The 114,983-nt window shown below is 72.4% G+C and carries 105 protein-coding genes and 1 tRNA gene (1 of these 106 only partly in view); 29 read left to right on the top strand and 77 right to left on the bottom strand.

Features of this window, described 5'->3' with window-relative positions; genetic code table 11:
- The 5 genes from EMA17_RS24665 to EMA17_RS24645 all read right to left on the bottom strand — a co-directional run.
- On the bottom strand, positions 1-59 hold the start of the coding sequence (locus tag EMA17_RS24665; RefSeq protein WP_126639287.1) for an MFS transporter. It extends 1,141 nt beyond the left edge of the window; the window shows 59 of its 1,200 coding nt (coding positions 1-59); the start codon lies at positions 57-59; the stop codon falls past the left edge of the window.
- A 102-nt stretch (positions 60-161) separates the two neighbouring features.
- On the bottom strand, positions 162-809 hold the full coding sequence (locus EMA17_RS24660) for an HAD family hydrolase (protein WP_126639286.1): 648 nt from the start codon (positions 807-809) through the stop codon (positions 162-164).
- A complete protein-coding gene (proC, locus tag EMA17_RS24655) occupies positions 806-1,615 on the bottom strand; it encodes a pyrroline-5-carboxylate reductase (RefSeq protein ID WP_126639285.1) in 810 nt (269 codons plus the stop codon). The genes EMA17_RS24660 and proC overlap by 4 nt, the downstream gene beginning before the upstream one ends.
- A 115-nt stretch (positions 1,616-1,730) precedes the next feature.
- Positions 1,731-2,468 (bottom strand): ABC transporter permease, encoded by a 738-nt coding sequence (locus tag EMA17_RS24650; RefSeq protein ID WP_126639284.1) that lies wholly within the window; start codon positions 2,466-2,468, stop codon positions 1,731-1,733.
- Complete coding sequence (locus tag EMA17_RS24645) at positions 2,465-3,244, bottom strand: ABC transporter ATP-binding protein (protein WP_126639283.1); 780 nt, start codon at positions 3,242-3,244, stop codon at positions 2,465-2,467. The genes EMA17_RS24650 and EMA17_RS24645 overlap by 4 nt, the downstream gene beginning before the upstream one ends.
- 80 nt (positions 3,245-3,324) lie before the next feature.
- Between EMA17_RS24645 and EMA17_RS24640 the strand changes: the two genes are divergently transcribed.
- Positions 3,325-4,956, top strand: coding sequence for a serine/threonine-protein kinase (locus EMA17_RS24640; RefSeq protein WP_126639282.1), 1,632 nt, complete (start codon positions 3,325-3,327; stop codon positions 4,954-4,956).
- Positions 4,957-5,010: 54 nt separating this feature from the next.
- Here the strand turns inward: EMA17_RS24640 and ilvD are convergent, their stop codons facing one another.
- The 4 genes from ilvD to EMA17_RS24620 all read right to left on the bottom strand — a co-directional run bounded on the left by ilvD (position 5,011) and on the right by EMA17_RS24620 (position 9,615).
- Complete coding sequence (gene ilvD, locus EMA17_RS24635) at positions 5,011-6,864, bottom strand: dihydroxy-acid dehydratase (RefSeq protein WP_126639281.1); 1,854 nt, start codon at positions 6,862-6,864, stop codon at positions 5,011-5,013.
- Positions 6,865-7,020: 156 nt separating this feature from the next.
- A complete protein-coding gene (locus EMA17_RS24630) occupies positions 7,021-7,650 on the bottom strand; it encodes a TetR/AcrR family transcriptional regulator (protein WP_126639280.1) in 630 nt (209 codons plus the stop codon).
- Positions 7,643-8,461, bottom strand: coding sequence for a sugar phosphate isomerase/epimerase family protein (locus EMA17_RS24625; protein ID WP_126639382.1), 819 nt, complete (start codon positions 8,459-8,461; stop codon positions 7,643-7,645). Before EMA17_RS24625 ends, EMA17_RS24630 begins: the two co-directional genes overlap by 8 nt.
- Before the next feature lie 227 nt (positions 8,462-8,688).
- A complete protein-coding gene (locus EMA17_RS24620) occupies positions 8,689-9,615 on the bottom strand; it encodes a Ppx/GppA family phosphatase (protein ID WP_126639279.1) in 927 nt (308 codons plus the stop codon).
- Positions 9,616-9,721: 106 nt separating this feature from the next.
- Here EMA17_RS24620 and EMA17_RS24615 point away from each other — a divergent pair, with 106 nt between their 5' ends.
- On the top strand, positions 9,722-10,465 hold the full coding sequence (locus EMA17_RS24615; protein ID WP_174861426.1) for a DUF3109 family protein: 744 nt from the start codon (positions 9,722-9,724) through the stop codon (positions 10,463-10,465).
- Between the two features lie 33 nt (positions 10,466-10,498).
- Here EMA17_RS24615 and EMA17_RS24610 read toward each other — a convergent pair whose 3' ends face one another.
- Positions 10,499-12,121 (bottom strand): hypothetical protein, encoded by a 1,623-nt coding sequence (locus EMA17_RS24610; protein ID WP_126639277.1) that lies wholly within the window; start codon positions 12,119-12,121, stop codon positions 10,499-10,501.
- Between the two features lie 97 nt (positions 12,122-12,218).
- Complete coding sequence (locus EMA17_RS24605; RefSeq protein WP_126639276.1) at positions 12,219-13,733, bottom strand: BACON domain-containing protein; 1,515 nt, start codon at positions 13,731-13,733, stop codon at positions 12,219-12,221.
- A 133-nt stretch (positions 13,734-13,866) separates the two neighbouring features.
- Here EMA17_RS24605 and radA point away from each other — a divergent pair, with 133 nt between their 5' ends.
- Together radA and disA are read left to right on the top strand one after the other, a co-directional pair.
- Complete coding sequence (gene radA / locus EMA17_RS24600; RefSeq protein WP_126639275.1) at positions 13,867-15,258, top strand: DNA repair protein RadA; 1,392 nt, start codon at positions 13,867-13,869, stop codon at positions 15,256-15,258.
- 350 nt (positions 15,259-15,608) lie between these two features.
- Entirely contained in the window at positions 15,609-16,718 is a 1,110-nt protein-coding gene (gene disA, locus EMA17_RS24595; RefSeq protein WP_246126866.1) for a DNA integrity scanning diadenylate cyclase DisA, read from the top strand.
- A 100-nt stretch (positions 16,719-16,818) separates the two neighbouring features.
- Here disA and EMA17_RS24590 read toward each other — a convergent pair whose 3' ends face one another.
- Complete coding sequence (locus tag EMA17_RS24590) at positions 16,819-17,685, bottom strand: hypothetical protein (RefSeq protein WP_126639274.1); 867 nt, start codon at positions 17,683-17,685, stop codon at positions 16,819-16,821.
- Between the two features lie 182 nt (positions 17,686-17,867).
- On the opposite strand from EMA17_RS24590, the gene EMA17_RS24585 reads away from it, so the two are divergent.
- Positions 17,868-18,821, top strand: coding sequence for an iron-sulfur binding domain-containing protein (locus EMA17_RS24585; protein ID WP_126639273.1), 954 nt, complete (start codon positions 17,868-17,870; stop codon positions 18,819-18,821).
- On the opposite strand, the gene EMA17_RS24580 is transcribed toward EMA17_RS24585, so the two are convergent.
- Positions 18,745-20,583: an arabinofuranosyltransferase AftB family protein gene (locus EMA17_RS24580; protein ID WP_126639272.1), complete on the bottom strand. Its 1,839-nt coding sequence runs from the start codon at positions 20,581-20,583 to the stop codon at positions 18,745-18,747. The two genes, EMA17_RS24585 and EMA17_RS24580, sit on opposite strands and share 77 nt — an antisense overlap.
- 434 nt (positions 20,584-21,017) lie before the next feature.
- Here EMA17_RS24580 and EMA17_RS24575 point away from each other — a divergent pair, with 434 nt between their 5' ends.
- Positions 21,018-21,245 carry a hypothetical protein gene (locus EMA17_RS24575; protein WP_126639271.1) on the top strand — a complete coding sequence of 76 codons (228 nt, stop codon included), beginning with the start codon at positions 21,018-21,020 and terminating at the stop codon, positions 21,243-21,245.
- A 16-nt stretch (positions 21,246-21,261) separates the two neighbouring features.
- Here EMA17_RS24575 and EMA17_RS24570 read toward each other — a convergent pair whose 3' ends face one another.
- Positions 21,262-21,729 carry a GNAT family N-acetyltransferase gene (locus EMA17_RS24570; protein ID WP_126639270.1) on the bottom strand — a complete coding sequence of 156 codons (468 nt, stop codon included), beginning with the start codon at positions 21,727-21,729 and terminating at the stop codon, positions 21,262-21,264.
- 299 nt (positions 21,730-22,028) lie between these two features.
- On the opposite strand from EMA17_RS24570, the gene EMA17_RS24565 reads away from it, so the two are divergent.
- The 3 genes from EMA17_RS24565 to EMA17_RS24555 all read left to right on the top strand — a co-directional run bounded on the left by EMA17_RS24565 (position 22,029) and on the right by EMA17_RS24555 (position 24,838).
- Positions 22,029-23,138, top strand: coding sequence for a PRC and DUF2382 domain-containing protein (locus tag EMA17_RS24565; RefSeq protein ID WP_126639269.1), 1,110 nt, complete (start codon positions 22,029-22,031; stop codon positions 23,136-23,138).
- 156 nt (positions 23,139-23,294) lie between these two features.
- Positions 23,295-24,161: a sterol desaturase family protein gene (locus EMA17_RS24560; RefSeq protein ID WP_126639268.1), complete on the top strand. Its 867-nt coding sequence runs from the start codon at positions 23,295-23,297 to the stop codon at positions 24,159-24,161.
- Positions 24,158-24,838 carry a lysoplasmalogenase gene (locus tag EMA17_RS24555; RefSeq protein ID WP_126639267.1) on the top strand — a complete coding sequence of 227 codons (681 nt, stop codon included), beginning with the start codon at positions 24,158-24,160 and terminating at the stop codon, positions 24,836-24,838. Before EMA17_RS24560 ends, EMA17_RS24555 begins: the two co-directional genes overlap by 4 nt.
- Before the next feature lie 9 nt (positions 24,839-24,847).
- Here EMA17_RS24555 and EMA17_RS24550 read toward each other — a convergent pair whose 3' ends face one another.
- From EMA17_RS24550 to EMA17_RS24535, 4 genes are all read right to left on the bottom strand, one after another.
- Positions 24,848-25,198, bottom strand: coding sequence for a tetratricopeptide repeat protein (locus EMA17_RS24550; protein ID WP_246126865.1), 351 nt, complete (start codon positions 25,196-25,198; stop codon positions 24,848-24,850).
- Between the two features lie 91 nt (positions 25,199-25,289).
- Positions 25,290-26,330 carry an NAD(P)-dependent alcohol dehydrogenase gene (locus EMA17_RS24545; RefSeq protein ID WP_126639266.1) on the bottom strand — a complete coding sequence of 347 codons (1,041 nt, stop codon included), beginning with the start codon at positions 26,328-26,330 and terminating at the stop codon, positions 25,290-25,292.
- A 143-nt stretch (positions 26,331-26,473) separates the two neighbouring features.
- The gene (locus tag EMA17_RS24540; protein ID WP_126639265.1) at positions 26,474-27,226 is read right to left on the bottom strand and encodes an SDR family NAD(P)-dependent oxidoreductase; all 753 of its coding nucleotides are present in this window, start codon (positions 27,224-27,226) and stop codon (positions 26,474-26,476) included.
- Positions 27,227-27,291: 65 nt separating this feature from the next.
- Positions 27,292-27,981 carry a TetR/AcrR family transcriptional regulator gene (locus EMA17_RS24535; protein ID WP_126639264.1) on the bottom strand — a complete coding sequence of 230 codons (690 nt, stop codon included), beginning with the start codon at positions 27,979-27,981 and terminating at the stop codon, positions 27,292-27,294.
- A 144-nt stretch (positions 27,982-28,125) separates the two neighbouring features.
- Between EMA17_RS24535 and EMA17_RS24530 the strand changes: the two genes are divergently transcribed.
- Positions 28,126-30,306 (top strand): MMPL family transporter, encoded by a 2,181-nt coding sequence (locus tag EMA17_RS24530; protein ID WP_126639263.1) that lies wholly within the window; start codon positions 28,126-28,128, stop codon positions 30,304-30,306.
- A gap of 149 nt (positions 30,307-30,455) precedes the next feature.
- On the opposite strand, the gene EMA17_RS24525 is transcribed toward EMA17_RS24530, so the two are convergent.
- Positions 30,456-32,978 (bottom strand): ATP-dependent Clp protease ATP-binding subunit, encoded by a 2,523-nt coding sequence (locus EMA17_RS24525; RefSeq protein WP_126639262.1) that lies wholly within the window; start codon positions 32,976-32,978, stop codon positions 30,456-30,458.
- Between the two features lie 478 nt (positions 32,979-33,456).
- Here EMA17_RS24525 and EMA17_RS24520 point away from each other — a divergent pair, with 478 nt between their 5' ends.
- Complete coding sequence (locus EMA17_RS24520; protein ID WP_126639261.1) at positions 33,457-34,170, top strand: SCO3374 family protein; 714 nt, start codon at positions 33,457-33,459, stop codon at positions 34,168-34,170.
- Positions 34,171-34,252: 82 nt separating this feature from the next.
- Here the strand turns inward: EMA17_RS24520 and EMA17_RS24515 are convergent, their stop codons facing one another.
- From EMA17_RS24515 to EMA17_RS24500, 4 genes are all read right to left on the bottom strand, one after another.
- Entirely contained in the window at positions 34,253-34,594 is a 342-nt protein-coding gene (locus tag EMA17_RS24515) for a histone-like nucleoid-structuring protein Lsr2 (RefSeq protein WP_078976589.1), read from the bottom strand.
- A gap of 233 nt (positions 34,595-34,827) precedes the next feature.
- A complete protein-coding gene (locus EMA17_RS24510; RefSeq protein WP_078976588.1) occupies positions 34,828-35,337 on the bottom strand; it encodes an amino-acid N-acetyltransferase in 510 nt (169 codons plus the stop codon).
- A gap of 266 nt (positions 35,338-35,603) precedes the next feature.
- Complete coding sequence (locus tag EMA17_RS24505) at positions 35,604-36,386, bottom strand: DUF11 domain-containing protein (RefSeq protein ID WP_126639260.1); 783 nt, start codon at positions 36,384-36,386, stop codon at positions 35,604-35,606.
- Between the two features lie 178 nt (positions 36,387-36,564).
- A complete protein-coding gene (locus EMA17_RS24500; protein ID WP_126639259.1) occupies positions 36,565-36,921 on the bottom strand; it encodes a BlaI/MecI/CopY family transcriptional regulator in 357 nt (118 codons plus the stop codon).
- A gap of 324 nt (positions 36,922-37,245) precedes the next feature.
- Between EMA17_RS24500 and EMA17_RS24495 the strand changes: the two genes are divergently transcribed.
- Positions 37,246-38,109, top strand: coding sequence for a M23 family metallopeptidase (locus tag EMA17_RS24495; RefSeq protein ID WP_126639258.1), 864 nt, complete (start codon positions 37,246-37,248; stop codon positions 38,107-38,109).
- Between the two features lie 34 nt (positions 38,110-38,143).
- Here the strand turns inward: EMA17_RS24495 and EMA17_RS24490 are convergent, their stop codons facing one another.
- The 13 genes from EMA17_RS24490 to EMA17_RS24430 form a co-directional block, all read right to left on the bottom strand.
- Positions 38,144-38,776 (bottom strand): GDSL-type esterase/lipase family protein, encoded by a 633-nt coding sequence (locus EMA17_RS24490; protein WP_126639257.1) that lies wholly within the window; start codon positions 38,774-38,776, stop codon positions 38,144-38,146.
- A 102-nt stretch (positions 38,777-38,878) separates the two neighbouring features.
- Positions 38,879-40,387 (bottom strand): bifunctional lysylphosphatidylglycerol synthetase/lysine--tRNA ligase LysX, encoded by a 1,509-nt coding sequence (gene lysX / locus EMA17_RS24485; protein ID WP_126639256.1) that lies wholly within the window; start codon positions 40,385-40,387, stop codon positions 38,879-38,881.
- Between the two features lie 116 nt (positions 40,388-40,503).
- On the bottom strand, positions 40,504-40,740 hold the full coding sequence (locus tag EMA17_RS24480) for an LAETG motif-containing sortase-dependent surface protein (protein ID WP_126639255.1): 237 nt from the start codon (positions 40,738-40,740) through the stop codon (positions 40,504-40,506).
- A gap of 55 nt (positions 40,741-40,795) precedes the next feature.
- A complete protein-coding gene (locus tag EMA17_RS24475; protein WP_126639254.1) occupies positions 40,796-41,764 on the bottom strand; it encodes a hypothetical protein in 969 nt (322 codons plus the stop codon).
- 91 nt (positions 41,765-41,855) lie between these two features.
- On the bottom strand, positions 41,856-42,644 hold the full coding sequence (locus EMA17_RS24470; protein ID WP_126639253.1) for a type III pantothenate kinase: 789 nt from the start codon (positions 42,642-42,644) through the stop codon (positions 41,856-41,858).
- 104 nt (positions 42,645-42,748) lie between these two features.
- Positions 42,749-43,639 (bottom strand): carboxylating nicotinate-nucleotide diphosphorylase, encoded by an 891-nt coding sequence (gene nadC / locus EMA17_RS24465; protein ID WP_126639252.1) that lies wholly within the window; start codon positions 43,637-43,639, stop codon positions 42,749-42,751.
- The gene (locus EMA17_RS24460) at positions 43,636-45,264 is read right to left on the bottom strand and encodes an L-aspartate oxidase (RefSeq protein WP_126639379.1); all 1,629 of its coding nucleotides are present in this window, start codon (positions 45,262-45,264) and stop codon (positions 43,636-43,638) included. Before EMA17_RS24460 ends, nadC begins: the two co-directional genes overlap by 4 nt.
- A 17-nt stretch (positions 45,265-45,281) precedes the next feature.
- Positions 45,282-45,713 carry an aspartate 1-decarboxylase gene (panD, locus tag EMA17_RS24455; protein ID WP_126639251.1) on the bottom strand — a complete coding sequence of 144 codons (432 nt, stop codon included), beginning with the start codon at positions 45,711-45,713 and terminating at the stop codon, positions 45,282-45,284.
- Positions 45,710-46,570 carry a pantoate--beta-alanine ligase gene (panC, locus tag EMA17_RS24450; RefSeq protein ID WP_126639250.1) on the bottom strand — a complete coding sequence of 287 codons (861 nt, stop codon included), beginning with the start codon at positions 46,568-46,570 and terminating at the stop codon, positions 45,710-45,712. The genes panD and panC overlap by 4 nt, the downstream gene beginning before the upstream one ends.
- Positions 46,567-47,505, bottom strand: coding sequence for a Rossmann-like and DUF2520 domain-containing protein (locus EMA17_RS24445; protein ID WP_174861425.1), 939 nt, complete (start codon positions 47,503-47,505; stop codon positions 46,567-46,569). Before EMA17_RS24445 ends, panC begins: the two co-directional genes overlap by 4 nt.
- A 64-nt stretch (positions 47,506-47,569) precedes the next feature.
- A complete protein-coding gene (locus tag EMA17_RS24440) occupies positions 47,570-48,007 on the bottom strand; it encodes a hypothetical protein (protein ID WP_126639249.1) in 438 nt (145 codons plus the stop codon).
- A 206-nt stretch (positions 48,008-48,213) separates the two neighbouring features.
- On the bottom strand, positions 48,214-49,395 hold the full coding sequence (locus tag EMA17_RS24435; protein ID WP_126639248.1) for a cytochrome P450: 1,182 nt from the start codon (positions 49,393-49,395) through the stop codon (positions 48,214-48,216).
- Between the two features lie 34 nt (positions 49,396-49,429).
- Positions 49,430-49,888 (bottom strand): 2,4'-dihydroxyacetophenone dioxygenase family protein, encoded by a 459-nt coding sequence (locus EMA17_RS24430; RefSeq protein WP_126639247.1) that lies wholly within the window; start codon positions 49,886-49,888, stop codon positions 49,430-49,432.
- A 210-nt stretch (positions 49,889-50,098) separates the two neighbouring features.
- Here EMA17_RS24430 and EMA17_RS24425 point away from each other — a divergent pair, with 210 nt between their 5' ends.
- Positions 50,099-50,908 (top strand): SDR family NAD(P)-dependent oxidoreductase, encoded by an 810-nt coding sequence (locus EMA17_RS24425; RefSeq protein WP_160161536.1) that lies wholly within the window; start codon positions 50,099-50,101, stop codon positions 50,906-50,908.
- 103 nt (positions 50,909-51,011) lie between these two features.
- Here EMA17_RS24425 and EMA17_RS24420 read toward each other — a convergent pair whose 3' ends face one another.
- The 3 genes from EMA17_RS24420 to EMA17_RS24410 form a co-directional block, all read right to left on the bottom strand.
- Positions 51,012-51,710 carry a response regulator gene (locus tag EMA17_RS24420; protein WP_078976573.1) on the bottom strand — a complete coding sequence of 233 codons (699 nt, stop codon included), beginning with the start codon at positions 51,708-51,710 and terminating at the stop codon, positions 51,012-51,014.
- Positions 51,707-52,939, bottom strand: coding sequence for a sensor histidine kinase (locus tag EMA17_RS24415; RefSeq protein ID WP_126639245.1), 1,233 nt, complete (start codon positions 52,937-52,939; stop codon positions 51,707-51,709). The genes EMA17_RS24420 and EMA17_RS24415 overlap by 4 nt, the downstream gene beginning before the upstream one ends.
- 118 nt (positions 52,940-53,057) lie before the next feature.
- Positions 53,058-54,236 carry a sensor histidine kinase gene (locus tag EMA17_RS24410; RefSeq protein ID WP_126639244.1) on the bottom strand — a complete coding sequence of 393 codons (1,179 nt, stop codon included), beginning with the start codon at positions 54,234-54,236 and terminating at the stop codon, positions 53,058-53,060.
- Between the two features lie 107 nt (positions 54,237-54,343).
- Between EMA17_RS24410 and EMA17_RS24405 the strand changes: the two genes are divergently transcribed.
- Complete coding sequence (locus tag EMA17_RS24405) at positions 54,344-55,297, top strand: SAM-dependent methyltransferase (RefSeq protein WP_126639243.1); 954 nt, start codon at positions 54,344-54,346, stop codon at positions 55,295-55,297.
- A gap of 802 nt (positions 55,298-56,099) precedes the next feature.
- On the opposite strand, the gene EMA17_RS24400 is transcribed toward EMA17_RS24405, so the two are convergent.
- The 3 genes from EMA17_RS24400 to EMA17_RS24390 are packed head-to-tail and all read right to left on the bottom strand — an operon-like array spanning position 56,100 to position 59,287.
- Positions 56,100-57,353, bottom strand: a complete 1,254-nt coding sequence (locus EMA17_RS24400) for a CaiB/BaiF CoA transferase family protein (protein ID WP_126639242.1) — start codon at positions 57,351-57,353, stop codon at positions 56,100-56,102.
- 36 nt (positions 57,354-57,389) lie between these two features.
- Entirely contained in the window at positions 57,390-58,793 is a 1,404-nt protein-coding gene (locus EMA17_RS24395; protein ID WP_246126864.1) for a PH domain-containing protein, read from the bottom strand.
- Complete coding sequence (locus tag EMA17_RS24390) at positions 58,790-59,287, bottom strand: PH domain-containing protein (protein ID WP_126639241.1); 498 nt, start codon at positions 59,285-59,287, stop codon at positions 58,790-58,792. Before EMA17_RS24390 ends, EMA17_RS24395 begins: the two co-directional genes overlap by 4 nt.
- 70 nt (positions 59,288-59,357) lie before the next feature.
- Between EMA17_RS24390 and EMA17_RS24385 the strand changes: the two genes are divergently transcribed.
- Positions 59,358-60,509, top strand: a complete 1,152-nt coding sequence (locus EMA17_RS24385) for an NADH-quinone oxidoreductase subunit D (RefSeq protein ID WP_126639240.1) — start codon at positions 59,358-59,360, stop codon at positions 60,507-60,509.
- A 29-nt stretch (positions 60,510-60,538) separates the two neighbouring features.
- On the opposite strand, the gene EMA17_RS51950 is transcribed toward EMA17_RS24385, so the two are convergent.
- The 4 genes from EMA17_RS51950 to EMA17_RS24365 form a co-directional block, all read right to left on the bottom strand.
- Positions 60,539-62,029, bottom strand: coding sequence for a hypothetical protein (locus EMA17_RS51950; RefSeq protein ID WP_160161535.1), 1,491 nt, complete (start codon positions 62,027-62,029; stop codon positions 60,539-60,541).
- A 177-nt stretch (positions 62,030-62,206) separates the two neighbouring features.
- Complete coding sequence (locus EMA17_RS24375; protein WP_126639239.1) at positions 62,207-63,103, bottom strand: ABC transporter substrate-binding protein; 897 nt, start codon at positions 63,101-63,103, stop codon at positions 62,207-62,209.
- Positions 63,104-63,153: 50 nt separating this feature from the next.
- Positions 63,154-63,828, bottom strand: coding sequence for an ABC transporter permease (locus EMA17_RS24370; protein WP_126639238.1), 675 nt, complete (start codon positions 63,826-63,828; stop codon positions 63,154-63,156).
- Positions 63,825-64,565, bottom strand: coding sequence for an ABC transporter permease (locus EMA17_RS24365; protein ID WP_126639376.1), 741 nt, complete (start codon positions 64,563-64,565; stop codon positions 63,825-63,827). Before EMA17_RS24365 ends, EMA17_RS24370 begins: the two co-directional genes overlap by 4 nt.
- A gap of 168 nt (positions 64,566-64,733) precedes the next feature.
- Here EMA17_RS24365 and EMA17_RS24360 point away from each other — a divergent pair, with 168 nt between their 5' ends.
- Entirely contained in the window at positions 64,734-65,882 is a 1,149-nt protein-coding gene (locus EMA17_RS24360) for an ABC transporter ATP-binding protein (protein ID WP_126639237.1), read from the top strand.
- Between the two features lie 49 nt (positions 65,883-65,931).
- On the opposite strand, the gene EMA17_RS24355 is transcribed toward EMA17_RS24360, so the two are convergent.
- From EMA17_RS24355 to dacB, 11 genes are all read right to left on the bottom strand, one after another.
- Positions 65,932-66,396 (bottom strand): DUF3180 domain-containing protein, encoded by a 465-nt coding sequence (locus EMA17_RS24355; RefSeq protein WP_126639236.1) that lies wholly within the window; start codon positions 66,394-66,396, stop codon positions 65,932-65,934.
- The gene (gene folK / locus EMA17_RS24350; RefSeq protein ID WP_126639235.1) at positions 66,393-66,983 is read right to left on the bottom strand and encodes a 2-amino-4-hydroxy-6-hydroxymethyldihydropteridine diphosphokinase; all 591 of its coding nucleotides are present in this window, start codon (positions 66,981-66,983) and stop codon (positions 66,393-66,395) included. The genes EMA17_RS24355 and folK overlap by 4 nt, the downstream gene beginning before the upstream one ends.
- Positions 66,980-67,342 carry a dihydroneopterin aldolase gene (gene folB / locus EMA17_RS24345; RefSeq protein ID WP_126639375.1) on the bottom strand — a complete coding sequence of 121 codons (363 nt, stop codon included), beginning with the start codon at positions 67,340-67,342 and terminating at the stop codon, positions 66,980-66,982. Before folB ends, folK begins: the two co-directional genes overlap by 4 nt.
- 194 nt (positions 67,343-67,536) lie before the next feature.
- Positions 67,537-68,001: a nuclear transport factor 2 family protein gene (locus tag EMA17_RS24340; RefSeq protein WP_078976561.1), complete on the bottom strand. Its 465-nt coding sequence runs from the start codon at positions 67,999-68,001 to the stop codon at positions 67,537-67,539.
- The gene (folP, locus tag EMA17_RS24335) at positions 67,998-68,882 is read right to left on the bottom strand and encodes a dihydropteroate synthase (protein ID WP_126639234.1); all 885 of its coding nucleotides are present in this window, start codon (positions 68,880-68,882) and stop codon (positions 67,998-68,000) included. Before folP ends, EMA17_RS24340 begins: the two co-directional genes overlap by 4 nt.
- 108 nt (positions 68,883-68,990) lie before the next feature.
- Entirely contained in the window at positions 68,991-69,599 is a 609-nt protein-coding gene (gene folE, locus EMA17_RS24330) for a GTP cyclohydrolase I FolE (protein ID WP_170222230.1), read from the bottom strand.
- 2 nt (positions 69,600-69,601) lie between these two features.
- A complete protein-coding gene (gene ftsH, locus EMA17_RS24325) occupies positions 69,602-71,656 on the bottom strand; it encodes an ATP-dependent zinc metalloprotease FtsH (protein WP_218043004.1) in 2,055 nt (684 codons plus the stop codon).
- 307 nt (positions 71,657-71,963) lie between these two features.
- The gene (hpt, locus tag EMA17_RS24320) at positions 71,964-72,530 is read right to left on the bottom strand and encodes a hypoxanthine phosphoribosyltransferase (RefSeq protein WP_078979398.1); all 567 of its coding nucleotides are present in this window, start codon (positions 72,528-72,530) and stop codon (positions 71,964-71,966) included.
- A gap of 46 nt (positions 72,531-72,576) precedes the next feature.
- On the bottom strand, positions 72,577-73,557 hold the full coding sequence (tilS, locus tag EMA17_RS24315; RefSeq protein WP_126639233.1) for a tRNA lysidine(34) synthetase TilS: 981 nt from the start codon (positions 73,555-73,557) through the stop codon (positions 72,577-72,579).
- Between the two features lie 255 nt (positions 73,558-73,812).
- Entirely contained in the window at positions 73,813-74,964 is a 1,152-nt protein-coding gene (locus EMA17_RS24310) for an Rv3626c family coenzyme F420 biosynthesis-associated protein (protein WP_126639232.1), read from the bottom strand.
- Between the two features lie 112 nt (positions 74,965-75,076).
- On the bottom strand, positions 75,077-76,477 hold the full coding sequence (dacB, locus tag EMA17_RS24305; protein WP_126639231.1) for a D-alanyl-D-alanine carboxypeptidase/D-alanyl-D-alanine endopeptidase: 1,401 nt from the start codon (positions 76,475-76,477) through the stop codon (positions 75,077-75,079).
- Positions 76,478-76,636: 159 nt separating this feature from the next.
- Here dacB and EMA17_RS24300 point away from each other — a divergent pair, with 159 nt between their 5' ends.
- Positions 76,637-77,128 carry an inorganic diphosphatase gene (locus tag EMA17_RS24300; RefSeq protein ID WP_078976554.1) on the top strand — a complete coding sequence of 164 codons (492 nt, stop codon included), beginning with the start codon at positions 76,637-76,639 and terminating at the stop codon, positions 77,126-77,128.
- A 117-nt stretch (positions 77,129-77,245) separates the two neighbouring features.
- On the opposite strand, the gene EMA17_RS55425 is transcribed toward EMA17_RS24300, so the two are convergent.
- The 4 genes from EMA17_RS55425 to EMA17_RS24280 form a co-directional block, all read right to left on the bottom strand.
- Positions 77,246-78,607, bottom strand: a complete 1,362-nt coding sequence (locus tag EMA17_RS55425; RefSeq protein WP_126639230.1) for a C40 family peptidase — start codon at positions 78,605-78,607, stop codon at positions 77,246-77,248.
- A gap of 212 nt (positions 78,608-78,819) precedes the next feature.
- Positions 78,820-79,749, bottom strand: a complete 930-nt coding sequence (locus tag EMA17_RS24290) for a hypothetical protein (RefSeq protein ID WP_126639229.1) — start codon at positions 79,747-79,749, stop codon at positions 78,820-78,822.
- A 54-nt stretch (positions 79,750-79,803) separates the two neighbouring features.
- Positions 79,804-80,523: a DedA family protein gene (locus tag EMA17_RS24285; protein ID WP_126639228.1), complete on the bottom strand. Its 720-nt coding sequence runs from the start codon at positions 80,521-80,523 to the stop codon at positions 79,804-79,806.
- 138 nt (positions 80,524-80,661) lie between these two features.
- On the bottom strand, positions 80,662-81,540 hold the full coding sequence (locus tag EMA17_RS24280) for an alanyl-tRNA editing protein (RefSeq protein ID WP_126639227.1): 879 nt from the start codon (positions 81,538-81,540) through the stop codon (positions 80,662-80,664).
- A gap of 118 nt (positions 81,541-81,658) precedes the next feature.
- On the opposite strand from EMA17_RS24280, the gene EMA17_RS24275 reads away from it, so the two are divergent.
- A complete protein-coding gene (locus tag EMA17_RS24275) occupies positions 81,659-82,417 on the top strand; it encodes a hypothetical protein (RefSeq protein ID WP_126639226.1) in 759 nt (252 codons plus the stop codon).
- A 61-nt stretch (positions 82,418-82,478) separates the two neighbouring features.
- Here the strand turns inward: EMA17_RS24275 and EMA17_RS24270 are convergent, their stop codons facing one another.
- Both EMA17_RS24270 and EMA17_RS24265 read right to left on the bottom strand, forming a co-directional pair.
- The gene (locus tag EMA17_RS24270) at positions 82,479-83,459 is read right to left on the bottom strand and encodes an LLM class flavin-dependent oxidoreductase (RefSeq protein WP_126639225.1); all 981 of its coding nucleotides are present in this window, start codon (positions 83,457-83,459) and stop codon (positions 82,479-82,481) included.
- Positions 83,460-83,559: 100 nt separating this feature from the next.
- Entirely contained in the window at positions 83,560-83,976 is a 417-nt protein-coding gene (locus tag EMA17_RS24265) for a MarR family winged helix-turn-helix transcriptional regulator (RefSeq protein ID WP_126639224.1), read from the bottom strand.
- 109 nt (positions 83,977-84,085) lie between these two features.
- Here EMA17_RS24265 and EMA17_RS24260 point away from each other — a divergent pair, with 109 nt between their 5' ends.
- The 3 genes from EMA17_RS24260 to EMA17_RS55420 all read left to right on the top strand — a co-directional run bounded on the left by EMA17_RS24260 (position 84,086) and on the right by EMA17_RS55420 (position 87,414).
- A complete protein-coding gene (locus tag EMA17_RS24260) occupies positions 84,086-85,090 on the top strand; it encodes an SDR family NAD(P)-dependent oxidoreductase (RefSeq protein ID WP_126639223.1) in 1,005 nt (334 codons plus the stop codon).
- The gene (locus EMA17_RS24255) at positions 85,080-86,003 is read left to right on the top strand and encodes a TIGR03619 family F420-dependent LLM class oxidoreductase (protein WP_126639222.1); all 924 of its coding nucleotides are present in this window, start codon (positions 85,080-85,082) and stop codon (positions 86,001-86,003) included. The genes EMA17_RS24260 and EMA17_RS24255 overlap by 11 nt, the downstream gene beginning before the upstream one ends.
- A gap of 142 nt (positions 86,004-86,145) precedes the next feature.
- Entirely contained in the window at positions 86,146-87,414 is a 1,269-nt protein-coding gene (locus EMA17_RS55420) for a TerD family protein (RefSeq protein WP_126639221.1), read from the top strand.
- Between the two features lie 88 nt (positions 87,415-87,502).
- Here the strand turns inward: EMA17_RS55420 and EMA17_RS24245 are convergent, their stop codons facing one another.
- A complete protein-coding gene (locus tag EMA17_RS24245) occupies positions 87,503-88,219 on the bottom strand; it encodes a L,D-transpeptidase (protein ID WP_126639220.1) in 717 nt (238 codons plus the stop codon).
- A gap of 93 nt (positions 88,220-88,312) precedes the next feature.
- Positions 88,313-88,993 carry an HAD-IA family hydrolase gene (locus EMA17_RS24240; RefSeq protein WP_126639219.1) on the bottom strand — a complete coding sequence of 227 codons (681 nt, stop codon included), beginning with the start codon at positions 88,991-88,993 and terminating at the stop codon, positions 88,313-88,315.
- A gap of 264 nt (positions 88,994-89,257) precedes the next feature.
- Here EMA17_RS24240 and EMA17_RS24235 point away from each other — a divergent pair, with 264 nt between their 5' ends.
- Both EMA17_RS24235 and EMA17_RS24230 read left to right on the top strand, forming a co-directional pair.
- Positions 89,258-89,590, top strand: a complete 333-nt coding sequence (locus EMA17_RS24235) for a hypothetical protein (protein ID WP_126639218.1) — start codon at positions 89,258-89,260, stop codon at positions 89,588-89,590.
- Positions 89,591-89,663: 73 nt separating this feature from the next.
- Positions 89,664-90,437: a phosphotransferase gene (locus tag EMA17_RS24230; protein WP_160161534.1), complete on the top strand. Its 774-nt coding sequence runs from the start codon at positions 89,664-89,666 to the stop codon at positions 90,435-90,437.
- 16 nt (positions 90,438-90,453) lie between these two features.
- On the opposite strand, the gene EMA17_RS24225 is transcribed toward EMA17_RS24230, so the two are convergent.
- Positions 90,454-90,642 (bottom strand): hypothetical protein, encoded by a 189-nt coding sequence (locus tag EMA17_RS24225; RefSeq protein ID WP_126639216.1) that lies wholly within the window; start codon positions 90,640-90,642, stop codon positions 90,454-90,456.
- 458 nt (positions 90,643-91,100) lie between these two features.
- On the opposite strand from EMA17_RS24225, the gene EMA17_RS24220 reads away from it, so the two are divergent.
- Entirely contained in the window at positions 91,101-91,808 is a 708-nt protein-coding gene (locus tag EMA17_RS24220; protein ID WP_126639215.1) for an Ig-like domain-containing protein, read from the top strand.
- On the opposite strand, the gene EMA17_RS24215 is transcribed toward EMA17_RS24220, so the two are convergent.
- Positions 91,775-91,969, bottom strand: a complete 195-nt coding sequence (locus EMA17_RS24215) for a DUF5708 family protein (RefSeq protein ID WP_126639214.1) — start codon at positions 91,967-91,969, stop codon at positions 91,775-91,777. The two genes, EMA17_RS24220 and EMA17_RS24215, sit on opposite strands and share 34 nt — an antisense overlap.
- Positions 91,970-92,166: 197 nt before the next feature.
- On the opposite strand from EMA17_RS24215, the gene EMA17_RS24210 reads away from it, so the two are divergent.
- Positions 92,167-92,403: a hypothetical protein gene (locus EMA17_RS24210; RefSeq protein ID WP_126639213.1), complete on the top strand. Its 237-nt coding sequence runs from the start codon at positions 92,167-92,169 to the stop codon at positions 92,401-92,403.
- Entirely contained in the window at positions 92,400-93,161 is a 762-nt protein-coding gene (locus tag EMA17_RS24205; RefSeq protein ID WP_126639212.1) for an FtsX-like permease family protein, read from the top strand. Before EMA17_RS24210 ends, EMA17_RS24205 begins: the two co-directional genes overlap by 4 nt.
- Positions 93,162-93,307: 146 nt before the next feature.
- Here the strand turns inward: EMA17_RS24205 and EMA17_RS24200 are convergent, their stop codons facing one another.
- A complete protein-coding gene (locus EMA17_RS24200; RefSeq protein ID WP_126639211.1) occupies positions 93,308-93,952 on the bottom strand; it encodes a TetR/AcrR family transcriptional regulator in 645 nt (214 codons plus the stop codon).
- 439 nt (positions 93,953-94,391) lie between these two features.
- Between EMA17_RS24200 and EMA17_RS24195 the strand changes: the two genes are divergently transcribed.
- Both EMA17_RS24195 and EMA17_RS24190 read left to right on the top strand, forming a co-directional pair.
- The gene (locus EMA17_RS24195) at positions 94,392-97,013 is read left to right on the top strand and encodes an SdrD B-like domain-containing protein (protein WP_246126863.1); all 2,622 of its coding nucleotides are present in this window, start codon (positions 94,392-94,394) and stop codon (positions 97,011-97,013) included.
- A gap of 193 nt (positions 97,014-97,206) precedes the next feature.
- Entirely contained in the window at positions 97,207-98,004 is a 798-nt protein-coding gene (locus EMA17_RS24190; protein ID WP_126639209.1) for a hypothetical protein, read from the top strand.
- A gap of 28 nt (positions 98,005-98,032) precedes the next feature.
- Here the strand turns inward: EMA17_RS24190 and EMA17_RS24185 are convergent, their stop codons facing one another.
- Positions 98,033-99,322 (bottom strand): right-handed parallel beta-helix repeat-containing protein, encoded by a 1,290-nt coding sequence (locus EMA17_RS24185; RefSeq protein ID WP_246126862.1) that lies wholly within the window; start codon positions 99,320-99,322, stop codon positions 98,033-98,035.
- 178 nt (positions 99,323-99,500) lie between these two features.
- On the opposite strand from EMA17_RS24185, the gene EMA17_RS24180 reads away from it, so the two are divergent.
- On the top strand, positions 99,501-100,649 hold the full coding sequence (locus EMA17_RS24180; protein WP_126639208.1) for a Dyp-type peroxidase: 1,149 nt from the start codon (positions 99,501-99,503) through the stop codon (positions 100,647-100,649).
- Between the two features lie 346 nt (positions 100,650-100,995).
- On the opposite strand, the gene EMA17_RS24175 is transcribed toward EMA17_RS24180, so the two are convergent.
- The 8 genes from EMA17_RS24175 to topA all read right to left on the bottom strand — a co-directional run bounded on the left by EMA17_RS24175 (position 100,996) and on the right by topA (position 114,977).
- Positions 100,996-101,703: a tectonin domain-containing protein gene (locus tag EMA17_RS24175; RefSeq protein ID WP_126639207.1), complete on the bottom strand. Its 708-nt coding sequence runs from the start codon at positions 101,701-101,703 to the stop codon at positions 100,996-100,998.
- Positions 101,704-102,125: 422 nt separating this feature from the next.
- Positions 102,126-102,199 (bottom strand) — tRNA-Thr (locus EMA17_RS24170).
- Positions 102,200-102,279: 80 nt separating this feature from the next.
- Positions 102,280-103,830, bottom strand: a complete 1,551-nt coding sequence (locus EMA17_RS24165) for an alpha/beta hydrolase (protein WP_126639206.1) — start codon at positions 103,828-103,830, stop codon at positions 102,280-102,282.
- Positions 103,831-104,008: 178 nt separating this feature from the next.
- On the bottom strand, positions 104,009-105,595 hold the full coding sequence (locus EMA17_RS24160; protein WP_246126861.1) for an alpha/beta hydrolase: 1,587 nt from the start codon (positions 105,593-105,595) through the stop codon (positions 104,009-104,011).
- Between the two features lie 154 nt (positions 105,596-105,749).
- Positions 105,750-107,210 carry an alpha/beta hydrolase-fold protein gene (locus tag EMA17_RS24155; protein ID WP_126639205.1) on the bottom strand — a complete coding sequence of 487 codons (1,461 nt, stop codon included), beginning with the start codon at positions 107,208-107,210 and terminating at the stop codon, positions 105,750-105,752.
- Between the two features lie 165 nt (positions 107,211-107,375).
- Entirely contained in the window at positions 107,376-108,560 is a 1,185-nt protein-coding gene (locus EMA17_RS24150) for a DNA polymerase III subunit delta' (RefSeq protein ID WP_126639204.1), read from the bottom strand.
- A gap of 143 nt (positions 108,561-108,703) precedes the next feature.
- The gene (tmk, locus tag EMA17_RS24145) at positions 108,704-111,907 is read right to left on the bottom strand and encodes a dTMP kinase (RefSeq protein WP_126639203.1); all 3,204 of its coding nucleotides are present in this window, start codon (positions 111,905-111,907) and stop codon (positions 108,704-108,706) included.
- A gap of 199 nt (positions 111,908-112,106) precedes the next feature.
- The gene (gene topA / locus EMA17_RS24140; RefSeq protein ID WP_126639202.1) at positions 112,107-114,977 is read right to left on the bottom strand and encodes a type I DNA topoisomerase; all 2,871 of its coding nucleotides are present in this window, start codon (positions 114,975-114,977) and stop codon (positions 112,107-112,109) included.
- Between the last annotated feature and the right edge of the window lie 6 nt (positions 114,978-114,983).

Raw genomic sequence — 114,983 nt, 5'->3', positions numbered from 1 at the left:
CGCGCACGGCGCAGCGTCTCGTCCTCGGTCGACCCGGCGGCCGCTTCTCTCACCCGCATGGGCGAGCACGCTACCGACGGGTCACTTCCACGGACAGGGGCCGAGGAGATCTTTTGATGAACCGTCAGATTCACCGACCGGACAAAACTCGGCGAAATCCGTCAAATGCCCAACAGTTCCGGCAGGTCGACCATGTCCTTGAACAGCGCGTCGGCGTCCGCGAGCCGTTCCGCCGGGGTCATCGCGGCGTGGCCGTACACCGTCATCCCGGCCGCCCGCGCGGCCTCGACCCCCAGCGGACTGTCCTCGACCACCACGCAGCGCGCGGGATCGACGCCCATGGTCGCCGCCGCGTGCAGGAACAGGTCCGGCGCGGGTTTGCCCCGGGCGACGTCCTGGCTGCTGAAGATCACCGGTTCGGGGAAGCGCCCGATCAGCCCGGTGCGGGTCAGCGCGAGCCGGATCCGCTCGTGCGTACCGGACGAGGCCAGGCAATACGGCACCCCCGCGGCGTCCAGCGCGGCCAGCACGTCGACGACCCCCGGCACCGCTTCGAGTTCGGCCCGGAATCCGGCGAACACCCGCTCGTGGTAGACGTGATCGAAGTCCTCGGGCAGCGTGACGCCGTCCCGTTCGCGGACGATCGTGTGCACCCGGGCCATGGTGCCGCCGAGGTAGTCGCGCAGCGAGTCCTCGTAGGCGGTGGGCACACCGAGTTCGGTGAGCAGCGCGGCGAGCACCCGGTTGGCGATCGGCTCGCTGTCCACCAGGACGCCGTCGTTGTCGAACAGGACCAGCTCCGGCCTCACGACAGGCCCTCGGCGATCTCCTGCGAACGGTTGCTCGCCGCCTCCAGGGCGGCGAGCAGCGCGGCACGCACGCCGTGGTTCTCCAACTCGCGGATCGCGGCGATCGTGGTGCCGGCCGGCGAGGTCACCGCCTCGCGCAGCAGCGTGGGGTGCTCGCCCGAGTCGCGCAGCATCACCGACGCGCCGATCGCGGCCTGCACGATCAGGTCGTGCGCGGCCGCGCGCGGCAGGCCGAGCAGGATGCCGGCGTCGGTCATCGCCTCGACCAGGAAGTAGAAGTAGGCCGGCCCCGAACCGGACAGCGCGGTGACCGCGTCCTGCTGCTTCTCCGGGACCCGGATGGTCTTGCCGACCGATCCGAAGATCTCCTCGACCCGCTCCAGGTGCGCCTCGCCGGCGTGCGCGCCGCCGGAGATCGCGCTCATCCCCTCGTCCACGAGCACGGGGGTGTTGGACATGACACGCACCACGGGGGTGCCCGCGGCCAGGCGCGCCTCCAGGAACTTGGTGGTGATGCCGGCCGCGCCGCTGACCACGAGCCGGTCGGCGGGTACGTGCGGGGCCAGTTCGTCCATCAGCGCGCCCATGTCCTGGGGCTTGACGGTCAGGATCAGGATGTCGGCGGCCTTGGCGGCCTCGGCGTTGCTCACCGCCTCGACGCCGTAGCTCCGGCGCAGGTCCTCGGCCCGCTCGGTGCGACGGGTGGTGACGAGGAGGTCGTCGGGGCTCTTGCCCGCCCGGATCATCCCGGACAACAGCGCTTCACCGATTTTCCCGGCGCCGACGACGGCGACCCGCTGAGCCATGGCCCCACACTTTCTCGCGTTCCTGGTCCGTCGGGGCACGCCCGGTGCCCACGGTGGCCACCGTACGGTACGTACACGTGTCCGAGGGTGGGTCCCGGCGCGGGTCCCGGGTCGCTCAGGGGGTGCGCCGGCGCAGCGTCAGGGCACCGAGGCCGAGGGCGGCGAGCACACAACCGGCGATCACCGCGACGTCGCGAAGCAGCAGGCCGGAGACCTCGTGCTCGGTGGACAGCCGGGTCATCGCGTCCACCGCGTAGGACAGCGGAAGCACGTCGGAGACCGCTTCGAGCACCGGCTGCATATGGTCGCGCGGCACGAACAGCCCGCACAGCAGGAACTGCGGCAGGATCACCGCGGGCAGGAACTGCACCGCCTGGAACTCGGTGTCGGCGAACGCGCTCACCAGCAGGCCCAGGGCCATGCCGAGCAGCGCGTTCAGGACCGCGACGCACAGGATCAGCCAGGTCGGCCCGACCACGTCCAGGTCGAGCAGCCCGATCGCGAGCCCGGTGGCCACCGCCGCCTGGAGCACCGCGACGATCCCGAACGCGAGCGCGTAGCCGCCGATCAACTGCATCTTGCCGATCGGCATGGTGAGCAGCCGCTCCAGCGTCCCGGTCGAGCGCTCGCGCAGCGTGGCCACCGACGCGACCAGGAACATCACCACGAACGGGAAGATCCCCAGCAGGGGCCCGCCGATGTGGTCGAACTGCTCCGGCCGGTCGTCGTAGAGCCAGTACAACAGCGTGAGCAGCACACACGGCACCAGGAGCATCAGCGCGACGGTGCGCGGGTCGTGCCGCAACTGGCCGAGCACCCGGCGGGCGGTGGCGGTGGTCGCGGTGCCGGTCATGACGCGCTCCTCGGGCCGGCCGCGGTCGCGGCGGACGTGGTGGGGGTTTCGGGTTCGGCCGCGGCGTCGACCAGTGCCAGGAAGGCCGCCTCCGCGTCCTCGGTCCCGGTGCGGGCGAGCAGCGCGGCGGGGGTGTCGTCGGCCAGCAGCGCGCCGTCGCGCAGCAGCAACAGCCGCTCGCAGCGCTCGGCCTCGTCCATCACGTGGCTGGACACGAGCAGCGTGACGCCGCCGGCCGCGAGCCGGTGGAACAGGCCCCACAGGTCGCGGCGCAGCACCGGGTCCAGGCCGACCGTCGGCTCGTCCAGGACCAGCAGTTCCGGTGTCCCGAGCAGCGCGGCGGCCAGTGACACCCGGGCCCGCTGCCCGCCGGACAACCGGGCCACCGGGGCGTCCTGCCGATCGGTCAGGTCCACTTCGCGCAGCACCCGGTCGAGGTCCTCGGTCGAGGCGCCGAGGAGCCGGCCGAAGTAGCGCAGGTTCTCCCGCACGGTCAGATCCGCGTACACCGACGGCGCCTGCGTGACATAGCCGATCGCGCTGCGCAACCGCCGATGCCCGGCGGGGCGCCCGAGCACGTCCAGCCGCCCGCTCACCCGCGCCTGCACGCCGACGATCGCCCGCATCAGCGTGCTCTTGCCACACCCGCTCGGCCCGAGCAGCCCGGTGACGCTCCCGCGCGGCACGGCGAACGAGACGTCGTCGAGCACCACGCGCCCGCCGCGCACGACCCGCAGCCCCTCGGCTCGGATCGCATCCTCGCCATAATTCATCATGTGTTGAATATGCGCTTCCCACCTCGCGCCGTCAAGCGATTGCCTACGCTTTCCCCCAGTCGGCAGAGGGGGGCACGCCGGTGGCGCGCATCGGCCCGTACGAGGTGCTCGAACGGCTCGGCGCCGGCGGAATGGGCGAGGTCTTCCTCGGCGTCGCCCCCTCCGGCCGCCGGGTCGCGATCAAGGTCATCCGGGCCGAACACCTGGACGATCCGGGCTTTCGGGCCCGATTCCGACGTGAGGTCGAGGCGGCTCGCAGGGTCGGCGGCGCGTTCACCGCGCCCGTGGTCAACGCGGACCCCGACGCCCCCGAACCGTGGTTCGCCACCGTCTACATCCCCGCGCCGTCGTTGGACACGGTGGTCCGCACCGGCGGCCCGCTGGATCCGCGTGCGGTGCTGCGCCTGGCGGCCGGGCTGATCGAGGCGCTCCAGGACATCCACGCGGCGGGCCTGATCCACCGCGACCTCAAGCCGGCCAACATCCTGATCACCGAACACGACGGCCCGAAGGTGATCGACTTCGGCATCGCGCGGGACACCGGCCACTCACTGCTCGTCTCCACCGGCACCGTGCTCGGAACCCCCGCCTACATGGCCCCGGAGCAGATCGAGAAGGGCGCCGCCGACTACCCGACCGACGTATTCGCGATGGGCTCCGTCCTGTCCTTCGCCGCCACCGGCCGACTCGCCTTCCCGGCCGACACCCCCATCGCGGCACTGGGGCGGATCGTCTACGGCGAGGCGGACCCGACCGGGGTCCCGCCGGAACTGGCGGACCTGATCCGCGCCTGCCTCGCCAAGGCCCCGAAGGACCGCCCGGCCCTGACCGAACTGGCCGCGATCGTGGGCGAACGCCTCGCTCCGGCACACCGGCCCGCCCACCCGGCACCGCCGCGGCAGGACCCGGCCGCCGAGCCGCCCTTCACCCCGACCGCCGACGTCGCGACCTCGCATCGCCCACCGCCACCGCGCCCCGCCCGCGGCCGCGACATCGGCGCGCACCCACCGCGACCGGAACACGAACGACGCCGCGCGCTCCTGATCACGGCCGTGACCACGGCGGCGTTCGTCGCCGGCACGGCCGCGCTGATCCACTACGCGCCCTTCTCGGACGACGGCCCGTCGGCACGCGGATCGAGCGCCCGCTCCCCCGATTCGTCCCCGACCGGGTCCACGACACCCACGGCACCCGCGACGTCCACGACGCCGACGTCCGCCGCGAGTACGCCCGCCGGCGGCACGGTCCCGGGTGACGGCAAGCCCGCACCGGACGGCGGCACCTGGTGCACCCCGGCCATGATCCGGGTGCAGATCCAGTCCGTGGAGGCGGGGAAAAGCGCCTACAGCACCGCGCAGAACGTGGCCCTGAAGGTGATCGTCACCAACGAGTCCGGCCCCGCCTGCTACGTGGACTTCGCCCCGAGCCGCGCCTACATCGAGGTCATGGCCGGCTCCGACCGGCTGTGGAGCTCGGCCGACTGCGCGTCCGGCCCGGGCACCGACGTGCGCCGGATCCAGCAGGGCGCCGCGCAGGCCGTGTCGATCACCCGGGACTGGGCCTGGACCCGTTCGAACGCCGCGCAGTGCGCCACCAACGGCGGGCAGACCAAGGCGGCCCCGGCGGACAAGGCCGCCTACCGGGCCAAGGGCGTGCTGGCGGGCCTGGAGCCCTCCGGCGAGTTCGTCTTCACCGCCACGGTCGTCCGGTGAGCCGAAGGGGCGTCCCGGCCGCGGCCGGGACGCCCCTTCGCCGAACGCCGTGTCTCAGTCGAACAACGACACGTCCCGCACCGCGCCCTTGTCCGCGCTCGTGGCCATCGCCGCGTACGCCTTCAGCGCCGTGCTGACCACCCGCTCGCGCTTCGCCGGGCGGTACTTGCCCAGGTCGTGCAGCAGGTGCTCGCGCCGCTCGGCCAGCTCCTCGAAGGAGACCTCCAGCTCGATCCGGCGGTTGGGGATGTCGATCGTGATGACGTCGCCGTCGCGCACCAGCGCGATCGCGCCACCGGCCGCCGCCTCGGGCGAGACGTGCCCGATGGACAGGCCCGAGGTGCCGCCGGAGAAGCGGCCGTCGGTGATCAGCGCACACTTCGCGCCGAGCCCGCGACCCTTGAGGAACGACGTCGGGTACAACATCTCCTGCATGCCCGGACCACCCTTGGGGCCCTCGTAGCGGACCACCACCACGTCGCCCTCCTTGACCCGCTTGGTCAGGATGGCGTCGACCGCCTCCTCCTGCGACTCGACCACCACGGCCGGGCCGGAGAAGGTCCAGATCGACTCGTCCACGCCGGCGGTCTTGACCACGCAGCCCGCCTCGGCGAGGTTGCCGTACAGGATGCCCAGGCCGCCGTCCGCGCTGTACGCGTGCGCGATGTCGCGGACGCAGCCCGAGGCCGCGTCCAGGTCGAGCGAGTCCCAGCGCTCCGACTGGCTGAACGCGGTGGCCGAGCGCACACAGCCCGGGGCCGCGTGGAACAGCTCGACCGCCTCGGCCGAGGGCGAACCGCCGCGCACGTCCCAGGTCTTGAGCCATTCGGCGAGCGAGTCGGCGTGCACCGAGGTGACGTCCTCGTGCAGCAGCCCGGCCCGGTACAGCTCGCCGAGGAGTGCCGGCACGCCGCCCGCGCGGTGCACGTCCTCCACGTGGTACGGCGCGTTGTTCGGCGCGACCTTCGCCAGACACGGCACCCGGCGCGAGAGCGCGTCGATGTCGGCCATGGTGAAGTCCAGCTCGGCCTCCTGCGCGGCGGCGAGCAGGTGCAGGATCGTGTTGGTCGAGCCGCCCATCGCGATGTCCATCGCCATCGCGTTCTCGAACGCCTGGCGGGTGGCCACGTTGCGCGGCAGCACGCTCTCGTCGTCCTGCTCGTAATAGCGCTTGGTGATCTCCACGATCGTGTGGCCCGCGCCCTCGTACAGCGCCTTGCGCGCGGTGTGCGTGGCCAGCACCGAGCCGTTGCCCGGCAGCGCCAGGCCCATCGCCTCGACCAGGAAGTTCATCGAGTTGGCGGTGAACATGCCCGCGCACGACCCGCAGGTCGGACACGCGGCGTCCTCGATCCGCTCCAGGTCCTCGTCGGAGACCTTGTCCGACGCGGAGTCGGCGATCGCGGTGATCAGGTCCAGGTGCGGACGCACCCGCCCGTCCACCATCACCGCGGTGCCGGCCTCCATCGGACCGCCGGAGACGAACACGGCGGGGATGTTCAGCCGCAGCGCGGCCATCAGCATGCCGGGGGTGATCTTGTCGCAGTTGGACACGCACACGATCGCGTCGGCCTGGTGCGCGTTGACCATGTACTCGACGGCGTCGGCGATCAGCTCGCGCGAGGGCAGCGAGTAGAGCATGCCCGAGTGGCCCATCGCGATGCCGTCGTCGACGGCGATCGTGTTGAACTCGCGCGGGATGCCGCCGGCGGCGGAGATCGCCTCGGAGACGATGCGGCCGACGGGCTGGAGGTGGGTGTGCCCCGGTACGAACTCGGTGAAGCTGTTGGCGACCGCGATGATCGGCTTGCCGAAGTCCGCACGCTTGACGCCTGCGGCCATGAGGAGCGCGCGGGCGCCCGCCATTTCGCGACCGTGGGTGACCGTCCGAGACCTGAGTTGCGGCACTGCACACACCCTCTCAGCAATTCACCGGTGGATCCGGGTGCTTTCGAGCTTACGTCCGCGACCGCGATCGACGGCGCGGCCGTCCACGATGCGACCGTCGGCGGGCCCGCGCGCCGGGGGCCCGGGCGCCGTGCGGGCAGCGGGCGCGAGAGTCGGTCAACCGTTCAGGTGGCGCTGGAGGATCGGCGCGAGCCTGCGGGCGATCTCGGCGCCCGGCGTCGAGGCGATCGGCTCCAGGCGCAGCACGTAGCGGGTCAGCGCGACGCCCAGGAGTTGGCTCACGCACAGGTTCGCGCGCAGCGCCGCGTCCGGGCCGCCGATGCCCTCGGCCAGGCGCGCGGTCAATTCGGCGCCGACGAACTCGCGAAAGGCCGGGTCGCCCCCGTCCAGCACCGCGGTGCGCATGATGGCCAGCAGCCGGGTGCCGGTGTCCGGGTGCTCCCACAACCGCACGAACGTCTCGGCCAGTCGCTCCCCCGCGTGCCCGACACCCTGGGCGAACGCCGTCGTGACCAGCGTCTCGGGATCGATCGGCAGGTCCATGGCCGCGATGAACACCCGGTCCTTGGAGCCGAAGTAGTGGTGCACGAGGGCGGGATCCACCCCGGCGCCCCGGGCGATCGCCCGGACCGACGCGCCCGCGTAGCCGCGCGCGGCGAACTCGGCGCGGGCCGCCTCCAGGATCCCGTTCCGGGTCCGCGAGGCGTCCCCGCGCCGCCCGGGCGGCCGGCCCGGACCGCGCCGCCGGGCGCCGGGCGCGTCGGCGGCGGTCTTCGGGTCAGCCATGCCGGCGCTCCGCCCCGGCCTCGGCCGCCAGGTGCAGCCGGGTGTACGCCAGCGCCTCGGCGAGGTCGGCCTCGCGCTCGGCGCGGTTGCCGCACCGGCGGGTGTTCACCTCGAGCACGACCGCGCCGGCGAACGAGGTGCGGGCCAGGTGCTCCAGGAGTTCCGCGCACGGCTGGGTGCCGCGTCCGGGCACCAGGTGCTCGTCCTTGAGCGAGCCGCTGCCGTCGGCCAGGTGTACGTGCCCGAGCCGGTCGCCCATCCGGGCCAGCATGGCCAGCGCGTCCGAGCGCGAGGTGGCGGTGTGCGACAGGTCGAGGGTGAAGTACCGGTAGTCCTCGTCGGAGGGGTCCCAGTCCGGCGCGTACGCCGCGACCTCCTTGTCCCGGTAGCGCAGCGGGAACATGTTCTCCACCGCGAACAGCACGTCGGTCTCGCCGGCCATGCGCTCGATCCCGCGCACGAAGTCGCGGGCGTAGCTGCGCTGCCACCGAAACGGCGGATGCACCACGACCGTGCGCGCGCCCAGCCGCACGGCCGCGTCCCGCGCGCGCACCAGCTTGGCCCACGGGTCGGTGCCCCACACCCGCTGGGTGATCAGCAGACAGGGCGCGTGCACGGACAGGATCGGCATCGCGTGGTGGTCGGACAACCGGCGCAGCGCCTCGATGTCCTGGCTGACCGGATCGGTCGAGACCATCACCTCGACGCCGTCGTAGCCGAGCCGGGCCGCGATCTCGAAACCGTCCGCGGTGGACTCGGGGTACACGGAGGCGGTGGACAGGGCGATCTTGGCGTCGGGCACCCGCAGCACCGCGTCCGGCACGCGCGCCGCGGACGGGTCGGACCCCGTACCCGTGAGTATGTCGTGGTCGGCCACGTCGCCCAGCGTAGAACCATCGACCGCCGTATCGACCTCGTCCCGCCGCATCGGCGCGTCCGATCCGAACCGAATCGCCACCCGACGCCCCGTCCGGCTCGACCCCCTCGGCCCCGATCGACCCGATTCGTCCCGGCCCGACGCGTCGCCGCCGGCGGGCGTCAGTCCATCCAGTCCAGCCGGCGCAGGATGATCCCCTCCCGCAGCGCCCACGGACAGATCTCCAACGTGTTCACGTCGAACAGGTCCAACGCGGCGTCGGCCACTATGGCGCCCGCCACCAACTGCGGCGCGCGTCCCACCGACACCCCCGGCAGCGCGGCCCGCTCGGTCGCGGTCATCGTCGCCAGTCGGGGCAGCCAGTCGGCCAGCCCGGCCCGGCTCAGCGAGCGTTTGACGTACGGGCCCTCCCCCGAGGACGGCGCGCCGGCGATCCGGGCGAGCTGCTTGAACGTCTTGGACGTGGCCACCACGTGGTCGGGTCGGCCGAGTCGGCTGAACTCGGCGACCGTGCGGGCGATCTCGGCGCGCACGTGCTTGCGCAGCACCCGCACCTCGTCCGCCGTGGGCGGGTCGGTGTGCAGCCAGTTCCGGGTCAGCCGGCCCGCGCCCAGCGGCAGCGAGGCGGCCGCGTCCGGCTCCTCGTCCACGCCCGCCGCGATCTCCAGCGAGCCGCCGCCGATGTCCAGGACGAGCAGCCGACCGGAGGACCAGCCGAACCAGCGGCGCACCGCCAGGAAGGTCAGCCGGGCCTCGTCGGCGCCGGTGAGCACCTGGAGGTCCACCCCGGTCTCGCGCCGCACCCGGTCGAGCACCGCCTCGGAGTTGGCCGCCTCGCGCACCGCCGAGGTGGCGAACGGCAGCAGGTCCTCGACGCCCTTGTCCTCGGCCACCTCGAGCGCCGCCGCCATCGTGCGGACCAGCAGATCTATCCCGTGCGGGGCGATGCTCCCGTCCGGCTCCAGCAGCTCGGCCAGGCGCAGATCACGCTTGTGCGAGTACGCGGGAAGGGGCCGAGCACCCTGATGGGCGTCGACCACGAGCAGGTGGACCGTATTCGATCCCACGTCGAGAACACCGAGTCGCATGGTGTCGAAGGTAATCCGTCGACCCGGGCGCGCGAGCGGGGGCGTTCCCTCGCTTGCCACGCCTTTGCCGAACCGGACATCCCACCCGGCGCTCTACGCTGGTGACGTGCCTGAGGTAGACCTGGATTTTCCCCGTGCTTGGTTCGAGTTCCCCGACCCCGACGACGCCGATCAGCTGTTCCGCTGCGATCTGACCTGGTTGACCTCGCGATGGCAGTGCATCTTCGGTGCCGGCTGCCACGGCGTGGTGGCCGGGCGGTCGCCCGACGGGTGTTGTTCGCTGGGCGCGCACTGGTCGGACGAGGACGACGAGAAGCGGGTGCTGGCCTGGGCCGAACGGCTGACCCCGCAGACCTGGCAGTTCCACGACCTGGCCGCCCGAGAGGGGGTCAGCGAGTTCGAGGACGGCGACAAGCGCACCCGGCTGGTCGACGGCGCGTGCGTGTTCCTGAACCGGCCCGGCTTCGCCGGCGGCGTCGGGTGCTCGCTGCACGCGCTCGCGCTGCGCGAGGGCGTGCATCCGCTGGAGACCAAGCCGGACGTGTGCTGGCAACTGCCGGTGCGGCGGACCTACGACTGGATCGACCGCCCGGACGAGACGCGCGTGTTGATGGTGACGATCGGCGAGTACGACCGCCGGGGCTGGGGCCCGGGCGGCCACGACCTGCACTGGTGGTGCACCGGGAGCACCGAGGCGCACGGCGCGGGCGAGCCGGTGTACGAGTCCTACGGGCCGGAGTTGCGCGAGCTGATGGGCGAGGCGGCCTACGCGGTCCTGGTCGAGGCGTGCCGGGCCCGGCTGGCCGGCGGTCGGCCGATCGCCCCGCACCCGGCGGATCCGGTCGGCTGACCGGGGTGGAGCCGGGCCCGGTCCGGGCCCGGCTCAGCCGCCGGCACTCGGGCCGCGCGACGGCGGCGTGCTCGTGGGCGTGCCGGTCGGCGGCGGGCCCGACGTGGTCGGATCGCCGGTGCTGCCCTCGATGGTGACCACGGTGCCGCCCGGATCGATCATCACCCTGGCCGACCACGAGCCCCGGGGCGCCTTCCCGGCGACGACCGAGATCGTGACGGTGTCCTCCTGCCCCGGCGCGAGCGTGCCGCGGGGTCGGCTGGGGCGCAGCCAGGCCGCCCCGGTCCGGGCCTGCCAGTCGACCGGGACCGCGCCGACGTTGCGCAGCGTGATCACGGTGCGATCCCCGGTGTGGGTGGCCGTGACCAGCGGCGGGACGGGGGCGGGGTCGCCGGGCGGCACGAACACGACGCCCGGCGCGATCCGGTCCGGCGGCGGTACGGGCGGCGCGACGGCGGCCGGTGCCGAGCCGTGTCCGTGCGACGGGCCGCCGACACCGGGGCGCACGGCGGTCGCGGCCGGGGAGGCCGTCGGTTCCGCGGGCCCGTTCGACACGGTCCCGTCGGCGGTGTCCACGTGCGCCGACGCGATGGTGACCACCCTGACGGTCGGCCCGGCGGCGGACCCGCCGGAGGCCTGCCACAGGGCCAGCGCGGGCGCGGCCACCACGGCGGCCACCACGACCGCCGCGATCACCGTGGCCCGGCGGCGATTGCCGCGCTCGACCACCCGGGCCGGAAAGACCGGGAAGCCGGCCCGGTCGAACTCGGCGACCCGGCGGGCGATCTCCGGCGGCCGCTGGGCGGAGCGGCCCTTGCCCACCTCGCCCAGCACCTCGATCCGCAGCGCCGCGGGCGGGGCGACCAGCGCGAGCCCGACCGGCACCGCCGCGGCGCCCGTGGTCGGCGCGAGCAGGGTCGCCGCGCGGCGCACGTGCGGCCCGCACCGCCGACACGTCTCGACGTGTGTGATCAATCGTTCGCGCAGTGCCGAGGTGAGCCGCCCGGTGGCCAACTCCTGGCCCTCCGGGCAGCCGTGCGAGGCCTCGGCGCCCGCGACCGCCGCCCGGGTCCGGTCCACCTCGCGCCCGGCGCACAGGAGCAGGCTGCGGGCGTGCTGCTCGTCACAGCCGAGCACGGCGGCCAGGCCGCGCGGATCGAGCCCGTGCCGCGCCGACAACTCCAGCGCCTCGCGCCGCTCCGGCGCCAGTCCCACCGCGTCGGGCCAGGCGAGTTCGTCCAGGTCGCCGCGCGGGCCGGGGGCGCGCCCGGCCTCGGTGCCGGGGAACAGGTCGATCGGCTCGTCGGCGTCGCCCGCCAGCGGCGGCAGGCTGCGCTCGTGCGCCCACACCACCCGTACGTCCTCGGGCCGGGCGGGCCCGGCCCCGACCCGCACGTGGGCGTCGAGGCGCACCAGGCACTCGTAGCGGGCGAGCGCGTACAACCACGGTTTGAGCAGATCCAGGTCCGGCAGTCGGCCGATGTGACGGTCGGCGAGCACGAACGTGCTGCGGAGGGATTCCGCGGCCGCCCGATGATCGCGCAGCACCGACAGGCAGTAGGTGTAGAGCCCTTCGGCGTAGGCGTCGTAGGCGGCGCGTCCCCACGAAAGCACCGCGGCGGGGGCCGATGCCCGGCCGGTTACCGAATCCGTCACGTTCGTGAACGTAGGTGGCGGAGCGCCCCCGACTCAGGCGATTTGCACTTTCATACGCCTTTCGAGGTCGACAATCATACTTTCGAGTGAATATCCGTCACCTTTGCCGGAATTCACTCGTCGCGCCTCCATGCGACGGCGGTCCTCCGGTGACCGACAGCGAAACACCGGTCGGATTCGCCGAAACGGACACCGCCCACGTGGTGGCCGGTGCCCTGTCCGGATTCGCCGAGATCGTGATCGATATCGACTGCCCGTTGGCGAGTGTGCCGGCGCGGGAACTCACCGTGAGCCAGTCGTTCTCCGACATCGTCAGCGACCAGGTGACCGGCCCGCCGGTCGCGGTGAGCCGGACGGTCTGCGCGGCGCCGTCCGCGCCGAGGTCCACCGTCGAGCGGGACCAGGACAGGGTGCCCGGCGCCGCCGGATTGCCCGCGTCGGTGCCGCCCGACCGGGGAAGGGTCACCGGCCCGCCGGCGACCGAGGCGGCACCGCCCGTCGAGGGCTTGGCACTTCGGCTCGTCCGCGCGGTCGGCTTCGCCGCCGCGGCCCGGGTGCTCGGCGCCGAGGTCGGCACCGCCCGCGCCGTCGACGGCGCCGGCGCGGTACTCGGGACCACACTCGCGACGGCGGCCGGCGGCTCGGCCGGACGCAGCGCCGGCGGCCGCTCCGGGGGTGGCGCCGTACTCAGCGCGATCGGCGTGTCGTGCTCGGCCCCGGGCCGCAACAGCACCGCCGTGCCGAGCACCAGCGCGACGGCCGTCGCACACGCGGCCACCACCGGCACCCGCGACCTCGGCCGACCCGTGCCCTTCGGAAAGCCGCCCCGCTCGACCGGATCCACCGGCTCGGCCGAGCCGTCCGCGCGCAGCGCCATCCGGATCGCGTACGGCGCGTTGGCCGACCCGCCGCCCGCGAGCAGCGCCCGCACCTCCACCGGCCCCGGGCGCAGCGCCACGCAGTCCGGGCAGGAGTCGACGTGCAGGTGCAGCGGTTGTCGCAGCCCCGCCTCGACCGCGGCCCCCGCGTCCGGCAGCAGCAACGCGAGTTCAGGGCAGTCCCGCCGTGCGTGCGTGGCCACCGCGTACACCGCGAGCGCCTGCTCGAACTGGACCGGTCCGCGCGCGAGCAGCCGCGCCGCCCGCCGCTCGGACACGCCCAGCACATCGGCCACTTCGGCGTCGCTCAGGCGGTGCCGCGCCGACAGGTCCAGGGCGATCCGCTCGTCCTCGTCGACCGCCCACAGCGCGTACGGCACCAGCGGCGCCAACCGGCGTCGATCGGGTACCGACCACCCCGCGCCGCCCGCGGCCAGGACCTGCTCGACCACCCCGGGACCGGGCCGCTCGACCGCCGCCCGCTCGGCCACGACCCGGACCAGCGCGTACAGCAGCGCCCGGCTCCGGCGCGGGTCGCGCAACGCGCGGATCCGCTCCGGCGCGACCGCCAGCGTCTCGCGCACCACCCGCTCGGCGACCCGGGGTCGATACCCGAGCGCCACACAGAAGCCGAACAACGCGTCACCGTGGGCGTCGTACAACGCCACCGCGTCGGGCACCGCGCCCGTTTCGTCCGTCGTCCCGGATTCCCGCACCGCACCGTCCCCCGCCATGCCGCCACACGGTAGGCAGAACGCCCGACCGCCACCATCGCTTTGCCCACCCGGTGACAGGATCAAGACATTCCGCCCGTGATCGATCCCGACCGCTCCTCCATTGTCGGCGCGGGCCGTTACGGTTCCTGGCATGGCCAGGACCACCACGAAGGATCGCCCGTCGTATCGCTGTACCGAGTGCGGCTGGACCGGGCCGAAATGGCTCGGCCGCTGCAACGAGTGCCACGCGTGGGGCACGGTCGAGGAGTTCGGCGCCCCCAAGGCCCGCTCGATCGCCGCCGGACCGGTCACCACCGCGGCGCTGCCGATCGGCCGGATCGACGTACAGCAGGCCCGGTTCCGCCCGACCGGCGTCGACGAGTTGGACCGGGTGCTCGGCGGCGGCCTGGTCCCGGGCGCGGTCGTACTGCTCGCGGGCGAGCCCGGCGTCGGCAAGTCGACCCTGCTGCTCGACGTGGCGAGCAAGTCCGCCTCGCCGGACGCCCGCACCCTCTACATCACCGGCGAGGAGTCGGCCGCCCAGGTCCGCCTGCGCGCGGGCCGGATCGGCGCGCTCGACGAGGAGCTCTACCTCGCCGCCGAGACCGACCTCGCCGCGCTGATCAGCCACGTCGACGCGGTCAAGCCCGCGCTCCTGGTGGTCGACTCGGTGCAGACCATCGCCTCACCCGCGATCGACGGCGCGCCCGGCGGCGTATCGCAGATCCGCGAGGTGACCGGCGCGCTGATCCGGATCGCCAAGGAACGCAACATCGCCACCGTGCTGGTCGGCCACGTCACCAAGGACGGCTCGATCGCCGGCCCGCGCCTGCTGGAGCACCTGGTCGACGTGGTGCTGCACTTCGAGGGCGACCGACACGCCCGACTGCGCCTGGTCCGCGCGATCAAGAACCGCTACGGCACCGCCGACGAGGTCGGCTGCTTCGAACTGCACGACGAGGGCATCACCGGCCTGACCGACCCCAGCGGCCTGTTCCTGACCCAGCGCGCGGAGCCGGTCTCCGGCACCTGCGTCACGGTGACCCTGGAGGGCAAGCGGCCCCTGGTGGTCGAGGTCCAGGCACTGGTGGCCCCGTCCCAGATCCCCACCCCGCGACGGGCCACCTCGGGCCTGGACTCGGCCCGGATCGGCATGGTGCTCGCGGTCCTGGAGCGGCGCGGCGGGGTGCGCCTGGAGAAGACCGAGATCCACACCGCCACCGTCGGCGGCGTCAAGCTCACCGAACCGGCCGCCGACCTGGCCGCGGCGCTGGCCCTCGCGGGCGCCGCCGCCGACCACCCGCTGCCGACCAAGCTGGTCGCGGTCGGCGAGGTCGGCCTCGCGGGCGAGATCCGCCGCACCACCGGCGTACAGCGGCGGCTCGCCGAGGCGTTCCGACTCGGCTTCACCCACGCCCTGGTGCCGCCCGATCCCGGCAAGATCCCCAAGGGCATGAAGGTGATCGAGGTGGCCGACATCCGCGAGGCGCTGCGCGCGTTCAACCTGGTCTCCGCACGCGAGCGCCGGGACGACCGCACATGATCGTCCGGGCCCGCCGACCCGGCCCGCGACACCCTCCCCCGCGCGCCCGGCCCCGTTCCCGGGCGCCGTCCGGCAACTTTCCGGGTGCCCCGAGGAGTGACCATGTGTCGCCTCGGACATACTCGACACGCGGAGCGGCGCGCACGACCCGTGCCGAAACACGGCTTCGAGTCGGTTGCGGCGACCGGTCGGCGGCCGGGAGGCACTAGACTTTTCCACCGATCTTCCGACGTAGCGGCCGACCTGTGTCGTCCGCAGGTCCTGAGGCGCTCCCGGCCGTGCATACCGGAGCAAATGCCCGGGTGACGGCCGATGGCCGGCCGAGGATGGCAACGACCACGGGGAGTTCTGTGGCTACGAATGACCGGACCGACAAGGGCACGAGTGCCGACGCGGCTCTCGTGAGGGCCGCGCTGCAGTCCGTGGCCCCGGGCACCGCCCTGCGCGACGGCCTGGAGCGCATCCTCCGGGGCAACACGGGCGGCCTGATCGTGCTGGGTTTCGACAAGACGGTGGAGGCGCTGTCCACCGGCGGCTTCGTGCTCGACGTCGAGTTCTCCGCGACCCGGCTGCGCGAGTTGTGCAAGCTCGACGGCGGGGTGGTGGTCGACCGCGAGTGCACGAAGATCGTCCGGGCGGGCGTGCAACTCGTCCCGGATCCGTCGATCCCGACGGAGGAGACCGGCACCCGGCACCGCACCGCCGAGCGGGTCAACAAGCAGACCGGCTACCCGGTGGTCTCGGTGAGCCAGTCCATGCGCCTGATCGCGCTCTACGTGAACGGTCGGCGACACGTCCTGGAGGACTCGGCGGCGATTCTGTCCCGGGCCAACCAGGCGCTCGCCACCCTGGAGCGCTACAAGCTGCGCCTCGACGAGGTGTCGGGCACGCTGTCCGCCCTGGAGATCGAGGATCTGGTCACCGTTCGCGACGTGTGCGCGGTGTCCCAGCGGTTGGAGATGGTGCGCCTGATCGCCCGCGAGATCGACGGCTACGTCACCGAGTTGGGGGTCGACGGCCGGTTGCTCTCGCTGCAACTCGAAGAGTTGATCGCGGGTGTCGAGGACGACCGCAAGCTGGTCGCCCGCGACTACGTGCCGGAGCGCGCGATCAAGCGCGGCCGGACCGAGGCCGACGTGCTCGACGAACTCGACGGTCTGGCCCACGCGGATCTGCTCGACCTGCAGACGGTGGCCCGCGCGCTCGGCTTCACCTCGGGCCACGAGGTCCTCGACTCGGCGGTCAGCCCGCGCGGCTACCGACTGCTCGCCAAGGTCCCCCGGCTCCCACCGGTGGTGATCGAGCGGCTCGTGGAGCACTTCGGCGGCCTGCAGAAGCTGCTCGCGGCCAGCGTGGACGACCTCCAGGCGGTGGACGGCGTGGGCGAGGCCCGGGCCCGCAGCGTCCGCGAGGGGCTGTCCCGGCTCGCCGAGTCCTCGATCCTGGAGCGCTACGTCTGACCGCTCGACGGTGACACGGGAAGGGCCCCGGCGCTTGGCGCCGGGGCCCTTCCCGTGGTGTCCACGTCCCGCGTGCGGATTTCGCCGTGCCGGTACGCCGTTACTTGCCGACCGTGGCGGTGAAGATGAACTCGCCGGAGGGCTCCAGGCCCGCCAGCACGCCCTTGGCCCGGTAGGCGGCCTTGTCCGCCGGGGCCGCCTTGGTCTGCCCGCCGTTGGTGGCGCACTGCCGCGCGTCGGAGCGGGTCCAGGCCCAGTCCCGGGTGATCGACACGGCCTGCGAGGCGCCCTGCTGGATCTGGCGCAGGTCGGTGCCCGGACCGGGCGCGCAGTCGGCCGAGCTCCACAGCCGGTCGCTGCCGGACAACACCTCGATGTAGGCGTGGCTCGGCGCGAGATCGACGTAGCAGGTGGGGCCGGACTCGTTGGTGACGATCACCTTCAGGGCCACGTTCTGCGAGGCGTTGTAGGCGCTCTTGCCCGCCTCCACCGGCTGGATCTGCACCCGGATCATGGCCGGGGTGCACCAGGTGCCGCCGCCCGGAGCGGGCTTGCCGCCACCCGGAACCGTGCCGCCGCCCGGGTTGCCCGCGCCGCCCGCCGACTGACCGCTCTGGCCGCTCTGCCCACCGGGCTGGCCGGAGGCGCCGGCCGACGTGCCGGCGGAGGCGCCCGAAGAGGTGCCGGTGGTACCGCCGGGCGTGCCCGTACTCCCGCCGGGGATCGGCGGATTGGCACCGTTGGTCGGGTTGGCCCCGGGCGTGATGCCCCCCGGATCGGGCGAGACCGAGCCGGACGGGATCGGCTTCTTGTCCGAGGCGTTCTTCTTGTCGTCGGAGTCCCCACCGGCAGTGCATGCCCAGGCCACCAGCGCGATCAACAGCGCGAGGGCGAGCAGCACGACGACCCGCCGACGCCAATAGACGGTTGACGGCAGGTGACCCACGGGACGGCGCATCGAGTCCACGCGCAAACTCTAGGGGAGATCGTTACGCCGTCCGGTGTAGCCACACCGTCCGAAGCGTTGGATTTTCCCGCCGTGTCGCGGCCGAAGAAGCCCTGGTCGCGGGCCTATTCCGGCATTTGCGGGCAGAAGCCACCGTCACTCGCCCGAGTGACCCCCCCGTAACGTGCGAGGATCGGGGAGAGATGTCACACGCACTGCACGAGCCGATCCTCGACTGGTATTCGGCCAACAACCGCGATCTGCCCTGGCGTACCCCCGACGCGTCCGCGTGGGCGGTGGTCGTCAGCGAGTTCATGCTGCAACAGACCCCGGTGGCCCGGGTGTTGCCGGCCTATACGGCCTGGCTGGAGCGCTGGCCCACCCCCGCCGCACTGGCCGCCGACGAGCCGGGCGAGGCGGTGCGGATGTGGGGCCGGCTCGGCTACCCGCGCCGTGCCCTGCGCCTGCACGGCGCGGCGACCGCGATGGTCGACCGGCACGACGGCGAGGTGCCGCGCGAACACGCGGACCTGCTCGCGCTGCCCGGGGTCGGCGAGTACACCGCCGCCGCCATCGCCTCGTTCGCGTTCGGTCAGCGACACATCGTGCTCGACACCAACGTACGCCGGGTGATCGGCCGGGCGATCGACGGCGTCGAGTATCCGCCGCAGGCCACCACGCCGGCCGAACGGCGCACCGCGACCACGCTGTTGCCCGCCACCGCCGAGACGGCGTCGACCTGGGCGGTCGCGATCATGGAACTCGGCGCACTGGTGTGCACGGCCAAGTCGCCCAAGTGTGTCGGGTGTCCGATCGCGGCGCTGTGCGCGTGGCGACTGGCCGGCAAGCCCGCCTACACGGGTCCGCCGCGCCGCGGCCAGACGTACGCGGGCACCGACCGCCAGGTCCGGGGCCGACTGCTGGCGGTGCTGCGGGACAGCGCCGAACCGGTGGACCAGGCCGCGTTGGACGCGGTGTGGGACGAACCCGTCCAGCGTGCGCGGGCGCTGGACGGGCTGGTCGCCGACGGGCTGGTGGAGCCGCTGGCGGCGGGTGTGTACCGCCTGCCGGCCGGTCCGCTCAGTGACAGTACTTCTTCTCCGCGTCGATCGGATTCGTCGGAATCCGCATCGAATTCCGTTTCACCGAGCCGGTGAAATTCTTCCAGAATCGGGACAACGACATCGGCTCGCGGGTCGCTTCCTGAAGTTCGCGAATTCCGCCGCAATTCAGCGCCCGACGGGCCGCCTCGACCTTTGCCGGATCGACATTGCGCAGGTCGAGCGGGGTGCCCGGCCGGGTGAAGTCGGCCAGAATCCATTCGATGTAGGTCAGTTTGTCGTGCCCCGACCGGGTCCGATAGTCGAGGTCGAGGTGTGCGCCGAGCGGATTCGCCAGGCCGAAGATGTCGATCGCCAGACCCGAGGTCGGCACCAGCACGGCGGGCTGGCCGAGCGCGCCGTAGACGACCGAATCGGTGACCGGGACATGGTATTTGAGCGGCGCGGACCGGAAGTCGAAGTTCAACATCCAGAACTTGTCGGGCTCGTGGTAGTAGGTCAGATAGACGAACTGCGCGCCGGGCGCCGCCCGATCCGCCTGCCATTCCCTGCCGACCCCTTCGAGCCGCTTCACGAACGCCGCCCGATAGGACGCCGCGGTGACCGGATTCGACTCGCCCGTCCAGGCCGTGTACCAGGTGCGGGTGTCCTCGATGTTCTTCGGCCCGAAGCCCTGGTACGGCACCCGCATCGCGGCCGCGCAGACCAGCGACCACACCGCGAGCGCGGCCGCGGTACTCGCGTACAGCCGTTGCAGCGGCAACACCAGGACCGGCAGCAGGAAGGCGAAGGTGCCCGGCAGCAGCAGCCGGGCGTGCATGAAGTCGCCGCCGACCACGATCACGTAGCCGAGCAGCACCGTGCCCGCGACCAGCGCGGTCCCGGTCAGCACCCGGATCCGGTAGCGCTCGAAGTCGCCCACCGAGCGGCCGACGGTCGCCAGCAGACCGACCGCGACCACGGTCAGCAGCAGCGGCGCCCAGATGTTGTACGGGCTCGCGTAGTCCTCGAAGTACGTCCACCCGCGCCCGACGTCGGTCTTGGTGCCCTCCTTGGCTATCGCCGTGTTGGGCAGCAGGACGCCGTAGTAGCCCATCCGGAAGAGCTGGTACAGCACCGGCAGCAGGCCGCCGCACGCCGCGAGCACGGCCAGCCGTTTCGGGGTCGGCCGCAGCAGCAGCCAGGCGGCCACCGCGAACACGACGGTGCCGAGCGCGAGGTCGGGCCGCACCAGGACACCCATGCCGAGCGCGAACGAGGTCCACGCCTGGCGCGCGAACGAGGTGACCCGGTCCAGCCGGACCAGCAGACACCAACTCGTGCCCAGCCAGACGAAGATCAGGCCCATCTCCAGGCCCGAGGTGGCGAAGTCCCAGAACGGCGGGAGCGCGGCGATCACGAGCGCGCCGGCGGGCAGCGGCAGGCCGCCGCCGGGCAGGTCGCGGTAGAGCCGACGAGTGCCCGCCGAGGCCAGCGCCAGGCCGACGACCGCACAGCCGAGCGAGCCGTAGACCGCGACGGCCACCAGGTCGATCCCGGTCACCCCGCCGACCAGCGCGAGCAGCCACGGCCACAACGTCGAGGTCGCCGCCTCGGCCCGCTCGCCCACGTTGAAATTGGGTCCGTTGCCGTCCAGAATCTGCTGTGAGACGCGGACGAAGATCAGCCCGTCGTCGCCGATCCAGCGCCGCTGGAAGGCGGCCACGCCGAGCAGCAGGGCCGGGACCAGCACGACGGCGAGACCCCATCCGGTCCGCGCGTCCGGCCGATACCACGGTCTATGTGGCGATATATCCGGACCGGAATTCTTCGCGTCCTCGACCGCGTGGTCCTCGACCAAGGCGCTTTCTACGCCCATCGTCCTGCCCCCGAGCTCTTGTGGTTCACACTTCGATCCGCTCGATAATAACATCGGTGAAATACCTGTTCGAATTACCCCTGCCCGAAGCCCGGCAATGCGATCGAAAACTGTATCGATCCACCGCGCCCGACATCGTCTTTGCGGGCGTATTCTTTTCCAACGTAACGAAATAAACGAGCGAACGCATTACCCGCCCACCCCGGCCCGACCGACCGGCGGCCCGACCGACCGGCGGCCCGAGGACCGCGGGCCCCGGACCGACCCCCTCGCCGCGCGCCGCGCTCCCCCGGCCGCCCGCGACGCGGCGCGGCGTTCTGCCCGGAATGCCGGCGCCGGGCCCTCGACGAGCGAATACTGGTTGTGCACGCGGCCGCTACGCAACGCGATCCGACCGCGCCGCGGGCGGTACACCGAGAGCGAAGGGGGACGCGGTGACGGAGGACGACGGGCACGGATCGGGCGACGCGATCCAGTGCATGGGCTGCCAGGGCACCGGCCTGGACACCTCGGGTCGGGTGTATCGCAGCAGGCACCGCGAGGTGTCGACGATCTGGGCGGGCACCCGCTGTCCGCACTGCCGGGGGACCGGTTGGCTGCGCAACGGCCCGACCGATCCCCCCGAGGGCTCCCCGGGCGGTCCCTGGCGCACCGGCACCTGACCGGGCGGGCCCACCCTCAGCCGCGCGCCGCGCCGTTCGCGACGGGTCGCAGATAACGCCGGAACCCCTGGGCGAGGGCGTCGAACCCGCAGGCCCGATAGAAGGCGTGCACCTCGGCACCGTCGGCGGCGAGCAGTTGCACCTTGTAGCACCCGGCGTCGCCGGCGGCGGTGAGCGCGGCGGCCATCAACCGCCCGCCGATGCCCCGCCGGCGATGCGACGCGGCGACCACGACGTTCTCCACGAACATGATCGAGTGCCCGCCCCGGGTGAGGTTGGGCAGCACCACGCTGTCGACGGTGCCCACGACCGTGCCGTCCAGGTCGGCGACCAGCACCGTGCGCCCGCGCTGGGTGGCGATGTCCGCCCAGATCGCATGCGCCTGCTCGATCGGCGGCGGCACGTCGCCGGGATGGAATTCGGCGTAGAGCGCGAGCAACCCCGACAGATCCCGGGCGGTCGCCGGGCGGATGGTCATGGTCATGTCGAGAGCCTACAAATCGGGACCGCCCGGGGCACGACACCCGGCCGCCCCGCCCCGGCCCGTCCCCGGGCCCGCCCACTCACCCACTCGGGTGAAATCCCACCCGTCCGCGCACGAGCCGGCGCGGATCGCATTCCCCCAGTTGACGGCGCCGCGCCGGGGTACCGCCCGACCCCGCCCCGACCCCCTCCGGTTGTCGCATCGCCCGATTCGCCGTCTGCTGGAGAACGAAGCTCCCACACGACTACCTCCGGCCGGCGGCACCCCCGCCGCGACTCCGGGAACAGGAGCGTTGGCTCGTGAAGACGAATGTCACCCCGCAGGAACTGATCGGCCGCAAGGTCGTCGATTCCGAAGGCAGCAAGATCGGGACCATCGGCCAGGTGTACCTGGACGACCGCACCGGCGAGCCGGAGTGGGTCACCGTCAAGACCGGCATGTTCGGCGGACGCGAGAGCTTCGTACCGCTGGGCCCGGCCGACATGCAGGGTGACGACCTGCGTGTGCCGTTCGACAAGGAGCTGGTCAAGGAGGCGCCCAGTCTGGGTACCGACGAGCACCTGTCGCCGGAGGAGGAGGCCCGCCTCTACCGTCACTACAGCGTGACGCCCTCGGCGGGCATGACCCGCACCGGGACCGCCGAAGGCACCACCGGAACCGCCGCCGGAGCCGCGGGAGCCGCCGGGGCCGCGGGTACGGCCGCCGCGGCGGGCACCCGACACCGGCCCGACATGTCCAAGTCGCAGCTCGCCGGTTCGGACGACGGCTACGAGGAGCTGACCGGCAGGCACGACCCGTCGGTGCGGACGAACGACCCGCCGACCCGGGCCGCGGACGCGCTGGACACCACGGCCGCCGGGACCGCCGGCGCCATGAGCGGCCGGGCCGCCCGCCCGACCGCGCGGACCGGCACCGAGGCCGGCACCGCCGGCACGACCCGGCCCACCTCCGCCGCCTCGGGCACCGCCCGGACCGCGGCGACCTCCGGCAAGGCCGGCATGGAGTGGATGACCCGTTCCGAGGAGCGCCTCGACGTGCACGTCGAGACGATCGAGGCGGGCCGCGCCGCGCTGCGCAAGGTGGTCGAGACCGAGCGCGTGGACAAGGTCGTCCCGGTGATGCACGAGGAGTGGGAGATCGTCCGCGAACCGATCGACGACTCCACCCGCCGCGGCGCCCTCGACAGCTCCGACATGCGGGAGAACGCGGTCGAGATCGTGCTGCACGCCGAGCGGGTCGTCGTCCACAAGGAGGTCGTCCCGGTCGAGCGCATCCGACTCGTCTCCAAGCGGGTGCAGGGCGAGCAGCGGGTGACCGAGGAGGTCCGCCGCGAGCGGATCGAATTGCACGACGGGGACAAGGTGCAGATCCTCGACGGCAAGGGCGAACGGCTCGACGAGAACCGGTGACACCGGCACCACACGAAGCCCCCGATCACCCCGGCACATGCCTCCGGCGGCGGTCGGGGGCTTTCGCGCGCGGACCCGCGCGGCCCGGGAAAATCGCGGGAAAATCGCGGGAAATCACCTCTTCCGCCCGGCGTTACTCGCCAGTAGGGTCCGAGCATGGACCTCACGGTGTTCGCCATTCCGGCCTTCACCCTCCTCCTGTTCGTCGAGTGGGTGTCGTATCGCTTCGCCCCCGACGACGACGAGCGCGGGTATGCGGTGAAGGACACCGCGACGAGCCTGACCATGGGTCTGGGCAGCATCGTGGCGGGCCTCGGTTGGGGATTGGTGACCGTCCTGGCCTGGGACGGGCTGCACGAGCTCACGCCGTTGCGGCTGCCGCACACGTGGTGGACGTGGATCCTGGTGATCGTCGGCGTCGACTTCTTCTACTACTGGGAGCACCGCGCCGGTCACGAGATCCGGCTGCTGTGGGCGAGCCACGTCGTGCACCACTCCAGCCGGCACTACAACCTCTCCACCGCGCTGCGGCAGACCTGGACCGGCGCGCACCACATCGTGTTCATCGGGCCGATGTTGCTGCTCGGCTTCCCCTTCGCGATGGTGGTCACGTCCTTCTCGATCAACCTGCTGTACCAGTTCTGGATCCACACCGAGCGGATCGGCAGGCTCTGGAAGCCGATCGAGTACGTCTTCAACACCCCGTCGCACCACCGCGTGCACCACGGTTCGAACCCGCGATACCTGGACCGCAACTACGGCGGCATCCTGATCGTGTGGGACCGGCTGTGCCGCAGCTTCGAGCCCGAGGGCGAGCCGGTGAACTACGGGCTGACCACGAACATCGGGACGTACAACCCGCTGCGGGTGGCCTTTCACGAATACGCGGCGATCGCGCGCGACGTGCGGGCCGCGCGCACCTGGCGGGTGCGGTTCGGGCGGGTACTGCGCGGTCCCGGCTGGCAGCCCGCGCCGGCCGCGTCGACGGTCCCGGCGGGCGCCGCCGCCGAGGCCGCGGCGTGAGAGCTCGTGTGCTGCTCGTCGCCTACCTGACGCTGGGCGTCGCCGATTCGGTACTCGCGGCGGCGGATGTGGACGGGCCCCGCTGGGTCACCAAGACACTGTTGATGCCGGTGCTGATCGCCTTCGTGTGCGTGGCCGCGCGGCCCGGCGCGAAGCACGATCTATGGCTGCCGATCGGCGCGCTCGTGGGCGGGTTCGTCGGCGACGTGGGGTTGCTGGTGGACCGGGAGGCCACGTTCCTGGTCGGGATGGCCGGGTTCGCCGTCGGGCACGTCTGCTACCTGCTCGCCTTCCGGCGGGTGGGGATCACGCTGCCGCCGTGGCTGCCCGCGGTGTACCTGCTCGCCTGGGGCGCCATGATGGCCGGCGTCCGCGGCGGGCTCGACGATCTGCTGGTGCCGGTGCTCGGCTACAGCCTCCTGCTCACCGCGATGGCCGTGTGCGCGGCCGGCGTGGGTCGGCGCACCGGGCTCGGCGGCGCGCTGTTCCTGGGCTCCGACGCGGTGATCGCCCTCGGTCTGGCCGATGTCGACCTGCTGCCGGGTCAGGCGGCGCTGGTGATGCCCACCTATGTGGCCGGGCAACTGCTGCTGGCGCTCACCTGGGCGGCGTGGCCGTTTCCCCGCCGGTACGCCGACAAGGCGGTGGACCCTCGGTCCACCGCCTCGTCGGGTTGAGCGGGTCGGTCAGTCGGCGTACCTGGCCGCCGCCGCGGTGTACTCCGGCTCCGGGTTCATCGCCGCCGCGAGCCGCAGATACGGCGCCGCCTCGGCCCCTCGGCCGGCCCGCTCCAGGGTGCGGCCGAGCGCGTGGGTGGCCCACGCGTCACACGGGTCGAGTTCGATCACCCGGCGCAGCGTGGCCTCGGCCCGGCGGAGTTGGAGCGAGAGGTAGTACGCCCGCCCGGCGAGTTGCTGCACGGCGACGTTGTCCCGCTCCTCGTCGAGGGCCGGCTCCAACAGGCGCAGCGCACGCAGCGGTTCGCGCTGCTCGACCAGTCCTTCGGCCATGCGGTAGGTCTCCAGGGTCAGCGTCACGTCGGCTCCCTTCGCGATGCTCGTGACGGCGTCGGACACCGAGCAGAACCGAATACCCCGGCCGGGTATTCCGCCGGTACGCGGGCCCCGCTCAGGCGCCGGGGACGAGTACCGCGCGGCCGTTGATCCGGCCGTGGTGCAACCGGTCGTACACCTCCGGGGCGTCGTCCAGCGCGAACGTCTCCACGTGCGCCTTCACCGCGCCGCGGCGGGCCAGGTCGATCAGTTCGATCAGTTCGGCGCGCGAGCCCCAGTAGGGGGTGCTGACCGAGCACTCGTACGGGATCAGGCCGAAGCCGACCGGGAGGGTGCCGCCGCCGATGCCGACGATGGTCAGGTCGCTCTCCACGGCCGCGCACTTCGCGGCGAGGTCGACGGTGGGTTGTACGCCGGCGAAGTCGAGCACGAGTTGCGCCCCGCGTCCGTCGGTGGCCTCGCGGACGATGTCGGCGGCCCCGGCGTCGGAGGTGATCGCCAGATGCGCGCCGGAGGCCCGGGCCAACTCCAGCTTGTCCTCGCTCACGTCCAGCGCGATCACCTGCGCGGCGGAGAGCGCGCGGAGCAACTGCACCCCGATGTGGCCGAGGCCGCCGACGCCGATCACCACGGCGGTGCTGCCCGCGTACAGCTTGTCCAGCGAACGTTTGATCGCGTGGTACGGGGTCAGTCCGGCGTCGGTCAGCGGAACGGTCCGCACCGGGTCCAGGTCGCCGATCGGGACCAAGTGGCGCGGGTCGTCGATCAGCAGGTATTCGGCGAGCGCTCCCGGGGCGCCCAGGCCGGGCGGGCGGATGCCGAGTTCCGCGGCGCGCGAGCAGTAGTTCTCCCGGCCCTGGGCGCAGGCGTGGCAGGTGCCGCAGCCCCACGGCCCGTACACGACGACGGCGTCGCCGATCCCCAGGCCGGTGACCCCCTCGCCGAGCGCGGCGACCACGCCGGCGCCCTCGTGGCCGAGGGTGAGCGGGGCGGCGAAGCCGAAGTCGGCGGGCGGGCGGCTCATCACGAAGATGTCGGAGTGGCAGACACCCGCGGCGGTGACCCGGAGCAGTACCTGTCCGGGGCCCGGTTCGGGTGCGGGGATCTCCCGCACCTCGACCGGCTTGCCGAACTCGACGTATTGGACGGCCTTCATGGGTTTCTCCCTTTCCGGCGTACCGGCCCCCACGCGGGTGACGTGGCTGGTGCTCGGGTGGCACGGTGGGCCGGCGACGTCGATTCCAGACTATGACCCGCCAACCGGATGGATTACCGGGGCGGGGTATCCCGACTCCCGTGCTACGGCGCGGTGTAGCCGCCGTCGACCGGGTGGTAGCTCCCGGTGACGAACGAGGCCCGGTCGGAGAGCAGGAAGGCCACCGGTTCGGCGACCTCCTCGGGGGTGCCGAGCCGGCCCATCGGATGCAGCCGGGCCAGCGCGGCGCGCGCCTTCGGGTCGGCGTCGGCGAGCAGCGGGGTCTCCACGAAGCCGGGGCCGACCGCGTTGATCCGGATCCCGCGCCGCGCGTACTCGATCGCGGCGGTCCGGGTCAGGCCGAGCACACCGTGTTTGGCCGCCACGTAGCCGGCCGCGTTCGGGAAGCCGACCGCGGCGAGGATCGAGGCCACGTTGACGATCGCCCCGCCGCCGCACTCCAGCATCGCCGGGATCTGGTGGCGCATCCCGTGGAAGACGCCACCGAGGTCGACGTCGATCACCGTGCGCCAGCCGTCGGCCGGGTATTCGCCGGTGGGCGCGTGCGGGCCGGTGACGCCCGCGTTGTTCACCGCGAGGTGCAGGCCGCCGAACGCCGCCACGGTCGCGCGCACCAGTTCCGCGCAGGAGTCCGGGTCGGCCACGTCCACCCGGATGCCCCGGGCACTGCCGCCGGCCTCGGTGATCTCGGCGGCGACGCGGGCCGCGCCGACGTCGTCGAGGTCGGCGACCACGACCCGGGCGCCGTCCGCCGCGAGCCGCCGGGCGACGGCCGCGCCGATCCCGGAGGCGGCCCCGGTGACGATGGCGGTCCTGGCGGCGAAGTCGGCACTCATGCCTTCGATCCTGGAAGCCCCCCGCCGCACCCGCCCGCCGAAGGGGGCCTATCGGGGGACGCGCGTCAGAGGCCGCTCAGCGCCACGTCGAGGCCGCGGCTGACGATGTCGGCCTTGACGTCGTCCGGGAGTCGGGCCAGTTCGGTGTCCAGGAGCAGCACGCTCAGGCCGTGTACCGCGGACCACAACACCACGTCCGAATACCTGCGCCGCTCCTCCGGGAGCCGGCCCAGCGCGACCAGGTCGTCCAGCGCCTCGGACATCAGCGTGTACGACTCGTCCGACCCGCCGGGCGTGCCGCCGTACACCTTCCCGTCGTCCCCCTCGGCCTCGGCCGCCTGCCGCCGGCCGATCGACGGCTCGCCCTCGGCGGCGCCGAAGAAGATGGTCCGGAACAGGCCGGGTTCGGCGAACGCGAAGCGCACGTAGCCCAGACCCGCCGCGCGCAATCGGCGCATCGCCTCGTCACCGGGGTCCGGACACGGCTCGCCCTTGGCCAACTCGGCCCGCATCGTCGCCGCGAGCAGCGCCAGGCCGTGGTCCTTGACCGCCACGACCAACTCGTGGTGGTTGGCGAAGTGTCGATAGGCGGCGGTCGAGGACACCCCCGTCGCCCGCGCCGCCTCGCGCAGCACGATCGCCTGCGGCCCGGCCGCCCGGGCCCGTTCCACCGCAGCCTCGGTCAGCGCGTTCCGCAGGTCGCCATGGTGGTAGCCGCGCCGGCTCGGCGCGCCTGCGGCTTGCTCGCTTGGCATGGTTCTCCGTTCGATCCAGCCCCATGTTGACACCGCGCACATTCAATGCCAAGTTATCAATGCCAACATTGTTATCGGCGTCAACATGGCGTGCCGGACTCCGCACCCTCCGTTCCCCACGGATCGCATGAAAGGTCGATGATCATGCTCGAACGACTAGGGGACCTCGTCTTCCGCCGAGCGCGCGCCGTGCTCGTGATCGGCACACTGGTGTTGCTCGTCTCGGCCGGGGTGGGCTTCGGAGCCTTCGGCAAGCTGAAGGCGGGCGGGTTCGACGCGCCGAACTCGGCCTCGACCCGGGCCCAGGAGGAGATCAAGGACACCTTCGGCGGTCGCCCGAATCTGGTGATCGAGGTCCGGGCCAAGGACGGCTCCGGCGTGGACACCCCCGCCGTCGCGGACGCCGGTCGGCGGCTCACCGCCGCCCTCGCCGCCGCACCGGGCTTCGACCAGGTGGCCTCCTACTGGACCACCAACGCGCCCGGCCTCAAGGCCGACGGCGGACGCGGCGCGCTGCTCGTCGCCCACTCGGCCGAGGACGACATCGCCGAACTGCCCGAGAGCGCGCGACTGCCCGCCGACAGCCCGCTCCGGGTCCGGATCGGCGGCGACGCCGCGATCGGCCCGGCGGTCAACGGCCAGGTCGGCACCAGTCTCGCGATCGCCGAGTCGATCGCCGTACCGCTGACCCTGCTGCTGCTCGTGCTCGCGTTCGGCAGCCTGATCGCGGCCCTGGTCCCGCTGGTGATCGGCTTCGTCGCGATCATGGGCACGTTCGCCGAACTGTTCGTCCTCGGCAGTCTCACCGACGTGTCGATCTTCTCGATCAACCTCACCACGGCCCTGGGCCTGGGGCTGGCCATCGACTACGCGCTGCTGATCGTGGCCCGACACCGCGAACTGCTGCACTCCGGACACGACCTGCACGACGCGGTGGTGGGCACGGTGCGCACCGCCGGGCGCACGATCGTCTTCTCCGCCGCGACGGTGGCCGCCGCGCTCGCCGTGCTGCTGGTCTTCCCGCAGTACTTCCTGCGCTCGTTCGCCTACGCGGGCATCGGCGTGGTGATCATCACCGCGCTCGCCGCGCTGATCATCGCCCCGGCCCTGCTGACCGTGCTCGGCCCGCGCGTGGAGTCGATGCGCATCCGCGGCATCAAGGGCGTCCAGGGCGCCGAGGCGCCGATCTGGTCCCGACTCGCCGGTTTCGTCACCCGCCGGCCCGTGCTGACCGCGCTGCCCGTGGTCGCGGTGCTGCTGCTCGCCGCCTCGCCGCTGCTCGGGGTCACCTTCGGCACGCCCGACGAGCGGGTCCTGCCGACCAGTACCCAGGCCCGCCAGGTCGGCGACACGCTGCGCGCGGACTACAGCCTCGACGACACCCGCTCGCTCGACGTGGTCCTGCTCGGCACCGGTGCCCAGGCCCCGGTCGACACCTACGCCGATCGGCTCGCCGCCCTGCCCGGGGTGACCCGGGTGGACACCGCCGGTCCCGACCGGATCCGCCCGAACGCGCGGCTGATCTCGGTGATCACCACGCTGCCCGCCAAGTCGGACGCCGCACAGGACCTGGTCCACGACGTGCGCGCGGTGCCCGCCCCAAACGCCACCGAGGCCCTGGTCGGCGGCACCGACGCCCGCCTGGTCGACACCAAGGCCTCGATCGGCGACCGCCTGCCGCTCGCCTTCGGACTGATCGTGCTCAGCACCTTCGTCCTGCTGTTCCTGTTCACCGGGAGCATCCTGCAACCGCTGCGGGCACTGCTCCTGAACGGGCTCAGCATCACGGCCGCGGTCGGCATCACGGTGTGGGTCTTCCAGGACGGGCACCTGTCCGGTCTGCTCGGCTTCACCCCGCTGCCGATGGACACCTCGATGACGGTGCTGCTGTTCTGCATCGCGTTCGCGCTGTCGATGGACTACGAGGTGTTCGTGACCAGCCGGATCAAGGAGCTGCACGACGCGGGCGCGTCCGACGCGGACGCGGTCCGGCAGGGCCTGGGCCGCACCGGTCGCATCGTCACCACGGCCGCGGCGCTGCTCGCGGTGACCTTCGTGGCGTTCCTGACCAGCACCGTGAGCTTCCTGCAACTGTTCGGCTTCGGCGCGGCGCTGGCGATCCTCCTGGACGCCACGCTGGTCCGGGGCGTGCTGGTGCCCGCGGCGATGCGCCTGCTCGGCCGGCACGCGTGGTACGCCCCGCCGGTGCTGCGCAGGCTGCACGCGCGGGTGGGCCTGCACGAGTCGGCCCCGGAGTCCGGCGCGGCGCTGCCGACCAGGACCGGCGCCGAACGCGACACGGACGTGCCGGGCGTCGTGCGCTGACCCGCCGGCCGCTAAGGCGGCGGGCTCGCGCACGGACCGCCGCACCCTGTCACGCGGGGGAGGGTGCGGCACACACAAGGGGCCGCCCCCGGGATTCGCATCCCGGGGGCGGCCCCTTCGTCACACCTCGCGTCGGCTCGCGCCGGCGACTACTCCTTGGTCAGGTTCGGGCCCGAGCCGGTCGCCTCGACGGGCGGCGCGTCCGGCAGCGGTGCCTTCTCCATGCCCTCGAAGGTGAACTTCTCGTCCTTGCCCTCGCCCTCGGTGTCGACCACGATGATCGACCCCGAACGCAGCTCGCCGTAGAGGATCTTCTCGGAGAGGTTGTCCTCGATCTGGCGCTGGATCGTCCGACGCAGCGGACGGGCGCCCAGCAGCGGGTCGTAGCCCCGCTTGGCGAGCAGCGTCTTGGCGGCCGGACGGAGCTCGATGCCCATGTCCCGGTCGCGCAGCCGCTCGTCCACCTTGGCGATCATCAGGTCGACGATCTGGATGATGTCTTCCTCGGAAAGCTGGTGGAAGACGATCGTGTCGTCGACACGGTTGAGGAACTCGGGGCGGAAGTGCTGCTTCAGCTCTTCGTTGACCTTCGCCTTCATCCGGTCGTAACCGGTCTTGACGTCGGACGATCCGGAGAAACCGAGGCCGAAGCCCTTCGAGATGTCCCGCGTGCCGAGGTTGGTCGTCATGATGATGACGGTGTTCTTGAAGTCCACCACCCGACCCTGGGAATCGGTCAGCCGACCGTCTTCCAGAATCTGCAGCAGCGAGTTGAAGATGTCCGGGTGGGCCTTCTCGACCTCGTCGAACAGGACCACCGAGAAAGGCTTGCGACGGACCTTCTCGGTGAGCTGGCCACCCTCTTCGTAACCCACATATCCGGGCGGCGAACCGAACAGGCGCGAGACCGTGTGCTTCTCGGAGAACTCGCTCATGTCCAGCTGGATGAGCGCGTCCTCGTCGCCGAACAGGAACTCGGCCAGCGTCTTCGACAGCTCGGTCTTACCGACGCCGGACGGGCCGGCGAAGATGAACGAACCACCGGGACGCTTCGGGTCCTTGAGTCCGGCGCGGGTGCGCCGGATGGCCTGGGAGAGCGCCTTGATGGCGTCCTTCTGGCCGATGACCCGCTTGTGCAGCTCGTCCTCCATGCGGAGCAGTCGCGCGGACTCCTCCTCGGTCAGCTTGAAGACCGGGATGCCGGTGGCGGTCGAGAGAACCTCTGCGATCAGTTCCTCGTCGACCTCGGCCACGACGTCCATGTCGCCGGCCTTCCACTCCTTCTCCCGCTTCGCCTTGTCGGCGAGCAGCTTCTTCTCGCTGTCGCGCAGGGACGCGGCCTTCTCGAAGTCCTGCGCGTCGATCGCGGACTCCTTGTCCCGACGCACGTTGGCGATCTTCTCGTCGAACTCGCGCAGGTCCGGCGGCGCGGTCATCCGGCGGATGCGCATCCGCGAACCGGCCTCGTCGATGAGGTCGATCGCCTTGTCGGGCAGGAACCGGTCGGAGATGTACCGGTCCGCGAGCGTCGCCGCGGCCACCAGGGCCTGGTCGGTGATCGACACGCGGTGGTGCGCCTCGTAGCGGTCGCGCAGACCCTTCAGGATCTCGATCGTGTGCGGCAGGGACGGTTCCGCGACCTGGATCGGCTGGAACCGGCGCTCGAGCGCCGCGTCCTTCTCCAGGTGCTTGCGGTATTCGTCCAGCGTGGTCGCACCGATGGTCTGGAGCTCGCCCCGGGCCAGCATCGGCTTGAGGATGCTCGCCGCGTCGATCGCGCCCTCGGCGGCACCCGCGCCGACGAGCGTGTGCAGCTCGTCGATGAACAGGATGATGTCGCCGCGGGTGCGGATCTCCTTGAGCACCTTCTTCAGGCGCTCCTCGAAGTCGCCGCGGTAGCGGGAGCCCGCCACGAGCGCGCCGAGGTCGAGCGTGTAGAGCTGCTTGTCCTTGAGCGTCTCGGGCACCTCGCCCTTGACGATCGCCTGGGCCAGGCCCTCGACGACGGCGGTCTTGCCGACGCCGGGCTCGCCGATCAGGACCGGGTTGTTCTTGGTGCGGCGGGACAGCACCTGCATGACCCGCTCGATTTCCTTCTCTCGCCCGATGACGGGGTCGAGCTTGCCCTCGCGGGCCGCCTGGGTCAGGTTGCGCCCGAACTGGTCGAGCACGAGGGACGTCGAAGGCGTGCCCTCCTGCCCGCTGCCGCCCGGGGTCGCGGACTCCTTGCCGCTCGAGTAGCCGGAGAGCAACTGGATGACCTGCTGGCGGACCCGGTTGAGGTCGGCGCCGAGCTTCACGAGGACCTGGGCGGCGACGCCCTCGCCCTCGCGGATCAGACCCAGGAGGATGTGCTCCGTGCCGATGTAGTTGTGGCCCAGCTGAAGCGCCTCGCGCAGCGACAGCTCGAGGACCTTCTTCGCACGGGGCGTGAAGGGGATATGACCGGACGGGGCCTGCTGACCCTGACCGATGATCTCCTCGACCTGCTGACGCACTGCCTCAAGCGAGATGCCGAGGCTCTCCAGGGCCTTCGCAGCGACGCCCTCACCCTCGTGAATGAGGCCAAGGAGGATGTGCTCAGTACCGATGTAGTTGTGGTTGAGCATCCGGGCCTCCTCCTGAGCCAGGACGACAACCCGCCGCGCGCGGTCGGTGAACCTCTCGAACATCGTTATCGCTCCTCAGAGCGGTCGTGCAGATCGGGGACGGTCCCCTCCCTGTCCTTCCGCATGCTAGTCCTGCACGCAGGACCGCTCGATTCGTCCGTGAAGACGGGCGACCCACGTGTTGCGGACCGCCTTGGACAACTAGTCAAACCCGATGGTGCGAGACGATGTTCCCGCCGGCCACGTACTGAGGCCGATTCCGAGTACGCCAGAAGCGAACGCGGCATTTTCGATCGCCGGTTTCGCCGTCGATCGCACCGAATCCGGCCGCCGTCGACGACCGCGCTTCCCCGTCTCCCCTCCATGCTCGGGTCATACCCCGGACGACACCTGCTGTATACCGGCAGGTCACGACCGGTGTGCGGGCGACCGTGCCGGCACCGGGGGCGGCGCCGCGCGGCGCGCCCTCGCACCATGTCACGCATCGCGGTCGGCATATCACCTTTCGTAACCTCGCCGTCGTCCCGGAGTTGAACACGGTATGGCAGCCACGCTTGTTTTCGCGTCCCGTTCGGCGCCCGTCGTACCCGGTCCGTTGGACGAGGCCCTGTGGTACGCGCGGGCCCTGGGCTGGCCCGCGGCTCCCGGGACGGTCGAGCCGATGGACCCGGTCACGGCCGCGACCACCGATCCCCGGCTGCTCTCGGCGTATTGGGCGGACGCGCCGCGGGCGGCCGTGCGGCTGGCCGCCGGGGTGCGGTTCGACGTCCTGGACGTGCCGGGCGCGGCCGGGGCGTGGGCGCTGGACCGGGTCGAACGCCAGGGGCTGCCGGTCGGGCCGGTGGCGGCGACCGGCACCGGTCGCACGCAGTTCTTCGTCGCCCCCGGCGTGGCGGACGACCTGCCCGCGCTCCTGGACTGGCTGGACTGGGCCGACCTGGACCTGGACCTGCGCGCGTACGGCGAGGGCGACACGGTGGCCGCGCCGTCCCCGTGGCCGGCCACCTGGCGCTCGCCCTGGCCCCGATCCTGGGAACACGCGCGCTGGCTGCGACCCCCGGTCGACCCCGGCCGGATGCCCCCGGTGAACGACCTCGCGGCGCCCGCCGCGCTTCCGCACGTGGACGTGCGCTTCCCGGACGTCACCCGGCTGATCGGCACGCTGGCGCACGCGTGCCAGCACGTACGGCTGTTCCCGAGGCCGCGGGTGCGCGGGCCGAGGCTGCTGACCCACCACCGTCCCGGCGCCGCCTGAGAGCCGGGCGCACAACGACACGAGCGGTGCCCTCCCCCGGTACGTACCGGGGGAGGGCACCGCTCGTCGACGGCGTCGGCGATCAGGCGTGGGCCTTCTCGTAGGCGTCGCGGATGTTGCCCGGCACACGACCGCGCTCACTCACGTCGTAGCCGTTCTCCTTGGCCCAGGCGCGGATCTTGGCGGTGTCGCCCGAGGCGGCACCACCCTTGACCACCTGGCGGACGCCGCGACGGGCGGCGACCCGGCCACCGGTCTTGCGGCCGGCGTCGACGTAGGCCGTCAGCGCCGCGCGAAGCTGCTCTGCGTGCGTGGCGCTCAGGTCGATCTCGTAGGAGACACCGTCGAGCGCGAACGTCACCGTCTCATCGGCCTTGCCGCCGTCGAGGTCGTCAACGAGAAGAATCTGGACCTTCTGTGCCACCAGGATTCCCTTTCATCGGGAGGGTTCACAACGAGCTCAAGAAAAGGAAACCGCTTTCTGCGGCAAAATACAAACCCACGGGCGCGGAACCACGCCGGGTCGGCAATACGTTACCGGGTTTGTGGTCACGACTTCACCGCACACCACACCGCCGTGGGCAAGAAGCGTCAAGAGGTTCACCGGCACCGGTCGCGCGATCTCCGCCACACTCGTCCGGTCTACGCGGATCGAGATCACTGCCAGAGATGGAGCAGCATCCGCGTGTTGCCAAGGGTGTTGGGTTTGACGCGTTCCAGATCCAGAAACTCGGCGACGCCCTCGTCGTACGAACGCATCAGTTCACTGTAGACATCGCCGTCGATCGGCGTCTCCTCGATCTCCACGAAGCCGTGCTTCGCGAAGAAGTCGACCTCGAAGGTCAAGCAGAATATCCGTCGAACACCCAGCCAACGCGCGGTCTCCAGAAGTTTGCTGAGCAAGAGGTGGCCCACCCCGTGTCCGGTACACACCGGATCCACCGCGAGAGTGCGCACCTCGGCGAGGTCTTCCCACATCACGTGCAGGGCCCCGCAGGCGACCACCTCACTGTCGTCGTCCCGCTCGGCGACCCAAAACTCCTGCACGTCTTCGAAGAGGGTGACCGTGGGTTTGTCGAGAAGGATGCGTAGCCCCACGTACCCATCCACAAGGCGCCGAATGGCCCGCACATCGGACGTTCTGGCACGTCGGATCGTCACTTCCATGGGCTGACGCTATCGCGATCACGATAGGCGTCGCCGCTCCGCCCGGTTTACCGCCGATCCGCCCCGGTGCCGGTGGAAACACCCGGATGGACAGGCGAAGGCCCGGGCGGGGTTTCCCACCGCCCGGGCCACACGTTCTTCATACATCCGGCGCCGAGATCCGGCGCGGACAACATCCGACCCGACATCCGGAGCCGATAGCCCCGGCTTCCGAACCGTGCCCTTGTGGAGCGATCAGGCCGGATATGGACTGATTTCCCCGGTCATTACCGTGTCCGGGAATCGGCCACGCGCGTGCTCGCACAGGCGGCCTCGGCGTCGTCGGTACACGCGTCGCGGATCACCCGCTCGGCACCCGGCGCGCTGACGAAACTCGACCTCGCGGTCATCTCGGAACCGGCCGCGCCTTCCGGCACCGTGAGCACGAGAATCAGCGAGACCTCGGCGCCGGGCTTGATCCGACCGGTCTTCCACACTCCGGTGGCACTGTCGAATTCACCCTGCGAGGGCTTGGATTCGACCCGTTTCCCGCCCGCCGGCAACGTGTTGCGCACGATCGCCGACTTCGCCTCGGTGCCGCCGCCGTTTCGCACGGTCACCGTGTGGGTGATCCGGTCACCGGGCTTGGCCTGCGCCGGGTCGGCCGCACGACGCAGTTCCAGCTTCGGCGGCGCGGTGGGGTCGACCGGCCGGTGCGTCACCGAGGAGGTACCCATGCCCCGGTCGGGCGGGTCGGGCAGCTTGACGCCCGGCGGCGGACCGGTCGGCCGGTCCATCGGGTCGGCGAGCGAGCCCTGGAGCCGTCGGCCGAGCGTCGCCCACAGGCCGTCGAGCCGGACCCGCAGGTCGGCCATGGCATCGCCGAGGGCGGTTCCGCCGGAGGTGGTGGAGTCGCCGGCATGGGCGGGCGCGACGGGTTGCGGCCGATATCGCGGCACGGGGGTCGCGGCCGCCGTACCGACCGCGACCGGGTACGCGCCGACCGCGACGGTCACCCCGACCGCGACCGCCGCGAGGGCACGTCCCGCTCGGGTTTTCGCTCGCATCATGTCGGCCCACTTTCCGTTCCGCCGCTTGCGTTCCACCTGCACGGAAGTCCGCTTTTCTTACGTAGATCATTAATACGATTACGCAGAGTCGCGTCCCGAAGACGCTGCGGATTGCGCCGAACGAATTGGCAAGGCCCTCGATCGGCCCAGGGAAGTACCGAAGATCGCGCGAATCGGCTCACGGCAGCGCGACCCGCAGCGCGTCGCGCAACGCCTCGATCTGTTCGGGCGTCATGCCCTCGACGAAGTGCACCAGGGCCCCGGCTCGACCGCCGCCGGAGATCCAGTCGTCGCGCATCAACTCGGCGGTATGGGCGTCGCGCGAGTACACCGCTTCGTAGAGATAGGCCCGGCCGACCAGGCGGCGGCGCAGCAGTCCCTTGCGAAACAGTTTGTCGAGCACGGTCATCACGGTCGTATAGGCGAGCTCACGATCGGGCAGCAGCGCCTCCTGCACCTCGCGTACCGACGCGGGGCTGTTGCGCCGCCAGATCCGGAGCATCACCTGGGCTTCGAGTTCGCCTAGTCGATTCATGTCCGACCCTTCGGGAAACCTCGTCGTGCCGTGAACTGCGTCACGCCGGCCGCGACGTCTCCTATGCGGCGTCGTAGCGGCAGTTTCGTCCGGGTTCGACCGATTTCAAACCGGGATCTTCGGCCCGGCGATTCGGCCGGGTGGCGGGGGCGCGGGTGGACGGCGCCGGGGTGCGACGAGGCGTGGGGCGGCATCGGGGTCGGGTGCGCGTGCGGGTTTTGCTACTACGCGAGGGCGTAGTGTCCGCTCCGTTACGACTTGGTGGATATACGGCGGATTGTTACCACTGGTGTCGGCCCCCGTCGTCGACACCCCGAGGTATTCGTGCCGCACTCCCCCGCAACCCCGCCCACCGAAGCCCCCACCACGCCCGTCGACCGCCGCGCCCGGCTGCGCGGCGCGCGTCCGGGTCGCACGGTCGTCGTGGTCTCCAGCCTCGCGCTGCTGGCCGTGGCGGTCACCACCGGCGTCCAGGGCACGGGGACGGACTCGACCGGGAAGCGGGCGGCCGGTGCGGCGAGCGCGGATCCGGAGACGGCGCGGCGGCTCGCCGATCGTGGCGCGGACGTGGCGGCCCGCTCCGAGGAGCGCTCGACGCTCGACGCGGCGGGGTCGGCGGAGGCGGCCCGCCAGGCCCGCGAAACGCGCGAAGCGGAGCAGGCGGCCGCCGAGGCCGAGCAGGCCCGGGAGGCCGAACGCGCGGCGCAGGCCGAGCAGGCCGCGCAGACCGCGCAGGCCGCGCAGGCCGAGCGGGAAGCCGCGGCGGCACGGGCGGACGCGGAACGGGCCGCCTCGGGGTGGGTCCTGCCGACCTCGGACTACACGCTGACCGGCCGCTTCGGCAACAGCGGCGCACGCTGGGCGCACACGCACACCGGCCTGGACTTCGCCGCCCCCTCGGGCACCCCGATCCGCGCCGCCGCGGCCGGGACCATAAGCTCCGCCGGTCCGGCCGGCGCCTTCGGCAACCGCATCGTGCTCACCCACCCCGACGGCACCCGGACCTGGTACTGCCACCAGTCGCGGTTCGCCAAGACCTCCGGCTCGGTGGCCGCGGGCGAGGTGATCGGCTACGTGGGCACGACCGGCAATTCCACCGGCCCGCACCTGCACTTCGAGGTGCACCCCGGCGGCGGCTCGGCCGTGGACCCGAACGTGTGGCTGACGGGCCGGGGCGTCAAGCCCTGACCGGGCGATGGGCGCGGCGGGTCGGCCGCCGCGCTCAGTGCCCCGGGGCCAGCGAGTCCAACCAGTCCCACCAGCCGCCGTCGGCGATCAGCGCGGCGAGTTTGGCGTAGCCCGCGGCGTCGCAGTGCGCGCCGTCGCCGTAGGCCTCGATGCCGGCCCACCACTGCGGGTCCTCGCGCAGGGCGCGCTGTATCGGCACGAACGGGATGCCCCGCGCGGCGCAGGTCTTGGCGTACGCGTCCTCCAACGCGAGCGCGGCCTCGCCGTCGTCCCGTTCGCCGGGGACGGGCGGCGCGCCGACCACCAGGCAGGTCCAGCGGGCGCCCGTCGCGGTGTCCAGTATCGCGTCGAGGTTGGCGACGCTGTCGGCGTGGGCGACCCTGGGGCGGCCGTTCTCGACCCGGACGTCGTTGACGCCGAACGCGAAGACCATGCCGGTGCCGTCGGCGTGCCGCATCCTCGGTACGGCCTCGCCGTACCAGCGCTCGGCGACGTCGGCCGAGGTCTCGTACCGCACGCCCAGGTTGTACGCGGTCACCTGCCGGCCCCGGCGACGGGACTCGGCCGCGAGGCGGCCGACCCATCCGCCGCCGGAGAGGTCGCCGACACCTTGTACGAACGAGTCGCCGGCGACGCAGATCCGCAGATCGGGGGCTGCTGCTTCCATGCGGCCGACCCTATGCGTACGAACGGGTGACGCGCCCGGAAATGCGCCAGGAGCCCCCTCGGGGGCGACGAACCGTCACCGAGGGGGCTCCCGTCGTGTCGATCAGTCGGTGGTCGGCTTCACCAGCGGGAACAGGATCGTCTCGCGGATGCCGCGGCCGGTGAAGGCCATGATCATCCGGTCGATGCCCATGCCCACGCCGCCGCTCGGCGGCATCGCGAACTCCAGCGCGCGCAGGAAGTCCTCGTCGATCCGCATGGCCTCGACGTCGCCGCCCGCGGCGAGCAGCGACTGCTCGGTGAGCCGCCGGCGCTGCTCGATCGGGTCGACCAGCTCGGAGTAGCCGGTGCCCAGTTCCATGCCGAAGCCGATCAGGTCCCACTTCTCCGCGACGCCGGGGACGCTGCGGTGCTGGCGGGTCAGCGGCGACGTCTCGATCGGGTAGTCGCGGACGAAGGTCGGCTCGATCAGGGTGTGCTCGACCAGCGCCTCGAAGATCTCCTGGACGAGCTTGCCCTGGCCCCAGGACTTGTCGTATTCGATCTCGCGGGCGTCGGCGAGCTTGCGCACGGCCTCGATCGGCGTCTCCGGGGTGACCTCTTCGCCGAGCGCCTCGGAGACCGAGCCGTAGACGGTGATCTCGCGCCAGTCGCCGGAGATGTCCACCTCGCGGTCGCCGTAGCGGAAGATCCGCGAACCGAACACGTCCTGCGCGACGTGCTGGTAGACCTCGCGGGTGAGGGTGGCCACCGTGTTGTAGTCGCCGTACGCCTCGTACGCCTCGAGCATGGTGAACTCGGGGTTGTGCGTCGAGTCCGCGCCCTCGTTGCGGAAGTTGCGGTTGATCTCGAAGACCTTCTCGGCGCCGCCGACGACCAGGCGCTTGAGGTAGAGCTCCGGCGCGATGCGCAGGTACAGGTCCATGTCGTACGCGTTGATGTGGGTCACGAACGGGCGCGCGGTGGCGCCGCCGTGCACGGGCTGGAGCATCGGCGTCTCGACCTCCAGGAAGTCCCTGGCGTCGAACCACTCGCGGATGGCGCGCACGATCCGGCTGCGGGTGCGCAGGATCGCCCGCGACTCGTCGTTGACGATCAGGTCGACGTAGCGCTGGCGGACCCGGGCCTCGGGGTCGGTCAGGCCCTTGTGCTTGTCCGGCAGCGGACGCAGGCACTTGGACGTGATCGCCCAGGAGTCGACCATGATCGACAACTCGCCGCGCCGGGAGGTGATCACCTGGCCCTCGACGCCGACGTGGTCGCCCAGGTCGACGTCGCTCTTCCAGGCGGCCAGCGACTCGGCGCCGACGCCGTCCAGCGAGACCATCACCTGGATGTCGCCGTCACCGTCGCGCAGCGTGGCGAAGCACAGCTTGCCGCCGGTGCGGTACAGCACGACGCGGCCGGTGACGCCGACCCGGCGCCCGGTCTCCACGTCGGCTTCGAGACCGTCGAACTCGGCACGCAGCGCGCCCACCGTGGTGGTGCGGGGGAAGCCGACCGGATACGGGTCGGTCCCCTCGGCCCGAAGCCGATCGAGCTTGTCGCGGCGAACCCGCATCTGCTCGGGAAGGTCGTCGATCTGCGGCTGCGCTGCGCTCTGCTCGGTCACCCCACAAGGCTACCGACCCGCCGCGCGCTCCCCGAACCGATATCCGACCGGGCCGCGCGCACATGGCGGAGGGCGGGACCGCCGCCGCGATCCCGCCCTCCGCCGATCGATGCCGATCAGGCCGCGAGGCCCGCGCTCTTGCGTCGACGCACCACGAGGAACGCGCCGCCGCCGAGCGCGAACAACGCGACCGCGCCGCCGGTGATCAGGGTCGTGGACGACGAGTCGGAGCCGGTGTTCGCAAGCTCCGTGCCGTTGCCGCCACCGGTCGCACCCGCACCGGCGGTCGTGGTCGTACCACCGGTCGACCCGGAGCCGCCGGAGGTGGCGCCTTCCTTGGCGGTGAAGACCATGTCCACGAGCGGAACGGCGCCGGGGGATCACGGAACGGTCTCGGCGCGTTCGGGTTCAGCCGGTGCCGGTCTGGAGGATGTCCGGCGTGGGGAGTTGGCCCAGGGCCCGGCCCTGGCGGCGGTGGGGGATCACCGGGGACACGGACTCCCGGAGTGGGCCCTCGGCGTCGGGAGGCGTGGGGCTCGGGACAGGGACGAACGCTTCGTCGGAGGGGGCCGACTCGGCGCCGGCGGTTGCGGGGGGCGATGCCGTCGCGGCCGGTGCTTCGAGGGTGGCGGATGTCGGCTCGGGCGCTTCGTGGGCGGGAACCCCGGGCTCGGGGATCCGGGATTCGGCGGTTTCGGGCTCGGCGGGCTCCGCGGCCGCGGATCCGGTCACCGCGGGCTCGACGGGCTCGGTCGCCACGCACTCGGTGGCCTCGGGCTCGACGGGCTCGGGCTCGACGGTTGTGGCGGTGGGTACTTCGGCGGGCGGCTGCGGGCGTGATGCCCTCGTCGGTGCCGATTGCCACGAAGGTGGGTTCAGGGAAGGGCGGATGCGGGTGGGGATGAGGATTTCCAGCGGGTCGGGTCTGGTGGCGCGGTCGGCTTCGGCGGCGGCTCGGCGGTGGGCTCGGGCGGTGAGGCGTTGTTCGAGGGCGGCCTCCGCCAGGTGTGTACAGCGGCGCAACAGGGCCGCGCGGCTTGCCCGTTCACGGGGGCCGCAGGGGAGGTCGACGACCGTGCGCAGCGCCGCCAGGTCCTCGGCCGACGGCACGTGCGCGATCTCGTCCACCGCGTTGCGCAGGCAGGCCAGGAACGTGGCCGCGCTCCCCGGCAACGCGGCGCGATAGCGGCGCAGTTCGGCAGTCATGAAGGCGCGCAGCCGCTCCCGCTCGTCGTGCGCCTCGCCGATCGCCCGGCCCAGCAACCAGAAGTCGACCGAGTCGCGCCCGCCGCGCAGCGCGACGGTCAGCGCCCGACGCAGCACCCGCACCTCGTGCGCGCTGAAGGCCATCCCCTGGTCACCATGTGGCGTCGGCATACCACGCACTGTATGCGGCGAGCCGGACAATCCTGCTTATTTCATGCTTGTGTTTTTCCGACTTGGACCACGAATCCGACCCGGACCGCGCTCACACCGCCGTGTTGCGCTCGTACACCATCCGCAGACCGATCAGGGTCAGCCACGGCTCGTGTACGTCGATCACCGACGCCTCGCCCAGGACCAGCGTGGCCAGCCCGCCGGTGGCCACCACGGTGACCGCGTCCGGGTCGTCCGGGGACAGTTCGGCCGCCATGCGTTTGACCACGCCGTCCACCTGGCCGGCGAAGCCGTACAGGATGCCGGCCTGCATCGCCTCGACCGTGCTCTTGCCGATCACGCTGCGCGGGCGCATCAGCTCGATCTTGCGCAACTGCGCGCCGCGGGCGCCCAATGCGTCCACCGAGATCTCGATGCCGGGGGCGATCGCGCCGCCGACGTACTCGCCCTTGGTGCTGACCGCGTCGAACGTGGTCGCGGTGCCGAAGTCGACCACCACGCACGGGCCGCCGTACAACTTGACCGCCGCGAGCGCGTTGATGATCCGGTCGGTGCCGACCTCCTTGGGGTTGTCCATCAGGACCGGCACGCCGGTCTTGACCCCGGGTTCGACCACGACCGTGGGGATGTCGCCGTAGTAGCGCCGCACCATGTCCCGCATCTCGTGCAGCACGGACGGCACGGTGGAGCAGATCGCGATGCCGTCGATGCCCTCGGCACCGAGGAGCGGATGCTGGCCGAGCAGGCCCGCGAGGACGACCGCGAGTTCGTCGGCGGTGCGCCGGGCCTCGGTCGAGATGCGCCAGTGCTCGACGATCTCGTCACCGTCGAACAGGCCGAGCACGGTATGCGAGTTACCGACGTCGATGGTGAGCAACATCGTGGGCGTCCTTGGTGTTCTGGCTCGGGCCGTGGGGGACGGAGCGCGGCTTCGGGAGGATGGGAGGAGCGGGGACGGCTGATCCGGTGAACGGTACCGGTCGCTCAGGCCCGCAGGTCCACACCGATGTCCAGGATCGGGGCGGAGTGGGTGAGCGCGCCGACCGAGAGATAGTCCACGCCGGTCTCGGCGACCTCGCGGGCGGTCTCCAGGGTGAGCCCGCCACTGGCCTCGAGTCGGGCCCGGCCCGCGACCAGGGCCACCGCCTCGCGCATCCGTCGGACGCTCATGTTGTCCAGGAGGATCAGGTCGGCGCCCGCGTCCAGGACCGGCGGGATCTGCTCGAGGTGGTCCACCTCGACCTCGACGGGCACGTCCGGGAACGCCGCGCGCACCGCCTCGAACGCCTCCGCGACCCCGCCTGCGGCGACGACGTGGTTGTCCTTGACCATCGCCGCGTCGGACAGCGACATGCGGTGGTTGATCCCGCCGCCGCAGCGCACCGCGTACTTCTCCAACGCGCGCAACCCGGGCGTGGTCTTGCGGGTGTCCCGGACCGCGGCACCGGTGCCGGCGATCGCGTCCGCCCACGCGCGAGTGGCGGTGGCCACCCCGGACAGCCGGGACAGCAGGTTCAGCGCCACCCGCTCGGCGGTGAGCAGCGAGCGGGTGCCCGCCTCGGCGCCGAACAGCACCGTGCCGGGCGCGACCGCGTCGCCGTCCCGGACGTACCGAGTGACGACCAGGTCGGCGCCGCAGACGAGTTCGAGAACCGCCTCGGCGACCGGGAGGCCCGCGACCACACCCGCGGCGCGGGCGGTGAAGTCGGCGTGGCCGCACGCGTCTTCCGCGACCGTGGCCACCGAGGTGACGTCCACACCGCCGGCCAGGTCCTCGGCGACGGCGGCGGCCACGAGCGCGGCGACGGCGAGCGGGTCGAGGCCGGCCTCGGCCAGGCGCGCGGTGAGGTCGGCGGACAACTGGTCGGTGCTCACGTGGTGGACTCCTTCGGTTCGTGGGCCTGGTAGGCGACCCGCAACTCGCCGTCGCGCAGCGACGTGACCAGATTGCCGCGCCACGCCGTGTCGTCCGGGTCGGGGTGGTCCTCGCGCCAGTGGCAGCCGCGCGTCTCCTCGCGCAGCCGCGCGGCCCGGGTGAGCGCGCTCGCGACCAGGTGCAGGTTGGTGGTCTCCCACGTCGGCGTGCACGGATCGTCGCCGGCGCGGGCCGCGAGCGCGGTCAGCGTGGTCTCGGTCGCGGCCAGCCCGGCCGCGTTGCGCAACACCCCGGCGCCCGAGGTCATCGCGCGTTGCAGCGGCAGGCGGACTGCCTCGCCCAGCAGCCCGGCGGGCGCGCTCGGGGCGACCGGCTCGGCGAACGGCGGCAGGTCCCGGGCCAGGTCGGCGGCGATGCGCTCGGCGAAGACCAGGCCCTCCAGGAGCGAGTTGGAGGCGAGCCGGTTGGCGCCGTGCACGCCGGTGCAGGCCACCTCCCCGCAGGCGTACAGCCCCGGCACGCTCGTGCGACCGTGCAGGTCGGTGCGGACCCCTCCACTGGCGTGGTGCGCGGCGGGAGCGACCGGAATCGGCTCGGTCACCGGGTCGATCCCGTGCGCCAGGCACGCGGCCAGGATGGTCGGGAAGCGGTGCTTCCACATCTGCGCGCCGAAGTGCCGGCCGTCCAGGTACATGTGCTCGGCGCCGGTCTCGGCCATCCGACGCATGATGCCCTTGGCCACGATGTCGCGCGGCGCCAGTTCGCCGAGCGGGTGCCGGTCGGTCATGAACCGTACGCCCGCCGCGTCCACGAGATGCGCGCCCTCGCCGCGGACCGCCTCGGAGACCAGCGGCTGCTGTCCCTCGGCGTCCGGGCCCAACCACAACACGGTCGGGTGGAACTGGACGAACTCCAGGTCGGTGACCTCGGCCCCGCCGCGCAGCGCGAGCGCGACCCCGTCGCCGGTGGACACCGAGGGGTTGGTGGTGGACGAGAACACCTGGCCCATGCCGCCGGTGGCGAGCACGACGGCCCGACCCACCGCGGCGCCGACCCCGTCGCGCGCGCCTTCGTCCATCACGTGCAGCGTGACGCCGGCGGCCCGCCCGCCCTCGTCCTTCAACAGGTCGAGCACGAGCGCGTTCTCGATCACCTCGATGTCGGGCAGGGCGTGCACCGCGGCGGCCAGCGCGCGCGATATCTCCGCCCCCGTCGCGTCGCCGCCCGCGTGCACGATGCGGTTGCGCAGGTGGCCGCCCTCGCGGGTGAGCAGCACGTCGCCGTCGGGTCCGCGATCGAACTCGGCGCCGGTGTCGATCAGTCGGCGCACCGCGTCCGGCCCCTCGGTGACCAGCACCCGGACCGCGTCCTCCGCGCACAGCCCGGCGCCGGCCACGAGCGTGTCGCGCAGGTGCTGTTCGGGGCTGTCGCCCTCGCCGAGCGCGGCCGCTATCCCGCCCTGCGCCCAGCGGGTGGAGCCCTCGTCGAGCCGGCCCTTGGTCACCAACAGCACCCGGCCGGCCCGCCGGGCCCGCAGCGCGAGGGTCAGGCCGGCCACGCCGGAGCCGACCACGATGACGTCGGCGCGCACCGTCCAGCCGGGATCGGGCGCGGCCAGGCGCATGGGTTGTGCGGGCGCGTTCACGGCGCGCTCCGAGCCGGCGCCACGCGGTCGCCGCGCACGGTCTCCCCGCCGGGCAGCGCCTCGGCCGGGTCGTGCCCGGTGCCGGTGATCGTGTTGGCCGCGTCGACGAACACCACGCGCGGCTTCATCGCCCGCGCCTCGGCGTCGGTGACCTGCGCGTACGCGATGATGATCACCAGGTCGCCGGTGTGCACCAGCCGTGCCGCGGCGCCGTTGATGCCGATCACGCCGGTGCCGCGCGGGCCCGCGATCGTGTACGTCTCCAGGCGGGCGCCGTTGTCGATGTCGACCACGTGCACCAGTTCGCCGGGCAGGATGTCGGCGGCTTCGAGCAGATCCTCGTCGATGGTGATGGATCCGACGTAGTGGAGGTCCGCCTGCGTGATCGTCGCGCGGTGGATCTTGGACTTGAACATCGTGCGCATCATGACCGGGGGACTCCCGTGATCGTCAGGCGGGCGTTGTCGATGAGGCGGGTGGTGCCGACGCGGGCCGCCAGCGCCAGGATCGCGGGGCCCGCGTGGTCCGCGGCCACCGGGGTGAAGTCGTCGGGATCGACCAACTCCACGTAGTCGGGCTCGAGTACGGCCCGCAGCACCCCCTCGGCCGCGGCCCGCACCGCCGCCGCGCCGTCGGCGGCGCGCCCGGCGCCCGCGTCGAGCGCGCGCCCGAGGGAGAGCGCGATCTCCCGCTCGGACGCGGAGAGGTAGCGGTTGCGGCTGGACCGGGCCAGCCCGTCGGGTTCGCGGACGGTGGGCACGCCCACGATCTCGACGGGGAAGTTCAGATCGCGCACCATGCGCCGGATCAGCGCCAGTTGCTGGGCGTCCTTCTCGCCGAAGAAGGCGACCTTCGGGTCGGTCAGGTGCAGCAGCTTGGCCACCACGGTGAGCATGCCGTCGAAGTGGCCGGGGCGGGAGGCGCCTTCGAGGACCGAGCCGGTGGGTCCGGCGGTGATCCGCACCCGCGGCTCGCCGCCGGGGTACACCTCGTCCACCGAGGGCGCGAACACCACGTCGGCGCCCGCCCGCGCGCTCACCGCCAGGTCGGCGTCCAGGGTGCGCGGATAGCGGTCCAGGTCCTCCCCCGCGCCGAACTGGAGCGGGTTGACGAACACGGTGACCACCACGTGTCCGGCCGGACCGACGAACGCGCGCGCGGCGTGGATCAGCGCGGCGTGCCCCTCGTGCAGCGCGCCCATCGTCATCACCACCGCGCGCAGCCCGTGCGGGCGGGTGTCCTCGGCGAGTTCGGCCGCGGTCCGGGCCAGTCGCACATCGGTCACGGTCGGCCTCCCTCGGCCAGTACGCCGAGCAGCGCCTCGGCCGCCTCGGCCTTGAGCAACCCGGCGTTGAGCGCGCGGTCCGCGGTCAGTCGGGCCATCGCCACGTAGGCGGCCAGCGCCTCGGGCGAGACCCGCCGCAGCTCGGCCACGTGCGCGGCCACCGTGCCCGCGTCGCCGCGCGCGACCGGACCGGTCAGCGCGTGGTCGCCGGCGCGCAGCGCGTTGTCCAGGGCGGCGCCGAGTAGCGGCCCGAGCATCCGGCCCGGGGCCCGCACGCCGGCCGCGCCGAGCAGTTCGATCGACTGCGCGACCAGGGTGACCAGGTGGTTCGCGCCGTTGGCCAGGGCCACGTGGTAGAGCGCTCGGTCCTGCTCCTCGATCCACTCGGGCTCGCCGCCCATCTCCACCACCAGCGCCTCGGCGACCGGCCGCAGCACCTCGGGCGAGGTGACCCCGAAGGAGCAGCCGGCCAGCCGTTCCAGGTCGACCGTGCTGCCGGTGAAGGTCATCACCGGGTGCAGCGCGAGCGGCAGCGCGCCGGCGCGGGTGGCCGGCTCCAGGACGCCGACGCCGTAGCGGCCGGAGGCGTGCACCAGGAGCTGGCCGGCCTTGATCGCCCCGGTCTCGGCCAGACCGCGCACCAGGGCTTCCAGCGCGTCGTCGGGCACGGTCAGCAGGGTCAGGTCGGAGGCCGCGATGACCTCCTGCGGGGTGACCAGCGGGACACCGGGGAGCAGCTCCTCGGCGCGGCGCCGGGATGCCTCGGAGACGCCGGAGGCGGCCACCACGGAGTGCCCGGCGAGGGCGAGGGCGGCGGCGAGGGTCGGGCCGACGCGGCCGGTGCCCACCACGCCCACGCGCAGCCGCGCGGGGCGGTCGGCGGGGTCGGGCGAGCGGCCGTGCGGATACGGGCGTGCGGTGATGTCGTTGTTCACGCGAGCGAGCCTTCCGTTCCAGTCCGCGGCGGGTACCGGACGAGTACTGGCCCGATCAGGGTACTCACGCGCCGGGCGGGCCGGTCCCCGGGATGGTCGGCGGGTGGGCCGGCCGCGGACTCGGCGCGGACCACCGGTAGCGGGAGGCGCCGGCCGCGTAGGAGGCCCGCAGGGCGACCTTGCGGCGGATCAGCTCCGGTCCGCGCATGCCGATCGCGCCGATCGCGGTGAGCACGAGGCCGGTCAGCAGCATCGTGCCGGTGACCACCCGCGCGACCCGCACGCTGCGCGGACCGCCCTGGGTCTGCAGCGAGTAGGCGGACGGGGTCGCGTCGGTGCCCCGGGGGGCGGATTCCACGGACGCGACCGCGCTACTGCGCTCGGGTGACGGGGCGGGAGCCGGGCCGGCGTCCAGGGCCCCGGCCGCCGCGACGATCCCGACTGCGGCGACCGCGAGCGCACAACGGCGTCCCGCGCGTATGACCAGTTGACGGCTGCCCATGGGGAGCCTCCCGGAGACCGGTGTCGATGAAACCGAGTACGAACCAGTGCGGACCAGGTGCGAGGATTCGGCCCTCTTCGCCTTCCCCGAGTCGATCGTCTATGTGTCCCCTTTCGACCGGTGTCGCATGCCTGTCCCGGGAAAAAGCGCATGCCGAGACCCCGGACGGGCACGGCCCGCCCGGGGTCACCCTCGGTCGCCGGTCGCTACCCCAGCCGCACCGGCAACCGGGTGAGCGCGTTGTTGAGGTTGGAGCACAACCGCTCGGGCTCGCCGGTCCGCTCGATCACGGGATGCGCCGCGAGCAGCTCCTCGAAGAACACCCGGCCCTCCAGTCGGGCGATGTGCACGCCCAGGCAGAAGTGCTCGGCGAAGCCGAACGACAGGTGCGGGTTGGGCCTGCGGGTGATGTCGAAGCGTTGCGGGTCGGCGAAGACCTCCTCGTCGCGGTTGGCCGAGGTGTAGTACATCGCCACCTTCTCGCCCGCCGCGATCCGCACACCGCGCAGTTCGGTGTCCCGGGTGGCGGTGCGGCGGAAATAGTGCAGCGGGTTGGCCCAGCGCAGGATCTCCTCCACCGCGCCCGGCACCAGCGCACGATCCGCGCGCAGCGCGGCGAGCTGGTCGGGGTGGGCGAGCAGCGCGTCCAGTCCGGCGGAGAGCATCGTCTTGGTGGTGTCGTTGCCCGCGGTCACCAATTGCACGAAGAACCGGCCGAAGTCGAGGTCGGTCATCATCCTGCCGTCGAACTCGGACTCCAGGATCAGCGACGTGATGTCCGCCCTCGGCTCCTCGATCCGGCGCCGTGCCGCGAAGCCCATGGCGTAGCGGGCCATCTCGATCGCCGCCGTGCCGCCCTCGCCCGCCGTGTTGCGCTCGGCGAGCGCGTGGATGTGGTCCCAGTCCGCGACCGGCAGGCCCATCAGTTCGCCGATCACCTGGGTGGGCAGCCCGGAGGTGACGTCGTGCACGAACTCGACCTCGCCGCCGCCCACCCGGGTCAGGATCTCCCGGCAGATGGCCCGGATCCGGTCCTCCATGCCGCCGACGACCCGCGCGGTGAAGGACTTGACCAGCGGCTTGCGGTAGGCCCGGTGCCGCGGCGGATCCATCGAGAGCAGCGTGCCGCGCAGCGCCTCCAGGCGGTCCGGTTCGAGGTCCTCGACGAGGATCCCGCCGGCCTCGGCGGAGAAGATCTCGGGGTGCTGCGACACGTACTCGACGTCGGCGTGCCGAAGCACCGCCCAGTAGCCCGGCTGCCCCGGGATGTCCTGCCAGTACACCGGCCGGGTCCGGCGCAACTCGGCGAACAGCGCGTGCGGCGGGCCGTCCACGTACCGCTCGGGGCGGTACAGGTCCGGTTCGGCCCGCTCGGCGGTGGCGGTCATCGTGCCCCCTCGCGACCTCGGCTCGCGGACATCCTCAACCCACCAGCACGTTCGGCCGGCCGAAACCCTGCGCCTCGCACAGCGCCCGGTAGGCCCGCAGCGTGCCGGGACCGTCGGTCACCGAGGTGATGTTCCCGTCCGCGTCCAGGTTGAGGTTGGCGCCGTACATCTGGAACCAGACCCGGGTGTCCGGCTCGACGCAGGTGAGCGTGTGCACCGAACCGGCGGGCTCGTACAGGAACGAGCCGGCCCGGTTGACGTAGTCGTACTCGGCGTACTTCCACGCGCCCGAGGTGGTGTAGCCGTACACGGGTCCGGTGTGCCGGTGCGTCTCCACGGCGAAGCCGGGCTGGAAGACGTTCTCCACGATCCACAGGCCCTCCTCCTCCTTGACGCACAACACCTTGAGCTTGTTGCCGCCGCCGATGTCGACGAACGGCAGATCGTCGGCGCCGAGGTGGACGGCGGGGCGGCCGGGTGCGGTGGTGGTCATGCGATCTCCTTGGTCATGGCGGGTCCCCCGGACGGGCGCCGCGTCCGCGGCGGCGCGACAGCACGTCTGTAACGGTGTAACAGCATGCCTCGAACGGCGCCGAGTTTCGAGGGCCGCGCAGGATGGGCAACACCATCGATCGCACGCGTACGCGCGGGAACACGTGCGGCGACGGGCACAGGGGACGGGTACAGGGGATGGGGAGCGGAGATGGGACAGCTCGACGGACGGGTCGCCGTGGTCACCGGCGGCGCCGACGGGATCGGCCGCGCGTGTTGTGAGCGCTTCGCCGAGGAGGGCGCCGACATCGTGGTCGCGGACGTGCGCGACGAGGCCGCGATGGACACCATCGAGGCGGTCGAGAAGCGCGGCCGACGGGCCACCTACATGCACACCGACCCCAGCAGTCCGACCGACACCGGAACGGTGATGCAGCACGCGATCGACACGTTCGGCGCGATCGACGTGCTGGTCACCGCCGCGGGCATCACCACGGCCGACCACGTCGGCGGCCGGCGCCGGCGGGCCGCCCCGGTCGAGTCGGACCCGATCAGGCGGTTCACCGACAGCCCGCTCGCCGAGTGGCAGCGGGTGCTGGACGTGAACCTGACCGGCACGCTCCTCGCGGTCCAGGCCGCCGCCCGCTGGATGGTCGCCCAGGGCCGGCGCGGCTCGATCATCACCGTCGCCTCGATCGCGGCGCGTCACCCCGAGACCGGCGGCCCCGGCTACGCGGTGTCCAAGGCGGGCGTGTGGATGTTGACCAAGCAGGCCGCCCTCGCGCTCGGCCCGGCCGGGATCCGGGTCAACGCGATCGGCCCGGGCTTCATCGAGACCAACATGACCGCGGTCCTGCGCGGCGTGCCGGAACTGGAGCAGCGGCTGCTCGGCAGCGTGCCGCTGGGCCGGATGGGCACCGCGCGCGAGGTGGCCAACGCGGCGCTGTTCCTGGCGAGCGACCAGTCGTCCTATTTCACCGGCGAGATGTTGCACCCGGACGGCGGCTTCTACACCGACTGATCGAGCCGAGCCGCCCGAGCCGGACGACCGAGCCGCCGACCGAGCCGCCCGAGGGAGCCGATCGGGCGCGCGGGCCGGGCGGTCGGCCCGCGCGCCCGGGACGCTATCGGCCGCGGGCCTTGACCAGGCCGGTCTCGTACGCGAGCACCACGACCTGGACCCGGTCGCGCAGCCCGAGCTTCATCAGGATCCGACCGACGTGGGTCTTGATGGTGGCCTCGGACAGGAACAGCCGCTGGGCGATCTCCGCGTTGGACAGGCCCTGGGCGACCAGCATCATCACCTCCAGCTCGCGCTCGGTCAGCGCGTCCACCACGTCCGGGCGGGGCTCGTGGTCGCTGGGCAGGATCGGCGCGAACCGGTCGAGCAGGCGCTTGGTCGTGCTCGGCGCCACCACCGCGTCGCCCGAGGCCACCGCGCGGATGCCGGACAGCAGCTCCGGCGGCGGCACGTCCTTGAGCAGGAAGCCGCTCGCCCCGGCCTTGAGCGCGGCGAACGCGTACTCGTCGAGGTCGAAGGTGGTCAGCATGAGCACCTTGGGCCGCACCCGGCCCTCGGGCAGCACCAGGGCGTTCTCCCCGCCGTCCGCGCAGATCCGTCGGCACGCCTCGACGCCGTCCATCCGCGGCATCCGCACGTCCATCAGGACCACGTCGACGTCCACGTGCCGAAGCTTGTCGAGCGCCTCGACGCCGTCGCCGGCCTCGGCCACCACGCTCATGTCCGGCTGCGCCTGCAACACCATGGTGAAGCCGGTCCGCAACAATTCCTGGTCGTCTACCAGCATCACCTTGATGCTCACTGGGCTCCTTGAAGAGTCGTTCGGGACGGGCCTGCGGCGGCGGGCGAGGAATCGGGCCGGCCGGCGTAGGGCAGCATCGCACTGACCGACCACCCGCCGCCGACGGTGGGACCGGTCCGCAACCGGCCGCCCAGCATCGCGACCCGCTCGCGCATGCCGACCAGGCCGTGCCCCATCCCGTCGCCCGGCGCCGCCGCGCCCCGCCCGTCGTCGCTGATCTCCATCTCCAGGCCGGCCTCCCCGTAGCCGACACCGACCTTCGCGGTGACGTCGGGGCCGCCGTGCTTGCGGGCGTTGGTCAGGGCCTCCTGGACGATCCGGTACGCGGTCAGCGCCACGCTCTGCGGCAATTCGACCGGCACCCCCGCGACCGTCAGTTCGACGTTGAGGCCCGTGGTGCGCACCTGCTCGACCAGTTCGTCGAGTTGCTCGACGCCGGGCTGCGGCACGTACGCCCCGGTCTCGGCCTGCGAGCGCAGCACGCCCAGGAGGCGGCGCATCTCGGCCAGCGCCTCGCGCCCGGTCGCCGCGATCGTGCCCAGCGCCTCGCGGGCCCGATCCGGCGCCGCGTCGATCGCGTACGCCGCGCCGTCGGCCTGCACCACCATCACCGACACGTTGTGCGCCACCACGTCGTGCAACTCGCGGGCGATCCGGGCCCGCTCGGCCGCGGCGGCGATCTGCGCCTGCTGGTCGCGCTCGAACTCCAGCCGGGTGGCCCGCTCCTCCAACTCGGCGTAGAACGCCCGCCGGGTGCGCATCGAATCGCCCAGCACCCACGCGATGGCGAGCAGGACCACGGTGAACGTCAGGCCGAAGAGGTTGGCCTTGAACGACGATTCGGCCGAGGAGGGGAACCGGGCGAGCAGTACGGCCGGCCCGATCAGGGTCATCGCCAGGCCGGCCCGGGAGAGCCAGCGCGGGCCCGATTTGGCGGCGGTGTACAACGACACGAGCATCGCGTAGTTGGCGGCGGTGATCGTGTTGTCCCAGACCAGCTGCATCAACCCGCCGACCACGACCAGCGCGGTGGCGGTGAACGGGCGCACCCGGTGCAGCATCATGCCCAGGCTGAGCAGCGTGGTGAGGAGCAGCCACCACCATGTGGGGGCGTCCGAGCCCGAGCCGTCGGAGAAGATCTGAAGCACACCGAGGCCGAAGACCGGAATCGTGCACACCGAGTCGACCCACAAAGGGTGTGCTCGCAGCCACGCGTAGATTCGTTGCACACTTCGACGCTACGTGGGCCCCGCCCGACGCGCGTCCACCGACTTACCGAATCATCCCTCCGCCACAAGTCGCACCCCGCGCCGGGCACGTCTCGCCCCGGAGGCCGGCCGGATCGGTTCAGGCACCGTCCGCGGGTCGTACCGGCAGCAGCGCGCGCACCTGCCAACCGCCGCCGGGCGCGGGCCCGGTCTCCAGCCGGCCGCCGAACATCGCGACCCGCTCGCCCATGCCGACCAGGCCGTGCCCCATCCCGTCGCCGGGCGCCGCCGCGCCGCGCCCGTCGTCGCCGACGTCCAGCTCGACGTCGTCGCCCAGGTAGCGCAGCCGCACCAGCGCCTTGACGTTCGGGCCGCCGTGTTTGCGGGTGTTGGTCAGGGCCTCCTGGACGATCCGGTACACGGTCAGCGCCACGCCCTGGGACAGCTCGACCGGCACCCCCTGCACGGTCAGGTCGACCGGGAGGCCGGCGCTGCGGACCCGGTCGAGGAGGTCCTCCAGCTGTTCCACGCCCGGTTGCGGGACGTAGGTGTCGGTCTCGGTCTGCGAGCGCAGCACGCCGAGCAGGCGACGCATTTCGGCCAGCGCCTCGCGTCCGGTCGAGGAGATCGTGCCCAGCGCCTCGCGGGTCAGCTCGGGCGCGCTGTCGAGCGCGTAGGCGGCGCCGTCGGCCTGGACCACCATCACCGACACGTTGTGCGCCACCACGTCGTGCAGTTCGCGCGCGATCCGGGCCCGCTCGCCGGCCGCCGCGATCTGCGCCTGCTGGTCCCGCTCGCGCTCCAGTCGATCGGCCCGGTCCTCCAGCTCCATGTAGTAGGCCCGCCGGGTGCGCATGGAATCGCCCAGCACCCAGGCGATCACGAACGGGCCCATCAGCAGCAGCGTGAAGAAGACCACCCCGGTCATCCCCACGTCCGGGTTGTCCCACCAGCGCAGCACCGCCGCGATCGGCGCGAGCACGCCGCCGACCAGCGCGGTACGCGAGGCCCAGCGCGGGCTGTACGCGGCGGCGCTGTAGGCGATCGCGGGCATCGCCAGCGCCTCCAGGCCGGGCGCCACGTCGTCGAAGAGCTGGAAGACCCCGATCACGAGGGTGGCCACCAGCGCGAGGGTGGGATTGCGCCGCCGGATCAGCAGCACCAGCGACATCGCGCCGAGCGCGACCAGGTGCGGTACGTCGGGCGGGCCGGGTTGATCGATGATCACCTCGAACACGCCGAACATGAGCAGCAGCAGCGCCCACGCTCCGTCCACGAGCAGGGGGCGTCTCCGGAGCCAGGCGTACAGGTGATGCACACAGGAAGGGTAGACGGGCACACACGTTCGCCCACACTCCGGACGGATCGCCACGGACCCGACCTCGATCGCACGGCAGCGTCGGCGGGCCGGTACCGTCGAGTGCGATGGAACGATGGCTGACCTGGCAGGAAGCCACCCGTCGGGCGCTGTACGGAGCCGAGGGCTTCTACCGCCGGGCCGAGGGCCCGGCCGGGCATTTCCGGACCTCGGTACACGCCTCCCCGCTGTTCGCCCGGGCGCTGGCGGAGCTCGCGGCGACCTCGGGCCTGGACACCGTGGTGGACGTGGGCGCGGGGCGGGGCGAGTTGTTGATCGCGCTGTACCGGATCGCGCCGCACCTGGCGTCGGTCGGCGTCGACGTCGCCGACCGCCCCGAGGGGTTGCCGCCGTCGATCGGGTGGGGGCCGGAGATCCCGGCCGGCCGGAATGTGCTGCTGGTCGCCAACGAGTGGTTGGACAACATCCCCGTCGACGTGGTCGAAGTGGACGCGCGCGGGGTGGCGCGGGTGGTCGAGGTGGACGTACGCACCGGTCACGAGCGGCTCGGCGCGCCGGTCGGCGGCGAGGACGCGCGCTGGCTGGAGCGCTGGTGGCCGCTGGGGGACGCGCGGCCGGGGCGGCGGGCGGAGATCGGCGCGCCCCGGGACGCGGCGTGGGCGCGGGCGGTCGGGCGGCTGGAGCGGGGGGTCGCGGTCGCGATCGACTACGGGCACGTGGGCGAGGGGCGGCCGCCGTACGGGTCGCTCGCGGGGTATCGGCAGGGCCGCCAGGTGCCTCCGGTGCCGGACGGCACGTGCGACGTGACGTGCCACGTGGCGATGGACGCGGTGGCGGCGGCGGGCGAGGCCGCGGGGGCGGGCGGCACGGTGCTGACCACCCAGCGGCACGCGTTGCGCGCGCTGGGCGTGACCGGGCGGCGCCCGCCCTACGAGCTCGCCCGCACCGACCCGACCGCCTACCTGTCCGCACTCCGCGACGCGGGCGAAGCCGGCGAACTCACCGCCCGAGGCGGCCTCGGCGACTTCCACTGGCTAACCCAAACAGCCCCCACCCCGTAACCCACAGCCGAGCCGGGACGGACCGCGCAAAGGCCGGCCCGAACCGAACAGCACCTGGGGCCAAGCCGGAGCCGAAGGCGAAAACCACACGCGACAGGCAGCCCGCCGACCGACCCGGAGCATGCCCCACGCGCACGAGGCTCGCGCGTGAAACCAAGCCGGGTTGGGGCCGGCAGCGCACGGGCCCGGAGGCACGAACCCAACCCGGCCACGCCCCCACAGTCCAAGCACACCCCACCCGGCCCGGCCGGCATTCGAGGCCACCCCAACCCAACCGACACACGAGCCCGACCCGGCTCGACCGACGTTCGAGGCCCACCCATGGGCGTGCCCACCCAGCCCGGCCGGCGTTTGAGGCCACCCCGGCCCAACCGACACACGAACCCGACCCGACCGCACAAGCCCGCCCTGGCCCGACCGACGTTCGAGACCCGCCCATGGGCGCGCCCATTCAGCCCGGCCGGCGTTTGAGGCCACCCCAGCCCAACCGACACACGAACCCGACCCGACCGCACAAGCCCGCCCCGGCCCGACCGACGTTCGAGACCCGCGCACGGACGCGCCCACCCAGCCCGGCCGGCGTTTGAGGCCACCCCAACCCGACCGACGCACGAACCCGACCCGACCGCACAAGCCCGCCCCGGCCCGGCCGGGGTTCGAGGCCCGCGCACGGACGCGCCCACCCAGCCCGGCCGGCGTTTGAGGCCACCCCGGCCCAACCGACGCACGGGCCCGACCCGACCGCACAAGCCCGGCCGGCGTTCGAGGCCCGTGTCGGGGGCCGGGCCCGCGCCGGGGCGGCTCAGCTCGTGCCGAGCGCGCCCGCCGCGCGGAGTTCGGCGATCTTGGCCTCGTCGTAACCGAGCAGGTCCGCGAGGACGGAGGCGCTGTGCTCGCCCACCGTCGGCGCCCGCTCCGGCACTGGAAGCGTCTCGCCGACGAACTTGATCGGCGACGGCAACTGCTCGCAGCCGAGCCGGTCCTGGCCGATCCACGGGAACCGGTGCCGGAACTGCGGGTCCTCGGCGATCGTCTGCGGCGTGTTAACCGGCGCGATCGGCGTGTTCGCCTCGTTGCCGAACTCGATCCACTCGCGCGCGGTCCGCGTGGCGAAGATGTCCCGGAGGATGCCGCGCAGTTCGACGTTGCCGACCGCGTGGTCCGCGTACTTCGAACCGGGCCAGCGCTCGAACAGGTCGGCCCGGTCCACCGCCTCGCAGAAGTTCTTCCACAACGACTGCTCGGACGCCATGAACAGCACGTGCCGGTCGTCCTTCGTCGCGTAGATCTGGTACCGGACACCCTTCTCCATGCCACCGGTGCCGGGCGCCCGCCGGGCGTAGCCGTCCGACTTGTTCCCAGTCACCTCGGACTCGGGCCGCTCGTACGCCTTCCAGGTCTCGCTGCGCAGCCAGTCCATCGACGCGGCGGCGTCCGACTGGGCGATGTCGATCATGCCGCCCTCACCGGTGGCCCGGGCCCGGATGATGCCCGCGAGCACGCCGAGCGCGCCGAACATCGGACCGGCGTGGATGCCGATCGAGGCGTGCTCGGGCAGGTACGGGAAGCCGTCCTCGTCGATCGCGGGCTTCACCACCCCGGCCCAGGTGTCGTAGGCCACACCGTGGCTGGGCATGTCCCGGTACGGACCGGTGGCGCCGTAGCCGGAGATCGTGCAGAAGACGATCCTCGGGTTGATCTTCCGCAGGTCCTCGAAGCCGATCCCGCGGCGCGCCAGTCCGCCCGGCCGCATCGCCTCGATCACCGCGTCGGCGTCCTTGACCAGGGCCTTGAAGGTCTCGATCGCCTCGGGCTTGCGCAGATCCAGTACCAGCGACTTCTTGCCGCGGTTGACGTGGAGGTGCATCAGCGAGGTGCCCTCCACGATCGGCCACGTCATGTCGCGGATGTAGTCCCCCTGCGGCGGCTCGATCTTGATCACCTCGGCGCCGAGGTCCACCAGCGACGAGGTGATCGCGGCCGGTCCCAGCATCGAACATTCGATGATGCGAACCCCCGCGAGCGGGGCCCCACCCTTCGACTCGACCTGACTCATCGCTGCCTCCCTGCGAATATGACGATGCGTCAGATATTAACCGGCGCCCCCGTCGAGGGAAGAGGCGGAACCTGACGAGCTGTCAGATGCCCCCTGGATCCAGCGTTCCGTGCCCGCTCCACGACGCCCGGTACGCGAGCGTTCGGCCTGTTCCGCGACGATCCGGTCCGCCTCCACCGCGTCCCGTCGGGCCGCTCGCACGTGTACCGGGCCCGGGGTCGAGTCGAGGTGCACCGTGGCCAGGCCCAACCGGCGCTCCCACGGCCCCTGGGTGCGTCGTACGCTCTGCACCTTCGCGTGCGGGATCACATCGAGGATCCGGTGGAAGCGCCCGCTGCGCGCGACGAACACCTCGGCGTCCGCGCCGTAGGCGTAGGCCGACCAGCCCACCGGGTCGTGCCAACGGGCCCGGCGCGGAGCCGGGATCAGCTCGATCGTGTCGATCGCCACACCCGGCAGGATCTGTCCGAGCAGCCCGTGCGCGACCGCGCGCGGCGCCACCGGCAGCAGGATCGTCTCCTTGGCGTCCGTGTCCTTGCCGCCGTAGCCGGCCACGTTGATCTCGACCCGGACCCAGCCGGTCAACCGCCACAACCACGGTTGCACGATCCGCACCGCCTGGACCCGACCGGGCGGCACGGTCTGATGCCGCTGTTCCAGCAACCCGTGCCGCAGCCGCAACCCGTCCGGCGAGCGCGCCACGGTGAAGTCGAAGTTGCGGATCACCCGGCCCGCGGTGAACTGCCACGCGGCCAAAAACAGCGGCAACGTCCCGAACACGAAGGCGAGTTCGTGCAGCACGAAGGCCAACACCAGGATCGCCACGCTCGGCGCCAACGCGGCCCACGTGCCCACCGACAGCAGTACCGAGCCGACCACCGCCGACAGCGGCACCGCCACCAGCGGTTGCTCGGGCGCCTCCCCCACGTCCGGCCGCACCCCGGCGGCACGCGCGAGCAGTTCGGCCCGCAACCGCTGCGCGTCGGCCTCGCCCAGGTAGGACAGACTCGCCTCGGCCTTGTCCCCGCCCGCCACCTGCAACTGCAACTCCGCCAACCCGAACAGTCGGGCCACCAGCGGACGCACCACGTCGACCGCCTGGAGCCGGGACAGCCGCACGTGCCGGGTCCGGCGGAACACCATCCCGGAATCGATCCGCAGGTCGTCGCCCTCGATCCGGAACGTGGTGAACCACCACGACAGATACCCGTAGGCGAACGCGAGCGGCACCAGCACGCCGAGCCCGATGATCAGCCGACTCGGGGTCGCCCAACCGGAGTTGACGTTGTGCACCACCACGCCGAGGCAGGCCGCGACGACCACCCAGCCGCGCGCGGGCGGGGTCAGCGGGTGCAGCCGACGCGGCTCGACCGTGGGCGCGCCCGACCGATCGCCCGACTGCTCGACCGACGGCTCCACCGGTCGCTCGCCGCCGGTCACAGCCCCGCCGATCGGGCCTCGCCCAGCGCCGCGAGCCGGTCGCGCAACCGCGCGGCCTCGGTCGGCGGCAGGCCGCGCACCCGTGCGTCGGAGGAGGCCGACGCGGTGTGCAGGGTCACCGTGGCGATCCCGAAGTGCCGCTCCAGCGGACCCGCCGCGACGTCCACGAACTGCATCCGCCCGTACGGCACCACCACCAGCCTGCGCAGCAGCACGCCGTGTTCGATCAGGAGGTCGTCGGCCCGCTCCGCGTAGCGCCACGAGCGCTGGTTGCGCCGGATCAGCGGGAGCGCCCAGGCCCCGAAGCCGGCCACGCCCAGCACGAACACCGCGCCCGCCCACCACACGACCAGCCACCCGAGCAGGCCGCCGCCGAGTATCGCGAACAGGATGCAGACGCCGAACAGCAGCGCCCGACGCATCCGGTACAGCTGTTCCGAAACGGAACGCCAGTCGAGGTCGGGGGGCGCCAGGGCGTCGTCGGCCGGTTTCATAGGGGCAACCTTCCCAGGTGGGCACACAAGGGTGCGAAGGAGGCCGTGACTACTGGCAGACTCAGGGTCCATGACCGCCAGGACCGTGGGCGTGGGTATCGGCGCCGACCAGCTCGACACGACCGACATGGTGCTCAACATCGGGCCCCAGCACCCCTCCACGCACGGCGTGCTGAGGTTGCGACTCGTGCTCGACGGCGAGCGGATCGTCTCCGCCGAACCGATCGTCGGCTACATGCACCGGGGCGCGGAGAAGTTGTTCGAGGTTCGCGACTACCGGCAGATCGTGATGCTCGCCAACCGGCACGACTGGTTGAGCGCGTTCGCGAACGAGCTGGGCGTGGTGCTCGCGGTGGAGCGCATGCTCGGCATGGAGGTGCCGCGGCGCGCGGTGTGGGCGCGGACCCTGCTCGCCGAGCTGAACCGGGTGCTCAACCACCTGATGTTCCTCGGCTCGTATCCGCTGGAGCTGGGCGCGATCACCCCGATCTTCCACGCGTTCCGCGAGCGCGAGGAGATCCAGGCGGTGATGGAGGAGATCTCCGGCGGTCGTATGCACTTCATGTTCAACCGGGTCGGCGGCCTCAAGGAGGACCTGCCGGCGGGCTGGACCGGGCGGGTGCGGCACGCGGTGGCGACCGTGCGCACCCGACTGGCCCGGCTCGACGACCTGGTCTCCGACAACGAGATCTTCCGCGCCCGCACCCGGGGCGTGGGCGTACTGACCCCCGCCGTGGTGGCGGCGTACGGGGTCAGCGGGCCGATCGCGCGTGCCTCGGGGGTCGACTTCGACCTGCGCCGGGACGAGCCGTACCTGGCCTACGGCGAGCTGACCGACGTACTGCGCGTGGTCACCCGTGAGGAGGGCGACTGCCTGGCCCGCTTCGAGTGCCTGCTGGAGCAGGTACACGTGAGCCTGGACCTCGCCGACGCGTGTTGCGACCGGCTCGACGACCTCCCGCAGGGGCCGGTGAACCTGCGGCTGCCGAAGGTGCTCAAGGCGCCCGAGGGTCATACGTACGCGTGGACCGAGAACCCGCTCGGCCTGAACGGCTACTACCTGGTGTCCCGGGGCGAGAAGACCCCGTGGCGGCTCAAGCTGCGCTCGGCGTCGTACAACAACGTGCAGGTGCTCGGCGAGGTGCTGCCGGGCTGCCTGATCGCGGACATGGTGGCGATCCTGGGCTCGCTGTTCTTCGTCGTCGGCGACATCGACAAGTAGGCGACCCGATCCACCGGACGCGCCGCGCCCTAGGCGTGCTTGCGGATGTCGATCCTGGGGATTTCCTCGGTGTCGTCGTGCGCGGTGAGGTCCACCGGGAGCGGCTTGGGCCGCGCGGCGCCGGAGCGGGCCCGGCCGGGCTCGGTGGGGGCGAAGCGCACCCCCTGGCCTCGGTGCGCCGGTGCGGGCTGTGCGGCCGGGGTCTCGGCCTCGGCGGGCACCGGGTCGGCGATCCGGTCGGCCTCGATGTCGTCGGCCACCGGGTCCGCCGGGGCGTCGGCCTCGGGCGCGACGTCGGCCGGCTCGACCCGGTCCGCGTGCGGGCGGCCGGCGATGAGCGCGTCGTAGCGCGCGTCGGAGCCGAACAATTCGTCGGTGAGGAAGCCGGTGGCCTCGGGCTCGGCCAGGGGCGCGCGCGGCGCGAAGAAGTCGAACCGACCGGACGCACCGGCGCCGGCCACCCGACGGGTCACCTCGAGCACCTTGTCCCGCACCATCCGGGTCACCTCGGCGGTCTCGGCGGCGACGGGCACGCTCTCCACCGCGGCTTCGGTCGCGGCGGGTACATCCGCGGGGTCCCCGGCCGGCGCCTCGGCGACCCGCGGTTCCGCGACGGGCGCCGCCGCCTCGGGCCGCTCGGCGGCGCGAACGGCCTCGGTGTAGCGGGTGAGCTCGGTGGGCGGCGCGATCGGCGCCGCGGGACGCGCGGCCGCACCGGCCGGCGCGTCGGCCTCGACCGACACGGTCTCGGACACGGCCCCGGACCCGAGCACGGTCGCGGACTCGGGCACGCGCGCACTCCCGGGCGCCGGCGTCGACGCGGTCGTGGGCGCGGACGCGGTGCCCGCCCGGGACAGACCGGCCGCCTGCGGCGCGGAACCCGGCTCCGCCATCGCCCGCACGCCCGCCGCGGGCGCGGCGCGCCGCTCGTCGCCCCGCACCGCCTCGTTCGCGGCCGCCTCGACCGCGGCCGCCGGCGCGACCGGAGGCCGTGCGCCCGACCGCGCACCCGGGCCGAACACCGAGGCGGCGTAGGCCCGAACCAGGTCCGGCGAGGACACCGGAGGCCGCCGCACGGCCGGCACGATGGACGGCGCCGTGGGCCGGTCCCCGCCGCCGCGGCGGTCCAGCAGATCGAGCACGGCCGAGGCCCGCGCGAACAGATCGGGGGTCAACTGCTGCGGACGCGAGGTCAGATGCTCGGCGGCCACGTCCAGAACCAGCCCGTGTTCCTCGGCCCGCTCGACGGCCGACCGCAGTTCCTCGGCCATGCGCTCGCGCTCGCGACGCCGCGCGATGCTCTCCTCGGCCAGGCGCCGCTGGTGCGCGGTACTCCCGCGAACCACCCACGCGACCGCGCCGACGGCGGACGACACACCGAGCAGCACGGCGATTCGAAGGGTGTTCGCACCCCCCGCGACGACCGCCAACACGACGGCGACCAGCGCCGGTGCGCATATGGCGGCAAGCAGGGATATGCGTGTGGCGGTCGAGACCGAGCGATGGCGTCCACGGGGCATATGGAGACGTTAGCGCGCACACGGTGTTCGGCTCGGTGCGGGGGCTGTCGCCGGCGCGTGTCGTTTTCCGCCCTCGGTACGGGCGACTGCGCAGGGGGTGGCCCCGAACGCCGGCCGGCCATCCGCAAGTCCGGCCGGCGTCGGGGGATTTGCCGGTGTCGAGGCTTTACCGAAAAATCAGATCAGGTTCTTCGACTTCAGGTATGCCTTCGCCACATCGGCCGCCTTCTTGCGGTCCTCGTCGACCTGCTTGTTCAACGCGGTCAGGTCCTCGGTGGTGAGCACCGGGGCGAGCTTGTTCACCAGCGGCAGGATCTTGTCCGCCTTGCCCGAGTTGACCACCGGAAGCACGTTGTCGGCGTTCTGCAGCTTCTTGTCGTCGGCGAGCACCACGAGGCCGAACTGATCCAGGGTGGCGTCGGTGGAGGTGGTCAGGACCAGCTGGTCGCTGCCGTTCTTGACCGCCTGCTTGGCGGCGGTGGTACCGACGCCGAGCGGGTCCACGCCGGAGACCTTGATGCCGTACGTCTTCTCCAGGCCCGGTGCGCAGAACGGCCGCGTCTTGCACTCCTCGCCCGCCGCGATCTTCACCTCGACGCCGGCCCTGCCCAGGTCCGACAGGGTCTTGAGGTTGTACTTCGCGGCGAAGTCCTTGGTCACCGCGAACGCGTTCTGGTCCACCGCCTGCGAGGGTTCGCCGCTCTTGAGTCCGGCCGGAGCCGCGAGCGTGTTCAACGCGGCGACGGTGGCCGTCACATCGGGCGAGGCGACCGGCGCCGCGTCGGGGCCGTTCTTCTTGCGATTCAGGAATTCCGCCATGGTCGCCGCGTATTCCGGCACGACCGCGATCTTGCCCTTCTCCAGCTCGGGTTCGTAGAGCTCACGGTTCTTCACCGTTTTGACGCTCGCCTTCACCCCGCCCTTGTCGAGCAGCTGTTTGTACATCTGCGCCAGGACCTCGGACTCGGTGAAGCCGGCCGAACCGACCACCGTCTTGTCGTCGTCCGAGGACGAACACCCCGTCGCGCCCACCAGGAAGACCAGCGAGAGTCCCGCCGCCAGACCGACCGTCATACCCGTTCCACCACGCCGCTTCGGCATGCGATGCACCGCCCTTTCCGTTCTCACGAGGTCACACCGCCACGCGGTGTCCGGGCCGTGAACCGCTGCACGAGCGCGAACAGGCCCTCCACCACCAGAGCCAACGCGGCCACGAGGAAGGCCCCCGCGACTACTTGACCGTTGTCCTGCAGGTCGAAACCGGCCGTGACGATGCGCCCGAGACCGCCCCCCGCGACCAGTGCCGCGAGTGTTGCCGTGGCAACAACCTGAACGGCACACGTACGAATTCCCGTCATGATCAACGGAAGTGCGAGCGGGAGCTCGACGCGGAACAACATCTGCCCGCCGGTCATGCCCATGCCGCGCGACGCCTCGACCACGTCCCGGTCCACTCCGCGCATGCCGACGTAGGCGTTGGTGAGCACCGGCGGGATCGCGAACAGCACCAGCGCGATGATCGTCGCGGTGTCGCCCATGCCGATCGGACTGAGCCCGAGCAGCACGAGCACCGCGAACGTGGGGACGGCCCGGCCGATGTTCGAGATGTTGATCGCGAGCGCGCCACCCCGGCCCAGATGGCCCAGCCACAGCGCGATCGGCAACGCGATGGCGACCGAGATCAGCACGCACACCACGGTCAGCACGACGTGTTCGGAGAGCCGGTTCCACACCCCGCTCTCGCCGCTCCAGTTCGCGCCGTCGGCCAACCAGTCCCAGGCGTCTCCCAGTACGGTCACGCCGCCGCCCCCGCTCGTGTGTCCACCTCGGCGGTCGGCGCGGACACGAACGGCAACCGCCGCTTGCGGCCGCCCGCCCGCTCCCACGGCGTCAACAACCGCTGTACGCCCAGCAACAGCAGGTCGGCCACGATCGCCAGCGCCACGCACAACACCGACGCGGTGAGCACCTGTGCCTTGAACAGCGTGTCGATGCCCGAGTAGATGAGATTGCCGAGGCCGCCGGAGCCGACGATCGCGCCGACCGTGGTGAGCGCGACCGTGGACACCGTGGCGACCCGCACGCCCGCCATGATCGCGGGCAGCGCGAGCGGCAGTTCGACCTGGAAGAGCAGTCGTCCCGGCCCGTAGCCCATCCCCTTCGCCGCCTCGACCACGTCGGGCGGCACCGCCCGCAGACCGGCCAACATGTTCCGGACCAGGATGGTCAGCGAATACAGCACCAGACCGATGATCACGGTGGTCTCGGTCAACCCGGTGAACGGCTGCAGAATCGCGAACATCGCCAGCGAGGGGATCGTGTACAAAATCGTGGTGGAGCCGAGCAGCACGCTGCCGGCCGGGCGCCACCGCCGGGCCGCGAGGGCCATCGGGAACGCGACGAGAACACCGATCACCACCGAGACGACGGTCAGATAGACGTGTTCGCGCAACGCCGTGGTGATTTCCCCGGAGTACTCGTCGAAGTACTTCCCGCAGACCCACGAGTTGCGCTTCAGGCAGTCACCGGAGGCCACAATCACGGGCGGACAGTACCCCGGCGCTCCGACACGCATGCCCGTGACGGCGGACACACCCGGTGTGCCGGCAAGGGTGCCCGGGTACGTTGCCTCCCCTGGGGGCCGGGAAACACTCGGGTCTCCGGACACCTGCCACGACCGCCTGCCACGCCCCCGGAGGGCCCCATGATCCGGCTGGACCGCGTCACCAAGCGGTACCCCGACGGCACCGACGCGGTGGCGGACCTGTCCCTGGACGTCGCCACGGGCGAGCTGGTCACCCTGGTCGGCCCGTCCGGCTGCGGCAAGACCACCACGATGAAGATGGTCAACCGGCTGATCGAGCCCACGTCCGGGCGGATCTTCCTGGACGACGAGGACATCACCCGGGCCGACCCGGTCAAGCTGCGCCGGCGGATGGGCTACGTGATCCAGTCCGGTGGCCTGTTCCCGCACCGCACCGTGCTGGAGAACACCGTCACCGTGCCGAGCCTGCTGGGTTGGGACCGGAGGAAGGCCAAGGCGCGCGGCGTCGAACTCCTGGAGCTGGTCGGCCTGGACCCGGCCAAACTCGGCGACCGCTACCCGCACCAGCTCTCCGGCGGCCAGCGCCAGCGGGTCGGCGTGGCCCGCGCGCTCGCGGCCGACCCGCCGGTGCTGCTGATGGACGAGCCGTTCGGCGCGGTGGACCCGGTGGTACGCGAGCACCTGCAGACCGAGTTCCTGCGCCTCCAGCAGGAGTTGCGCAAGACGATCCTGTTCGTCACCCACGACATCGAGGAGGCGGTCCGGCTCGGCGACCGGATGGCGGTGTTCTCGATGGGCGGTCGGATCGAGCAGTTCGACACGCCCTCCAGCGTGCTCGGCGCGCCCGCCAACGACTACGTCGCCGATTTCGTCGGCGCCGACCGCGGGCTCAAGCGGTTGTCGGTGACCGAGATCACCCCCGACGACCTCGAACTCCCGCCGATCGTGCGCCTGGACGACCCGATGCCGGAGGCGCTGGCGAAGTTGCGCGCGGCCGGCTCGCGCTGGGCGGTGGTGCTCGACGACGCGGGCGATCTGCACGGCTGGGTGGACGACCGGGTGGGCACCGGCACGGTGCGCGACCGGGCCCGGCGGATGGAGGCGTGGGTGCCCGTGCACGCCTCGCTCAAGCAGGCGTTCGGCGAGATGTTGCAGCACGACGCCGGCTGGGTCGCGGTGGTGGACGGCGACCGGTTCGTCGGCGTGCTGACCCCGGCACGGCTGCACGAGGCGCTGCGGCGGTCGATCGGCGCCGAGGAGCGGGACATCCCGCCGGCCGACGTCGTCCTGGACACCATCGAGGGGTGAGCCGGCCGGCGGCCCACCGCCTACCGGATGGTGGGTACCGGCCCCCGATTCACTTGTCCTCGGGATCCTCGGGCACGCGCAGTATGCGCTCCAGGAACAGACACCCGCCGACCAGGAGCACGCCCGCGCCCACCGCGAACGCGCACCGCTGGGCCTGTGCGGAGCGCTCGGTGACCTCCAGGAAGTGCGAGAGGTAGAGCGCGTAGCCGCCGTACACGCCCACCACCAGGGCGCCGACGAGCGAGCCCGCCTTGGCGAAGACCACCGCGCGCGCGGCGACCAGCGGGTCCACCGCGCGCGCGTTCGGGCGCCGCTCGCGCTGCGCCTTCAACCGCGAGCGCAGCGACAACGCGGTGGCCAGCGCGACCGCGGCCAGGCACAACAGCACGATGGGCGCCAGGATCGGGACCACGGGCGGTGTCCCGCGCGAGTCCCACAGGTCGATTCCGGCATACGCGATGCCGCCCGCCCCCAGCGCGAGGGCGAGCAGGACGAGCGGGCGCGTGGGCTTCATCGGTCTGCGGTCAGCTCCAGATCGTCACGGCGGTGCACGCCGGCCGGGCCCACCCGCGCGAGCAGGTCGGCGATCGGGCCGTGGCCCGGCAGTTCCGCCTCGGGGTCGATGTCGTACCAGGGCGCGAGCACGAACGAACGCTCGTGCGCGCGCGGATGCGGCAGGGTCAGCCGCGGGTCGTCCCGGGTCACGTGCTCGAACCAGATCACGTCCACGTCGAGTGTGCGCGGCCCCCAGCGCTCGACCCGGACCCGCTGGAACGCCTCCTCGATCGAGTTGGCGCGCTCCAGGATCAGATCCGGGGTGAGCAGCGTGCGCACCTCGACCACCGCGTTGAAGTAGGTGCCCTGCTCGGGACCGCCCACCGGGTCGGTCTCGTAGACCGGGGACACCCGCTGCAGGGTCACCCCGGGGGTGTCGGCGATCTCGTCGATCGCGCCCTGCAGGGTCTCGAGCCGGTTACCCAGGTTGCTGCCGAGCGCGAGCACGACCCGGCTCCAGGACAGCCGCGCGCGCTGCGCGGTGGTCTCGGCGGGGTGCTCCGGGGCGGGCTCGCGCGGGGTCCGGGCGGCGGAGGTGTCGGTCATCGGTCACGTCCTCGCACGATGGTCACCGTCACGTCGTCGAACGGGACGGTGATCGGGGCGTCGGGCTTGTGCACGATCACTTCCACCTCCTGCACCAGCGGGCGGGCCAGGCACACGTCGGCGATCCGCTGGGCCAGCGTCTCGATCAGGTCCACGGCGTCGCCCTGGACCACGCCGACCACGTCCTCGGCGACCTCGCCGTAGTGGACCGTGAGGGTGAGGTCGTCGGACTGCGCGGCCGGCCGGGTGTCCACCCCGAGCACGACGTCGACCACGAACGTCTGGCCCTCTTCGCGTTCCTTCGCGAACACTCCATGGTTGCCGCGGGCCTTCAGCCCCCGCAGCGAGACGCGGTCCAGCATCAGTCGCCTCCTCGGCGCGTATCCCATCACTGCGCACCCCGAACGGTCGGTCGCCCTTCCGGTCGAGGGGCGGTCGCGCCGACGGCCGGACCACCTCTGTGCGGTACGAATGTACCCAGCGGTCCCGACAGGTTCCGTCGTCCGGGTGCCTCGAACGCACCCGAACGACACCTCGAAGCGGTCGGGATCGGTCAGATCTCCTCTTCGGCGTCGACCTCCGCCATCACCGGGGACGCGTGGTGCAGCCACAACCGCCAGCCCGCTGGAGTGCGTCGGAAGACGTTGGTGACCACGGCACGGCCCCCGGCGAAACCCGTCTCGTCGCCGCCGTCCTCCTCGGCCATCCCGGTCAACATGTTGGCCGTGCAGGACAACACCGCGACCTCGCCGGCCAACTTGACCTCGACGTCGGTCAGGAAGAACTGCACGTACGCGGTATTGGCCATGATCAGCGCGTAGGAGCGCAGGATCTCCGCGCGTCCGTGCAGCGCGGGCCAGCCCGGATGCACACAGGTCACGCTCGGCGCGTCGGCGCCGTCGGCCCAGATCGCGCCGAGGGCGTCGATGTCGCCCTCCTCGACGGCCGTCCACAGCGCGAGGTTGACCTCGCGTACCGCGTCCGCCTCGGGCGACGTCTGGTCGTCGATCGGGTTCATCGGGCCTCCTGCCAGGCAGCCGCCACCTTGACCGCGTCGAGCGAAGCGGGCACCTCGTGCACACGGACGGCCCACGCGCCCGCGGCGGCGGCCAGCGCGGAGACCGCGGCCGTCGCGTCGTCGCGCCCGCGGGGCGGGCGCAGTGTGCCATCCTCGGCGGCGAGCAGCCGACCGAGGAAGGTCTTGCGGGACGCGGCCACGAGCAGCGGACGACCGAGGTCGTGCAGCGCGTCCAGGTGGGCGAGCAGTGGCCAGTTGTGTTCGGCCGTCTTGGCGAAGCCCAGGCCGGGGTCGAGCACGATCGCGTCGGGGTGGACCCCGGCCGAGACCACCTTGTCCATGCGCTCGGCGAGTTCGGCGCGCACCTCGGCGACCACGTCGGAGTAGACCGCGTGCTCCTGCATCCCGCGCGAGTGGCCGCGCCAGTGCATGACCACGACAGGCACTTCGCTCTCGGCCACGTAGGCGGCCATCGCCGGGTCCGCGAGCCCGCCGCTGACGTCGTTGACCAGCCGGGCACCGGCCGTCACCGCCGCGCTCGCCACCTCGACCCGGGTGGTGTCCACGCTGACCACCGCGCCGGCCGCGGCCAACTCGCGCACCACCGGCACGACCCGACGCAGTTCCTCGTCGGCGTCCACCCGACCGGCCCCCGGGCGGGTCGACTCGCCGCCCACGTCGATCAGGTCGGCCCCCTGTTCGATCAACGTGAGCCCGCGCGTGATCGCGGCCTTCGCGTCGAACCAGAGACCGCCGTCGGAGAACGAATCGGGGGTCACATTGACCACACCCATGACCGCGCACCGGCCGAACTCGGGCAGGCCGCGCACCCTCGGCGGGCGGTCGGGAGCCCGATGGCGCGGGCCGGTCGTCGCTGTCATGGGGAACAGAGTAGGGGTTGACCGGGCACTGCCCGGTCAACCCCCGACTACTGCGTCGCGACTTGTTATCGGCACCTCGTCGGCTCGCGACCGTGTGCCCTCGGGTCGCTACCGGCTCAGGATCAGGCTCATCGCCTCGGCCCGGGTGGCCGCGTTCAACAACTGGCCGCGTACGGCCGAGGTGAGCGTGCGCGCACCCGGCTTGCGTATGCCGCGCATGGTCATGCACAGGTGCTCGCACTCGACCACCACGATCACCCCGCGCGGGCGCAGGATGTTCACCAGCGCGTCGGCGATCTGCGTGGTCAGCCGCTCCTGCACCTGCGGCCGCTTGGCGTAGACGTCGACCAGGCGGGCCAGCTTGGACAGGCCGGTGATCTGGCCGTCCTCCGACGGGATGTAGCCCACGTGGGCGACGCCGTGGAAGGTGACCAGGTGGTGCTCGCAGGTGCTGTAGACCTCGATGTCCTTGACCAGGACCAGCTCGTCGTGGCCGAGGTCGAAGGTCGTGGTCAACACGTCCTCCGGCTCCTGCCGGAGTCCCGCGAAGATCTCCCGGTACGACCTGGCCACCCGCGCCGGGGTGTCCTTGAGGCCCTCGCGGTCGGGGTTCTCCCCGACCGCGAGCAGCAGCTCCCGAACCGCGCGCTCGGCGCGATCCTGGTCGAACTCACCCACGGCGGGGCTGCCGTCGAAGGTGACCGGGTCGATCGTCACGTTCAGTTCTCCGGAGAATCGGACGGCGGTTCGGGGTGCGCTACCGCCCCACCGGACCCCGTCGTGGTGCCCGTCGCAGAGGTCGCGCCGCCGTTGAGAATCCCATTGTCGCTGCCGCCGCCGGAGAGCGTGAGCTCGCGGGGCGTCATCACGGGGGGACGGCTGGACGGCTGACGCCGACTGGAGCCGGTCCACGCCGGGCGCGCCGGACGCTTGGTGACCGGTGCGAAGATCTCGGCGACCTGGGCCTTGTCCAGGGTCTCCTTCTCCAACAGCTCCAGCACCAGGTTGTCCAGCACGTCGCGGTTCTCGACGAGGATCTCCCACGCTTCGTTGTGGGCGGTCTCGATGAACCGCTTGACCTCTTCGTCGACGATAGCCGCGACCTCTTCGGAGTAGTCGCGCTGGTGACCCATTTCACGACCCAGGAAGGGCTCGGCACCGTCGTTGCCGAACTTGATCGCGCCCAGCCGCTCGGTCATGCCGTACTGGGTCACCATCGAGCGGGCCAGGCCGGTGGCCTTCTCGATGTCGTCCGATGCGCCGGTGGTCGGGTCGTGGAAGACCAGCTCCTCCGCCGCGCGCCCGCCCAGCATGTAGGCGAGCTGGTCGAGCATCTCGTTGCGGGTGGTGGAGTACTTGTCCTCTTCCGGCAGGACCATGGTGTAGCCGAGCGCCCGGCCCCGGGACAGGATGGTGATCTTGTGCACCGGGTCGGTGTTCGGCAGCGCGTGGGCCACCAGGGCGTGGCCGCCCTCGTGGTACGCGGTGATCTTCTTTTCCTTGTCGCTCATGATCCGGGTGCGCTTCTGCGGCCCGGCCACGACGCGGTCGATCGCCTCGTCCATCGCCAACGCGTCGATCAGCTTGGCGTCGGAGCGGGCGGTGAGCAGCGCCGCCTCGTTGAGCACGTTGGCCAGGTCGGCACCCGTGAAGCCGGGGGTGCGCCGGGCGACGGCCTTGAGGTCGATGTCCTCGGTGACCGGCTTGCCCTTGGCGTGCACCTTGAGGATGTCCCAGCGGCCCTGCATGTCGGGGCGGTCGACCGCGATCTGCCGGTCGAAGCGGCCCGGGCGCAGCAGCGCGGGGTCCAGGATGTCGGGCCGGTTGGTCGCGGCGATCAGGATCACGCCGCCCTTGACGTCGAAGCCGTCCATCTCGACGAGCAGCTGGTTGAGCGTCTGCTCGCGTTCGTCGTGGCCGCCGCCCATGCCCGCGCCGCGGTGTCGACCGACCGCGTCGATCTCGTCGACGAAGACGATCGCCGGCGCGTTGGCCTTGGCCTGCTCGAAGAGGTCGCGCACCCGGGAGGCACCGACACCGACGAACATCTCGACGAAGTCGGAACCGGAGATCGAGTAGAACGGCACACCCGCCTCACCCGCGACCGCGCGGGCGAGCAGGGTCTTGCCGGTTCCGGGCGGGCCGTAGAGCAGCACGCCCTTGGGGATCTTCGCGCCGACCGCCTGGAACTTGGCGGGCTCCTGGAGGAACTCCTTGATCTCGTGCAGTTCCTCGACCGCCTCGTCGGCACCCGCCACGTCGGCGAAGGTCGTCTTCGGCGTGTCCTTGGAGATCAGCTTGGCCTTGGACTTCCCGAAGTTCATCACTCGGGAGCCGCCGCCCTGCATCTGATTCATCAGGAACAGGAAGACCACGACGATGAGCACGAACGGCAGCAGGGAGAACAGGATGCTGACGATCGTGCTCTGCTTGCTGAGCTTGACCGTGTACGAGTCCTGGATCTTGCCCTGCTCGTACTTCGACTGGAGCAGGCGCTGGATCTCCACGCCCTGCTCGTCGATGTAGGAGGTCTTGATCTTATTGTGCTTGTCGATCTTCACCCCGGGGATCAGGGTGAGCTCGAGTGACTGATCGTTGCCGCCGATGAGCTTGGCTGACTTGACCTGGTCGTTCTGGATCGCCTGGATCGCCTTGCCGGTGTCGACACCCTTGAAGCCGCTCGAAGAGGAGACGAGCTGCATCAGGAGGATCACAGCAATGACGGCCAGCGCGATCCACATGACCGGCCCGCGGAAATAGCGCTTGACGTCCATCGATGCGGGGCAGCAGACGCCCCGTCCCTCCTGCCGACTTTTGACCCGGGCGCCTCATGGCCCCCGGGTACGTTGCCTGTCCGGTATCGCCCGGCACGGTCGCCCGTGCTGATCGGATGTCGTTGCGTTAGACGGTACACCGGGCGTTCGCACGCCAACGCGCCGCGCGTTCACTCGCGATGCGCGCCTTCGTGGATCGACCCCCGACGCACCCTCCAACGAGGGGAAACGTTCCCCTTGTTCCCGGATGCTGCAACCGGATGTCGATCGCGCAAACCCGAAGTCGTGATCCGAGTGCCCGAGCGGGTCAGGTCGGCTTCGAACCGCCGTATACGTGCTCGGCCAGTGTGCCCACGAACGGCAGATTGCGGTAGCGCTCGGCGTAGTCGAGGCCGTAGCCGACCACGAACTCGTTGGGGATGTCGAAGCCCACGTACTTGACCGGGATGTCGACCTTGGCCGCCTCCGGCTTGCGGAAGAACGCGCACACCTCCAGCGAGGCGGGACCACGCGAGGTGAGGTTGGCGAGCATCCACGACAGGGTCAGGCCCGAGTCGATGATGTCCTCGACGACCAGGACGTGCCGACCGGCGATGTCCGCGTCGAGGTCCTTGAGGATGCGCACGACGCCGGAGGACTTGGTGCCGGAGCCGTAGGAGGACACCGCCATCCAGTCCATCTTGACCGGCGAGTGCACCGCCCGGGCGAGGTCGGCCATCACCATGACGGCGCCCTTGAGCACGCCCACGAGGAGCAGGTCCTGGCCCCGGTAGTCCTCGTCGATCCGCTCGGCGAGCTCGACGAGCTTCGCCTCGATCTCCTCCTGCGTGACGAGGACCCTTTCGAGGTCGGCGCCCATGTCCTTCTCGTCCACCACATGCCTTACTACGAAGTTGTCGACAGAGCCCCGCGAGCACCGGTCAGGATTGAGCCGGCCGGTGAAAGAGAAGCCTGCCACACCGCCTGCGTATCTCGACGCCCCCGGGCAGGTGGATGGGGCCCTGGCCGTGCCACGAGATGACCAGCTTCTCCACCGCCTCCACGTGGCGCGCGAACAGCGCGCCGGACGGGCTGCCCGCGACGACCGCCGTGCGGCGCAGCACCCGGCGGCGCACCGCGGCGGGCAGTTCGGCCAGGCCGGCGACCTCGAGCTCGCCGTCGTCGTGGGTGACGTCGGCCTGGGCCCGGTCCGCCCACTGGTCCAGCGCCTCCGCGTCGTCGCGGAACAGCCGCGCGGTGCGGGCCAGCGCCTCGGACACGCCGGGGCCGAGCGCCTTCTCCAGGACCGGCAGCACCTCGTGCCGCACCCGCGCCCTGGTGTAGGCGGGGTCGGCGTTGTGCGGGTCCTCCCAGGGCAACAGGTCCTGCGCGACGCAGGCCTGCCGGGTGATGTCGCGGCCCAGCTCCAGGAACGGGCGCTGGTAGTGGCCGGTCAGCGGCGGCATGCCCGCGAGGGATCGGGCGCCGGAGCCCCGGGCCAGCCCGAGCAGGACGGTCTCGGCCTGGTCCTCCAGGGTGTGTCCGAGCAGCACGAGCGCGGCGCCGTGGGTGCGGGCGGCGGTGTCCAGGGCGGTGTATCGGGCCAGGCGCGCGGCGCCCTCGGGACCGCCCCTGGTGCCGACCGTGACGCCGAGCGCCTCGACCGGCGTCAGGCCCAGCTCGCGCAGCCGGGCGACCAGGTCCACGGCGCGACGGGTCGAGCCCGCCTGCAGGCCGTGGTCGACGGTGATGGCGCCGGCCCGCAGCCCCGCGCGCGGGGCCTCGAACGCGGTGGCCGCTGCGAGCGCCAACGAGTCCGCGCCACCACTGCACGCGACCAGGACGAGATCACCCGGTTGCAGGTCGCGCAGGGTATTGCGGACGGCCAGCCTGGTGGCGGCCACGGCGGGATGGGGTCCCACGGCTCGACGACACCTCCTTGCACGTCCGGTTCGGCCGGTCAGCGGAGGTCGCGGCCTCCGCGAGATGTGCCGAAGAGAATTGGTTTGCCCACGCTACGTCACCCGAAGCGGCTCGGGCCGCAGACACCGCCGGATGTCGCCCGGATGAGGACGCGGGCGGGCCGGCGATCGGCCGAGCGGCGCCCGGCGGGCCGCCCGGACCCGGCCCCGGTCGGCCGCTCCCGGCCGCCGGGACCGTCGGGTCGGACGCCCGGATCACTCCGCGTCGGTCGGTCCCGCGGCGCCGGTCTCGCCGGCCGTGCCCGCCCTGCCGTGCACCCGGTCCACCCAGGAAGCCGGGTCGGCCACCTCGGCCTTGGTGGGCAGGGTGTTCGGCGACGTCCAGACCCGGTTGAAGCCTTCCATGCCGACCCGCCCGACGACCTCGCGCACGAACCGCTCGCCGTCGCGGTACTGGCGCAGCTTCGCGTCCATCCCGAGCAGCTTGCGCAGTGCCTGGTCGAGCCGCCCGGTGCCCTGCGCGCGGCGCTCGGCGAACTTCTCCCGGATCTCCGTGACGGTGGGGATGACCTGCGGCCCGACCCCGTCCATCACGAAGTCGGCGTGTCCCTCCAGGAGCGACATCACCGCGGTGATCCGACCCAGGATCTCGCGCTGCTCGGGCGTCTGGACCAGTTCGACCAGCGAGGCGCCGTCGCCGTCGCCCTCGCCGCGGCGCGCGCCGGCGAACGCGGAGACCGCCTCGCGCAGCCGGCCCAGCACCGCGGACGGATCCACCTCGGTCTGCCCGAGGAACCCGTGGATCTCCTGTTCCAGGTGGTCGCGCAGCCACGGTACGGCGGTGAACTGGGTGCGGTGGGTCTCCTCGTGCAGGCACACCCACAGCCGGAAGTCGTGCGGGTCCACGCCCAGTTCGCGCTCGACCTGGACGATGTTCGGGGCGACCAGGAGCAGTCGGCCGGGGCCGCGTCCGCCGGCGCCCGGGGCCTGCGGGGCGAATGTCTCGTACTGGCCGAGCACACGCGAGGACAGGAACGCGAGCAGGGTGCCCAGTTCCAGGCCGGTCATCTTGCCGCCCACCGCGCCCAGGGCGGCGCCGCCCGGCAGCGTCTCGCGGCGCTCCTCCACCTTGTCCAGGAGCGGGCGCAGCACGTGCCGGAAGCCCTGCACGTTGGCGCGGGCCCAGCCGGGTCGGTCCACCACCAGGACCGGGGTGTCGTTGTCGCCGGCGTCGAGTCCGGTGAAGGCCCGTACGTGCTCCTCCGACGTCTTGGCGTGTGCGCGCAATTCCGCGACCACGGCCCGTGCCTCGTCCCGCCCGACGTCGGGGCCCGGCCGCACGAGCCGGTTCGCCGTCGCCACGGCCAGGTCCCAATCGATCATGTCCGCACCGTTGCCGCTCGTCATACGGCCACGTTACGTGCTCGAAGCGGCCCCGAAAGAGGATCGGGGCTCCGCGTTCGATTCGGGTTCCGGTTTTGCCGGCCGCGGACCGGCGCGCCGGCGGGACGGACGCGGGTCAGCCGGCGGTGCCGCAGCCGCAGTCGGCCAGCGCGGCGGCCATCCGGTCGATCGCGGCGCGGGCCGGGTCGGGGTCGCCGGTGAACCGGTCGGCCAGTATCGCGAAGGCGAGGAGGCGGCCGTCCCGGTCGCGCACCAGGCCGGACAGCGTGCTGACCCCGGTCAACGAGCCGGTCTTGGCCCGGACCACGCCGGCCGCGTCGGCGGCTCCGCTGTTCGGCCCGTACCGTTCGGTCAGCGTGCCGGTGAAGCCCGCGATCGGCAGTCCGGTGAGCGCCCGGCGCAGTTCGGGGTGGGCGCCGGACGCGGCGGTCGAAAGGGTCTGCACCAAGGTCTGCGGGGTGAGCCGGTTCTCCTTGTCCAGGCCGCTGCCGTCCTTGAGGTTCGAGGCGCCGTAGGTCACACCCAGACCCTCCAGGACCTGCCGGGCCGCGGCGGTGCCGCCCTGGAAGCTCGCGGGCTGCCCCTTGGCGATCGCGACCTGCCGCAGCAGCGCCTCGGCCAGGTCGTTGTCGCTGACGGTGAGCATCTGCTCGACGATCGCGGACAGCGGCGGGGACTGGACGGAGGCGAGTTCGGGCGCGCCGCCGCCGGGCGCGGTGCCGGGGGCCGGGGCGCCGTCGACCGTGACGCCCGCGGTCTTGAGCATCGCGGCGAACTTCTTCGCCGCGTCGACGCCCGGGGACGGCACCCGGGTGCTCTCCTTGCCGACCACCGTCGGGTCCACCCGGCCCTCGTCGACCATCAGCGACACCACCGGGGCGATGTTCTCGTTGACGCCGATCGCGTGCAGCGCGGGGCCGGTGTAGAGCGAGGTGTCGTACAGGAGCTTGACCTGCGTGGTCCCGCTCGCCTTGAGCGCCGACGCGGTCGCCGCCGCCAGGTCGGAGAGGCGGGCGGGCCGATAGCCGCCGTACTGCCGGCCGTCGAGCGCGGTCAGCGTGGGATCCCCGCCGCCGACCAGGACGATCGTGCCCGGCGTCGGACCGGGCACGACGCGGGTGGCGATGCGGTGGTCGGGGCCGGGGGCGGTGAGCGCGGCCACCGCCGTGGTGATCTTGGTGGTGGACGCGGGCGTCGCCGCGCGGTCCTGGTTGGCGCCGTACAGGAGGCGTCCGGTCAACGCGTCGACGACGGCGACCGCGGGCGGCGCGCCGAGCGCGGTCGTGCGGCCCAGCGGCTCGAGCACGGCCCGGATGCCGGCCTCGGTCGGGGTCGCTCCGGCCGGGTCCCCCGAAACCGGCACGAGCACGGGCGGCGCGGCCGTCGCGGCGACCCGACCGGTGCCGTCGTCGGCTCGGGCGCCCAACCGCTCGCCCTTCCACGATCCGTGGACGAGGGTCACGAGCACGGCCAGCAGCACCGCCGCCAACGCCGCGGCGATCGCTTTGCTCCTCATGCCGGGCACGCGAGACCATCCCCTTCCGCCGGACCACCGGCCATGCGAGACACTGAGACCAGATCAGGTTCTGTCCGGGACCTGTGCCGGGTTCGGCCTCGCGGACAGAACGACCCTAACGGTCCCGGCAACGGTCCCGGCGCAGCACATGGAGGAGCCTTGGAGTTCGACGTCACCATCGAGATCCCCCGGGGATCGCGCAACAAGTACGAGGTGGACCACGAGACGGGTCGCATCCGGCTCGACCGCATGTTGTTCACCTCGACGCGCTACCCGGCGGACTACGGCTTCATCGAGGACACCCTCGGTGAGGACGGTGACCCGCTGGACGCGCTGGTGCTGCTGGACGAGCCGACCTTCCCGGGCGTCCAGGTGCGCTGCCGCGCAATCGGCATGTTCCGGATGACGGACGAGGCCGGCGGCGACGACAAGGTCCTGTGCGTTCCGGCGACGGACCCGCGTGTGGAGCACCTGCGTGACATCCACCACGTCTCGGAGTTCGACCGCCTGGAGATCCAGCACTTCTTCGAGGTCTACAAGGACCTGGAGCCGGGCAAGTCGGTCGAGGGCGCGAACTGGGTCGGTCGCGACGACGCCGAGGCCGAGGTCGAGGCCTCGCGCAAGCGGCTCACCGAGCAGGGTCACCACTGACCCGGTAGCCCGATCCGGACGAACGCCGATCGGCGGCAGCCACCCCTCGGGATGCTGCCGCCGATCGGCGTCCGTGCTTTTCGCGTCCTCGCGTCGCGCGGGTGGTCGCGCGCGTGGTCAGGACGGGCGGGCGTAGTAGTCCGGGGTGCCCATGGAGAACAGGTTGCCGATCTTGACCACGTCGCCGGTGCGCGGTGCGTGGATCATCCTGCCGCCGCCCAGGTACATCGCGACGTGGTGGATGTCGGAGGCACTCTTGGTCTCGGTCCAGAAGACCAGGTCGCCCGGGCGCAGGTTCCTGTACGACACGGGCGTGCTCTCGAAGTACTGGGTGGCGGCGAAGTGGGCCATCCGCACGCCCGCCCGGCGCCAGGCCTGCATGACCAGGCCGGAGCAGTCGAAGCCGCTCGGCCCCTCGCCGCCCCAGACATAGGGCTTGCCGAGTTGGGCCTTCGCGTAGGCGATCGCGGCGGCGGGGCCGGCCGCGGCCCTGCCGCCGGAGCGGTCGGGCCTGCTCGCGGCCGCGGGGTCGACCCGCTCGGCGGGCTTGGCGGTGGTGTCCGGTTTCGCGGGGCGGGCCGCCGCCTGTTCGCCGGCCGCGTCGGCCGGGCGCGCCTGCTCCGCCCGCCGGTCGGCCTCCTCCTTCTCCCGGCGCGCCTGTTCGCGGTCCGCGTCGGCCTCGGCCCGGGCCCGGGCCTCCTCCTCGGCACGTCGTTGCGCCTCGGCGGCCCGGCCGTCCCGGCGGCGCGTCTCCAGGTCGATCGAGGTCCGCCTCAGCGTGGCCGACTCGGCGAGCAGCGCGGTGTGTCGGGCGGTGATCTCGTGGACCCGGCTCCGCTGGGCGGCGAGTTCGGCCTCGACCCGGTCCTTGGCCGCGCGCACCGCCTCGGTCGCCCGGGCGGCCGCCTCCGCGCCGTGTTCGGCGTCGGTCTTGGCGACCGCGGCGTCGTGTACGGCGGCGATGCCGCGCCGGAGCGTGTCGTCGCCGTCCTGGGAGATCCGCCGCAGGCTCTCCATCCGGGAGACCAGGTCGCCGGGCGAGTCGGCGCCGAGCATCGCCCGGAAGGCGCCGAGCCCCGCGCCGCCGCCCATCCGGTAGGTCTGCGCGGCCAGTCGGCCGAGTTCGTCCCGGGCCCGGGACAGGCGGGCGTCGGCGGTGCGCAGGTACACGTCGGCGTCGGCGGCCCGGTCCCGGGCCTGCCGCCGGAGCACCACGGCGCCGTTGTACTCCTCGACGGCGGCGTCGGCGCGGATGTCGAGGCGGGCCAGGTCGTCCGCCTCGCGATCGAGTTCGGCCTCGATCCGGTCGATGTCGTCGACCTTGCCGGCAACCGCGTCGTGGGCCCGGCGCACCTGGTCGGCATCGGGGTAGCCGGCGCCGCCGGGGTCGTCGGCGAGCGCTCCGGGCGTCAGCGTGAGGACGAGGACGGCGGCGAGTCCGGCGGGTACTGCGGTACGGAAGAACGATCTACGAGGCATGCGGTCTCCCTCCAAGCGGCGGGCACCGAGGGGAACCGGAGATTCCGATTCCGGGCAGGTCTATGCACGTTAGTCACCCGTGGTCACAAATGCACCATAAGTGGCATATTTCCCGCCAATGGGCTTATCGCTCGGGAATCGACTCGAACATCGGTACGCACTCGCGTCACGTCCGTGGCCGATCGGGCGTGCACCCGGCCACCGAGGCCGGGTCAGCCGACCGACTCCAGCGTCCACGCGCAGACCGTCCCCGACTCCGCGTCGGCGGTCAGCCAGATGCCGTCGGAGCGCACCACGAGCCATTCGCGCGGCGCGTCCTCGGGGTACTCGATCTCCGCGACGGCACGCAGGTCCGGCACCGAGAACAGCACGTGCCGCTCGCCCGAGGAGGCCGCGAGCACGAGGTCGCGGCGCAGGAAGCCGGCGTAGATGTCGAAGACCTCGTCCGGGTCGGGGAAGACCTGCTCGCCCGGTCGGGCCGCTATCACCGCGCCGTCCGGGAAGCGCACCAGGGACAGCGGGCCGGCCTCGATCGGCGTGGTCAGCATCATCTGCCCCGACGCGTGGATGTCGGTGAGCACCCGGCTCTCCCCCGGCGGCACCTCGGCGACCTCCTCCGCACCGGCCGAGGCGAGGACGAAGATCCGGTACGCGTCGTCGGCGTGCGACGCGGCCAGGCCCAGGTGTACGCCGTCGGGGTGCGGGATCAACTCGGAGCCGACGGTGGCGGGGGCCACCGGCCGGATCACGCGCGGCGCGCCGTCCGCGGCGTCGAGCAGCACACACCGGTCCCCCTCGGCGGTCCGGACCACCGCCCAGATCCCGGCCGCGGTGACCGCGCTCGACCCGGCCTCCTCGGCCTGCCAGGGCACGTGCGGGTGGGACCACACCTCGGTGCCGTCGGCGTCGAGCACGACCACACGATCGGGGGTCGAGGCGACGAAGCGGGCCAGGTCGGGGGTGACCGAGTGGCCTCCCTTCCAGTCCCCCGGCAGCCGGATCTCGCGGACCACCGCCAACGAGTCGTCGAGCACGACGAGGGAACCGTCCACGCCGTGGGCGAGCCAGGCCGCCGCCCCCGGGATGCGGTCGAGACTCCACAGGGACGGCAGGGTCGCCCGGGCCAGAAGTTGAGCACGCATGGCGTGCACTCTATTGGCGCACGACACCCGTACGGCTCAGTGGCAACAGCCGTCCTACGCGTCCCGCCGGTCGTCGCCCGCCCGGTGGCGCCCCCGGCCCGCGGCCGGCTCCACCGGCTCGGCCGACGCGGTCGGCTCGACCGCGGCCCGCGTGCGCGACGTCGAGCGGGCGCGCAGGAGTTCGATCGCCACCGGGATCACCGAGATCAGCACGATGGCCACGAGGATCAATTCGATGTTGTCGCGGACGAAGGCGACCTGGCCCAGCGAGTAGCCGAGCACGGTGACCCCGCACGCCCACAGGAAGCCGCCGACGATGTTGTAGACGACGAAGGTGCGGTACTTCATCCGGGCCACGCCCGCGACGATCGGGGTGAAGGTGCGCACGATCGGGACGAACCGGGCCAGCACGATCGAGCGCGGGCCGTACCTGTCGAAGAACTCGTGCGCCTTCTCCACGTTCTCCCGCTTGAAGAAGCGCGAGTTCGGCCGATTGAACAGCGACGGCCCCACCTTGCGGCCGAACAGGAAGCCGACCTGGTCGCCGACCACCGCCGCGGTCCACAGGAGCAGGCACACCAGCCACAGCGGCTGCGAGAACTTGCCGTCGGAGACCAGCAGGCCGGTGGTGAACAGCAGCGAATCGCCCGGGAGGAAGAAGCCGATCAGCAGGCCCGACTCGGCGAAGACGATCACCAGGATGCCGATCAGGCCGAACGTGGAGATCAGCTTGTCGGGGTCCAGGAACGAGGGTCCCAGGGCGATGGTTTGCACGGCGCGTGCCTCCCGGAGCGGGCGATGGCGGACAGCGGAAGCCCCCCGACCAGGTCATGGTTGGGCAAAGAGATTTCCTTCCGAAGGTAACGTCCGCACCGGGAGACCGGTTCCCGGGGACCCGAATCGAACCGCGGCTCAGACCCGCTCGGGCCGGGTCAGCGCGACCAGCGCGCCGTCCTCCTCCAGGGTCAACTCGACCGCAAGCGAGCGCAGTTCGCCGAGTCGGGCCAGGTGCGAGCCGCCGCACGGGACGTGCGCGTCGCCGTCGGGCAGCCCGCAGTGCCACACCCGACGCGCGGTCAGCGCCGGGGCGGGCACCTCGATCCGGACCCCGGCGTCGGTCTTCAGCCACTCGCCGAGCAGCGCCTCGACCTCGTCGCGGATCCCGGGCAGGTCCTCGGCCAGCGTGTCCGCGGTGAAGCCCTTCTTCCGCAGCGACTTGCCGATCCGGTAGTCGTCCCGGCTGCCCGCCTCGGTCAGCCGGGACCGGGTGATCGCGAGGTTGTCGAAGTCCGGGCGGCCGAGGCTGTCGGTGCGCACCTCCTTGCGCCAGCGCGGCGCGAGCACCGCGTTCAGCGCGAACGCCAGCAGGTGGCACGCGGTGTGCGCGGCGCTCAGCGCGGCCCGGCGCTCGGCGTCGACCACGAGTTCGGCCGCGGCGCCGACCAGGTCGGCCGGGTCGCCCGGGGCCGGGTCCACCACGTGCAGCGCCAGCCAGGCCCAGTCCTCGTCGCCGCGCCGCACCGGGATCGCCTCGCCGACCGCGAACGTCCCGTCCGGGCCGACCCCGCCGGTCAGGCAGTCCACCACCGGCAGTTCCGCGCCCGCCACCCGGATCACCCCCGTGTCCGCGGGCTGGTCCGGCCAGGTGTGGTCGAGCGGATGGAACGGCGTACGTCCGACCACCAGGGCGGTGCGCCCGTCCGGCAGCACGGGCGCCGCCAGGATCGGCGCCTCGCCGGTGGTGGCACCGGCCGGGAAGGTCACCTCGGTGGAAGTCGTGGGGAGGGTCATGCGCGTCCTAACCTCGATTCGATCCGGTCGCCGTCGTGCGGGAGCGGCGATGGCGCCGAGCGGTCCATTCGATCATGGACAATCCTCCTCACACGGGAATCACGAGCAGGGACGGGCTGTGCAGCACCAGGGCTGGATCTCGACCACCGCGCGGCTGGCGGGCGACGCCGAGGCCGGGCCCCACGGCGTCGGCTGGATGCTCGTCGCCTTCATCTTCACCTTCGCGGTGACCAGGCTGATCACCCGGCTGATCCGGGCGGGCAAGGGCCCGTTCCGGAACATGGTGGTGGGCAAGGTGCACGTGCACCACCAGGTCTACGGAATCTTCCTGATGCTGATCGCGGGCGCGCTCGAGTTCTCCTACGAACCGGGCGGCGCGCTGCGCCAGGTGCTCGCCGGGTTGTTCGGGATGGGCGCCGCACTCACCCTGGACGAGTTCGCGCTGCTCGTGCACCTGGACGACGTGTACTGGGCCGCGGACGGGCGCAAGTCGGTGGACGCCGTACTGATCACCGCCGCGATGGGCGTGCTGCTGTTCGTCGGCGCCAACCCGCTCGGCCTGGGCGACGGCGACAGCAAGCCGGTGGCCGCGGTGATCGTGGTGTTCAACCTGGCCTTCGCGTTGTGTGCGCTGGCCAAGGGCAAGGTGGCCACCGGGCTGATCGGCGTGTTCGTCCCGTTCGTGGCGATGGTGTCGGCGGTGCGGATCGCCAAGCCCGAGTCGCCGTGGGCGCGTTGGCGCTACAAGGAGGGCCCGGGACGGACCTCGCCGCACGCGGACACCAAGCTGGCCCGCTCGCTGCGCCGGTTCCCGCCCGACCGGCGCACGTGGTGGGACCACACGAAGGACTTCGTGGCGGGCGCGCCGCACCGCTGACCTGCGGCATTCGGCGGTCGGCGGGCGGCCCTGGGTGGGCCGCACCGCCGACCGGCGCTCGCTACAGGTTCGGCAGTACCTCGTTCTCGAACAGGCGCAGGCTCTCCCAGGCCAGCTCCGGCGGGATGCCGCCCATCATCGGGTGCAGGATCGCGAACGCCGCGTCGCCCTGGGCCTTCAGCTCGGCCACCAGGGTCTGTGGAGTGATCACCCGGTACTGCCCGCCCGCACGCAGCGCGTCGGCGTCGGTGACGCTCGCGTAGCCGCCCACCCCGGCGGTGCCCGCCCTGGCCATCGTCTCGCCGTAGGCGTTGACCTCGTGCAGCGCGTGCGGCGCGATCCGGTCCCAGTCCCGGTCGGGGTCGTTCGAGAGGTGGAAGAAGCCGGTGTCGCCGCCGAAGTACGGGCCCGGGTCCTCCTCGCCGAGCTTGACCTTCTCGTCCCGGTAGAACTCCCAGATGTCCGGGTTGGACGGCATGAACCCGTCGGCGATCCGGGCGGCCCGGCGCGCGGCGGCCTCGACGCTGCCGCCGAGGATGATCGGCGGGCCACCCTTTTGGAACGGCGCCGGGGTCACCCGCACGGTCCGGCCGCGGAACTCGAACTCCTCCCCCGTCCACGCCCTGCGCAGCGTCTCGACGGTTTCCACGGTGCGCTTGACCCGCTCGCGCATCGGCACGTCGTACATCGCGAACTCGGTGTCCACGTAGCCGTTGGTGAGCACCACGTTCACCCGACCCCGACTCAGCAGGTCGAGCACCGCCAGCTCCTCGGCCAGGTGCAGCGGGTCGTGCAGCGGCGCGGGTATCGCGGCGATGGTGACGCCCACGTTCCGGCTGCGCGCGGTGATCGCGGCGGCGAACTGGAGCGGGGCGGGCAGGTATCCGTCGGCGAAGCCGTGGTGCTCGGACAGCGTGACCATGAAGAATCCGCGCTCGTCGGCCCACTCGACCATGTCGAGTGCCGCGGCGTAGCGCTCCCCCATGGTCGTCCCGGCGAAGGCCGGATTGCGGAAGTCGAATCGCAGCGCGAACACAGCCATGCCGTACTCCTGTCCCCGGCGCCACCGGGGTGGGTGACACCGCACTGTCTGATGGCGCGTCAGATTAGTGGCCGGGGTCGAGGAGAACCAGGGTCGGCGCTCAGTCGTCGTTCAGGGCCCGGTCGAGCAGGACCCGCAGGGCCCGCCGGTCGGCGTCCGGCAGCCCGGACAGCGGCGGGTCCACGGCGAGGCCGGCGAACAGGCGGGCGCGCAGTTCGGCGCCTTCCGAGGTGAGCGCGATCAGCTTCGCCCGGCGGTCGTTCGGGTGCGGTCGGCGCTCGACCAGGCCGCGCTCGACCAGCCGGTCCACCACGAACGTCACGTTCGGCGGCTCGCAGCACATCCGGCGGCCCAGCTCGCGCATGCCCAGTGGCTCGGCGAGTTCGTGCACCGCGTTGGCCTGGGACGCGGTCAGCCCGATCGCTCCCGCGCAGGCCGCGAAGTGCGCGTCGAGGCGGGCGGTGGCCGCGTAGAGCAGCGCGGTCAGTCCGGGCGGCTCGCCCTCCGGCGTGGTCATGGCCACACTCTAGCCGAACTTCGTTACAACTCGAATGATTCGAGGTGTAACGTCTGCCGCGAGCTGACAGATCGTCAGCCCCCTTGGTCGCCCTTGGAGGAACCCGCCCATGCCCGCGATCCTGGCCGGCCGGATGGCCCTGGTCACCGGTGGCAGCGGCGGCATCGGCGCCGCCTGTGCGGCCCGTCTGCTGGCGGACGGCTGCTCGGTGACGCTCGCCGCCCGCCGGGCCGACGCGCTCGCCGCCACCGCCGAACGGCTGCGCGCGGGGGCGCCGGCCGGCACCGAGGTGCGGCACGTCGCGGTCGACGCCTGCACCACCGACGGCGTCCGCGAGGCGGTCCGCGCGGCGGGTCCCGCGCTCGCCGTCTGCGTGGCCACGGTGGGCGGCGGGGGCACCGCGCCGATCCTGGCCATGGACGACGACGCGTTCCTGGCCGATCTGCGCCGCAACACGCACAGCGCGTTCCTGGCGATCAAGTACGCGGCGCCGGTGATCGCCGCGCGAGGCGGCGGCGCGATCGTGTGCGTGTCCTCCACCGCGGCCCGACTGACCATGCCGTTCCTGAGCGGCTACGCGGCCGGCAAGGCGGGCCTGGAGGCCCTGGTCCGGGCCGCCGCCGACGAGTTGGGCGCGGCCGGCGTCCGGGTCAACGCGGTCCGTCCCGGCCTGGTGCGCTCGCGCGAGGACGCGCGGATCTTCGCGGACGAGGAGATGATCGCCCGCTTCCTGGCCAACAAGCCGCTGGGCCGCACCGGGTTGCCCGAGGACATCGCCGAGGCGGTCCGCCATCTGGCCGGCCCCGAGTCGTCCTGGACCACCGGGCAGAGCCTGGCCGTGGACGGCGGCAACGAGTTGCGCCGCGCGCCCTCCTTCGAGAAGTACGCCCGGACCGCGCTCGGCGACGCGGTGATCGACGCGGCACTCGCGGGCCGCGACCCGTACGCCCCGCCGACGCCGGCACCCGTACCCACTCGACCGACCCACCCGCCCCGGCCGATCCGCCCGCCCCGCCCGCTCGCGGACCCCGACCCCGGTCACCCCCTCGCCGCCGGCACCGAGCCCGACACGGACACCGACCCCGATTCGACGGAGCATCCGAATGAGCACTGACGTGCAACTTTCCATCGGCCTGCCCAACTTCGGCAGCTGGCCGGCCGGCGACTGGCGCGGCTTCACGGACGTCGGTCGCGCGGCCGACGACGCGGGGATCGACCGCATTGTGCTGGTGGACCACGTGGTGATGGGCCCGAACACGCAGAACTACTCCTGGGGCCGCTTCCCCACCCCGCCCGAGGCGGACTGGCCCGAACCGCTCACCCTGCTCGCCGCGATCGCCGCCGTCACCTCGCGGGTACGCCTCGCCACCGGCATCCTCGTCGCCCCGCTGCGCGGCGCCACCCTGCTCGCCAAGACCGCCGCGACGCTGGACCGGCTCTCCGGCGGGCGGCTGGAGCTGGGCGTGGCCGCGGGGTGGCAGCGCGAGGAGTACGACGCCGCGGGGATCGACTGGGACAACCGCGGTCGGCTGCTCACCGACACCCTCGCGGCCTGCAAGGCGCTGTGGACGGACCTGCCCGCGTCGTTCGCGTCCGAGACGGTGAACTTCACCGACGTCTACTGTGCGCCGCGCCCGGTACGGCCCGGCGGGGTGCCGCTGTGGATCGGCGGCACGCTGAACGCCCGCAACCTGGCGCGGATCGTACGCAGCGGCGACGGCTGGATCCCGATCATGGGCCTGTCCACCGCCGACATGGCCCGGGACGTGGCGCGGATCCGGACCGCCCTCGCCGACGCCGGCCGCGACCCGGGGGCACTGCGGGTGCAGGGCCCGCTGCCGCTGGTCAAGGACGACGCGGGCCGGTTCGACCTGGCCCGCACGATGGCCGGCGCGCCCGAGGTGATCGCCGCCGGGGCCACCGCCGTGCATCTGCCGATCCAGGTGTTCTGCGCCGGGCCCGAGGGGGCGCCCGCCTTCTTCGCCGAGGCCAGGAAGGCGTTCGACAAGGTGGTGTCGGGCGTTTGAGCGAACCCGAACCGGGCTTGTCACCTGGGGCTTTACCCCTGCTTGGTTAAAGTTTCAGGTTTGCGGAACGTCGCCGGGGGGAGGGTCGTTCCCCTGGACAACGGCGCGATACGGCGTCTTTGTCCAATCGGGAGGGCCCCCCATGTCCGACGTCACGCTGCCCACCGGCGCCAACGCGCCCCTGACCGGCGACCGCGCCGAGGTCTCGATCGGGTGGGCCTCGACCGACGTCGTGGACGTGTCCGCCGTGCTGCTGACCGACGCGCACAAGGTGCGTACCGACGAGGACCTGGTGTTCTTCAACAATCCCGTCGGCGGCGACGGCGCGGTGCGCACCACGGCGGGACCCTCGGGAACCACGCACGTCGCGGTGGAACTCGCCAAGCTGCCGGCCGAGATCACCAAGGTGGTGGTCGTGGTGAGCGCGGACGCGGACCGGCCCGGGGCCACCCTCGGCCAGGTACCCGGCCTGGGTGCGCTCACCACCTCCGGCGACGCGCGGATCACCTACCCGGCCGGCGCCTTCGAGGGCGGCGAGACGGTCGCGGTGCTGGTCGAGCTGTACCGGCGCGGCGACGCGTGGAAGGTACGCGCGGTGGGCCAGGGCTACGCGAGCGGACTGGCCGGGCTCGCCACGGACTTCGGCATCTCGGTGGAGGACGAGCCGGAGCCGGAGCCGACTCCCGCGCCCGCCGCGCCGGTGCACGCCATGGTCAAGGAGCCCGCCGCCGCACCCGCGCCGGCCGCGCCCGCGCCGATCTCGATGGCCAAGGAGCCGCTGGGCCGGGTCGACCTGGCCAAGGGCGGCCGGGCGACGATCAGCATGGACAAGGGCGACCGCTCGATCACCGTCACCGCGTCCCTGGTCTGGGACGGCGGCAACGACGCCCGCCGCAAGTCCGGCGCCGACCTGGACCTGTACGCGCTCTACGTGCCCCGGTCGAAGCTGGGCGCGCTGAACAAGGGCGACAGCGACGGGGTGATCTACTACCGCGACCTGGGCAGCATGAACTCCGCGCCCTACATCAAGCTGGACGGCGACTCGCGCGTACCCGGCCGCGAGACGGTCCGGATCACCCGGCCCGACCAGCAGGGCTATGTGCTGATCTGCGCCTACAGCGCGGTCGAGAACGGCTTCGGCAGCTTCAAGTCCTACGGCGCGCACGCCGAGGTCACCGACGGCCAGGGCTCGACGGTGAACGTGCCGCTGTTCAACAACAAGCGGGCGGTGTTCTGGGTGGCGATCGCGCTGGTCGACTTCACCGACCCCGAGGGCGTCTCGATCCAGCACGTGGAGAAGTACTCGAAGCTGATGCAGGAGCGCCGCCCGATGCTCTACCCGGACGGCACCTTCGAGATGGGCGCGGGTCCGGCGGAGTTCAAGACGGTGCGCGCCCCGCGCGAGCGCTGAGCTCGGGTCCGCGGGCCCCGGGGTCGGGACCGCTCGGCCGTGCCTGCCGAGCGGTCCCGAACGTCGGAACGGCGGGTGGGTCCGCGGCCTACTTGGCCGAGCGGTAGACGATCACCTTGTCGCCGACCCGGGTCTCGTTGAAGAGCTGCTGCACCAGGCCCTTGTCCCGGACGTTGACGCAGCCGTGCGAGGCGCCGTTGTAGCCGTTGGCGGCGAAGTCGGCCGAGTAGTGCACGGCCTGGCCGCCGGAGAAGAACATCGCGAACGGCATCGGCGTGTGGTAGATCGTCGAGACGTGGTCGCGGCTCTTGAAGTTGATGCTGAACGCGCCCTCGCGGGTCGGCGTCTCGGCCGAGCCGAAGCGCACGGCGGTCGAATACTGCACCTTGCCGTCGATCACCCAGGTGAGCCGGTCGGTGCGCTTGTCGATGCAGATCGCCCGACCGGTCAGGCACCGCTCGTCCAGCCCGGCCTGCGCGGCCGGCGGCTTGGGCTTGGTCGTCGCCGTCGGCGGCTTGCTCGTGGTCGGCGGCTTGGTGGTCGGCGGCTTGCTCGTGGCCGGCTTCGCGGACGTCGCGGGAGCGGTCGGCGACGCGCTGGTCGGGGCGCTGCTGCTCGGCGCGGCCGACGTGGCGGGGGGCGTACTCTCCGCGCTCGGCGTCACGGGCGCGGACGAGACGGTGGTGGGCAGGTTCGACTGTGCGCCCGCCTTGGCCGTCGAATCACTCGACGAGCCGGAGTTGCAGGCCGACAGGGCCAGGACCGCGGTCACGGCGACCGCGAGGGATATACGTGTCTTCTTCATCGAGTGGTGGCCTCTCCCGACCCTAACCAAAATGTGGTGTTCCCCGAGTCGTGCACCCTTGTAGACGCTGTTGGGGCCCGAGAGGTTGCGTCCCTAGTTTGACCCATTCGGGTGGATGTTAAGCCGGACGTGCTCGGCCGTGACCTGTTCGGGATCGATCGATCGCAGATCCGTGGCCCAGGCGTCGAGCGCGGCGCCGATCCCCCCGTCGGCCAACGCCGTGCCGATGCCCAGGCAGCGCATCCCGGCCGCCTCGGCGGCGCGTACTCCGCTCTCCGCGTCCTCGACGACCAGGCAGCGGTTCGGCGCCACGCCCAGCAACTCGGCCGCGCGCAGGTAGCCCTCGGGGGCCGGTTTGCCCTCGATGACGTCCTCCGCCGTGATCATGTACACCGGTTCCGGCAGCTCCGCCGCACGCAGGCGCCCCCGCGCGACCCGGCGGGTGCCGGAGGTGACGATCGCCCAGCGTGCCGAGGACAGCGCGGCGAGCAGGCCGGCCGCGCCGGGGATCGGCACGACGCCGGTGAAGTCGCGTTCCTCACGTTCGACGATCCACGCGGCCTCGACCTCCGCGTCCAGCGTGGGGGCGACCACGCGCACGAGGTCGATGTCCCGGCGGCCGTACGAGGCGGCGACCGCGACGTCCGGATCGACGCCGCGGTCGGCGGCCCAGGCCCGCAGGATGCGTTCGATCAGGGGGTGGGAGTCCACCAGCACACCGTCGAGATCGAACAGGATCGCGTCGCAGTCGAGCGTCGTGCCGTCGTTCGCCATGCGGTCAGGCTGTCAGGCGCGGCGACGCGGCGTCGAGGAATTCGCGGCGGGTGGTCGCGGGCGCGTCCATCGTGTGATCGCGGGCGCCTCCGCCGCATGATCGCGCTGTGCCGACCGGTCACCCACATAGCGCAGATACCGATTGAAATCGATCGTCGGCAGACGCGGGAAATCGGCCTTCGTTGCCTAACCGTCACGTTTGCGCCGTTCGCCACCGGCTAGGGGCCTACTACGGCCCGGACGAGCTCACCCCAGGCGGCACTCATGTACTTGGTCCTAGCTCTGCTCGCACCGATCGTGATGTTCCTGTTGATACCCGGACTCGCCTGGCTCGAGGACCGCCTGCTCGGGCCGCTGACCTCGCCCGCACCGCCGCGTCCGCCGTCGACCGCACGACCCGCGATCGAACCCGGCGCCGCCGCGCCCATCCCGCTCCCGGTCCCGGCGCCGCTCGGGCGGTCGGGCGAGCGCCGGCCGACCGACCACCACACGGTGCGCTCGGGACGCGGCAGGCACGCCCGCCGAAGCAAGTCGGTACTCGGCTACCGCCACCACATCGGGCGCCGACGACCGCCCCGCGCCCCGGCCTTCCGCTGACGTCCCGGTCCGCCATCGACCGGTACACCCCGCCCCGGAGTCGACCCTGACCGAGTCCGCCGCACCGCCGCCGGTGCGCATCGAATCCGTCCCGCCCGAGCTTGGCTCGCCACTGGACGCCACCCCGCTGTCCCCCCGTTCCGACATCTGGCACGTGCTCGGCAGCGACGCCGAGGCGGTGCTCAAGCTGGCCACGCCCGACGGTACGGCGGCGGCCAATCCGCGCTACTGGGCCCGGGAGATCGAGGCGTACGAGAGCGGTCTGGCGGCCGGCGTCTACGCCGCGCACGGGTTGACCGCGCCCCGGACGCTGCGGGTGGATCGGCGGGGCGACGGGTCGGTGGCACTGTGGCTGGACTACGTCCGGGGCGTGGCCGGGACCGAATGGGACCCCGCCCGATGGGCCGACTTCGCCCACCGCCTCGGCGCCGCGCAGGCGGCGACCGGACCGCTCGGGCCGTCCTGGTTGTTCGAACGTCCGCCCCCCGTCGGGCCACTGGCGACCCGGGTCGCCGAACTCCCGTACCTGCTGTGCCACCTCGATCTGCGGCCGGGCAACCTGATCGCGCGGGACGAGGACGTGGTGCTGCTCGACTGGTCGCACGCGGGCTACGGGCTGCCGGGCGAGGACCTGGCCGGATTGATCCTCGCGCACGTCGCCGAGCCGAGGGTGGTCCAGGCACTGGACACCGCGCTGCCCGCCGAGTACGCCCGAGGCGCGGGACTCGCCGAGGCGGACGTCCGGGTCGCGATCGCCGCGACGGCGCCCGCCAGGTACGGGCCCGGCGCGAACGAGGCGACCCGGCGGCTGTTGCGCACGTGGGCGAAGGACGCGGCGACCCGGTGAGCCCGGCCCGGTCGCCCTACCGACGCTTCGCGCGGATCGCCCAGACCAGGAGCGCCACGGTCGCCAGTGCCGCGACGCCGGCGGGCACCGGCCCCCGACGCGCCCGCATCGGGGCGGCGAGCCGCGTGTAGCGCAGCGGATCGGGGGTGTGCTCGAAGAGCGGGTCGGGCGCGGGGCGACCGGGGGCTCGGCTCGGGGCGGTCATCGATGTGTGCTCCTCCGCGCGGTCCGGGTCGTGCGCATGCCGCCGAGCGCCGCGACCGGGACCGTCTCCCCGATCCTGCCGGGGGCGCAGTCCCGGCAGGACCGAGGACACGGTCTCGGCGTGCGACGGCCTCGATCCCCGATCGGTGTCTCGGGCCCGAGGCTAGAAAGGACTTCCCCGAGAGTCACGGATCGTCACCCGGATGCCTCACCCGGCGTGTCCGACCACTCGACCGTCACGTGACGGCGCGCGGGCGCGGGCTCGTGCTCCTCGGCCTTCCGGCACGGGTGATCGATTCGGGCTTGCGCGGCCGGCTTTCGGGCCACGCGTGCGGGTGAAGCTTCGGGCGCGGGGCGTGCCGCGAGGTGGGGCGGGGCGCTCGGGGGCCCAGGATCGGGGCGGTCGACCCGAGATCGTGCCGGCTTCGGCCGGCGGAATCGCCAGTGCCGGAGGTACCCGTGCCCACCGCGTCCGTGTCCCCCACCCGAGTGCGCCGTGCGGGCGCCGCGGTATTCGCCTGCTGTGTCGTGCTGTTCGGGCCGGCGAGTGCGCGGGCCGACGTGCCCACCGATCGGGTGCGGCCGGTGGCGGATCCCCGGCCCGTGCCGGGCCCCCGACCGATCGTGCCGCCCACGCCGCCGGGGCTGCCCGGGCCGCGCGCCTTCGCCGACGTGGTGGGCACCCGCGCCGGGCAGTCGGTGGATGTCGCGGTCCTGGCCGACGACACCGGCGACGGGCTCGTCGTGCTCTCGCACACCAATCCCGAACACGGTCTGGTCTTCCAGGCCGACGAGACGAGCGGGACGGACGCCGTGCTGCGCTACACCCCGGGACCGGGCTTCGTCGGCCGGGACGACTTCCGCTACACGGTGAGCGACCGGTTCGGGCGGCAGGCCACCGCGAACGTGCGGGTCGAGGTGGCACCGGCCGCCGCCCGGGTGCGGGAATCCGCCGTGAGCCACGTCGTGGACGAGCTTCGCGCGACCCCGGCCGACGCGGCAAGCCGGCGACACTCGGCCGGGACCGAGCCGGGCCGACGGGTGCTGCTCGTCGTGTTCCTGGGCTCGGCCGTGCTCGGCGCCGGCTTCCTGGCCCTGGTCGCGCAGCGTCGTCGGCCGCGCGCCCGGGCGGCTCACGCCTTCCGGTCGCCCTGGGCCAATCGATAGAACCCGTACAGCAGTTCGGCGATCCCGAGGATCAGCAGCACCATGCCGAGCTTCCCGGGTTCGAACACCGGCGGGTGCACATCGTCGGCGAACACCTTCAGGCCCGCGCCCACCAGGGCGGTGACCAGGCCGGCCACCATCGAGCCGCGCGCCTTCGCCACGGTCCGCCTCCTCCACTCGACACCTGCGGATACGGCTACGAGGCTAGGGCCGCGCCCGCCGTCGGCACGCCCTCCCGCAGGACGAAGCGGCGTACACACTTCGGCCTAGAGGGGCGGGGCTCGGAACCGCGTCCCGCGGCGGTCGCAGGACGCCGTACACCCTGTCCGGGGGCGCCGCGCCGACCGGGCCGGACGAGGTGGTCCCGGACACCACGCTCGCGCGCCGCGCGGCGGTCGGCGTCGGCGACCGGGTCCGGATCGCCGCGCACGGCGGTGCGCGCGCCTACCGGGTCAGCGGGATCGCCCGGCCCGCGCGCACGGTGCCGCAGGCCACGATGTTCTTCGCCGCGGCCGAGGCCGACCGGCCGGCCGCGCCCACCGGCTCCGTCGCGGACATCGCGACGCGGACGCGGGTCGGGCCGGCATCGGGGTGACGGCCACCGCCGGCTCACCGGCCGAACTGCGCGGCGACACGGTGGCGTTGCCGAGGTCGCCGGCCCGGTCGATCCATCGTGGGCTCGGCGACACGATCCGGCTGCGCCTGGGCGACGGCGCCTCGGTGGACGTCCGGGTGGTCGCGCTGTTCGAGAGCCGGCCCGGCTACGACACCATGCTGCTGCCGGTGTCCCTGCTCGCGCCGCACACCACGGACGGGCTGCCCGCGCAGATCCTGGTCCGCGCGGCCGAGGGCACCGACCCCGACCGGCTGGTCGCCTCGCTGGGCGCCTGGGCCAAGGAACAACCGGGGCCGCGGGCGGCCTCGCGCGACGCGCTGCCGAAAACGCACGCCGAGGAGTCGAAGACCCAGGCGTGGGTCAACCATCCGATCATCGGCATGCCGACCCTGTACACCGCGTTGTCCCTGGTCGACTCGCTGATCCTGGCCACGCGCAACCGCCGCCGCGAGTTCGGGCTGCAACGCCCGAGCGGCGCGACCCGCGGCCGGATCATGCGGATGTCCGCGGTCGAGGCGACGCCGACCACGCTGATCGGGGTGATCCTGGGCACCGCGGCGGCGGCCGCCGCGGTGGTCCCGTTCAGTCTGTCGTCGACCGATTCGTGGCTGCCCATGGGCTCGATCCGGATCTACGCGGTCGTGGTCGGCACGGCGGCGGCGCCGACCTTCGCGGCGACGCTGCCGCCGACCTGGAAGGGGTTGCGGACGAACCCGGTGGCGGTGGCGCAGGGTTGACCGGACCGGTCGCCCGGGACGGTGCGGCGGGGTCGGATGGCCGGCCGCCGTACTGTCCCGGCGTGTTCGGGTCACCGGCCGCCGCGCGCCGGGCAGCCGCCTCCGGGGTCGTGTCGCAGGTCTGCCGGGAGCGCCGCCGACAACGCTCAGGGGCCGGCCGCCGTCGGCCGGTCGGCGGCCGTCACCAAGGCGTCGAAGGACAACGGGGCGCGGGCCGGTGCGGCGGCGGTTCGGATCGGGCTCGGGCCCAGGCCGTCCAAGGCCAGGTCGAGGTGGTGGTGCAGGAGGGTGTCGTCGGCGTCGAGCCGGGCCAGGCCGCCGGGCAGCGGACGGGAGAGCCGGATCGAGAGCAGGACCAGGTCCCCCATGCCGACGTCCGGGCGCAGCGTGCCCGCCGCGTGGGCGGCGTCGATCAGGGCCTCGACGGCATGCACGGTCGCGGTCCGTACCCGCACCAACTCCGCGTCCACGACCAGCCCTTCGAGCAGCACCGGGATGACCGCGCCCATCCGCAGGTCGGCGGCGGCGTGCACGAAGCGTCGCAGCGCCGCGTACGCGTCGTCGTCGACGCGCGCCGCCTCGTGCGCGGCCGCCTCCAGCCGGCCCAGGAGATCCCCGGTGAGGTCGCGGACCAGCGACTCCCGATCGGGGTAGCGCCGGTAGAGCGTGGCGGGGCCGACCCCGGCTCGGCGCACGATCAGGTCCAGCGGAGCGTCCGGTCCGCGTTCGAGGAAGACGTCGCGCGCCGCGTCGAGGATCCGTCGTCTGCTGCGTGCCGCGTCCGCCCGCATGGCGCACCATCCTCGACTGTCGAGAGCCAATCGGAGACTTTCTCTCCGCCTATGCTATCGCTCTTGCCCCCCCGCACCGCGCCGGGGCGGCGGCCGCGTCGGCGCGGCCACCTCGCGAAGCCGGATTGGCCATCGCCGTCCGAATCGGATTCATTTGGGTGCGACACGCCCGTGACGGTGGCGAAAAAGGGTTCAACGTCAACTTCGACTTGCCGTCATGCACCCGCCGAATCCCCTTTAGGCTTCGGCCAACAAGCCGGGTCACGACCGATCCGTGGGGGGATCGCACGTCGGGCCCTTCGAGATGATGAGAGTGGGTATGACACCTTTAAGTGAACGGACGCACGGCACCGCGCAGGGAGGACGCCGATCGCGATCGGCGTTACGCGCGCGCCGCTCCCTGGGCGGCCTCGCGGCACTCGCCGTCGGGTTCGGCGGTTTGGCACTGGCGGCGGCGCCGGCGTATCCGCTGACGGACGACGGCTCGGTGACGGTCCGCGTCGTGCGGGCCGTGGACACCACCGGGGTATGGAGTCCCGCCCTTGAACCGGGCATGGGCGGTGTCACGGTGACGCTCACCAACGACGACGGCGCCAAGGTCACCGGGGTGACGGCCGCCAACGGCACGGTCACACTGGCGCCCGGCACGGCTCGGACGCCCGCGGGCAAGTACCGGATTCAGGTTGTGAATCCGAAGCCGGGTGTGCTGTTCCCGGCGTTCGCGTCGCGGAAGGGCTTGGGCGGCGGACCGAACGAGCTGAGCAGCAACGAGGAGTTCGTCGACCTCGGCAACGGCAAGAACGTGGAGTACACGACGGGGCTGTGGAGCCCCGGCGACTACTGCCAAAAGAACGCGCCACTGGCCACCGCGTGCCAGCCCGCGACGAACGAACCGACGTCCGCGCGGACATTGGTGACGTTCCCGTACAACGCGCGCGGCACGAACACGAACGTGACGGACCTGTCCACGAACGCCGCGACGGGCAACCTGTACGGCATCGGTTGGAGCAAGCCCGGGAAGCGGCTGTTCAGCTCGGCGCTGGCCAAGCGCGACACGGTGTACGGCCCCGGCGGCGCCGGCGGGATCTACGTCACCGACGTCGCCACGAAGAAGACGTCGCTGTTCACCACCGTCCCGGACGCCGGCACCTCGGCACACGGCGTGGGCACCAGCGACAACGCCTTCCTCGCCGCACCCGGCAAGGAGGGCCTGGGCGACCTGGAGGTTTCCGACGACGGCCGCGACCTGTTCGTGGTCAACCTCGAAAACCGCAAGCTGTACCGCTACGACGCCACTGTGGCGACCGCCACGGCGCCGGTGAACTCGTACGCCATCCCGGACCCGGGCTGCCCCGCTCCGGGCGACTGGCGGCCGTTCGGTCTGGGACTGCAGGACGGCGTCGGTTACGTCGGCGGCGTCTGCTCGGGCGAGTCGACCGGGAAGCTCTCGGACATGCGCGCCGTGGTCCTGGCCTTCGACCCGGCGACGGGCGTCTTCGGCAAGCAGGTGCTGAACCAGCCCCTGGACTACCCGCGCAAGGCCACGCTCGGCGGGGCCTGCCCGGGAGCCGCCTGGTTCCCGTGGACGGACACATTCCCGGCGCAGCAGAACGGGCAGACGTGCGCCGGCGCGATGGCCAACCCCGAACCCGAGTTGGCCGACATCGCGTTCGAGACCGACGGCTCGATGTTGCTGGCCTTCCGGGACCGGTTCACCGACCGGACGACGGCGTACGCACGGCCCGGGGAGCCGACGACCGCCATCGCGATGGTGGCCGGCGGCGACCTGAACAAGGCGTGCCTGTCCGAGGGCAAGTACGTCATGGACACCAACCTCGGCTGTGGCAAGACGCCGAGGGGCACCAGGTTCTTCGACGTGAACACCATGGGCGGCGGCCACCCGAACGCCGCCTACGCCGGCCTCGCGCTGTCGAAGGTCGAGGAGTTCGTCGCGACCGCGGGTGTCGACCCCATCGACACGCCGTGGAGCGCCGGCACGATGTTCACCAAGCGCGACGGGACGCGGCAGCCCGCCGCGGGCCTGCGCCTGAACACCGAGGGCAACGCCTCCTTCGGCAAGGGCGCCTCGATGGGCGACCTGGAGGTGCTCTGCGACCAGGCACCGCTCCAGATCGGCAACCGGGTCTGGTACGACCCCGAGCGCAAGGGCATCCAGAGCCCGGGTCAGCGTCCGGTTCCCGGCGCCACCGTCAACCTCTATGACGAGTCCGGCAAGGTGGTCGGAACGACGAAGACGTCGGCACGTGGTGAGTACTACTTCGACGACTCGAACGTCACCGGCGGTCTGAAGCCGAAGACCAAGTACACGATCCGGATCGACAACCCGGCCGACTACGCGCCGAACGGGCCGCTGTACCAGTGGGTGCCGACCGAAGAGGGCGTCGGCGACAACCGCTTCGTGGACTCCAAGGGCAAGGTCCCGACCGGCGGACGTTATCCGGAACGGGCGCTGACCACCGGCGGACCGGGCGAGAACGACCACACGTTCGACTTCGGATTCCGTCAACAGGAGGGCTCGGTGCGCCTGGTCAAACACGACCAGGACGGCAAGGCGCTGGCCGGGGCGAAGTTCGAGTTGTGGCGGGAGACGAACGGGACCGAAGGCTTGCAGTCCGACGGAACCACTCCCGACACGAAGGTCGGCGAGCCCTGTACGACCGGAACGGACGGCGTCTGCAAGCGCGACGTGCTGCCCGGGACGTACTTCTGGAAGGAGATCAGCCCTCCCCTGGGCTACGCCCCTCCGGAGAAGCCGGTGCTCGGCCCGCTCGTGCTGAACGCGCAGAACCTGGACGCGGGAGTCGAGGTGACGGCGGTCAACAAGCTGCTGCCGCCGACCACGCCTCCGCCGACGACGAGCGCGCCGACGACATCCGCTCCGTCCACGTCGGGCGGAAACCACGGTGGTTCGTCGGGGCCGCTGGCGCGGACCGGTCTGGGCGGGAACCTGCCACTGGTCTTCGGCGTCTCGGCGGCGATGATCGCGCTGGGCGGCGGGGCGCTGGTGCTGTTCCGTAGGCGCGGAGCGCGGCAGCAGTAACCGCGGGGCCGGCGGTCGGCGTTCGATACCGGGCGCCGATCGCCCGGCCGGCGGCCGGCGGCCGACGGTTGTCGGCTGCCGGTCACCGGCTGCCGGCTGCCTCGGTTGCCGAAAGAGATGGAGCGGGCGGGTTCGCGGACCGGTGGTCCACGGGCCCGCCCGTGTGTTGATCGACGTGAGAGAAGGCATCCGCATGGCCCGGAAGAAGACCGGCGACCGGCCGCCGCGTCGGCGGCGGCTCTGGATCACGGCCCTGGTGGCGGTCGCGCTGTGCGGGAGCACGGCGGGCGGGCTGGCCGTCCACCGGGCGCTCTCCGACGACGGCGACCCGAACCGGGCGGTGACCATCGACGAGGCGGGCCGCCTGGCGCTGTCGCGGCTGACGTTGTACCAGGCCAGTCCGGTCGCGGTGACGCTCACCGCCGCCGAAGGGGGTGGCGTCACGATCCGGGTCGAGGGGGTCGTGGACTACCGCAACCACCGGGCCGTGGGCGGCTATCAGGTCACCGGAGCCGCCGGCCCGCTCGACCGCGGCCTGATCGTGTGGGACGGCGCCGGGCTGGGACTGGCGCCGGTGCCGGCGGGCGTCGACGGCCCGCCGTGGCAGCAGGCCGAGCACATCCCCCGTTCCGGCTGGTCGTCGCGCGCCTTCACCGCGGACCCCCTGGACTCCGGGCTGCGGTTGCTGATCCAACTCGGCGCGGACCGGCCCGACAACCCGATGCTGCTCGCCCAGTCGGGGGCACGCTGGCTGGGCCGCGACCGCATCCAGGGCCGGACCTACGACAGGTTCTCCGGTCCGCGCGCCCAGGACGCCGCGCGCGGGGCGGGCGACGGCGAGTTGTCGCCGCTGACCTACTGGGTCGACGGTGACGGCGGCCTGCGCCGGGCGACGATGCGCATGCCGGGCCTGGGCACCCCGACGACCGTCGAGGTCACCGGGCGCGACGACAAGGTACGCATGCCCGAGGCGCCGTGGATCGCGGGCTGACCCCGCCGCGTCGACGGCGGCGGGGCGCTCAGCGTGGTTGCGGCATCGCGGCGGCGTCGGTCGGCAGGGCGTAGCGCTCGGGATCGACCACCCCGGGCAGGTCCGTCGCCGGCCAGCCGGGCACCGTCGGGTCGGGCATCGAGGGCTGCGCGGGCGGGGCGGGTACGGCGTGGAACGCGACGCCCGGCGGCGGTTGCACGGCGACGACCCGACCCGCCGGGACGGCCCGGCGCGGGGTGACACCGCACCCGGCGAGGTCCTCCAGGCCGCTCGGGCTCTGGGTCGCGGGCGAGTTGCCGGTGAAGCAGTTGCCGGGGTCGACCGAGGCCGTCACCAGGTCGGCGCCGTTGTCCGTGACGCGGTTGCCCTCGACGCGGTTGCCGACGGCCGGATGCCCCGCCGGGTCGGTGACGAGCACGCCGGCCGAGCGGTTGCCCCGGATGAGGTTGCGGGCGACGCGGTTCTCCTGGCCGCCCCCGATCCCGATGCCGATCCCGAAGCCTCCGTCGGCCTGTTCGGGCGTGTCCGACGCGTTGTTGTCGGTGATCACGTTGCCGGCGATCACCGCGCCGTGTTGCGGCGCGAGCGCCTCCAGGTCGTTGGAGTTCACCGTGACTCCGACGCGGTTGCCGACGACCCGATTGCCGAGCACCGACAGGCCCTCCGAGGCGTTGGTGATCTCGATGCCGACCGCGTTGCGCTCCACCGTGTTGCCGCGCACCAGCGTGTCGCACGGCTTGCACTGGCCGACGTAGATGCCGGAATCGGCCTGCCCGGACGCGTAGGAGTCCTCGATGACACCACCGCGCGCGTCGAAGGCGTAGATGCCGTAGAGCCCGTTGTTGTACGCCGTCACCTTGGTGGCCCGAAACCCCTGCACCATCGGGAAGCGGGCGGTGTCCAGCGGGTTGTACGCCGAGCCGCCCGCGCCTCGCCCCTGCAGCCGCTCGTCGGTGACGCCGGTGAACAGGACGCCGTTGGCGAGGTAGCCGCGGACGGTGAGGTTCTCCACCACGGAGCCCGCGCCGGTGACGGTGATGCCGTTGGCGAGCCGCACACCGCCGTCGAAGACCACGGCGTTGCGATCCGTACCGCGCAGCACCAGGCGCGGCACGGCGACCCGCACACTCTCCCGGTACACGCCGGGGCCGACCAGCACCGTGTCGCCCGCACGCGCGACGTCCACCGCCTTCTGCACCGTGCGGAAGTCCTGCGGCACCCGCAGCACGTTCCCGGCGGGATGCTTCCCGGCGGACGGTTCGGCATCCGTCGACGACGAGCAGGCCGCGACCGTCGGCGCGACACACACAAGTGCCACCGACAGGCAGCGCAGCGCCGTCGTCCTCGACCGCCGAACCGCGGAGCGAGCCGTCTCGGGGCGTAACGAACGTGCGGGAGACTGGAGTTGCATGACAGGTGTTCTATCGTCTGCAATGTCGCCCATGCATACCGACCCGGAAAATCGACAGGCTCAGGCACGCCCTGCCACATCCGGTTTGGGACGCAGAGCCCTGCTCGCGACCGGAGCTGCACTGGCCGCGGCGGTCGGCGCGGCGGCGGAACCGAAGGCGAGCCGACCACAACGCCGCGACCCCGCGTCCGGCGCCCCGCCGGCGGCCGCGATCCCCTTCCACGGCCCGCGCCAAGCCGGTCTGACGGGGCCCCAGTTACCCGCCACCCACATACTGTCCTTCGACGTCCCGCCGACGACCGCCGGCGCGGACCGCGAGACGCTGCGCGACATCCTCACCGCGCTGACCCACACCCTGTCCACCGCGGCCGCCGGCACACTGCCCGACCCGCGCCTGCACACCGGAGAGCCGACCCGCCTCGCCTGCGTCGTCGGCGTCGGCCCCGCCCTCGCGGCCCGCCTCGCCCTGAACGTGCCCGCCGAACTGGCCGACCTGCCGGCGTTCCCCGGCGACCGCCTGGACCCGGCCCGCAGCAACGGCGACGTCCTGCTCCAGCTATGCGCCGCCGACCGCTGGACACTCACCATCGTCGCCGAACTGGCCACCGCCGCCGCGCGGTCCGCCGGCGCCGTCCCCCGCTGGACCCAGTCCGGCTTCCTGCCCCACACCCCACCGGGCATCACCCCGCGCAACCTCTTCGGCCTCAAGGACGGCACCGCCAACCCCGACGACGCCACCGCCGGGCGCTGGGTCTGGGGCCCACCCGGAGCCCACGAACACGGCACCACCCTGGTGTTCCGCAGGATCCACATGGACGTAGCCGGCTTCGCGGCCGTCCCGCAGGACCACCAGGGCAGGATGATCGGCCGCCGAGCCACCGACGGCGTCCCCTTGACCGGCACCGCCGAACACGACGACCCGGACATCTACGCCAAGCACCCGGACGGCTCCTACGTCATCCCGGTCACGGCCCACGTCCGCCTCACCAGCCCCCGCCTCGACGCCGGCGCCCGCATGCTCCGCCGCAGCTACAACTACGACGACGGCCCCACCGACAGGGGCCTCCTGTTCTGCGCCTACATGCGCGACCAGTCCCTATTCACCCGAGTCCAAACCCGCCTGGCAGCCCGAGACGCATTGAACCCCTTCCTCGAACACCGCTCCTCAGCAGTCGCCTACATCCTCCCGGGCGCCCTCCAGGGCACACCCCTGGGCAACGCCCTATGGGCATGACCGAAGGCACTCAAAAAGTCCCGACCTCCCTTGCCCGCTTACTCCCGGCCGAGCACCACCGAAGCTCGGCGGAATGACAAAAGCCCAGGCCACGGGGCATGTGACCTGGGCTCTTGCGGAGAAACGGGTCCGAGTGGCCCGCAACGCACGGGACACGGCGGCTCGTTGCGTGTCGAGAGATCGCCGGCTTGCGCACGACTACGCGCTGCGCCATCGCAGGGTCGGCGTCGGCATCGACCGGGCGAGCCCGGCCGAGGATCCGAAGGCGAGGGAGGTCGGGCCGGCGACGAGGCCGGCGCGCTCGATCCGGTCGGGTCCGTGCCTCGCGTGCCGGGCGTGGCCTCGTCTAACCGAGTTGGTCTCCGGTGTAGCGGTAGATCACGTTGCCGGAGTTGACGCCCCACACGTTGCCGTCGATGCCGGCGCCGATGTCGCTCAGCACGCCGGGGATCTTCACCCAGGGATTGGCGTCGTGGTTGGTGAACCGATAGACGCTGCCGGCGGAGTCCAGGCCCCACACGTTGCTGCGGGATCCGGCGGAGATCCGCACCAGGCTTCCGGTGATCTTGACCCAGTGGTTCGCCGAGGCGTCCTGGTCGCCGATGTAGCGGAAGATCTCGTTGCCCTTGTTGACCCCCCACACGGTGCCGTCGGCGGCGACGCCGATGTCGCTGAGGACCCCGGGGATCTTCACCCAGGGGTTCTTGTCGTCGTTGGTGTAGCGGTAGATGCCGCCGGCGGAGTCCAGGCCCCACACGATGGTCCGCGACCCCGCGGAGATCCGCACCAGGCTGCCGGGGATCTTGACCCAGTGGTTCGCCGAGTCCCGGTCGCCGATGTAGCGGAAGATCTCGTTCCCGGCGTTGACTCCCCACACCGTGCCGTCGGCGGCGGCGCCGATGTCGCTGAGGACGCCCGGGATCTTCACCCAGGGATTGTTGTCGTCGTTGGTGAACCGATAGACGCTGCCGGCGGAGTCCAGGCCCCACACGATCGTTCTGGACCCCACCGAGATCGCCGTGAGACTGCCGGTGATCGTCTTCCAATCGGCCATGCCGAATCCTCCCCTTGATGCCGGACGTCGCACCGGATACCTACGGAGCGCACACCCCCGGCAAACGGTCCGCTCCTCGAATGGCCGGAACGATCCCCCGCGGTCCGACCGCCACCACCCGATCACTCCAGGTAAACGACCCGACACGCGCAGGCACCCCGGAAGGCTTGGCCTGAAAGCCCGTCGCACGAACGAGGGACTCGACACCCGGCCCCGGACACGCCTCCCGCCGACACCGGCACGCGGACCTTCACACCGAAAGCCATGAAGTCCGGATCCAGGAGGTCTCGTTGCGCCCCGCGGCGTCCCCACACGGCGACCCATCCGCGAACATCGCCGACATCACGCGGTCCTACCTATGCGACAAAAGCAATGGACAGGTAAAACCCCAGGTCGATGAGGTCTTACCCGTCCATATGTTGAGCCGCCTAAGGGAGTCGAACCCTTGACCTACGCATTACGAGTGCGTCGCTCTAGCCGACTGAGCTAAGGCGGCTTGTCCTTCCACCTCGCGGTGGCGACAGGGAATGAGTGTACACACCCGTCGGGGTGGTCGACACGCGCGTTTGGTGGGGGTCAGCGGCAGGTCTTGCCCTTGGGCGGGACGGTGGACTGGGTGAGGTAGTCGACGACCGTGCGGTCGACGCAGTCGCTGCCTCGGCCGAAGGCGGTGTGGCCGTCGCCGTCGTAGGTCAGGAGGTTGCCGGAGGCCAGTTGGCCGGCCAGGGACTGGGCCCAGGAGTACGGCGTGGCCGGGTCGCGGGTGGTGCCGACGACCAGGATCGGGGCGGCGCCCTCGGCGCGGATCGGGTGCGGTCGGCCGCTCGGCGGGACCGGCCAGGACGCGCAGGACAGGCCGGCCCAGGCGAGGTTGCGGCCGAAGGTCGGCGACGCCGCCACGTACTCGGGCAGGCTCCGCTCGACGTCCTCGCGGGTCGTCGCCGCCGGCGGGGAGTCCAGGCAGTTCACCGCCGCGTTGGCGGACATCAGGTTGCTGTACCGGCCGTCCGCGCCCCGCTCGTAGTACTGGTCGTTGAGGTCGAGCAGCCGCTGTCCGTCGCCGCGCAGCGCCGCGTCGAGCGCGCGGCGCAGGACCGGCCACTGGTCCTTGGAGTAGAGCGGCGACAGGATGCCGGTGGTCGCGATCGACTCGGTGACCCGTCGGGTCGCGTCGCCCGGGAGGGGGCGCGCGTCGAGCTGTTGCAGCAGGCCGCGGATCTTGGCCAGCCCGGCCTCCCGCGTCGCGCCGAGGGAGCACGAGCCGCCGCCGACGCAGTCGTCCAGGAACGCCGCCAGCGCGGTCTCGAAGCCGCCGCCCTGCACCTTGTTGGCGGCCATCGCCGACTGGCTCGGGTCCATCGCGCCGTCCAGCACGAGACGGCCGACCCGCTTGGGGTACAGCTCGGCGTAGGTCGCGCCGAGGAAGGTCCCGTAGGACGCGCCCAGGTAGTACAGCTTGGGGTCGCCGAGCGCGGCCCGCAGCAGGTCCATGTCACGGGCCGCGTCGACCGTGCTCACATGGCCGAGCAGGTCCCCCGAGCGGTCCGCACAGGCCCGCCCGTACGCCTTCTCCCCCTCGACCCAGGCCTGCTCCTCCGCGGGGGTGTCCGGCGTCGCGTCGAGCTGGGTGAAGGCGTCCATCGCGTTGTCGGCCAGGCAGCCGATCGCGGTGCTGCGGCCGACGCCGCGCGGGTCGAAGCCGACGATGTCGAATCGTTTGCGCAGCTCGGCCGGGTACCGGGTGGCCGCGTACTGCGCGAAGTCCAGCCCGGAGCCGCCCGGACCACCCGGGTTGAGCACCAGCGAGCCGATGCGGTTCGCCCCGGTCGCCGGCTTGCGCATCACCGCGATCCGGATCTTCGGCCCGTCCGGCTTGGCGTGATCCAGCGGCACCTGGAGCGTGCCGCACTGGAAGCCGCCGGTACACGGGGTCCAGCCGATCGGTTCCACCGCCGCGGTCGGCGGCGCCGACTCCGTACCCCCGCCGCCCGAGTCACCGTTCGCCGGCGCCGTGGCGGTGTCCGCGACCCGGTCCGGCGACCTCGACGACGAACCCGTCGAGCACCCCGCCACCAGGAGCAGACCGACCGCCGCGGCGGCGACCCTCGCGCACGAACCCCGCATCATGCGACCGCTCCTCCACTAGCCCAGACCCACCGTGCACCTCTGGGGAGGGTAACCACGCGGGCCGGCGATACTCCCCAACGACCCGACGACCCGACGACCCGGCGCCGACGACCCACCCGCTGGCCTCCCGACCGCCGGCGCCCCGAAGACACCGCCGAGCGGCCCGCGCCGCACACCCTCAGCTACACCGCTTCCCCTTCGGCGGCATGGTCCCGCGCAACAGGAACCCCTCGACCGCCCCGTCCACGCACGGGCTGTTGCCCCCATACGCCGTGTGCCCCTCACCCTCGAAGGTCAACAGCGTCGCGTCCGCCAACTGCCCCGCCAGCTTCTCGGCCGAGGCGTACGGCGTCGCCGGGTCGCCCGTCGTGCCCACCACCAGGATCGGCGCGCTCCCCTGCGCCCGGATGGCGTGCGGCTTGGCCGGCGACCTGAACGGCCAGCTCTCGCAGTTCTCCCCGGTCAGATCCTCCGCCGTCACATCGCGCGACAGCAGCGGTGCCTCGGCCTTGAGCCGGGCCAGCGCCGCCTGCACCTGCGCCGGCGTCGGCGCCTCCCCCGCGCCGTCCGCGCAGCCGATCGCGACGAACGCGTCGGCGCTGTTGTCGTAGTGCCCCTGCTCGTCCCGCCCGTTGTAGTTGTCGGCGTAGAACAGCAGGGCGTCCGGCGACCTGCGCACGATCGCGTCGGCGAGCGCGTCGCGCAGGTACTTCCACTCGGTGTCCTTGTCGCCGTACAGCAGGCTGATCACGCCGGTCCACCCCAGGCTGGAGGTCAGCGTCCGGCCGCCCCGGCCGGCGACCAGCGGGTGCTCCTGGAGGCCGTCCAGGAAGTCGGCGGCCTTGCGCGGCGCGGTCTTCGGGTCGGTGCCGAGCGCGCAGCCCGTGCGCCCCGCGCAGTCCTCGGCGAACCGGCGCAGCGACCGATCGAAGCCGACCTGCTGGTCGATCGCCTGGTTCAGGTTGTCCGCGGCCGGGTCGACCGCGCCGTCCAGGACCAGCCGGCCGGTGCGGGTGGGGAAACGTTCGGCGTAGGTGGCGCCGAGGTAGGTGCCGTAGGAGAAGCCGATGTAGTTGAGCTTCTCGTCGCCCAGCGCCGCGCGCAGGACGTCCATGTCGCGGGCCGCGTTGTCGGTGCCCACGAAGGGCAGCAGTTCGCCGGATCGGCTCTGGCACTCGGCCGCGTAGGCCCGTTCCCGCTCCTTGGCCCGGGCCTCGGCCCGGACCGGGTCCTCCGGCAGGTCCTCGGCCACGTACGCGTCGCGCTCGGCGTCGGTCATGCACTTCACCGGTGCGCTGCGGTCGACCCCGCGCGGGTCGAAGCCGATCAGGTCGTAGACGTCCTGGACCGGCTTGCCGATGGTGCTCTCGGACATCCACCACGCCGCCGTCACCCCGGAGCCGCCCGGGCCGCCCGGGTTGATCAGCAGCGAGCCGAGCCGCTGCCCGGGCTTGGCCGCGCTCTTGCGGGTGACCGCGATGTCGATCGTCCGCCCGGTCGGTCGGCTGTAGTCCAGCGGCACGGTGAAGGTCGCGCAGCGGAACGCCTTGGCCTGGGCGCGCTCGTCGTCGTCCTCGCTCTCGCAGGACTTCCAGGTGGGCCGCTGGGTGTAGAAGCGGGCCAGCTCCGGGTTGGGGTCACCGGGCGTGGCCGGCGCCTTGGCGGCGCCCGACGCGGGGCTCGACGTACTGGTGCGACCACCGCCCGCGGCGTCGCCGAGGTCGGACGCGACGGAACAACTCGCGACGGTCGCGACGGCGAGCACGACCGGGATCGCACGGCCGAGGAGCCCCACTCGGGGTATTCGTTTCACCCGTACTGCCTACCATCCGACGCACGCCGACGCACGAACGGGACCCGGTACACCGAGGCCGCGAGACTTTCGCCGCGCCCCGTGTACCGAGCCCCGCCGCGCGCCGTCACGCGGCCGGATTCCGGGTGTTGCGGCCGAGGAAGGTGAGCGCGTCGGGCAACTGACGCGTCGTGTCGGTGGAGGCGCCGCCCGCGCCCGCGACCGCCTTGACCGTGGTCGGGGCCTTCGCCTTCGCGGCGAAATCGCTGCCGGTGGTGCCCGGGTGGCCGGACAGCATGATCGCCACGTCGGGTCGCGCGTCGAGCAGGCGGACCGGGTCGTTCGCCGTCCTGACCGCCGATTCGCCGCCCCACAGCGCGGACTTGAGCGTGGTCCGGCCGGACAGGCTGACCGCGCTCGCGTAGTACTGCGGGTATTGCAGGGCGTACTTGACCGCGCACAACCCGCCCGAGCCGTCCCCGATCAGCGCCCAGGACGCGCGGTCGGAGCTCGCGCGGTAGGTCGTGAGCACCGCCTCGCGCACGTCCTCGTTGTGGAAGGTGGCCATCTTCGGCCCCTTCGGGATGTCGCTGCACTCGGTGTCCTTGGCCGTGGTCAGGCCGGCCTCCACGTCCTGCTTCGAGTAGGGCATCAGTTCGGGCGCGACCACGATGTACGGCGGGACGGTGCCGGACTCGATGCCCGCGGCGAGCTTGCTCAGGAACGCCGACGAGTCGTCCACGAAGCTGTTCGACTCGACGCCCGGCAGCGACGACTGGGCGACCAGGACGGGGTAGTTGCGGCCCTGGTTGGCGGGGGTGTCGTAGCCCGGCGGCAGCCAGACCCACACGTCGGCGGTGACCGCGGACTGCCGGCCCGTGACGGTCATCCGGTTGAGCGTGCCACCGGACTTGGTGCCGACCTTGGTGAACTTCTGCGGCGCGGCCTTGGGTTGGCCCGAGGTCGCCACCGGTTCCACCGACGGGGCGGCTCCGGTGGCGGCGACGTTCTGCGCGTCGTCGTGGGACATGTTGCGGTAGGCGAAGGTACCGCCGACCCCGGCGGCGATCACCGTGACGGCGAGCAGGCCCACGCCCAGCGGCGAGCGCACCCCGCGCCGCCGGCGTCGCGGCGCCGGGACGGTCGGGGCCGCCTCGGTCCGGGCCGGTCGTACCGGCTCGTGCCGGGGCGACCCGGCGGGTGCCGAGGAGGCGGGCCCGACCGGCGCGAACGGCGGTGGCGCCTCGGCCCGTTGCGGCGTCGTCCCGGCCGCGCCGGCATCCCGCCCGACCGACGTCGAGGCGACCGCCGACGCCGCGGCGACCTCGGGCCCCGAAGCGACCGCCGACGCCGAGCCGACGTCCCGAACGGACTCCCGAACCGGCGCGACCTCCCGCGCCGGCGCCATCGCCCGCTCCCGCACCGACACGTGTGGCCCGGCCGGCGGCAACTCGGCGGGCCGGGGCCCGGGTTCGCCCTCCGGGCCGGCGATCGAAACGGCGTCACGGCTCTTGCGCGCCCTCAGCACGAGAACGACAACCGCCCCGAGGGTCACCGCGATCAGCAGACCTTTGAGCGTCCTGGTCACGGAACGCAACCCCGCACCGTCCTTCCGAGCCTCACCCGTCACAATGTTCCCGCGTGTTCCCGCGAACTCTCCCACGATGACGTCCGGGTGGGGGTTTCGGGTTCCGTCCGGCGAACACCTCCGCCCCAAGGAGTGAAGCGGCGTCCCTCCCGGGTCGGCGCGGCCTCAGCCGGTCCGCAGCGTCAACACCATCGCCTCGACCGCGAGCAGCGGCGCGACGTTGGCGTCGATCGCCCGCCGGCAGGCCAGGATCGCCTCGATCCGCCGCAGCGTCGCCTCCGGCGTGGACGTACGGGCCACCGTGTCCAGGTCCGCCCGCAACACGTCGTTGGCCAACGGGACCGCGGCCCGCAGCTGCAGCGCCAGCACGTCCCGATAGAAGGCGGTCAGGTCCACCAACGCGCGGTCCAGGCAGTCGCGTTGGGTGCGGGTGGCGCGCTTCTTCTGCTTGTTCTCCAACTCCTTCATCACGCCCGCCGTACCGCTGGGCATACGACCGCCGCCGACCGCGCCGAGCGCCGCCCGCAGATCCTCGGTCTCGCGCCCGTCCAGATCCGCCGCGACCTGCTTCGCGTCCTCCGCCGCCGCGTCCACCAGACGTTGTGCGGCGGCCATCGCCAGACCGATGTCGCCGACCACCATCGGGATCCGCAGCACGTCGGCGCGCCGCCCCCGGGCCTGTTCGTCGAGCGCCAGCCGGCGCGCGCTCTTGATGTCGCCGCCGGACGCCGCCGCGGCGAACGCGGCCATGGCCGGGTCGATCCCGTCCCGGCGCATCAGCAGATCGGCCACCGCCCCGGCGGGCGGAGTGCGCAGCGCCACATGGCGACACCGCGAGCGGATCGTGGGCAGCGCGTCCTCCAGGGACGGCGCGCACAACAGCCACACGGTGCGGTCGGCGGGCTCCTCGATCGCCTTGAGCAGGACGTTGCCCGCGCCCTCGGTGAGCCGACCCGCGTCCTCCAGGACGATCACCTGCCAGCGCCCGCCCGCCGGCGTCATGGCCGCGCGGCGCACCAGGTCGCGGGTCTCCTTGACGCCGATCGAGAGCAGTTCGGTGGCGACCACGTCGACGTCGGCGTGCGTGCCGGTGAGCGCGGTGTGGCAGCCGTCGCAGTGGCCGCAGCCCGGTTCGGCGCCGAGCGCCAGATCGGGACTGACGCACTGCAACGCCGCCGCGAACGCGCGCGCGGCGGTGGCCGTACCCACCCCGGGCGGGCCGGTGAACAACCAGGCGTGGGTCATCCCGCCGACGCCCTCGCCCGCGAGCACCGCCCGGGCCGCACCGGCCGCGGTGCGCAGCTGCTCCGCGACCCGATCCTGCCCGACGAGGTCGTCCCAGACGGTCACGCGCTCTTGTCTCCTCGTTCCGGTGTGCCCGATACGACCGTACCGGGGCGCCGTGACAATCGACGCCACGTCACCCCGGTACCGATCGTCCGCGACACCCCGGCGGGACCCGGGGGCGGGACCTGTGGATCAGGACTCCCGACTCAGGACTTGTTCCGGCGCCAGCGTCGCTTGCGCCCCGCCTCCTGCGCCGAGTCCGCGGTGGACGAGTCCTCCGCGTCGCCGCCCTCGGCCGCGTCCGCGTCGTCCTCGGCCCGCCAGGGCCCCAGCAGATCGTCGGCCAGCGACTGGTCCCCGGCGGCCGGCGGCGTCAGCACCGGCAGCGCGTGCGTCTCGTCCAGGCTCACCTGCGGGATCTCCCGGGTGTCCTCGGCCGCCTCGCGCAGCCGTATCTGCTGCAACTCGGTGGTGTCGGCCTCGTCCGACGAGACCTTCGGGACGCCGTGCACGGGGGTTTCCGCGAGGGCGGGGTCGGGGCGCCGGATGCCGTGCACCGGCGTCTCGACCATGTCCGTGTCGGGTACCGGGCCCGCCTCCGCCGCGAGCGCGGCGGCCTCCCGCGCGGCCCGCGCCCGCGCCGACGCGGCGGCCTCGGCGGCCCGGGACGCCTCCCGTTCGGCCCGCCGGCGATCCGCCTCGGCACGGCGCAGGGCGTCCTCCGCCCGACGGCGCTCCTCGGCGTGCCGCCGCTCGTCGGCCACCCGCACGGCCTCCTCGGCGCGCATGCGCTCGACCTCGCGGGCCGCCTCGGCCTCCAGCCGTTCGCGCTCCTCCTCGGCCGACCGCTGCCGCTCCAGGGCGGCCTCGCGCTCCTCCTCGGCACTGGCCCGCGCCTGCTCGGCCTGCAGCGCCGACGCCTCCTCCAGCCGGCGGCGCTGCTCGTCCCGGCGCTCGGCCTCCTCCTCGGCGCGCACCCTGGCCTCCTCGGCCCGGGTCTTGGCCTCCTCGGCGAGCCGCTGCTGCTCCTCGGCCCGCCGTTCGGCCTCGAGCGCCAGCCGGCGCCGCTCCGACTCGGCGTGCAGCCGGGCCTCCTCCGCCGCCTGGGCCGCGGCGCGGGCCCGCTCGTCGGCCTCGGCCGCGATCCGGCGGGCCTGCTCCTCGGCGTACCGCTGCTCCTCCTCGGCGAGCCGGGCCGACTCCTCGTCCAGCCGGGCCTGCTCGGCCTGCCGCTGGCGCTCCTCGCTCTCCGCCCGCAGCCGGGCGATCAGCGCGGCCTTCTCCGCGTCCCGGGCGGCCTGCTCGGCCTTGCGCCGGGCGTCCTCCTCGCGCATCCGCTTGGCCAATTCCAGCGCCTGGCGCTTCTCCTGCTCGGAGAGCGGGAGTTCGCGGTCGAGCCGGTGCCGGATCGGCGTGGTGACGGCGTCCGGCTCCTGGTCGGCGTCCACCACCAGGTAGCGGTCCGGGTCGTGCGCGGCCAGGTCCAGGAACGCGTGCCGCACCCGCAGGTGGAACTCGCTCGACTCGGACTCGATCCGGTCGGGCGCCTCGGTGAAGCGCGCGTGTCCGACCGCCGGGTCCAGGTCGAGCAGGATGGTCAGGTCGGGCAGCAGCCCGTCGGTGGCCCAGCGCGAGACCCGGCCGATCTCGCGCGCGCCCAGCGAACGCCCGGCGCCCTGGTAGGCGATCGAGGAGTCGATGTAGCGGTCGCTGATCACGATCGCACCACGCCGCAGGGCGGGCAGGATCACGGTCTGCACATGCTCGGCCCGGTCCGCCGCGTACAGCAGCGCCTCGGTGCGCGGGTCGACCGGATCGCCGTCCAGGTCGAGCAGCATCGCCCGCAGCCGCTTGCCGACCTCGGTCGCGCCGGGCTCGCGGGTGACCACCACCTCGTGGCCCTTGGCCCGTATCCAGGCCGCGATCGCGTTGGCCTGGGTCGACTTGCCCGCGCCCTCGCCGCCCTCCAGGGCGATGAAGAAGCCGGTGGCACCGGCCGGCCGGCCGGTGATGTGGTCCTCGTTGCGGGTCGCCGCGGCCAGGTCGCGCAGGATCGGCACGCCGCGCCGGTCGTCCACGCTCAGCAGCGCGATCCAGCCCAGGATCACCACGAGCACGCCGGTGCCGCCCAGGACCGGCCCGGCACCGCTGTAGTCGAAGGTGAACCGGTCCGCGATCACCCACGAGCGCAAGCCCACATAACCCGCGGCGATCGGCGCGGCCACCAGCGCCACGAACAGCACGACGCGTACGATCAGTTGGGCGAACGCGAAGGCCCGGGCCCGCATGTCCTCGCCGAAGTCGAGGCCGTACATGGTGTATCCGGTGACCCAGGCGACGCCCGCGAACACCCCGAGCACGGCGGCGAGCACCGCGGCCACCACCACGTTGGCGACCGCGCCCAGGATCAGCAGGGTCGCCCCGGCGCACATCACCGCCATGCCGTACAGCCGCCGCCGACTGAACGCCGGCACCACCCTCGGGCCCCACAACATGCCCGCGCTGACACCCGCGATGAGCATCAGGAACACCGTGCCGTACGCCGCGTTGCCCGCGTGCAGCCCGACCACGAGCAGCGGCGCGGTGGACACGAGCGCGCCGCCCGCCAGGAACAGCGCGACCATCCCGACGATCAGACCGCGCGCGGTCCGGCCGTGGCCGAACACCCGGCGTCCGTCGGCGAGCACCTTGAACGGATTGGGCCGCCGCGTGCTGACCGAGCGCCCGCGCGTGGGCATCCGGATCAGGAACGCGAAGACCGCGGCGAGCAGGAACACCGCGCCCGCGAGGTAGAACGCCAGGTTCGAGGGGTGCTCGACGAACATCGACACGTCGTGCGAGAACGCGGTGCCGACCAGCGCGCCGAGGATGAACAACAGCGCCGCCGCCGGGGCCGCGCCGTAGGAGGTCACCAGGTTGAACTGATTGGCGGTGCCCAGCCGTTGCCGGGGCACCAGGTTCGGCACGGTGGCATCCCGCGCGGGCCCGGCGAGCGCGCCGATCACGGCGACCACCGCGGTCGCGCCCCAGATCCACCACATCCGGTCCACGAACGGCACGGACACGAGCACCAGGGCCCGGACCACGTCGCACGTGACCAGCGTCCAGCGCCGATCGAGATGGTCCACGATCGCGCCCGCCACCGAGGCGACCAGCGCGGCCGGCACCATCCGCAGCGCGAACACCACGGCCACCGCCGTGGCGTGCTTGCGGTAGTCGCCCTCGACCGTCCACAGCGCGGCCGAGGTCAGCGCGAGGAGCGCGAGCCAGTCACCGAGCGCGGAGGCCGCGACCGCGAACCAAAAGCGTCGGAACGGGCGGATGCTCAGCACGCCCCCGACGCTCTCCGTCGGTTCGACCTGACGGGGCGGTATCGCCGAATCCGGCGCTTGCTGCTCCGCGTTCGTCATACGGAGAACCCTAACGTCGTCATCTGACGGGAAACGGCAACCTGGACCGGATCCCCGTGTTCCGGCGGCGGGACCGTAGCACAGGGCCCGTGGTCGTCGCCGCAACCGACCGGGGCGACGCCGGATCCCGCCGGCGCCGCCCGATCGATTCGTACCGGGACGTCCCCACCGGGAACATCCCTACCTCGGTCCTACCGCGTCACGCCTCGTCGGCGGCGTTGTGCGCGCCGGCGTTCGCGGTCGCCTTCGCGGCGGCGGCCTTGGTGGTCTTGCCGTCGGCCGCGGACTTCTTCGCGGCCGTCTTCTTCGCGGCGGTCTTCGTCGCCGTCGCCTTCTTCGCGGGCGCCTTCTTGGCCGCCGTCTTCTTCGCCGTCTTCTTCGCCGGGCCCTTGGCCCGCTTCTCCGCGAGCAGCTCGTAGCCGCGCTCGGGGGTGATCGTGTCGACCGCGTCGCCCGCACGCAGGGTGGCGTTGGTCTCGCCGTCGGTCACGTACGGGCCGAACCGGCCGTCCTTGACCGTGACCGCCTTGCCGCTGACCGGGTCGGTGCCCAACTCCTTGAGCGGCGGCTTGGCCGCGGCCCGACCGCGCGCCTTGGGCTGGGCGTAGATCGCCAGCGCCTCCTCCAGGGTCACCGTGAACAACTGGTCCTCGGTCTCCAGCGAGCGCGAGTCGGTGTCCATCTTGAGGTACGGGCCGTAGCGGCCGTTCTGCGCGGTGATCTCGGTCCCGGTCTCGGGGTGCTTGCCGACCACCCGCGGCAGGGTGAACAGCCGCAGCGCGTCGTCGAGGGTCACCGTGTCCAGCGACATCGACTTGAACAGCGACGCGGTGCGCGGCTTGGGACCGTTCTTCGCGGCGGTCTTCTTGGCGGTCTTCTTCGCCGGCTTGGCGCCGTCCGCGGCCGGGGCGGGCGCGGCGGGGGCCTCGGGCTCGGGCAGCACCTCGGTCACGTACGGGCCGTAGCGCCCGTCCTTGGCCACGATCATGTGGCCGCTGACCGGGTCGATGCCCAGCTCGTGGTCGCCGCTGGGCTTGTCGAGCAGTTCCTCGGCCTTGGCCACGGTCAGCTCGTCCGGCGGCAGGTCGTCGGGGACGTCGGCACGCCGGTCGCCGCGCTCGACGTAGGGGCCGTAGCGGCCCACCCGCAGCACGATGCCCTCGCCGACCGGGAACGAGTTGACCTCGCGGGCGTCGATCGAACTGAGGTCGGTGACCAGGGCCTTGAGGCCGCCGAGGTGGTCCTCGTCGGGCCGGCTCTCGTCGCCGAAGTAGAACCTGCGCAGCCACGGCACGGCCTCGGTCTCGCCGCGCGCGATCCGGTCGAGGTCGTCCTCCATCTTCGCGGTGAAGTCGTAGTCGACCAGTGTGGCGAAGTGGCCCTCCAGCAGCCCGACCACCGCGAACGCCAGGAAGGACGGCACCAGCGCGGTGCCCTTCTTGAACGTGTAGCCGCGGTCGAGGATGGTGCCGACGATCGAGGCGAAGGTCGACGGGCGGCCGATCTCCCGGTCCTCCAGCTCCTTGATCAGCGACGCCTCGGTGTAGCGGGCCGGCGGCTTGGTCGCATGGCCCTCCGGGGTGAGCTGATCGGCGCTCAGCGCGTCGCCCTCGGTGACCATCGGCAACCGGCGCTCGCGGTCGTCCAGCTCCGCGTCCGGGTCGTCGGAGCCCTCGACGTAGGCCTTGAGGAAGCCGTGGAAGGTGATGATCTTGCCGCTCGCGGTGAACTCCGCGTCCCGCCCGGGCAGGTCCGCGCCCTGCGCGACACCGCCGATGCGCACGGTGACCGACTGGCCGATCGCGTCCTTCATCTGCGACGCGACGGTGCGCATCCAGATCAGCTCGTACAACCGGAACTCGTCGCCGGACAGACCGGTCTCGGCCGGGGTGCGGAAGCTCTCGCCCGAGGGACGGATCGCCTCGTGCGCCTCCTGCGCGTTCTTGACCTTGCCGGCGTACACCCGGGGCGCGTCCGGCAGGTACTCGGCGCCGTACAGGTCCCGCACCTGCGCCCGGGCGGCCGTGACGGCCGTGTCGGAGAGCGTGGTGGAGTCGGTACGCATGTACGTGATGTGGCCGTTCTCGTACAACTTCTGCGCGACCTGCATGGTCCGCTTCGCGCCGTAGCCGAGCTTGCGCGAGGCCTCCTGCTGGAGCGTGGTGGTGCGGAACGGCGCGTACGGGGAGCGGCGGTAGGGCTTGCGCTCGACGGCGCGCACCGAGAACGCGGCGGATTCCAGCGCGGCGCTCAGCGCCCGGGCGCCGGCCTCCTCCAACTGGAGCACGCCGGCGTTCTTGAGCTTGCCGTCCGGACCGAAGTCGCGGCCCGAGGCGACCCGCTTGCCGTCGAGCGAGACCAGGCGCGCGTTCATCGTGCTCGGGTCGGTCGGATCGCCGGGGCGACCGGTGCCGAACACGCCGAGCAGGTCCCAGTAGGACGCCGAGGTGAACGCGCGGCGCTCCCGCTCGCGCTCGACCACCAGGCGGGTGGCCACCGACTGCACGCGGCCGGCCGACAGGCGCGGTCCGACCTTCTTCCACAGGACCGGCGAGACCTCGTAGCCGTAGAGGCGGTCCAGGATGCGCCGGGTCTCCTGCGCGTCGACCAGGCGCTGGTTCAGCTCGCGCGGGTTGCTCACCGCAGTGCGGATCGCGTCCTTGGTGATCTCGTGGAACACCATGCGGTGCACCGGCACCTTGGGCCGCAGGACCTCCAGCAGGTGCCAGGCGATGGCCTCGCCCTCGCGGTCCTCGTCGGTCGCGAGGAAGAGTTCGTCGGCGTCCTTGAGGAGCTTCTTGAGCTTGGCGACCTGGGCCTTCTTGTCCGCGTTGACCACGTAGATCGGCTCGAAGTCGGCGTCGACGTCGACACCCAGGCGGGCCCACGGCTTGCCGGCGTACTCGGCCGGCACCTCGGCGGCGCCGTTGGGCAGGTCGCGGATGTGTCCCACGCTCGCCTCGACCACGTAACCGGGGCCGAGATAGCCCTTGATCGTTTTCGCCTTGGCCGGGGACTCGACAATGACGAGTCTCAGGCCGTCGCGCGCGGTCTCGCTGCTCGGGGACACCTTCGC

The organism is Embleya hyalina (assembly GCF_003967355.1).
GTDB lineage: Bacteria > Actinomycetota > Actinomycetes > Streptomycetales > Streptomycetaceae > Embleya > Embleya hyalina.
Note: the sequence above shows the minus strand (reverse complement) of the source record. Positions and strands in the feature narration are given on the sequence as shown.

Coding starts and splice junctions, on each gene's coding strand:
- proC (WP_126639285.1), bottom strand. CDS start 1,615: ATGGCTCAGCGGGTCGCCGTCGTCGGCGCCGGGAAAATCGGTGAAGCG.
- EMA17_RS24650 (WP_126639284.1), bottom strand. CDS start 2,468: ATGACCGGCACCGCGACCACCGCCACCGCCCGCCGGGTGCTCGGCCAG.
- EMA17_RS24645 (WP_126639283.1), bottom strand. CDS start 3,244: ATGATGAATTATGGCGAGGATGCGATCCGAGCCGAGGGGCTGCGGGTC.
- EMA17_RS24630 (WP_126639280.1), bottom strand. CDS start 7,650: ATGGCTGACCCGAAGACCGCCGCCGACGCGCCCGGCGCCCGGCGGCGC.
- EMA17_RS24620 (WP_126639279.1), bottom strand. CDS start 9,615: ATGCGACTCGGTGTTCTCGACGTGGGATCGAATACGGTCCACCTGCTC.
- EMA17_RS24605 (WP_126639276.1), bottom strand. CDS start 13,733: ATGGCGGGGGACGGTGCGGTGCGGGAATCCGGGACGACGGACGAAACG.
- radA (WP_126639275.1), top strand. CDS start 13,867: ATGGCCAGGACCACCACGAAGGATCGCCCGTCGTATCGCTGTACCGAG.
- EMA17_RS24585 (WP_126639273.1), top strand. CDS start 17,868: ATGTCACACGCACTGCACGAGCCGATCCTCGACTGGTATTCGGCCAAC.
- EMA17_RS24580 (WP_126639272.1), bottom strand. CDS start 20,583: ATGGGCGTAGAAAGCGCCTTGGTCGAGGACCACGCGGTCGAGGACGCG.
- EMA17_RS24570 (WP_126639270.1), bottom strand. CDS start 21,729: ATGACCATGACCATCCGCCCGGCGACCGCCCGGGATCTGTCGGGGTTG.
- EMA17_RS24560 (WP_126639268.1), top strand. CDS start 23,295: ATGGACCTCACGGTGTTCGCCATTCCGGCCTTCACCCTCCTCCTGTTC.
- EMA17_RS24545 (WP_126639266.1), bottom strand. CDS start 26,330: ATGAAGGCCGTCCAATACGTCGAGTTCGGCAAGCCGGTCGAGGTGCGG.
- EMA17_RS24540 (WP_126639265.1), bottom strand. CDS start 27,226: ATGAGTGCCGACTTCGCCGCCAGGACCGCCATCGTCACCGGGGCCGCC.
- EMA17_RS24535 (WP_126639264.1), bottom strand. CDS start 27,981: ATGCCAAGCGAGCAAGCCGCAGGCGCGCCGAGCCGGCGCGGCTACCAC.
- EMA17_RS24530 (WP_126639263.1), top strand. CDS start 28,126: ATGCTCGAACGACTAGGGGACCTCGTCTTCCGCCGAGCGCGCGCCGTG.
- EMA17_RS24525 (WP_126639262.1), bottom strand. CDS start 32,978: ATGTTCGAGAGGTTCACCGACCGCGCGCGGCGGGTTGTCGTCCTGGCT.
- EMA17_RS24520 (WP_126639261.1), top strand. CDS start 33,457: ATGGCAGCCACGCTTGTTTTCGCGTCCCGTTCGGCGCCCGTCGTACCC.
- EMA17_RS24510 (WP_078976588.1), bottom strand. CDS start 35,337: ATGGAAGTGACGATCCGACGTGCCAGAACGTCCGATGTGCGGGCCATT.
- EMA17_RS24505 (WP_126639260.1), bottom strand. CDS start 36,386: ATGATGCGAGCGAAAACCCGAGCGGGACGTGCCCTCGCGGCGGTCGCG.
- EMA17_RS24500 (WP_126639259.1), bottom strand. CDS start 36,921: ATGAATCGACTAGGCGAACTCGAAGCCCAGGTGATGCTCCGGATCTGG.
- EMA17_RS24490 (WP_126639257.1), bottom strand. CDS start 38,776: ATGGAAGCAGCAGCCCCCGATCTGCGGATCTGCGTCGCCGGCGACTCG.
- EMA17_RS24480 (WP_126639255.1), bottom strand. CDS start 40,740: ATGGTCTTCACCGCCAAGGAAGGCGCCACCTCCGGCGGCTCCGGGTCG.
- EMA17_RS24475 (WP_126639254.1), bottom strand. CDS start 41,764: ATGCCGACGCCACATGGTGACCAGGGGATGGCCTTCAGCGCGCACGAG.
- EMA17_RS24470 (WP_126639253.1), bottom strand. CDS start 42,644: ATGTTGCTCACCATCGACGTCGGTAACTCGCATACCGTGCTCGGCCTG.
- EMA17_RS24460 (WP_126639379.1), bottom strand. CDS start 45,264: ATGCGCCTGGCCGCGCCCGATCCCGGCTGGACGGTGCGCGCCGACGTC.
- panD (WP_126639251.1), bottom strand. CDS start 45,713: ATGATGCGCACGATGTTCAAGTCCAAGATCCACCGCGCGACGATCACG.
- EMA17_RS24440 (WP_126639249.1), bottom strand. CDS start 48,007: ATGGGCAGCCGTCAACTGGTCATACGCGCGGGACGCCGTTGTGCGCTC.
- EMA17_RS24435 (WP_126639248.1), bottom strand. CDS start 49,395: ATGACCGCCACCGCCGAGCGGGCCGAACCGGACCTGTACCGCCCCGAG.
- EMA17_RS24430 (WP_126639247.1), bottom strand. CDS start 49,888: ATGACCACCACCGCACCCGGCCGCCCCGCCGTCCACCTCGGCGCCGAC.
- EMA17_RS24425 (WP_160161536.1), top strand. CDS start 50,099: ATGGGACAGCTCGACGGACGGGTCGCCGTGGTCACCGGCGGCGCCGAC.
- EMA17_RS24405 (WP_126639243.1), top strand. CDS start 54,344: ATGGAACGATGGCTGACCTGGCAGGAAGCCACCCGTCGGGCGCTGTAC.
- EMA17_RS24400 (WP_126639242.1), bottom strand. CDS start 57,353: ATGAGTCAGGTCGAGTCGAAGGGTGGGGCCCCGCTCGCGGGGGTTCGC.
- EMA17_RS24390 (WP_126639241.1), bottom strand. CDS start 59,287: ATGAAACCGGCCGACGACGCCCTGGCGCCCCCCGACCTCGACTGGCGT.
- EMA17_RS24385 (WP_126639240.1), top strand. CDS start 59,358: ATGACCGCCAGGACCGTGGGCGTGGGTATCGGCGCCGACCAGCTCGAC.
- EMA17_RS51950 (WP_160161535.1), bottom strand. CDS start 62,029: ATGCCCCGTGGACGCCATCGCTCGGTCTCGACCGCCACACGCATATCC.
- EMA17_RS24375 (WP_126639239.1), bottom strand. CDS start 63,103: ATGACGGTCGGTCTGGCGGCGGGACTCTCGCTGGTCTTCCTGGTGGGC.
- EMA17_RS24360 (WP_126639237.1), top strand. CDS start 64,734: ATGATCCGGCTGGACCGCGTCACCAAGCGGTACCCCGACGGCACCGAC.
- EMA17_RS24355 (WP_126639236.1), bottom strand. CDS start 66,396: ATGAAGCCCACGCGCCCGCTCGTCCTGCTCGCCCTCGCGCTGGGGGCG.
- folK (WP_126639235.1), bottom strand. CDS start 66,983: ATGACCGACACCTCCGCCGCCCGGACCCCGCGCGAGCCCGCCCCGGAG.
- EMA17_RS24340 (WP_078976561.1), bottom strand. CDS start 68,001: ATGAACCCGATCGACGACCAGACGTCGCCCGAGGCGGACGCGGTACGC.
- folP (WP_126639234.1), bottom strand. CDS start 68,882: ATGACAGCGACGACCGGCCCGCGCCATCGGGCTCCCGACCGCCCGCCG.
- ftsH (WP_218043004.1), bottom strand. CDS start 71,656: ATGGACGTCAAGCGCTATTTCCGCGGGCCGGTCATGTGGATCGCGCTG.
- EMA17_RS24310 (WP_126639232.1), bottom strand. CDS start 74,964: ATGACGAGCGGCAACGGTGCGGACATGATCGATTGGGACCTGGCCGTG.
- dacB (WP_126639231.1), bottom strand. CDS start 76,477: ATGAGGAGCAAAGCGATCGCCGCGGCGTTGGCGGCGGTGCTGCTGGCC.
- EMA17_RS55425 (WP_126639230.1), bottom strand. CDS start 78,607: ATGCCTCGTAGATCGTTCTTCCGTACCGCAGTACCCGCCGGACTCGCC.
- EMA17_RS24290 (WP_126639229.1), bottom strand. CDS start 79,749: ATGCGTGCTCAACTTCTGGCCCGGGCGACCCTGCCGTCCCTGTGGAGT.
- EMA17_RS24280 (WP_126639227.1), bottom strand. CDS start 81,540: ATGACCCTCCCCACGACTTCCACCGAGGTGACCTTCCCGGCCGGTGCC.
- EMA17_RS24270 (WP_126639225.1), bottom strand. CDS start 83,459: ATGGCTGTGTTCGCGCTGCGATTCGACTTCCGCAATCCGGCCTTCGCC.
- EMA17_RS24265 (WP_126639224.1), bottom strand. CDS start 83,976: ATGACCACGCCGGAGGGCGAGCCGCCCGGACTGACCGCGCTGCTCTAC.
- EMA17_RS24260 (WP_126639223.1), top strand. CDS start 84,086: ATGCCCGCGATCCTGGCCGGCCGGATGGCCCTGGTCACCGGTGGCAGC.
- EMA17_RS24255 (WP_126639222.1), top strand. CDS start 85,080: ATGAGCACTGACGTGCAACTTTCCATCGGCCTGCCCAACTTCGGCAGC.
- EMA17_RS55420 (WP_126639221.1), top strand. CDS start 86,146: ATGTCCGACGTCACGCTGCCCACCGGCGCCAACGCGCCCCTGACCGGC.
- EMA17_RS24245 (WP_126639220.1), bottom strand. CDS start 88,219: ATGAAGAAGACACGTATATCCCTCGCGGTCGCCGTGACCGCGGTCCTG.
- EMA17_RS24240 (WP_126639219.1), bottom strand. CDS start 88,993: ATGGCGAACGACGGCACGACGCTCGACTGCGACGCGATCCTGTTCGAT.
- EMA17_RS24235 (WP_126639218.1), top strand. CDS start 89,258: ATGTACTTGGTCCTAGCTCTGCTCGCACCGATCGTGATGTTCCTGTTG.
- EMA17_RS24225 (WP_126639216.1), bottom strand. CDS start 90,642: ATGACCGCCCCGAGCCGAGCCCCCGGTCGCCCCGCGCCCGACCCGCTC.
- EMA17_RS24200 (WP_126639211.1), bottom strand. CDS start 93,952: ATGCGGGCGGACGCGGCACGCAGCAGACGACGGATCCTCGACGCGGCG.
- EMA17_RS24190 (WP_126639209.1), top strand. CDS start 97,207: ATGGCCCGGAAGAAGACCGGCGACCGGCCGCCGCGTCGGCGGCGGCTC.
- EMA17_RS24175 (WP_126639207.1), bottom strand. CDS start 101,703: ATGGCCGATTGGAAGACGATCACCGGCAGTCTCACGGCGATCTCGGTG.
- EMA17_RS24165 (WP_126639206.1), bottom strand. CDS start 103,830: ATGATGCGGGGTTCGTGCGCGAGGGTCGCCGCCGCGGCGGTCGGTCTG.
- tmk (WP_126639203.1), bottom strand. CDS start 111,907: ATGACGAACGCGGAGCAGCAAGCGCCGGATTCGGCGATACCGCCCCGT.